This window comes from Nocardioides antri (assembly GCF_008373765.1).
Taxonomy (GTDB): Bacteria; Actinomycetota; Actinomycetes; order Propionibacteriales; family Nocardioidaceae; genus Nocardioides; species Nocardioides antri.
Genome location: NZ_VUJW01000013.1, coordinates 1 through 100,207, shown reverse-complemented (window position 1 = coordinate 100,207; position 100,207 = coordinate 1). Strand labels below are relative to the sequence as shown.

Genomic DNA, 100,207 nt, shown 5'->3' with positions numbered 1-100,207 from the left:
GAAAACCCACGACACCCACACCCAAAGCGATGCAGACGCCGCGTACAACAAGCACAACGACATAAATTGCATGACACACTGTTGAGTTCTCAAACATCACACGCGCTCGAAGTCCGGCTCGCGCCTTGCCTTCGGGGCAACCTGTGAAACTTTACCGGTGTCGGTTTGGGCCGTCAACTCCGCGAGACTGCTGTCTTGCGATGTCTTCTCGGCGCCGGTTCGCGACCGGTGTCCGGGCACACGACGAACCAGGGACCTTTGGCCTCTCGGCCCGGGTGTGGGAGCCGCGTGCTGCGACGTGGAGAAAGTTAGCAGCACCCTCCTGCCCCCTTGCAAATCGGGGGGTCGGCAGCCCGGAACCGGCGCTCAGACGCCCTCTCCGCGAGCGTGGCGACGGTACGGCGAGACGGTCTCGTCCCCCACAACCCAGAACCGCCACGGCCGCTCCGCGGCCAGCCGCAGGCCGGTCCTCGGGCCGCTCGCGATCGGTCCGGGAGGCGGGCCCGGGGTCAGGGTCACCTCACCCGTCGTCAGGTCGGTGCCGTTGTGGTCGAGACGGATGCCGAGCGCGCGACAGAGCCGGCCGGGGCCGCGGGCCAGGTCGCGGTCGGCGACGCCCGGGCGGAACGCACGCGCGACCTCGCGGCCCTCGACGACCTCGCCTGCGCGCATCAGCACCCCACTGGCGGTGCCCTCCGGCCCGACGCTCACGTTCGCGCAGGTGTGGATGCCGTGGCTCAGGTAGCAGTACAGGTGGCCGGCGGGTCCGAACATCACCCAGTTGCGGCCGGTCCGCCCACGGAAGGCGTGGGAGCCCGGGTCGTTCGCGCCGTCGTACGCCTCGACCTCGGTCAGGCGCACTGCCACCGGGCCGTGGCGCAGCACAGCACCGAGCAGCCGAGGCGCAACCTCCTCGACGGGCCCGGAGTGTAGGAGATCAGCGAGTGCGGTCACGCACTCCCTCCAGCCCGGCGCGTGCGTCGGCGACCCGGGCGCGCAGCTCCGAGAGCTGCTCGGCGACGCGCTCGGGAGCGGTGCCGCCGCGCCCGTTCCGCGACGACACCGAGCCCTCGACGGTCAGGACCGAGCGCACCGCCGGCGTCAGGTGCGGCGAGATCGCTGCGAACTCCTCGTCGGTGAGCTCGTGCAGCTCGATCCCCCGCTGCTCGCACTCCCGCACGCAGGCACCGGCGAGCTCGTGCGCGATGCGGAAAGGCACCCCTTCTCGCACGAGCCACTCCGCGATGTCCGTGGCCAGTGAGAAGCCTTGAGGCGCCAGCTCGGCCATCCGGGCAGTGTCGAACGCCAGCGTCGCGACCTGCCCCGTGAACGCCGGCAGGAGCACCTCCAGGGTGTCGATGGAGTCGAAGACCGGCTCCTTGTCCTCCTGGAGGTCGCGGTTGTAGGCCAGCGGCAGCGCCTTCAGGGTGGTCAGCAGCCCGGTCAGGTTGCCGACCAGCCGGCCCGCCTTGCCCCGGGCGAGCTCGGAGATGTCGGGGTTCTTCTTCTGCGGCATGATGCTCGACCCGGTCGACCACGAGTCGTGCAGCCTCACGAAGCCGAACTCCTTCGTCGCCCAGAGGATGACCTCCTCGGCGATCCGGCTGATGTCCACCCCGGCCTGGGCCGCGACGTAGGCGAACTCGGCCACGAAGTCCCGCGACGCTGTGCCGTCGATCGAGTTGGCGGTGGACCCGGTGAAGCCGAGCTCGCGCGCGACGAGCTCGGGGTCGAGGCCCAGGCTCTGCCCGGCCAGCGCCCCGGAGCCGTACGGCGAGTCCGACTCCACCCGTCGACGCCAGTCGGCGAGGCGGTCGACGTCGCGCAGCAGCGCCCAGGCGTGGGCCAGCAGGTGGTGGGACAGCAGCACCGGCTGGGCGTGCTGCAGGTGCGTGCGGCCGGGCATGACGGCGCCGATTCCTGGGCCCAGGTGCGTCTCGGCCTGGCCGGCGAGGGCGTCGACCAGGTCGAGCAGCAGTCCGCCGACAGCGAGCGAGTGGTCGAGCAGGTAGCAGCGGAAGAGGGTCGCGATCTGGTCGTTGCGCGAACGGCCCGCCCGGAGCTTCCCGCCGACGTCAGGACCGACCTCCTCGATCAGCAGGCGCTCCAGAGCGCCGTGGACGTCCTCGTCGGAGGGATCGGGCAGCAGGGTCCCGGCGACGAACCGCTCGGCGAGCGCGTCGAGCCCGCGGTGCAGCTCGGCCTCCTCCTCGGCCGTGAGGAGCCCGGCCGCGGCCAGCGCCTTGGCATGGGCGTGGGAGCCGGCGAGGTCGTAGAGGCCGAGCCGCCAGTCGAAGTGGGTCGACCGCGAGAGCGCCTCCAGCTCGGGCGAAGGGCCGCCGACGAACCGGCCGCCCCAGAGCTTGCCGGTGTTGGTGGCCTCGTCGGCGGTCATGCGGCTCCCTCCCGGACGTGCGCGATCGCGGCCCGCATGTGGTCGATCAGGCGCGGGTCCACCGCGCCACCCTGGCTGTCGAGCTCGTCCGGTGTCCACCACCGGGCGTCGAAGATCGACTGCGACTCCATCAGGTCGAGGCCCTCGAAGGACACCGGCGTCTCGTCGAGCGCGACGGCGAACAGGGTCGAGTCGTTGACGTAGTCGCGGCCGTCCCAGGAGAACTCCACCTCGTAGGTGCCGAAGGGCTCCCCGAGGTCGGCGGGCTCGACCACGATGCCGGTCTCCTCGCGGAGCTCCCGGGCACCGGCCTCGGCCAACGTCTCGTCCTCGTCGGTGGCGCCGCCGATGGTGAACCAGTACTGGGTCTCCGGAAGCGCGGGATCGCACCCGAGCAGCAGGAGGACCCGGCCCTCGGGGGCGACGGGCAGCACCCGCGCAACGGTCCGGCGGGTGGGTTCGTGGTGCATCAGTCGGTCCCCAGCTCCATGGCGGCCTCCTCGAGCAGGGCCTCCTCCTCGCCCGTCAGGTCCGGGTTGGCCGTGATCTGCTCGGCACCGCCGGCCTCGATCTCGCCGTAGAGAACGCCGTTCTCGACGGCGACCAGGCCCTGGTGGATGGGCTGGTCGGCGTACTGCTCCAGCTTGGCGCGGGAGTCGGCGATGTCGAGGTTGCGCATGGTGAGCTGGCCGATCCGGTCGGTGGGACCGAAGACGGCGTTCTCGGTGCGCTCCATCGACAGCTTGTCCGGGTGGTAGGAGAAGGCGGGGCCCTCGGTGCGGAGGACCGTGTAGTCCTCGCCGCGGCGCAGCCGCAGCGTGACCTCGCCGGTCACCAGCGAGGCGATCCAGCGCTGGATCGACTCGCGGAGCATGAACGCCTGCGGGTCCAGCCACCGGCCCTCGTAGAGCAGCCGACCGAGGCGGCGGCCGCTGGAGTGGTAGTTCTCGATCGTGTCCTCGTTGTGGATCGCGTTGAGCAGCCGCTCGTAGGCGATCCACAGCAGGGCCATGCCGGGCGCCTCGTAGATGCCGCGGGACTTGGCCTCGATGATCCGGTTCTCGATCTGGTCGGACATGCCCAGCCCGTGCCGGCCGCCGACCGCATTGGCCTCCAGGACGAGGTCGACCTCGGCGTTGGCGCCCGAGAACCGCCGGCCGTTGATGGCCACGGGGCGACCCGCCTCGAACGCGACCGTCACGTCCTCGGGCGCGATGTCGACCGAGGGGTCCCAGAACTTCACGCCCATGATCGGCTCGACCGTCTCCAGCGAGACGTCGAGGTGCTCGAGGGTCTTGGCCTCGTGGGTGGCGCCCCAGATGTTGGCGTCGGTGGAGTAGGCCTTCTCCTTGCTGTCCCGGTAGGGCAGGTCGTGCTCGGTGAGCCACTGGCTCATCTCCGCGCGGCCACCGAGCTCGGAGACGAACTCCGGGTCGAGCCACGGCTTGTAGATCCGCAGCTCGGGGTTCGCCAGCAGGCCGTAGCGGTAGAACCGCTCGATGTCGTTGCCCTTGAAGGTGGAGCCGTCGCCCCAGATGTCGACGCCGTCCTCATGCATGGCGCGGACCAGCATGGTGCCGGTGACGGCACGGCCCAGCGGCGTGGTGTTGAAGTAGGCGCGGCCGCCGGAGCGGATGTGGAAGGCGCCGCAGGCCATCGCGGCCAGCCCCTCCTCGACGAGCTCGCGCCGGCAGTCGACGGCGCGGGCGATCTCGGCGCCGTACTCGCGGGCCCGGGCGGGCACGCCGGAGATGTCGGGCTCGTCGTACTGCCCGATGTCGGCGGTGTAGGTGCACGGCACGGCGCCCTTGTCGCGCATCCAGGCCACGGCGACGGAGGTGTCGAGGCCGCCGGAGAAGGCGATACCGACGCGCTCACCCTTCGGGAGGGTGGTGAGGACCTTGGACAACTCAGTGGTTCCTTTCGGCAAGGGCGGTGAACTTGTGGGCGAGGGCGTTGCCCCCCGCAGGGTCGCGACCGATCACCAGGACGGTGTCGTCGCCGGCGATGGAGCCGAGCACGTCGGGCAGGTCGACCTTGTCGATCGCGCTCGCCAAGAACTGGGCGGCTCCCGGCGGCGTGCGGAGGACGACGAGGTTGGCGCTGGCCTCCGCGCTCACGAGCAGCTCGGCACACAGGCGGGTCAGCCGGTGGAAGGAGGCGGCGCTCTCGCCGTGGACGGGGGTCCGGTCGCCGCCCTCGGCGGGTACGGCGTAGACGAGCGCTCCCGACGCCAGGCGGATCTTGACCGCGTCGAGCTCCACCAGGTCGCGGCTCAGCGTGGCCTGGGTGACGTGCACTCCCCTGCTGGCGAGCAGCTCGGCGAGCTCGGTCTGGGAGCGGACCTCGCGGCTCCCGAGGAGGTCGATGATCAGCTGCTGCCGGGCGCTCTTGGTGACCGGGGTCAGCGCGCGCTCACTCATGTCGTCGCGCCTCGAGCCAGGCCAGGATGGCCTTCTGCGCGTGCCGACGGTTCTCCGCCTCGTCCCAGACGACGCTCTGCGGCCCGTCCAGCACGTCGGCGGCGATCTCGGAGCCGCGGTAGGCCGGCAGGCAGTGCAGCACGATCGCGTCGGGCTTCGCGTGGGCCATCAGCTCGGAGGTGACGGAGTACGGCGCGAAGGTCGCCCGTCGTGCCTCGGCCTCCTCCTCCTTGCCCATCGAGACCCAGGTGTCCGTCACGACGACGTCGGCGCCATCCACGGCTGCGATCGGGTCGTCGGTGACGGTCGAGGAGCCGTAGGCCGGCGCGAAGCCGTCCGGGCACCCGAACCTCACCTCCATCGCCGCGATCGCACCGGCCAGTGCCCAGGAGTTGCCCATGTTGCAGGCCGCGTCACCGAGGAACGCCACCTTCAGCCCGGCCAGGGCGCCCTTGTGCTCCTGGATGGTCAGCAGGTCGGCGAGCAGCTGGCACGGGTGGAACTCGTCGGTCAGCGCATTGACGACCGGCACGCCGGCGTAGGCCGCCATTTCGTCGATCCGGCTCTGCTCGTAGGTGCGCCAGACGATGGCCGACGCCTGGCGGCCGAGGACCCGCGCGACGTCGGCGACGGACTCCCGGTTGCCGATGCCGGCCAGCTTCCCCTCGACGAGGAGCGGGTGCCCGCCGAGCTCGGCGATGCCGGCGGCGAAGGAGGCCTGGGTCCGCAGCGTGGGCTTGTCGAAGATCATCGCGACCGTCTGCGGGCCCGCGAACGGCTGGTGGTCGAACGGCTTCGCCTTCATCGCAGCCGCGAGCGCCAGCACCTCGGACTGCTCGGCCGGGCTCAGGTCGTCGTCACGGAGGAAGTGCCTCATGCGATTTCCTTTCCGACGCCTGCGGCATCGAGGATGGCCGGCCACGCCGCGAGGAACGCGTCGGAGTCGGCGTCGGTCAGCACCAGCGGTGGCGCCAGCCGGATCCGCTCCGGCGTCGGCGCGTTGACGATGTAGCCCGCGTCCTGGGCAGCGGCGGCGACCTCGGCCGCCTTCGGCTCCGCCAGGTCGAGCCCGATCAGGAGGCCGGCGCCGCGGACCTCGGTCACCCGCGGGTCGGCTGCGAGAAGTTGGCGGATCCGCGCGCCCAGCCGGGACACGTGCTCGAGCAGGCCGTCGTCCTCGATGACGTCGATCACGGCCAGCGCCGCCGCGGCGGCGACCGGGTTGCCCCCGAACGTCGTGCCGTGGTTGCCGGGGTCGAAGAGCTTGCCCGACCCGCCGGTCGCGATGCACGCGCCGATCGGGATGCCGCCGGCGAGGCCCTTGGCGAGGGTCACGATGTCCGGCACGACCCGGTCGCTGACCAGGTCGGGGTGCTGGTGGGCGAACCAAGTGCCCGTCCGGCCGACCCCGGTCTGCACCTCGTCGAGCCAGAGCAGCGCGCCGTGCTCGTGGGCGATCCGCTGCGCGGAGGGTAGGTAGTCGACCGGGGGTACGACGACGCCGGCCTCTCCCTGGATCGGCTCGACCAGCACGGCGGCGGTCCGGTCGTCGACGGCCGCCTCGAGGGCGGCGACGTCGCCGTACGGGACGAAGACCACGTCACCGGGCAGCGGCTCGAACGGCTCGCGGTAGGCGAGCTTGGACGTCAGCGCGAGGGCGCCCATGGTCCGGCCATGAAATGACCCAGCAGCCGCCACGATCTTGGTGCGGCCGGTGCGGCGGGTGAGCTTGAACGCCGCCTCGTTGGCCTCGGCACCGGAGTTCGTGAAGAACACCTTCGTCTCGCGGGTCTCGACAGGCTCGACCAGCAAGGTGCCGAGCCGCTCGGCCAGCTCGATCTGGGGTGCGCTGGCGAAGAAGTTCGAGATGTGGCCGAGCGTGCCGAGCTGCTCGGTCACGGCGGCGGTCAGTCGCGGGTGGGCGTGCCCCAGCGCGTTGACGGCGATGCCGCCGAGGAGGTCGACGTACTCCCGGCCGTCGGCGTCCCACACGTGGGCGCCCTTGCCGCGGGTCAGCACGAGCTTGGGCGGGCCGAAGGTGTTCATCAGCGCGTCGGCGTAGCGCTCGGTCCAGTGGGACGTGATGCTCATGCCTCGACCTCCCGAGCCTTCCGGGTCTTCGTGGTCACGCCCGGCAAAACCTGGGTGCCGACGCCCTCGTCGGTGAACAGCTCGAGGAGCACGGCGTGCGGCTCCCGCCCGTCGACGACGGTGGCCCGCTGCACTCCCCCCTTCACCGCCTGCAGGCAGGCGCCCATCTTGGGGATCATCCCGCTCGCAAGGGTCGGGAGGATCTCCTCCAGCGCCTCGGGGCCGATCTCGCCGATGACCTCCTCGGGGTCCGGCCAGTCGAGGTAGAGCCCCTCGACGTCGGTGAGGACGAGCAGCTTCTCGGCGCCGAGGGCGATCGCCAGGGCGGCCGCGGCGGAGTCCGCGTTGACGTTGTGGACGATGCCGTCGACGTCGGGGGCGACGCTCGAGACGACCGGGATCCGGCCGGCCTCGATCAGGTCGCGGACCGCCTCGGGGCGGACCTGGGCGACCTCGCCGACCAGGCCGAGGTCGACCTCCTCGCCGTCGACGACCGTGTTCGCCGCCTCGGCGGTGAACAGGCCGGCGTCCTCGCCGGACAGGCCGACGGCGAGCGGGCCGTGCTCGTTGATCAGCCCGACCAGCTCCCGCTGCACCTGGCCCACGAGCACCATCCGGACGACGTCCATCGCCTCGGGGGTGGTCACCCGCAGGCCGCCGCGGAACTCCGACTCGATGCCGAGCCGGTTGAGCATCTGGGAGATCTGCGGGCCGCCGCCGTGCACGACGACCGGCTTGAAGCCGGCGAACCGGAGGAACGCGATGTCCTCGGCGAACGCCGTCTTGAGGTCGGGGTCGGTCATGGCGTTGCCGCCGTACTTCACCACGACGACCTTGCCGTGGTAGGCCTTCAGCCACGGCAGCGCCGCGGCCAGGGTGGAGGCCTTCTTGGGGTCCGGCCGGCCGGGGTTGTGGAACGTCGTCTCGATCACGATGTCGTTGGCCCCATCAGTGCTGTGGTCGGTCATGAGCTGTAGGCGCTGTTCTCGTGGACGTAGGCGTGGGTCAGGTCGTTGGTCCAGACGGTCGCCTCGGCGTCACCGGCCTTGAGGTCGATGGTCACCGTGACCTTGCGCGGCTTCAGGTCGATGCCGGCGGGGTCCTCGGCCGGGCCGGAGTTCCGGCACACCCAGACGCCGTTCATCGCCACGTCGAGGTCGGCCGGGTCGAACGCGGCCTTCGTCGTGCCGATCGACGCCAGGACCCGCCCCCAGTTGGGGTCGTTGCCGAAGATCGCGGCCTTGAACAGGTTGCTCCGGGCGACGCTGCGGCAGACCTCGACCGCCTCGTCCTCGGTCGCTGCGTTGACGGCGGTGATCGCGATCTCGTGGTCCGCGCCCTCGGCGTCGGCCAGCAGCTGCATCGCCAGCGACATGCAGACCTCGGTCAGCGCCGCTGTGAACTCCTCCGGGCTCGGCGTGACCCCGCTCGCGCCGCTCGCCATCACCGTCACCGTGTCGTTGGTCGACATGCAGCCGTCGGAGTCGAGCCGGTCGAAGCTGACCCGGGTGGACGCGCGCAGCGCCGCGTCGAGCTCCGCAGCGGGGACGACCGCGTCGGTGGTGATGACGACGAGCATCGTGGCGAGCTGGGGCGCGAGCATGCCGGCGCCCTTGGCCATCCCGCCGATCGACCACCCGTCGCGGGCCACCACGACCTGCTTGCTGACCGAGTCGGTGGTCATGATCGCGTGCGCCGCGTCGTCTCCCCCGTCGGCGTCCAGTGCGGCGTGTACGGCGTCGACGCCCGCCAGCAGGGTCGGCCGGTCGTTGCGCAGGCCGATCAGTCCGGTCGAGCAGACGACCACGTCGATGGCCCCGATGCCGAGGTTCGCGGCGACCCGCTCGGCGACCTCGTGGGTGGTCTGGAAGCCCTCGGCGCCGGTGTAGCAGTTGGCGCCGCCGGAGTTGAGGACGACCGCCTTGACCACGCCGTCCTTGACGGCCTGCTCGCTCCAGAGCACCGGGTTGGCCTTGCAGCGGTTGGCGGTGAAGACGCTGGCGGAGTCGAAGTGCGGGCCCTGGTTGACGATCAGGGCAAGATCCAGGTTGCCGTTGGCCTTGAGGCCGCAGTGCACGCCGGCGGCGGTGAAGCCGGCAGGGGTGGTGACGCTCATGGTGGGTTTGTTCCTTCGGTGACGATCAGACGACGGGGGCGGCGGGACCTACCTCGTGCCCCGATCGTCGCCACGCTTCCTCGGCCCGGTCCGCGTCGTTCTTCGGCACCAGGATCCAGTCGGTGTCGAAGGTGGACAGCGCGAACACGCTCACCCCGGCCTCCGCGAGCGGGGTCAGCAGGGCGACCAGCACGCCGGTGACACCGGAGGCGAGGTCGAAGTCGCCCGAGTCCTCCTCCGGCACCACGGCGAACGCCGTGTAGGGCTTGTGGTGCCGCGCCTTGCCCGGGACGCTGCGGGCTGCGCACACGAGGGAGGTCTCCGCCGCGGTGGCCGTGATCGAGAAGATCGACGAGGACTCGGCCCAGGTCGGGATCTCGGCACCGGGGCCGAGCCTGACGACGGCGAGGCTCTCCGGATAGCGGGCGAGGGTGTAGCTCATGGTGCGACTCCGACTGCCGAGAGGCCCGTGGTCTCGTCGTACCCGAGCGCGAGGTTGAGGCACTGGACGGCCGCACCCGCGGTGCCCTTCGCCAGGTTGTCGACGGCGCCGACCGCCACCAGCCGGCCGGCCACCTCGTCGACCGTCACCTGCAGGTGCACGGCGTTGGATCCGACCACGGACTTGGTCTGCGGCCACTGGCCGGGCGGGAGGACGTGCACGAACGGTTCGTCGGCGTAGGCCTTGACGTAGGTCGCGTAGGCCTCCTCGGCCGTCACCGGGCCGGCCAGGGGCGCCGAGCAGGTGGCGAGGATCCCCCGCGGCATCGGGACCAGGAGCGGCGTGAAGCTGACCCGCACGGGCCCGTCGGTGAGGCCTCCGAGGTTCTGGGTGATCTCCGGGGTGTGCCGGTGGGCGCCGCCGACGCCGTACGCCGACACGTTGCCCATCACCTCGCTGCCGAGCAGGTGCGGCTTCGCGGCCTTTCCGGCGCCGCTGGTGCCGGACGCGGCGACCACGACGACGTCGGGCTGGACCAGTCCGGCCGCGACCGCCGGGGCCAGGGTGAGCGTCGAGACCGTCGGGTAGCAGCCGGGCACCGCGACGCGCTTCGCGCCGGCGAGGCGCTCCCGCTGGCCCGGCAGCTCGGGCAGCCCGTACGGCCAGGTGCCGGCGTGCGGCGAGCCGTAGAACCGCTCCCAGTCGGCCGGGTCGGTGAGCCGGAAGTCTGCGCCGCAGTCGATGACCACGACGCCATCGTCCAGGTCGCCCAGCTGCGCCGCGAGCGGCCCGGACTGGCCGTGGGGCAGCCCCAGCACGACGACGTCGTGCCCGGCCAGCGTCTCCACCGAGGTCTCCTCGAGCACGCGCTCCGCGAGCGGGGTGAGGTGGGGCTGGAGGGAGCCGAGCTTCTCCCCTGCGTTGCTGCCCGCCGTCAGCGCGCCGATTTCGACGAACGGGTGCGCGAGCAGGAGCCGCAGCACCTCGCCCCCGGCGTACCCGCTGGCGCCGGCGACGGCGACCTTGACCCGTTCCATGTGCATGACTATACAGAAGTCTGCATGTACTCACGCATCGGGCCCCTAAACCGGTCGCCCCTGTCGCCGCCCCACCGTAGCGTCCCCGCCGTGACCCGTCTCTCGCACGTCGACTACCTCGCCCACCTCCGCCGCGACTCGGCCCGGTTCCGGGAGGTGCTCGCCACCTGCGACCCCGAGGCACGCGTCCCCGCCTGTCCCGACTGGTCCGCCGCCGACCTGCTCTGGCACCTCGGCGAGGTGCAGTGGTTCTGGTCCCAGGTGATCTCCCACCGCCCGGCCGGGCCACCCGAGGACGACGCCCACCCGGAGCGGCCGGGCGACCACGGCGGACTGCTCGCGTTCTTCGACCGGTCGTCCGCGGACCTCACCGCCGCGCTCGCCGCCGCCGATCCCGCGGAGCCGGCCTGGTCGTGGGCCGACGACCAGCAGACCGTCGGCTTCACTTTCCGGCGACAGGCCCACGAGGCGCTCATCCACCGTCTCGACGCCGAGCAGGCGGCCGGCGTGGTCACTCCCCTCGATCCCACGCTCGCCGCCGACGGCGTCGCGGAACTGGTCGAGGTGATGTACGGCGGCGAGCCGCCCGCGTGGGGACGGTTCGAGCCCGGCGAGGGGCAGGTCGCGATCGAGCTCACCGACGTCGGCACCACGATCCGGGTGAGTCCCGGGATGTTCTTCGGCACCGACCCCGACTCGGGCCGCAGCTACGACGGTCCGCACCTGCTCGTCGTCCCTGCCGAGGGTGAGCCCACCGCCACCGTCCGCGGCACGGCGTCTGCGGTCGACACCTGGATCTGGAAGCGCAACGGCGACGCCGAGATCACCTGGACCGGCGACGCCGGACCGCGCGAGCGCTTCCTCGCGGCCATCGGCAGTGCACTGAACTGAGACCGGCTGCCCTAACCTCACACGCGTGATCCAGCGACTCGCGATATTTCTCGGTTCTCGCGACGGCTCCGAACCCCGCTTCGCCGAGCAGGCGTACGACGTCGGCGCACAGCTCGCCACCCGCGGCATCGAGCTCGTCTACGGCGGGGGTGGCTCCGGCCTCATGGGACGGCTCTCCCAGGGTGTGCTCGACGGCGGTGGTCGCGTCTACGGCGTCATCCCGCGGTTCATGGTCGAGCGCGAGTGGGGTCGGCTGCACGAGCCGGGCGTGCAGATGCACGTCGTCGACACGATGCACGAGCGCAAGGCGATGATGACCGAGCGGGCCGAGGCGTTCCTGACACTGCCGGGCGGGCTCGGCACCCTGGAGGAGCTGTTCGAGGTCTGGACGTGGCAGACCTTGAGCCTGCACTCGAAGCCGGTCGGGCTGCTCAACACCGACGGCTTCTGGGACCCATTGGTGGACACGCTCCGGAGGCTCGCCGACAACGGGTTCATGGACAGGAGCACGGTCGACGGGCTGGTCGTCGGGGCCGACCTCGACGCCGCGCTGGCCGGGCTCGACGCCCAGGTGCGGTGAGTCAGCGGGTGCCCCACACGGGGATCCCGACCTCGCCGGGAGGCGGGTTCGGGACGACGACCGGGTTCGCGGGGTCGTCGAGCGACACCAGGCCCAGCACCTCGGTGCCGGACGCGTCCTTGAGGGTCACGCCGATGGCGTCACCCGCCGGCGCCCAGACCGGATGGGCGAAGGGACCCTCGTCGACCAGGACGGGGTCGCTGCCGTCGGCGTTGACCGTGTAGATCGCGCCCTCCTCGGCGTCGCTCGGCGACACCAGGAGGAGGAGCCGGCCCGCTGCCTGCGACCAGTCGATGTGGCTGAGGTGTCCGGGGATGTCGATGGGGAGCTGCTCGCCGCTGCCGCCCTCGATGTCGGTCCTCCAGAACGTCGAGTCGGTGGCGTCGTCATCGACGCCGTAGACGAACTCGGTGTCGGAGATCCAGGTCGGCGAGCCCGTCACGTCGGCGTTGTCCACCACCGGCCCTTCGACGCCGCTGCCGTCGGCGTTGGCCAGCCAGATCCCGTCCGACTCCCCGTCGCCCCCCGGATCGCACAGCACGGCCAGCCGGGCCCCGTCCGGACTCCAAGCCGGACGGCCCGCCCGCGCGCAGGGGCCGTCTTCGGCGAACAGCGGCCGCCCGTTGCGCGTGGCGAGGTCGACGACCATCACGACCGAGGGGGACTGCCCGACCTGGTAGGTCATGACGCTGCGGTCGGGTGAGATGGTCGGCAGCCGCGCGTCGACGCCGTCGGGCGTCACGGGCTCCGCTTCACCCGTGAACGCGTCGACCGCGAAGACCCGGGACACGTCGCCCTCGACGTAGGGGACGAGCATCACGCTCTCGGGGACGACGCGCGGGTCCGGTCCACCCGTCCCGTCACCGACCGGGCTGTCCGAGGTCGCGGTGTCATCGCCCTGCCCGGGTTCTTCGCCGGATCGCAGGAGGATGACGCCGGCGGCGACGAGGCCACCGAGGATGAGGGCGACCAGGACGACCAGCAGGAACATCCCGGCCCGGCTCGGGCGCTGCTCCGGGATCACCGGCGGCACCGGGCCGCGGCCGTAGTCGGTGCCGGCGGGCTGGACCGCGACCGTCGGCGATGGCGGTGGTGCGGGCTGCGACTCCACCGTCGGTGAGGGCGGCGGGGGCGGCTGCGCCGGCTGGGACTCGACCGGGACGGGCGGGTCCTCGAGGGTCGGCGTCGCCGGGATCCCGCCGGTCGTGGAGACCGGGGCCGCCGGTCCCGGAGCCACGTCGGGGACGGGCGCGGGCGGGCGGCCGTGCGGCCCGGTCGGCGGGGCCGGCGCGGGCATGGTGCCGGCATCGGAACGGAAGGTGCGCACCAGCGACTCGTCGACCTTGCCGACGGCGAAGCACAGCGCGGCGATGGCCCAGCACGAGCGCGTCGGGTCGTCGGTGCCGCGGTCACGGGCCAGGGCCGCCCCGGCCTCACGGACGGCGGCCTCCGGAGCGGCGCCGTGGTTCATGACGTCGAGCGCCCGCCGCAGCGCGCCGAGGCGGACCGCGTCGACCAGCAGGTTCAGCTCCCCGAGGGTCGCCTCGTCCTCCGCCAGGAAGTCGTCGAGCGCACCCCGGAGCTCCTCGGCCTCGTCGACCACTCCGGCGCCCCGCACGGACACCAGCTCACGGAGGGAGTCGTGGAGCGCCATGGCGCACATCCTGTCAGGCCGCGCCCGGCACCGTCAGGTTCTCTGGACCGCGCCGGTCAGCTCCGCGGCCCGCGCCACGGCTGCGTCGCGGGCGGCGCTGGTCTCGGACTCGGTCAGCGTCCGGTCGGGCGCCCGGAAGCGCAGCGCGAACGCGAGCGACTTGCTGCCCTCCCCGATCTGGGCGCCGGTGTAGACGTCGAACAGCCGGACCGACTCGAGCAGCTCACCCGCGCCCTCGCGGAGCGCGGCCTCGACGGCCGCGGCCGGCACGTCGTCGGCGACGACGAGGGCGACGTCCTCCTTGGCGAGCGGGAACGACGAGAACGCCGGGCCGGGCACCACGTCGGCCGCGTGCGCCATCAGCGCGTCCAGGTCGAGCTCGAGCGCGGCACTGCGCGGCGGGAGGCCGAGCTCGGCGCACACCTGCGGGTGCAGCTCGCCCGCATGACCCAGCTCCACGGGGGTCCCTGAGCCTGTCGAAGGGTCCACCACGAGCACGGCGCACCGCCCCGGGTGCCACGGCATCCGGTTGGCCTGGCGCGGCTCGACCGTGACACCCAGCTCCGCGCCGAGCAGGCGGACCAGCCCGATCGCGTCCGCCCAACCGGCGTCGCGGCCCTCGCCCCACCAGCCCGCACGCTCGCGCTCGCCCGCGAGGACGACCGCCAGGTGGAGCGGCTGCCGCGGCAGCGCCTCGAACAGCTTCTCCAGCTCGGCCGGGTCAGGTCGACGGTCGACACCGTAGATGGGCGCGGGGCCGCGGTCGACCGGGAAGGCGACCGTGCCGGTCTCGAAGAGAGCGACACCCGGCGCGCCGCGACCGATGTTGCGGGCGGCGGCCTTGATGACGCCGGGCAGCAGGGTCGTCGTGTAGGCCGGCTCCTCGGCCGACAGCGGGTTCGCGAGCGGGACCGTGCGGCGTCGTACGTCGTCGGCCGGCAGGCCGAGCGCGTCGAAGGTCGCGTCACCGGCGAACGGGAAGCTCACCACCTCGACGCAGCCGGCGCCGGCGAGCGTCCGGCCGATGCGGCGGCGCAGCCGCTGGGTGCGGCTGAGCCCGCGTCCGGCGGCCTCGCGCGGCAGCACCGACGGCACCTGGTCGTAGCCGACGATGCGGACGACCTCCTCGACCAGGTCGAACGGGTCGGTGATGTCGGGTCGCCACGGCGGCGGGGTCACGGTGAGCCCGTCGGCATCGGCATCGACCGTGGCGCCGATGGCCTGGAGGTTGTCGACCACGGTCTCGGGGGCGATGTCGATGCCGCTCACCCGGGCCGGCAGGTCGTCACTGATCTTGATCGACGCCCGCTCTGGTGGGCTGCCGACGACGGTCACGCCTGGGCCGGCGGTGCCGCCGCCGAGCTCGACGAGCAGCTCGACCACCCGGTCGGCGGCGGCCGGGCAGATGGTCGGGTCGACGCCGCGCTCGTTGCGCTTGCCGGCCTCGGAGCTGACCTTGTGGCGCTTGCCGGTGCGGAACATCGAGACCGCGTCCCAGTGCGCCGCCTCGACGAGCACGTTGGTGGTGGCCCTGGACATCTCCGTGGTCTCACCACCCATGACGCCGCCGAGCCCGATGATCCCGGAGTCGTCGGTGACGACGAGGTCCTCGGGAGAGAGGGTCCGCTCGTTGCCGTCGAGGGTGGTCATCCGCTCCCCCTCGACCGCGCGCCGGACCCGGATCGGGCCCTGCAGCTTGTCGAGGTCGTAGCCGTGGATCGGACGGCCGGTCTCGAGCATCACGTAGTTGGTGATGTCGACCGCGAGCGAGATGGGGCGCATGCCGGCATGGGTGATCCGCTCGACCATCCAGCCCGGGGTCGACGCGGACGGGTCGAACCCGGTCACGGTCCGGGCGACGAAGACCGGACAGCCGACCGGGTCGTCGACGACGACCGGGTAGCCCTCGGCATTGGGCTCCGGGACGTCCCGCAACGCGGGATCACGGTACGGCGCAGCGAAGGCCAGCGCCGCCTCACGGGCGATGCCGCGCATCGACAGCCCGTAGGCGCGGTCCGGGTTGATCTCGAACTCGATGACCTCCTCGCGGAGGCCGAGCACCTCGAAGGCGTCGTCTCCGGGCTTCCCGGCGTCCGCCGGCAGCACGATGATCCCCTCGTGGTCGTCGCCCAGTCCCAGCTCGCGCGCGGAGCAGATCATGCCGGCCGAGACGTGGCCGTAGGTCTTGCGCGCGGAGATCTCGAAGCCACCCGGCAGCACCCCGCCCGGCAGCACGACGACCACCAGGTCGCCCGGCTGGAAGTTGTGGGCGCCGCAGACGATGCCCTGGGGATCACCCGACCCGTTGGCGTCACCGACGTCGACCGTGCACCAGTTGATGGTCTTGCCGTTCTTCTGCGGCTCGGGGTCCATCGTGAGCACCTGCCCGACCACGAGCGGGCCGGTGATGGCGTCGGCAGCGCTGTGGATCGCCTCGAGCTTGAGCCCGAGGTCGGTCAGTCGGTCGGTGAGCTGCTCGGTCGTGACGTCCGCCGGCAGGTCGACGTACTCCTTGATCCAGGAGACGGGTGCCTTCATGTGTCTTAGAGCTCGCTTCCGAAAGCGGTGGTGAAGCGGACGTCGCCCTCGAAGAGGGCGCGCAGGTCGGACAGGCCGTGGCGGAACATCAGCGTCCGGTCGATGCCCATGCCGAAGGCGAAGCCGGTGTAGCGCTCGGCGTCGACGCCGCACGCCGTCAGCACCCGCGGGTTCACGACGCCGCAGCCGCCCCACTCGATCCAGCCCTCGCCCCTGCAGGTGCGGCAGGGCGCCCCGGAGTCGCCGCTGCCGACGCCGCGGCAGACGAAGCACTTGAGGTCGACCTCGGCCGACGGCTCGGTGAAGGGGAAGTACGACGGCCGGAACCGGGTCGTGATGCCCTCGCCGAACATCTGGGCGGCGAAGTGGTCGAGGGTGCCCTTCAGGTGGGCCATCGTGATGCCCTCGTCGACGGCCAGGCCCTCGACCTGGTGGAACATCGGACTGTGGGTGGCGTCGTACTCGTCGGTGCGGAACACCCGGCCGGGGCACACGACGTAGATCGGCGGCTCCTGGGACAGCATCGTCCGGGCCTGCACCGGTGAGGTGTGGGTGCGCAGGACGACGCCGCTCTCGGCGTCCCCCTCCCCTGCGGTCCAGAACGTGTCCTGCATGGTGCGGGCCGGGTGGTCGGGGCCGAGGTTGAGCGCGTCGAAGTTGAGCCACTCGGCCTCGATGACCGGGCCCTCGGCGACCTCCCAGCCCATCGCGACGAAGATGTCGGCGATCAGCTCGGAGCCGGTCGTGATCGGGTGGCGGGCGCCGGCCGGCATCCGGTCGGTCGGGAGGGTCACGTCGACGGTCTCCTCGACCAGGATCCGCGCCTCGTGCTCGGCCTCGAGCACCTGCTGGCGGGCGGCGAGCGCCTTGCTGACGGCACCGCGCGCCTGCCCGACCCGCTGTCCCGCCTCCTTCCGCGCCTGGGGCGGCAGCGCCCCGATCTCACGATTGGCCAGGGCGAGCGGCGAGCGGTCGCCCGCGTGCTCGGTCCGCACCCGCTTCAGCTCCTCGAGGTCGGCAGCCGCCGCGATCGCGGCGAGCGCCGCGTCGCGGGCCGCGTCGACCTCCTCCGGCTGCACAGCGGCAACCTCGACAGGGTCGTAATCGGTGTTGGGTCCGGACACGGGCGTCAGTCTAGGAACCGACGGTCCCCCACAGCGAACCGGTTAAGCCTGGTGGACGGGCCAGGTCGTCGTCACGACGGCGCCGCCCCCGGGCCGGTCGTCGATCGTCACGGTGCCGCCGTGTGCCTTGACGAGCCCGTTGACGATGTAGAGGCCGAGCCCGGACCCGCCGCCGGAGCTCGCCGTCCAGAACTTGGTGAACACCCGCTGCCGCAGCTCCGGCGGGATCCCTTCGCCCCGGTCGACGACCGCCACCGCGACCAGCGACGGGTCGGTCGGGTCCAGGGCGACCTCGACGTCCACGTCCCCGTCGCCGTGGCGCACGGCGTTCTCGACCAGGTTCGTCATGACCTGGATGACCTTGTCCGGGTCGGCCACCACCCGCGGGACCTCCTGCGCCTCGAAGACGATCCGACGCGCCGTGGCGTGCTGGACCGAGGCCACCACCTGCTCGCAGAGCGCGACCAGGTCGCAGGGCCGCGGGTGGACCTGCAGCCGCCCGGTGTCGATCCGGGCGACGTCGAGGAGCTCGGCGATGAGCCGGGTCAGCCGGTCCGCGTCGGCGGCGACCGTCGTCAGCATCAGCTTCTTCTGGTCGTCGTTGAGCTTGTCCCAGCGGTTCAGCAGGGCGTGCACGAACCCGCGGACGCCGGTCAGCGGTGAGCGCAGCTCGTGGGCGACGGTCGCGACCAGGTCGGAGCGCTCGCGGTCGAGCCGGGCCCGCCAGCGGCCGGAGCGGATGGTCACCGCGACCCCGTCGACCGGCTCACCGCGACCGGCCCGGTGCAGCTTCGCCGCGACCAGGACCTCGGTGCCGTCGGGGAGCAGCCAGGACTGCTCGGGGACGGCCTTCCGCGTCGAGAGGCCGCCGTACGGGTCGTTGGCCGTCACCCAGTCGTTGCCGTCGATGTCGCTGAGGGCGAGCACCTCGCCGAGCGGGAGTCCCTCTCCGCTGCCGTCGATCCGCAGCATCCGGCGCGCCTCGACGTTGGTCAGCTCCACCCGCCTGTCGGCGCCGGCGATCACCACGCCGTCGGGCATGGCGTCGATCGCGCGCTGCGGCATAGGGCGAACCTAGCGCCGGGTGCGCGCCGAGGCGTAGAGGCAGACCGCGGCGGCGGTGGCGAGATTGAGGCTCTCGGCGCGGCCGTGGATCGGGATCCGGACGCGGTGGTCGGCCAGCGCGGCGAGCTCGTCGGGCAGGCCCCAGGCCTCGTTGCCGAACAGCCAGGCGGTCCGCCGGGCGAGCAGCGCGTCGGCCTCGAACAGGTCGACCTCTCCCCCGCCGTCGGCGGCCAGCACGACGAACCCCGCCTCCTGCGCAGCGCGTACGGCGGCAGCCGGGTCGCGCTCGATCGCGAACGGGACGTGGAAGAGACTGCCCACGCTCGCGCGGACGGTCTTGGGGTTCGACGGGTCGACCGCGTCGCCGGCGAAGACGACGCCGTCGGCACCGGCTGCGTCGGCACAGCGGACCACCGTGCCCGCGTTGCCAGGGTCCCGGACGTCGGCGCAGATCGCGACCAGGTCGCCGCCGAGCACCTCGGCGAGCGGGACGTCGAGCTGGCGGCAGACCGCCACGACGCCGGCGGGGGTGACCGCGTCGGACAGGGAGGCCAGGGCACGGTCGTCGACCAGCGTGACGTCGACGTCGGCCAGGAGGTCGACGTACTGCTCCCGGGCCGAGGGCGTCGCGAAGACCTCGACGACACGGGCGGGCACCTCGAGGGCGCCCTCGACGGCCTTCGGGCCGTCAGCGAGGAAGAGCCGCCGCTCGGTTCGCACCGAGCGGCGGCTCAACTTCCGTGCCTCCTTCACGCGAGCGTTGCTCGCGGACAGAGGGGTCATATGCGATTCAGGCCGAGGCCTGGGCCGGGGCGTTGACGTCCTCCGGCAGCGCGGCCTTCGCCTGGGCGACGATCGCCGAGAAGGCGGCCGGGTCGTTGACCGCGAGGTCCGCGAGGATCTTGCGGTCGACCTCGATGCCGGCCAGGTTGAGCCCCTGGATGAACCGGTTGTAGGTCATGCCCTCCGCGCGGGCGGCCGCGTTGATCCGCTGGATCCACAGGCGGCGGAAGTTGCCCTTGTTCTTCTTCCGGTCGTTGTAGCTGTAGACCAGCGAGTGGGTGACCTGCTCCTTGGCCTTGCGGTAGAGGCGCGAGCGCTGGCCGCGGTAGCCGCTGGCCCGCTCGAGGGTCGTCCGGCGCTTCTTCGCCGCGTTCACTGCGCGCTTGACGCGTGCCATCTTCTTACTCCTTGTTTCGGTGCTCGGTCGCTGCGTGGCCGGGTCAGAGCCCGAGCATCTTCTTCGCGCGCGGGACGTCGTTCTTGGCGACCTCGGTGGTGCCGGTCATCCGACGGGTCACCTTGGACGGCTTCTTCTCCAGGTTGTGGCGCTTGCCGGCCTTCTCCCGGAGGATCTTGCCGCTGCCGGTCACCCGGAACCGCTTGCTGGCACCGGAGTGCGTCTTGTTCTTCGGCATCTCTTCTTCTCTTCTCTACAGGTCGATGTCGGGGTCGAGGGCCTCGTTCGCGCGCTTCTGCTTCTTCTGCGCGGAGGGTTGGTGGCTGATGCGCTCGGCGTGCTCGGCGGCCTTCTCGGCGGCGAGCTCGGCGGCGGCCTCCTGCTTGGCGGCCTTCACCTCGGCCTTGGCCTCGGCCTTCTTCTTGTGCGGGCCCAGGACCATGATCATGTTGCGGCCGTCCTGCTTGGGCGACGACTCGACGAAGCCCAGCTCCTCGACGTCCTCGGCCAGTTTCTGCAGCAGCCGGAACCCGAGCTCGGGCCGGTGCTGCTCGCGACCGCGGAACATGATCGTGATCTTGACCTTGTCGCCTGCCTTGAGGAACCGCACGACGTGACCCTTCTTGGTCTCGTAGTCGTGCTGGTCGATCTTCGGCCGGAGCTTCATCTCCTTGATGATGACGTTGGTCTGGTTCCGTCGTGCTTCACGGGCCTTCTGGGCGTTCTCATACTTGAACTTCCCGTAGTCCATGAGCTTGCAGACGGGCGGCTTGCCCATCGGAGCGATCTCGACGAGATCCAGGTCGGCCTCCTGGGCCAGCTTGAGCGCCTGGTCGGTCGGGACGATCCCGACGGTCTCGCCGTTGGGTCCCACGAGTCGGACCTCGGGTACCCGGATCCGCTCGTTGATACGCAGCTCGGTGCTGATGTGTCCTCCAGTGTTGTCGGTGCCGGGAGCGATCCCGCCTCGAAAAGCAGATAAGGCTTCCGCTTGTCCAAGCGGAAGCCAGTCGCAACCCCGTCGCCGTACGCTCACGCGTATGACCGGGTCTCACGGACCGGACCCGACGACCTGTTGTGCTGGGCGGCCGATGCGGGTGGGAGACGTTGATGCTGCTGGTCCCCGCTTGTGGATCTGCCACCCCCTAGCTGTCGGCGCAGGGGTGATCGATCGGTCAACGCGGGATATTACCCGAGTTGTTCCCCGTGGCGCGAATCTCAGCGCGCGCCTGCCCACGCCCAGCCGCCGTCGGGCAGGCGGACCGGCCGCCACCCGGCGGCCAGTCGCTGGAGGTCGTCGCCGGCGACCGTGAAGGCGTGCGCGCTGCCGACGTCGACGGCGAGCGCGTCCGCGCCCTCCTGCACGGCGGTGGCAGCCGCGAGCGGGGCCGCCACGGGGACCGGCCGCGCCTCCGGGTCCCACCCGCGCATCGCCGTGGTGCTGGAGAACGCCAGCAGAGCCCTCCGGCCGTCGGCCCCGGTCAGCAGGACGGTTGCCATGTCGCTCGACTTGTCGTGAGCAAGGCCGGCGTCGTCGTACCCCACCTCGCCGAGGAGTGCGACCACCGGCACCAGGAGCCGCGCGCGGGCGAGCGCCGCCAGCACCTGTGGGTACGACGCCGCGCCCTCCGCCCACTCCGTGAGCGCCGCGAGCAGCCCCTCGTCGGCACTGCCGTCGTCGTCGACGTACGGCGAGCCCTCGATCAGGCGCTGCTGCGGGTGCGGCTCGGTCACCGGACCATCGTCCCAGAGCCCGTGTCGCGCGCCCGCATCCCCGTCGCCTGCGTGAAACGATGAGCCGGTGCCGTCCGACTCGATCTCGCGCAACCGTCTCGCCGCCCGGCTCGACACGGCGGTCCGCGACCACGACGAGCCGATCTCCCCGCCGGTCTTCGTCGTCGACGTCGACGCCTTCGACGCGAACGCCGCCGACCTGGTGAAACGGGCCGGCGGCAAGCCGATCCGGGTGGCCTCGAAGTCGGTCCGGGTCCCGGCGTTGATCCGGCGGGCCCTGTCCCACGAGGGCTTCCGCGGCGTCCTCGCCTACACGCTCGCCGAGGCGCTCTGGCTCGAGGAGCAGGACGTCAGCGACGACATTCTGGTCGCCTACCCGACCGTCGACCGCCTCGCCCTGGGCGCGCTGATCGCGTCGCCGCGGGCCGCCTCCCGGATCACGCTGATGATCGACGACGTCGCCCACCTCGACGTGGTCGACGCGCTGCGGGCGTCCACCGCCGTCCCGGTGCGCGTCGCGATCGACGTCGACGCCGGGCTGGTGGTCGGCGGCCGGCACGTCGGCCCCAAGCGGTCGCCGTTGTACGACGCGCAGGACGTGGTCGCCCTCGCGCGGACCGTCGGCGCCCGGCCCGGCTTCCACCTCGCCGGGGTGATGACCTACGAGGGCCAGGTCGCCGGGGTGCCCGACGCGGTCCCCCACCAGCGGACGAGGTCGCTGGTCGTCCGCCGGCTCAAGGACGCGTCGGTCTCCCAGCTGCGGGCGCGCCGCGCCGCGATCGCCGAGGCGCTGCGGTCGGTGACCGAGATCGGGTTCTGGAACGCCGGCGGCTCCGGCTCGCTGGAGTCCTCGACCGCGGACCCGGTCGTCACGGAGCTGACCGCAGGATCCGGGCTGCTGGTGCCCGCCCTCTTCGACCACTACCAGGCGTTCGAGCCTCGTCAGGCGTCGTTCTACGGACTCCCGGTCACCCGCCGTCCGTCGCCGGAGATCGCAACCGTCCATGGAGGGGGCCTGGTCGCGAGCGGGCCGTCGGGGGCCGACCGGCTACCGGTGCCGTGGGCACCCGCCGGGCTGCACCTGACCGGTCTCGAGGGCGCCGGCGAGGTGCAGACCCCGCTCACCGGCCATCCGGCGGCGCTGCTGCGGATCGGCGACCTGGTGTGGTTCCGGCACGCGAAGTCGGGCGAGCCGTTCGAGCACACCGCCACCGTCCACCTGCTCGCCGGCGACCGGTTCGTCGACAGCGTGCAGACCTACCGCGGGCATGGCCTCGCCTTCTGAGGAGGCCGAGCCCGCTGCCGTGCCCGAGGCGGCCGCCCGGCTCGTCCTCGACCTGGCTCTCAGCCGGCCCCCGACCCTCGGCCGGACCCGGCTCATCTCGGTCGACGGTCCCGCCGGCTCGGGGAAGTCGACCCTGGCGGCGGCGATCGCAGCGCTCGGATCGGGTGTCCACGTCGTCCACATGGACGACCTCTACGACGGCTGGGCCGGGCTCGGCTCCGTCTCCCGCCAGCTCAACACCCTGGTCCGACCGCTCGCGCTGGGCCGGGCGGGTTTCTACCGTCGCTACGACTGGCACCTCGGCGAGTTCGCGGAGACCGTCGACGTCGAGCCGCCACCCGTCCTCGTGCTCGAGGGCGTCGGCTCCGGGGCCGCCGAGCTGACCACCTTCATCACCGTCCTGGTCTGGGTGACCGCGCCCCGGGAGCTGCGCCGCGACCGCGGGCTCGCCCGGGACGGCGAGTCGTTCGCGCCGCAGTGGGACGGCTGGATGCGCCAGGAGGACACCCACTTCGCGCTGCAGCGCACCGCGGAGCGCGCCGACGTCGTGGTCGACGGCACCGGCGCCCGGCCGCCGGAGCTCCTCGACCGCGACTGAGTCCGGCTGGGAACCGTTTCCCAGGTTTGGTGGCGCTACCTGAGGCAAGGCGTCACCCTGGTAGGGGCGTGACGCATGGATGTGCGCCCGCGTGCTGATCAGGGAGGGGACAGCGGATGTCCGAGGCCGTGAAGTGCTATCGGGTCACGTGGGACGAAGAAGAGAGGATCGCTCGGACCGAGTGGCTACCGGGGGCCGTGTGCCGCCTGGAGGAGGCGCAGGCGGTGACCGACGCGATCCGGGACATGGGGCACGGGGCCGTGCCGCTGTACGTCGACATGCGCGGGATGGCGAAGCTGGAACGGTCGGCGCGCGAGCACTTCGTCTCCGACTCAGGCGGGGTGAAGGCGATTGCTCTTGTCGCCGGGTCTCCGGTGACCAAGATGATGGCGAACTTCTTCATCGGCATGCGTCGGATGTCCGTGCCGATCCAGATGTTCACCGACGAGGCCGCGGCAGTCACGTGGCTGCAGGACCATCGGTGACGGACAACGCACGCATCGAACGGGTCGTCGACTTGCTGGCGCGCCTGGCGTCGGGTGATCTCTCCGCCCGGGGGGTCAGGTCCGACAGCGACGACGACATCGACGCGACCATCGAGGGCATCAACATGCTCGCCGAGGAGCTGGAGGCCAGCCGGGACACGTTGGAGCAGCGGGTCCAGGAGCGGACCGCGGAGCTCGAGTCGGTCAACGCGAACGTCCTTCGGCTCGCTGAGCTGGGGAACCTGCTCGCTGCGTGCGAGACCGCCACTGAGGCCTTCGCAATGGTCGAGCACGGCCTGAAGACCATGTTCGACCACCTGTCCGGTGCGATGTACCTGTACCGGGCATCGCGCAACATCTTGGAGCTGCGCACATCGTGGGGTGAGGTGGACGCCACGGAGTCGATGAACCCACGCGACTGCTGGGGTCTGCGCCGGGGGCACAGCCACTTCGTGGAGATGGACAGCGCGACACTGTCGTGCGAGCACGTGAGCGAGCAGACCGGCGACTCGATCTGCATCCCGATGTCCGCGCACGGGGAGACACTGGGGATGTTGCACGTGATCGGGCATCGGACCAGCACGACCGGGATGGTGCCGTTCACTCCGCTCCAGCGCCAGCTCACGGTCCTGGTTGCCGAACAGGTCTCGCTGGCTTTCGCCAACATCGGTCTGCGGGAACGCCTCGGGATCCAGGCGCTACGCGACCCTCTGACCGGTTTGCGCAACCGTCGGTTCGCCGACGAGTGGATCCACCAAGAGGTGGCGCGCGGCGAGCGGAACGATCGCAGCCTCGGGGTGATCATGATCGACATCGACCACTTCAAGCGGGTCAACGACACCTACGGTCACGACGCCGGTGATGCGATGCTGAAGGCGATCGCCCAGATGCTCGAGCAGGCCCTGCGGCCCCAGGACCTCCCGTGCCGCTACGGAGGGGAGGAGTTCCTCGTCCTGGTGTCCGAGGTCGATGTGACCACGCTGCACGATCGGGCCGAGGAGCTGCGCCGGCAGGTGGAGGTCCTGAGCGTCGAGTTCCGCAGAACGACGCTGCCGCCGGTCACGATGTCGGCCGGGGTCGCGGTCTATCCCGAGCACGGCAAGACTGCCGGCGAGATCATCGAGGCGGCCGACGCAGCCCTGTACGCGGCGAAACGAGCCGGGCGCAACACGACGCGCATCGCCAGCTGACGAGCAATCCCGTCGACCAGCATGCCGCCGAGCTCACCCGCGACTGAGCAGCGCCCTCAGCTCGGCGAGCGCCACCTTCGCGCGGCCGCCGTCGGACCCGTGGATCCCCATCGCGGAGATGGTCGTGCCGTCGTCGAGGTCGAGGGTCGGCCACGGCGCGCCTTGCGGCATGTGGACGGCGACCACCTGCGCCCACTCCAGCTGCCGCTTCCGGTAGCCGTTGACGACGACGAGACCCGCCTCGGTGGCGGTGATCCGCGAGCGGGCCAGGCCGTTCATGAGGACGAGGCCGAGCCCGACGAAGAAGATGACCGTCGCCTTCTGGAGCCAGCTCACGGTGTCCTTGGTCTGCTGGTCGAAGCTGAACCACAACCACGCGAAGCCGCCGACGAGGACGACCCCGAAGATCACGGCCGCGATCCGTGGCCCCAGGGGCCGCCAGGTCCTTGGCAGGGCCGGTGGCGTCACAGCCGGCACGCGTGGATGTCGGTGAGCAGGATCGCCCGGGCACCGAGGTCGTAGAGCTCGTCCATGAGCCGCTGGGCGCCGGTCCGGGGCACCATCGCCCGGACGGCGACCCAGCCCTCGCGGTGCAGCGGCGAGACCGTCGGGCCCTCGAGCCCGGGGGTCAGCGCGACGGCGTCGTTCACCCGGGAGGCCTCGATGTCGTAGTCCATGAGCACGTAGCCGCGGGCCACCATCACGCCCTCGACCCGCCGCTTGAAGATGTCGAACGCGGGCGAGCCGTTGCCGGTCCGGGTGATGAGCACGGCCTCGGACTCGAGGATCGCCTCCCCGAAGACCTCGAGGCCCGCCCGGCGCAGCGTGCTGCCGGTCTCGACGACGTCGGCGATCACGTCCGCGACGCCGAGCTGGATGCTGGTCTCGACCGCGCCGTCGAGCCGGACGACGTGGGCCTCGATCCCGCGAGTGTCGAGGAAGCTCTGCACGATCCCGGTGTACGACGTCGCGATCCGCTTGCCCGCGAGCTGCGCCAGGTCGTCGTACGCCCCCTGGGGGCCGGCGAAGCGGAAGGTGCTGCGGCCGAACTCCAGCGGCATGACCTCCTCGGCCTTCGCCCCGGAGTCGAGCAGCAGGTCGCGGCCGGTGATGCCCACGTCGAGCGTGCCCTCACCGACGTAGAGCGCGATGTCGCGCGGACGCAGGTAGAAGAACTCGACGTCGTTCTCGGCGTCGACGAGCCGGAGCTCCTTGGAGTCCGTGCGCTGCCGGTAGCCCGACTCCTTGAGGATGTCGGTGGCGGCGGCGGAGAGCGCTCCCTTGTTGGGGATCGCGATCTTCAGGCTGGGCATTGCGTTCCTAGCTGGGCAGGGCCCTACAGGTGGGCGTAGACGTCGGACGGCTCGAGGCCGAGGGCGAGCATCAGGACCTGCGCGTGGTAGATCAGCTGGCTGATCTCCTCGGCCGCCCGGTCCTTGCTCTCATGCTCGGCCGCCATCCAGGACTCGGCAGCCTCCTCGACCAGCTTCTTGCCGATCTGGTGGACGCCGGCGTCCAGCGCCGCGACCGTTCCGGAACCGGCCGGCCGGGTCTGTGCCTTCTCGCTCAGCTCGGCCCACAGCTCCTCGAACGTCTTCACGGGAGACAAGGCTACGGCGTGTGGCGCTTGACCTTGCGCAGGGTCTGGGCGGTGAGAAGCGCGGCGGACGCGGCCTCGTAGCCCTTGTCCTCCTTCGACCCGTCCAGCCCGGCCCGGTCTAACGCCTGCTGCTCGTCGTCGCAGGTGAGCACGCCGAAGCCGATCGCGACCTGGTGGTCGAGCGCCACCCGGGTGAGCCCGTCGGTCGCGGCGTTGCACACGTAGTCGAAGTGGGGCGTGCCGCCGCGGATGACGACGCCGAGGGCGATCACGGCGTCGTACTGCTGCGCGGCGAGGGCGGACGCCACGACCGGGAGCTCGAACGTGCCCGGCACGCGTACGACGACCGGCGCCTCGACGCGGTGGTCCTTGAAGGCACGCTCGGCGCCGGCCAGCAGGCCGTCCATCACCTGGGTGTGCCAACTGGCGGCGACGACCGCGACCCGTAGGTCGTGGCAGTCGGTCGGCTGTGCGTCGGGGGCTCCGTGGCCGGCCATCAGATCGCTCCTTCGGTCAGGTCGCCCGGAGTGCTGTGCGCGCCGAGCGGCGTCTCCAGGTCGGGGAGGTGGTGGCCCATCCGGTCCCGCTTGGTCAGCAGGTAGGCCAGGTTGTGGTCGTTGGGGTGCGGGGTCAGCGGCACCCGCTCGGCGACCTTGATGCCGTAGTCCTCGAGGTTGGTCACCTTGTCGGGGTTGTTGGTCAGCAGCCGCACCTCGCCGATGCCGAGGTCCCGGAGGATCTGCGTCGCCGCGCCGTAGTGGCGCGCGTCGGCCGGCAGGCCCAGGTCGAGGTTGGCGTCCACGGTGTCCCGGCCGCCGTCCTGGAGCTGGTAGGCCTGCAGCTTCGCCACGAGGCCGATCCCCCGGCCCTCGTGGCCGCGCAGGTAGACCACCACCCCGCGACCCTCGGCGACGATCCGGTCCATCGCCTCGTTGAGCTGCGGGCCGCAGTCGCACCGACTGCTGCCGAACACGTCGCCGGTGAGGCACTCCGAGTGCACCCGGGTCAGGACAGGCTCGCCGTCGGTCAGGGTCGTCGGGTCGCCGTACACCAGCGCGACGTGCTCGCTGCCGTCGACGGTGATGGTGTAGCCGTAGGCCGTGAAGTCGCCGTGGCTGGTGGGAAGCCGCGTCTCCGCCTCGCGGATGACGTGGAGCTCGGTGCGGCGGCGGTACTTCACGAGCTCCTCGATCGAGATCATCGCCAGGTCGTGCTCGTCCGCGAACTCCCGCAGCTCCGGCGCGCGCTTCATCGTGCCGTCGTCGTTGACGACCTCGACGAGCACGCCGGCCGGCGTCAGGCCGGCCAGCTTCGCCAGGTCGACGGCGGCCTCGGTGTGACCGCGCCGGACCAGCACGCCGCCCTCGCGGTAGCGCAGCGGGAAGACGTGCCCCGGCCGGGTGATCTCCCACGGCTCGGTCGCGGAGTCGGCGAGCACCCGCGCGGTGTGTGCGCGGTCGGCGGCCGAGATGCCGGTGGTGACACCGTCCCGGGCGTCGACCGAGATGGTGTACGCCGTCCGCATCTTGTCCTTGTTGTGCGGCGTCATGAGGGGGATCTCGAGCCGGTCCAGCATCGCTCCGGGCATCGGCACGCAGATCACGCCGCTGCTGTGGCGGATGGTGAACGCCATCAGCTCTGGCGTGGCCTTCGCCGCGGCGAAGATGATGTCGCCCTCGTTCTCCCGGTCCTCGTCGTCGACCACGACGACCGCCTTGCCGGCCGCGATGTCGGCGATCGCGCGCTCGACGGGGTCGAGCCTCACCTTGCCGCTGGGGGTGGTGTCACTCATTTCTGGATCAGCCTTTCGACGTGCTTGGCGATGATGTCCGCCTCGAGGTTCACCGGGTCGCCCGGCCGCTTGAAGCCGAGCGTGGTGCGGGCCAGGGTCTCGGGGATCAGCGAGACGACGAACGACTCGTCCTTGAGCTCGGCGACGGTGAGCGAGATCCCGTCCACCGTGATCGAGCCGTGCAGGACGACGTAGCGGCGGATCTGCTCCGGGAGGGCGACCTCGACCAGCTCCCAGTGCTCGCCGGGCGTGCGGTCGAGGATCGTGGCGGTGGTGTCGACGTGCCCCTGGACGATGTGACCGCCGAGCCGGGTCTGCGGCGTGCAGGCCCGCTCGAGGTTGACGCGGTGCCCGACGGCGAGCGCCCCGAGGGACGTCTTGTCGAGCGTCATCCGCATGACGTCAGCGGTGAACGTGCCGTCGCCGAGCCGGTCCAGCTCCGCCACGGTCAGGCAGCAGCCGTTGACGGAGATCGAGTCCCCCAGCTGTGCTCCCGTCGTCGCCAGCGCGCCTTCGACGGTCAGCCGGACGGCGTCCGACTGCTCCTCGAGCGCGGCGACCGTGCCGAGCTCCTCGACGATGCCGGTGAACATTCTCAATCTCCTCCTCGAGACCCGGGGCTCAGCGTGAGCCGGACGTTCGCCTCGCCGCCCTCGCCGACCACGGTGACGTCGGTGATCTCGAGCTGCAGGGCCTTGCTGATCGTGCGGATGCGGAGCGGCCCGACCGCCGGCTTGCCGGCGCCGAGCAGCATCGGGGCGACGTAGGTGACGACCTCGTCGATCACGCCCGCCTTGAGGAACGCGGCCGCGAGCGTCGGGCCGCCCTCGAAGAACACGTGGTGGCGGCCGTGGTCGCGGTAGAGGCTGGTGAGCGCCTCGAGCGGGTCGCGGGTGCGCAGGTGCACCGTCTCGGCGGCGTCGTCGAAGATGCGGCGGTCCGGGTCGAGGTCGCGCTCCCCCATGACCACGCGGAGCGGCTGGCTCGGCAGCGGCTCGTCGTCGGGATCGCGCACGGTCAGGTGCGGGTCGTCGACCTCCACCGTGTTGGTCCCGACCAGCATCGTGTCGCACAGGGCGCGCAGCACGTGGGTGTCGCGGCGGGCCGGGGGCGAGGACACCCAGCGGGACGTCCCGTCCGCGGCGGCGCTGCGACCGTCCAGCGTGGTGGCGAACTTCCAGGTGACGAACGGGCGCCCCTGCTCGTGCGCGAAGCTCCACGCCGGGTTGAGCGCGCGGGCGTCGTCGACGAGCAGGCCGTGCTCGACCTCGATGCCGGCCGCGGCCATCCGCTCGAGCCCGCCACCGGCGACCGGGTTGGGGTCGCGTTGCGCGACCACCACCTTGGCGACACCGGCCTCGATCAGCGCCTCGGAGCAGGGACCCGTACGTCCGGTGTGGTTGCAGGGCTCGAGGGTGACCACCGCGGTGGCACCCCGGGCGAGGTCACCGGCGGCCGTGAGTGCCTCGACCTCGGCGTGGGGGTTGCCCGCCCCGCGGTGGTAGCCCTCGCCGACGACCGTGCCGTCGGAAGCCAGCAGGACGCAGCCCACCCGCGGGTTCGGTCCCAGCGGGACACCCGGCGACGCCGCGATCTGCAGCGCGCGCTGCATCGCGTCGTACTCGAGGGCGAAGGTCTCCGCCACCACTGTCCTCTTCCCGTGTCCGTGCTTTCCTCTGCTCGGACTCCGGGGGTTCAGGGGGCGTACGACGTCGTGGTTCTACTGCCGACGCCGGCCGCTCGTGCGTGCGCTTCCCATCCGGACTTTGACCGTCGGTCCAGGATTTCCACCTGGTCAACCGATCACTGGCTGTGATCGGGTCGCGGACTGTTACCGCCGGCTCGGAGTTTCACCGACCCCAGAGCACGCGAGCTCTTGTGAGGACAATCGTCGCACAGGGCCCGGGTATTCCCGCAACGTGTCACTGGTCTCGGACAGCAGGTGTTTGCCGATCGCGGGATCGGCTCAGTCGCGGACGCTCTCGGCCCTGGCCCGCAACGCGGCCACCATCGCATCGGGGTCGTCGGCGGAGAAGACCGCGCTGCCGGCGACGAAGACGTCGGCACCCGCCTCGGCGCAGCGCTCGATGGTGTCGAGCGAGACGCCGCCGTCGACCTGGAGCCAGGTCTCGATGCCGTGCTTGTCCATCATGGCCCGGGCCCGGCGGATCTTCGGCAGGCAGAGGTCGAGGAAGCGCTGACCGCCGAAGCCGGGCTCGACGGTCATGATGAGCAGCATGTCGAGCTCGGGCAGCAGGTCCTCGTAGGGCTCGATCGGCGTCGCGGGCTTGAGCGCCATCGAGGCCCGGGCCCCCGCGGACCGGATCTCGCGCGCCAGCCGGACCGGAGCCCTGGCGGCCTCGACGTGGAAGGTGACCGAGGCGCAGCCGGCCTCGACGTACGCCGGCGCGTTGCGGTCGGCGTCGTCGATCATCAGGTGCGCGTCCAGCGGGGTGTCGGTGGACCGGGCCAGTGCCTCCACCATCGTCGGACCGAAGGTGAGGTTCGGGACGAAGTGGTTGTCCATCACGTCGACATGGATCCAGTCGGCGCCGGGAATGCGGCCGACCTCCTCGGCGAGCCGGCCGAAGTCGGCGTTGAGGATCGACGGCGTGATCTGGATGTGCCCCACGGGGCGCGAGTCTAGTGAGCGTCCTCGGCCTGGTCGGCCTCGGCCTCGTCGGCCCTGCCCTCCGCCTCGTCCCGGTCCGCCCACTCCAGGAGCGGGGCGATGTCGAAGACATGGTCGTCGATGTCCTCGTGGAGGTCGCCGATGTCGGCGAAGCGCTTCGGCACGGTCCGGATCGTGAAGTCGCGGGGGTCGGCGTCGTCGATCTCGTCCCAGCGGATCGGCGTGGAGACACGGGCGTCCGGCAGGCCACGGAGGGAGTACGCCGCGGCGATCGTGTGGTCGCGGGCGTTCTGGTTGTAGTCGACGAACACGTTCGCCGGGTCCCGGTCCTTCTTCCACCAGGTGGTGGTGACCAGGTCGGGGGCGCGCCGCTCGACCTCGCGCGCGAAGGCGAGGGCGGCACGTCGTACGACCTTGTGGTCGCCGTCGGGCCGGATCCGGACGTAGATGTGGAGGCCCTTGCTGCCGCTCGTCTTCGGGTAGCCGACCGCGCCCAGCTCGTCGAGGACCTCACGGGCGACGTGGGCGACCTTCCGGACCGAGGCGTACGGCGAGTCCGGGCCGGGGTCGAGGTCGATCCGCCACTCGTCCGGCTGCTCGGTCTGGCCGCGCCGGCTGTTCCAGGGGTGGAACTCGACCGTCGACATCTGGACCGCCCAGAGGACGGCACCCAGCTCGGTCACGCAGAGCTCGTCGGCGGTCCGGCCCCACCGGGGGAAGTACAGCTGCACGGTCTCGACCCAGTCCGGAGCGCCGGCAGGGAGCCGCTTCTGGTGCACCTTCTCCCCCGCCAGCCCCTTCGGGAAGCGGTGCAGCATGCACGGCCGCTCCCAGAGCGCGTTGACGATGCCGGGACCGACGGCCCGGTAGTACTCGACGACGTCGAGCTTCGTGGCGCCGATCTCCGGGAAGTACACGCGGTCGGGGTTGGTGACCCTGACGACCCGGTTGTCGACCTCGATCTCGGTTGCCGGGCTCGCCATGGGGCCGAGCCTATCGGCGTGCGTCTCCCGTCAGCGCCAGCCGAGGGCGGGCGCGACGTGGGTCAGGACCGACTCGAGGACGTGGGCGTTGTAGTCGACACCGAGCTGGTTGGGGACGGTGAGCAGGAGCGTGTCGGCGGCGGCGATCGCCTCGTCCTCCCGCAGCTGGTCCACGAGCACGTCCGGCTCGGCGGCGTACGAGCGTCCGAAGATGGCCCGCATGTTGTCGATGCTGCCGACCTGGTCGGAGGACCCGCGGTCGGCGCCGAAGTAGGCGTGGTCCAGGTCGCTCGTGAGGGCGAAGATGCTGCGGCTGACCGAGACCCGCGGCTCGCGCTCGTGGCCCGCCGCGCGCCAGGCGTCGCGGAAGGTCTCGATCTGCTTGCGCTGCTGGACGTGGAACGGCTCGCCGGACTCGTCCTCCTTGAGCGTGGAGCTCATCAGGTTCATGCCCAGCTCACCGGCCCACCGCGCCGTGGAGTCGGAGGCCGCGCCCCACCAGATCCGCTCGCGGAGCCCCTCGGAGTGCGGCTCGACCCGGAGCAGGCCGGGCGGGTTGGGGAACATCGGGCGCGGGTTGGGTTCGGCGAAGCCCTCTCCGCGCAGGACGTCCAGCAGGACCTGGGTGTGCCGGCGGGCCATGTCGGCCTCGGTCTCCCCTGCCGCGGGTGCGAACCCGAAGTAGCGCCAGCCGTCGACCACCTGCTCCGGTGAGCCGCGGCTGATGCCGAGCTGCAACCGCCCACCCGCGATCAGGTCCGCGGCGCCGGCGTCCTCGGCCATGTAGAGCGGGTTCTCGTAGCGCATGTCGATCACGCCGGTGCCGATCTCGATGCGGCTGGTCCGGGCGCCGATCGCCGCGAGCAGCGGGAACGGGCTCGCCAGCTGCCGGGCGAAGTGGTGCACCCGGAAGAAGGCGCCGTCGGCGCCCAGCTCCTCCGCGGCGACGGCGAGGTCGATCGACTGCAGGAGGACGTCCGCGGCGGTCCGGGCCTGGGACGCCGGGTTCGGCGTCCAGTGCCCGAAGGAGAGGAATCCGATCTTCTTCACGACTAGTTCAACGTTCAACCAGTCGCGGCATTCCCGGTGGTGCGTCGGAGGAGCGCGAGGAACATCGCATCGGTGCCGTGCCGGTGCGGCCAGAGCTGGGCGGTCCCCGGCGTGGGGCCGTCGTCGTCGGTCACCCCGGGCAGGAGCGGGCGGACGTCCTCGAGCCGGACCCCCGAGCCGCGGGCGAGGGTCGCGGACACCACGTCGCCGGTCTCGGCGCGCACCGGGGAGCAGGTCGCGTAGAGCACCACGCCGCCCGGGCGCACCAGGTCGAGCGCGCCGGCGAGCAGCCGGCGCTGGAGGAGGACCAGGGTGAGCAGGTCCTCCGGGCTGCGGCGCCACCGCGCCTCGGGACGGCGGCGGAGCGCGCCGAGGCCGGTGCAGGGGGCGTCGACGAGCACGCGGTCCGCCGTACCAGCGGCGAGCGGGGGCTGGGTGCCGTCGGCGGTGAGGACGCCGAGGACGCCCGGCGCGTCGGTGCCGACCGCCTTGCGGACCAGGCGAGCCCGGTGCTGGTGCTGCTCGATGGCGACCACCCGCGCACCGCGCTGGGCGGCGAGGGCTGCGAGCAGCGCCGTCTTGCCGCCGGGACCGGCGCACAGGTCGACCCAGAGCTCGTCGCTGCCCTCCAGCGGCGCCGTCGCGAGGGCGTGGGCGACCAGCTGGGATCCCTCGTCCTGGACGCCGGCCCGGCCTTCGGCGACTGCGGGGATGCGGGCGGGGTCGCCGCCCTCGAGCACCACGCCGTACGGCGAGTACGGCGTCGGCGTGCCCGGAAGCTCGGTCACCTCCGCCCGTCCGGGGCGCGCCACCAGCGTCACCTTGGGCGGGACGTTGTTGGCCGCGAGGAGCGCGTCGAGGTCGTCGTCCGGCGCGGCGACGTCGAGCAGGTCGACGACCCAGCGCGGGTGGCTGTGCTTGATCGCGAGATGGTCCATCCGCGCGTTCCGCGGGCCTTCCGGGCTCGGGGCGACCTCGGCGACCCACTCCTCCAGGTCACGGCGCCCGACCGAACGCAGCACCGCGTTGACGAAGCCCGCGGCGCCGGGACCGGCCTTGGCGTGGGCGAGGTCGACGGTGCTGCTGATCGCGGCATGGGCCGGCACCCGCATCGCCAGCAGCTGGTGACAGCCGAGGCGGAGGATGTCGAGGATCCCGAACTCCACGCGGCGCAGGGGCCGGTCGATGCAGGCCGCCAGGATCGCGTCGTAGGTACCCTGCCGGCGGATAGTGCCGGCCGCCAGCTCGGTCGCGAAGCCGGCGTCCCGGGTGTCGAGCCCGTGCTTGGCGACGACCGACGGCAGCACGAGGTTGGTGTAGGCGTCCTCGGTGCGAACCAGGCGCAGCACCTCGAGCGCCGCTGCGCGCGCAGGGTCGGCCGGGCGGGCCGGCGGCATCGGTCGGCGACGGCTCCGGGACTCCGGCATGGACCCGTCCCGCCCGCTCACGCGAACTTCGCGCCGTCGGCCAGCCGTGCCCCGCGCGCCCAGTCGGCGGCCGGCATCTGCTTCTTACCGAACGCCTTGACGTCGCCCAGCCGCAGCGGTTGGGTGGCCGTCCCGACCAGGACCTCGGACTTGCCGATGGCGAGCACGCCCGGCGCCAGGTCGGGCCCGTTGGCGATCGGCGTCACGGGCCCCAGCTTGACCCGGTCGCCGTCGAGCGTCGTCCACGCGCCGGGATCCGGGGTGCACGCACGGATCTGCCGGTCGGTCGCGATTGCGGGCTCGTTCCAGTCGATCCGCGCGTCGTCGACGGTGATCTTCGGAGCCAGCGAGACACCCTCCGCCGGCTGCTCCCTTGCCTCGAGCGAGCCGTCGGCGATGCCGTCGAGCGTCGCCACCAGCAGGCCGGCACCGCCCTCGGCCAGCCGTTGCAGGAGGTGGCCGGCGGTATCGGTCGGCCGGACGGTCTCCGTCATCACCCCGAAGACCGGACCGGCGTCGAGCGCCTCGACGATCCGGAAGGTCGTCGCACCGGTGATCTCGTCACCTGCCCAGATCGAGTGCTGGACCGGCGCCGCGCCCCGCCACGCGGGCAGCAGCGAGAAGTGCAGGTTGACCCATCCCTGAGGCGGGATGTCGAGGGCCGAGCGCGGGATGAGCGCGCCGTAGGCGACCACCGGGCAGCAGTCCGGCGCCAGGTCGCGCAGCGCCGCCTGGAAGGCGGGGTCGCGCGGGTGGTCCGGCTTGAGCACCGGCACGCCGAGCTCGGCCGCCCGGGCGGCGACCGGGCTCTCGGTGAGCCTCCGGCCCCGGCCGGACGGCGCGTCCGGACGGGTCACCACGCCGACCAGCTCGTGGGCGGACGCGGCGATCGCGTCGAGAGCGGGTACGGCGACCTCGGGCGTCCCGGCGAAGACGACCCTCATAGGCCGAAACCGCCGGTGGCGTGGGGCGAGACCTTGACCGTCGGCTGCTCGAGCCCGAACCACTCGGACTCCCGGATCTCCCGCATCGCGGCCTTGCGGGCGGCGTCGTCGAGCCGGTCGATGAACAGGACGCCGTCGAGGTGGTCGGTCTCGTGCTGGATCGCCCGGGCCAGGAGCTCGGAGCCCTCGATCCGCACGGGGTCGCCGTACATGTTGAAGCCGGTGGCGACGACCGACAGCGCTCGCACGCAGTCGTAGGTCAGCTCGGGCAGCGACAGGCAGCCCTCGGGGCCGTCCTGGAGCTCCTTCGACAGGTCGAGCGTCGGGTTGATCAGGTGCCCGACCTCGCCGTCGACGTACCACGTGAAGACCCGGAGGCCCACGCCGATCTGCGGCGCCGCGAGGCCCGCGCCGGGCGCGTCGAGCATGGTGTCGGTCAGGTCGTTGACCAGCTGGCGGAGCTCCGCGTCGAAGTCGACGACCTCGATGGCCCGCCGCCGGAGCACAGGATCGCCGAACAGGCGGATCGGTCGGATGGCCACGGGCCGAGTCTAGTGGGGCAGCCTGTCGCGGTCAGATCTCGAGGGGGTCGACCTGGACCCGCACCGGGTCGAGCTTGCGGGCCGAGCGCAGCCGCTGGAGCTCCCCCAGCGCGGCCGACAGCGCGGCGCCCTCCGCGCGCGGCACCCGGACCACGGCCCGCTCCTCCTCGTCACCGGAGCCGGGCAGCGGGGCGAGCGGGCCCAGCACGTCGCCGTGCTCGGGCAGGGCCAGCAGGGTGAGCGCGTCGTCGAGCGCCCCGGGCTCACCCCGGATCGTCGCCACCCGGGTCGCGGGCGGCAGCCGGGCCTCCCGTCGCTCGTCGGCCTCGCGGCCGGCGAACCCTGCCTGGTCCCAGCGCACCAGCGCCTGCAGCGCGGGCGTGGCCGGGTCGCCGCCGACGGCGAGGGCGCGGCCGCCCGGCCGCAGGAGCGCGACGGCGTTGGACCACCGGCGCAGGGCCTCCTCGGCCGCGCGCATGCTGTCGCGCGCGAGCAGCAGCCAGGCGTCGAGCAGCACGACGACGGCATAGCCCTCCTCCGCCACGGGCTCGGCGCCCGGCGTGGCGACGACGATCCGGCGCTCGGCATCGACGGTCGCGCGGACCCGGTCGCCGCTCGACGTGACCACCGGCACCGGTGCGAAGGCCCGCCCGAGCTCGTCGGCGGTGCGGGCGTCGCCGACGACCGGCGCCCGGAGACCCCGGCCACCGCACTCGGCGCACGCCCAGTCCGGCGACGCGGTGGCGCACCAGCGGCAGCGCGGCGGGGTCGTCGCTCCGGTCAGCTCCAGCGGGCCGGCGCACGCGGAGCAACGGGCCGGCGTGCGGCACCGGTCGCACGCCAGCCGGAGGACGTAGCCCGCCCGCGGGGTCTGCACGAGGACCGGCCCGCGCTCGAGGCCCCACCGGACGGCGTCGTGCGCCTCCGTGGGCACCCGACCGGCGCCGGCGAACGGATCGCGGAGCCGGGCCGCGCCTGCCACGGCGACCAGCGCGCGGTCCCGGATGGTCTCCCGCGGAGCCGCGATCTCCTTCGCCCACCCCGTCCGCAGCAGCTGCTCGGCCTCGACGCTGCGCGAGAAGCCCCCGACGAGGGCCGCACAGCCCTCGATCTCGGCGCGCTCCAGCAGCACCTCCCGGGTGTGGGGGTACGGCGCACGCGGCTCGGCGTGCAGGTCGTCGCCGTCGTCCCAGACGACGACGAGCCCGAGGTCGTGGACCGGGGCGAACGCCGCGGAGCGGGTGCCGACGACGATCTTGCGGGCACCCCGGCTCACCTGCAGGAAGTCGCGGTAGCGCGGCCCCGGCCCCGCCTCGGCCTGGAGGGTGACGTGCTGGTCGGGTCCGAGCAGCTCGCGGAGCGCGGCGTCGACCCGGGCGACGTCACGATGGTCGGGCACGCAGATGACCGTGCCGCGGCCGCCGGCCAGCGTGACCGCGGCCAGGTGGGCGAGGAGCAACGGCCAGTCCTCCCCCGGCGCCGCCGCCCAGACCGCCCGCGGCGACCCTCCCGTCCGCAGCCGGCGCCAGAACGCAGGAGCAGCGGGGTAGGCGTCCCAGAGCTCATCGCGGAGCTGCACGGTCCCCAGCGGCGCCGCCGGCGGGGACGGCTCCTTCTCCGTGGTCGCGTGGCGCGGTGGAACGGCGAGGCGGCGTACGTCGGCGCTCACCCCGGCGTAGCGCTCGGCGATTCGCCGGCACAGCTCGGCGACAGCCGGGGTCAGCACCGGCTCGGCGCTGACGAGCCGCCGGAGCGGAGCCAGCTGGCCGTCGTGGTCGCTGGCCGCGGCCCGCTCGACGACGTAGCCGTCGACGTCCTGACCGGCGAACCGCACCTTGACCCGCACGCCTGGCCGGACCTGGTCGGCCATCGACGCCGGCACGGCGTAGTCGAAGGTCCGGTCCAGGTGGGCCAGCGGCAGGTCGACGAGGACCCGCGCGACGGGGCCGACCTCGGCGATCTCGACCGGTGCGGCCTGCTTCGCGCGCCGCGCCCGGGCAGCCGCACCCGACCGACGAGAAGCCGCGCGGGCCAGCCCGGGGAGGGCGGCATCCGGCTCGTCGGCGGTCATGCCGGATGTCTACCAGTCATGCCAGACGCAACCGCGCCGCGGCCGTCCGGTTGTGGACGGCCGCGGCGCGGTGACAACGAGTGGCTCAGATGCCGGCGGCAGCCTTGAGCGCGTCGGCGCGGTCGGTGCGCTCCCAGGTGAACTCGGGCAGCTCGCGACCGAAGTGGCCGTAGGCGGCCGTCTTCGCATAGATCGGCCGGAGCAGGTCGAGGTCGCGCAGGATCGCGGCCGGGCGGAGGTCGAAGACCTCGAGCACGGCCTTCTGGATCTGCTCGTCCGGGACGACGCCGGTGCCGAAGGTCTCGACGAAGACGCCCACCGGGTGCGCCACGCCGATCGCGTAGGCCACCTGGACCTCGGCACGGCGGGCCAGGCCCGCGGCGACGATGTTCTTGGCGACCCAGCGCATGGCGTAGGCGGCGGAGCGGTCGACCTTCGACGGGTCCTTGCCGGAGAACGCACCTCCGCCGTGGCGGGCCATGCCGCCGTAGGTGTCGACGATGATCTTGCGACCGGTGAGGCCGGCGTCGCCCATCGGACCGCCGACCACGAAGCGGCCGGTCGGGTTGATGTAGAGCGTGTAGCCCTCCGAGGGGACGCTCGACGCGAACCGCTCGAGCACCGGCTCGATGACGTTGACCTGGATGTCCTTGGCCAGCTGGTCCTGGCTGACGTCCTCGGCGTGCTGGGTGGACAGCACGACGGCGTCGATGCGGACGGGGCGGTCGTCCTCGTCGTACTCGATCGTGACCTGGGTCTTGCCGTCGGGACGCAGGTAGGGCAGCGTCCCGTCCTTGCGGACCTCGGTGAGCCGCTCGGCCAGCGACTGCGCGATCTTGATCGGCAGCGGGAACAGCTCGGGCGTGTCGTCGCAGGCGTAGCCGAACATCAGGCCCTGGTCGCCGGCGCCCTGGCGGTCGAGCTCGTCGCCGGACCCGTCCACCCGCTCCTCGAAGGCGTCGTCGACGCCCTGCGCGATGTCGGCGGACTGCGAGCCGATCGCGACCTGCACGCCGCAGGAGTTGCCGTCGAAGCCCTTCTCCGAGGAGTCGTAGCCGATCTCGAGGATCTTCTGGCGCACCAGCTGGGCGACCGGGGCGTAGGCCGACGTGGTCACCTCGCCTGCGACGACGACGAGACCCGTGGTCAGGAGCGTCTCGACAGCGACCCGGCTCTTCGGGTCGTGCTCGAGCAGGTAGTCGAGCACGGTGTCGCTGATCTGGTCAGCGATCTTGTCGGGGTGCCCCTCAGTCACGGACTCAGAGGTGAAGAGGCGTCCAGCCACGTTGGTTTTCTCGCTTTCGCATCGGGCGTCTTACGGGGGCGATCAGGGCCGATTGCCGGTCCAACGATACGAGGACCGACGGGTGATGCGCGGCAATCTCACGCAGAGGGCAGGCGGGCGGCCACCTGGTCCCAGATCACGTGGGCGAGAGCTCCCTTGCTCCCGCGCGGTACGTCGACCGCGCTGCCGTCGGCGGCCAGGATAACCGCCTCGTTGTCGTCTGCCCCGAAAACCGCGCCACCGCTCACGTCGTTCACGACCAGCAGGTCGCACCCCTTGCGGGCGAGCTTGGCGCGGGCGAGGTCGAGGACGGACCCGCTGGCGTCGCCGGTCTCGGCGGCGAACCCGACGACGATCGTTCCCGGAGCCGGCCGGTTGCCGGAGATCTCCTTGAGGATGTCGGGGTTCTGCTCCAGCGAGATCACCGGCGCCGAGCCGTCGTCGGCCTTCTTGATCTTGGTGTCGGAGCGGTGCACCGGGCGGAAGTCGGCGGGTGCCGCTGCCATCACCACGGCGTCGGCGCCTGCGGCGGCCGTGAGTACGGCGTCGCGCAGCTCCGCCGTGGACTCCACGCGCACCACCTTCACGCCCGCCGGCTCGGGCAGGGTGACATTGGCCGCGACCAGGGTCACCTCGGCGCCCCGCGCGGCGGCGGCCCGAGCGAGGGCGTAGCCCTGCCGGCCCGAGGAACGGTTGCCGAGGAACCGGACGGGGTCGAGCTTCTCGCGGGTACCGCCGGCGGAGACGACGACGTGGCGGCCCGCCAGGTCGAGGACGCCGGTGCTCGTCGAGCCGGTCGAGGCCCGCTCGAGCACGTCGCGGCAGAGCTCGAAGATCTCGTCGGGATCCGGGAGCCGGCCCTTGCCGGTGTCGGCGCCGGTCAGCCGGCCCTCGGCCGGCTCGACGACCAGGACGCCGCGGGAGCGCAGCGTGGCGACGTTGGCCGCGGTCGCGGCGTGCTCCCACATCTCGGTGTGCATCGCCGGCGCCATCACGACCGGGCACCGGGCGGTGAGCAGGGTGTTGGTCAGCAGGTCGTCGGCCAGGCCGTGCGCGGCCTTGGCCAGCAGGTCGGCAGTAGCCGGGGCGACCACGACCAGGTCGGCCTGCTGGCCGATCCGGACGTGAGGCACCTCGTGGACGCCGGTCCAGACGTCGGTGGCGACCGGTTTGCCGGACAGCGCCGCCCAGGTCGCTGCACCGACGAACTCGAGCGCGGCCGCGGTCGGCACGACGGTCACGTCGTGGCCGGACTCGGTGAGCCGGCGCAGGAGCTCACAGGCCTTGTAGGCGGCGATGCCGCCCGAGACCCCGAGCACCACCTGAGGCCGCGCCCCCGATGTCATGGACAGGCTCAGATCACTCGGTGGCGTCGGGACGCGCGGCGCCGGTGACGGCCGCGGCAGCGGCCTCCTCGGCGGCGAGCTCGGCGGGGTCGATGTCCTCGCAGGTCAGCAGGTCCTCGTTGATCTCGCGGAGCGCGATCGAGAGCGGCTTCTCCTGCACGTGGGTGTCCACGAGGGGTCCGACGTACTCGAGGAGGCCCTCACCGAGCTGGGAGTAATAGGCGTTGATCTGCCGGGCCCGCTTGGCGCTGTAGAGCACCAGCTTGTACTTGCTGTCGGTCTTGGTGAGCAGGTCGTCGATCGGCGGGTTGGTCACACCCACGGCATCGATGTTGGGGGCAGACACGCGGTTGGCCTCTTAAGGTCGGTAGGAGATGAGTCGGTGGCCCGGCAGGCGTCAGCGACGCTGGAGGCGTCAGTTGTTGCCGAGCGTCATCAAGGCTACCAACTCGGCCGCTGCATCGTGAACTTCGTGGTTGACGATGCTGACGTCGAACTCCGACTCCGCGGCCAGCTCCTCGACCGCGGTGGCGAGCCGGCGCTCCCGCTCGGCGTCGGTCTCGGTGCCGCGTCCGACGAGCCTGCGGACGAGCTCCTCCCACGAGGGGGGCTTCAGGAACACGAAGAGGGCCTCCGGCATGGTCCGGCGTACCTGCCGGGCGCCCTGGAGGTCGATCTCGAGCATGGCCGGCCGGCCGTCGGCGAGCGCCTCCTCCACCGGGCCCCGGGGCGTGCCGTAGCGGTGGGTGCCGTGCACGACCGCCCACTCGAGGAGCTGGTCCTCGGCGACCAGCCGGTCGAACTCCGCGTCGTCGACGAACAGGTAGTGCACGCCGTGGACCTCGCCCGGCCGCGGAGCACGCGTCGTCGCCGAGACCGAGATCCAGACCTCGGGGTGGTCCTCCCGGACCGCTGCCGCAACCGTGCCCTTGCCGACGGCCGTCGGCCCGGCGAGGACGACGAGGCGGCTCGGTCCGGTCGCCACCGACGGGCGGGCCTGTCGCGGCTCAGTCACCCGGCGCGAACTCGCGCTCCAGGGCGGCGATCTGCTTCGCGCCGAGGCCGCGGACCCGGCGCGACTCCGCGATGCCGAGCCGCTCCATGAGCTGTCCGGCGCGGATCTTCCCGAGCCCGGGGACCGCCTGGAGCAGGTCGAGGACCTTCATCTTGCCGACGACCTCGTTGGTCTGCCCCTCGGCCAGGACGTCGGCGATGGAGGCGCCGGAGTTCTTCAGCCGGTTCTTGACCTCGGCCCGCTCACGTCGGGCGGCAGCCGCCTTCGCGAGCGCGGCCTGACGCTGTTCGGGTGTCAGAGGAGGCAGGGCCACTTACACGGATCCTTCTGTCGGGCGCAGGCAGAGGGCGGCGAGGAGGGCCACCTCGCGCCACCCTAGTCAGGTCGCCGACGGCCCGGCAACGCGGGCACCGGCTCCGATCGTCAACGGTGTCTTGCAGACGTCGCGTGCATGCTGCTGCACCCCCGCCATCGCACCACCGGTGCTCGGCGAGACCAGTGCCCTCGCGGCAGCGTCGATGGCGTCCCTTTCCTCCTGCGAGAGCCCGCTGGGAGGATTCCGCCGGTCGTAGGTCTCCGGGTCGACGCCGGCTGCGTCGAGGGCGTCGACGAGGTCGTGGATCCGGTCGAGGACGATCTGCCACTCGTCGTCCAGGTCGTCCGGTGCCTCCGCGGCGAGGGCCTCGAAGCTGGGAAGAGCCTTGATCAGGCCGGTCGCCGGGCCGCCCTCGCCGAGTGCGTCACCGAGCGCCACCTGCTGGTCCTCGACCTCCTCGCAGTAGTCCTGGAACTCGTCGGGGATGGAGTACGGGTCCTCCTCGGAGCTCCCGCACCCGGCCGCGCCGAGCAGGAGGATCGTGGCGGCAGCCACGACCACGGACCGGAGAGCGGCGCGCGGCCTCACCCGAGCAGGCTCCGCAGCTCGTCGTTGGCCCGTTCGACGGCGCCGCGCATGGCCGCGGCGTCCGGGCCGAGCCGCAGCACCCCGCGCGAGGAGCTGGCGACGACGTGGCGGGCGGAGGCGCCGAAGATCCGGACGATGTCGGCGGCGGTGCCGCCCTGCTCGCCGTACCCGGGCGCCAGGATCGGGCCGTTGATGGGCGAGCCGGCGAAGTCGTAGAACCCGCCGTCGATGGTGGCGCCGACGACGGCACCGAAGGAGCCGACCGGGCGCGCGTCGCCGTTCAGGTCGCGCAGGTGGGCGAGCATCGCGGACGCGACGGTGCGTCCGCCGTACTCGTCGCTCGTCGTCGCCTCCTGCACCTCCGGGCCCTCCTTGTTGGACGTCGCGGCCAGCACGAAGAGGCCGGCGCCGTGGGTCCGGGCCACCTCGACGAAGGGCAGGAGCGAGCCGAAGCCGAGGTAGGGGCTGATCGTGATCGCGTCGGAGGCCAGCGGCGAGGACGGGTCGAGGTACGCCTCGGCGTAGGCCTGCGACGTGGACCCGATGTCGCCGCGCTTGACGTCGAGCAGGACCATCGCGCCCGCCGCGCGCGACTCGGCGATGACCCGCTCCAGGACCTCGATCCCGCGGCTCCCGAAGCGCTCGTAGAACGCCGATTGTGGCTTCACCACCGAGCAGTACGGCGCGACGGCCTCGACCGCCGAGAGCGCGAACTTCTCCAGCCCCTCGACGGTGTCGTCGAGGCCCCAGTCGTGCAGCAGGCCGGCGTGCGGGTCGATCCCGACGCAGAACTGACCGCGCTCGGCGATCGCGGCGGCGAAGCGCTCGCCGAACGGTGGGGTCATCGCAACCCCTTGAGAACGCGGCGCGGCCACAGCGGCCCTCCGTAGATGAGGCCGGTGTAGGCCTGGACCAGGTCGGCGCCGGCGGCGAGCCGTTCGCGCGCGTCGTCCGCGGTCGAGATGCCGCCGACCCCGATCAGCGTCAGGTCGCGGCCCACGCGGCCGCGCAGCAGGCGCACCACCTCGGTCGCGCGCTCGCGCAGGGGTACGCCGGACAGCCCACCGGCGCCTGCGGCCTCGACGACCGCAGGGTCCGACCGTAGGCCGTCGCGGCTGATCGTGGTGTTCGTCGCGATGATCCCGGAGAGGTCCTGGGCGAGCGCCAGGTCGGCCACCTCGAGCACGTCGTCGTCGGCGAGGTCGGGGGCGATCTTGACCAGGAGCGGGACCCGGTCGCGCCCGGCGTCGTCGGTCGCCCGGTCGGCGATCCGGCGTACGTGCTCGAGCAGCGGCGCCAGCTTCTCGACCGCCTGGAGGTTGCGCAGGCCCGGGGTGTTGGGAGAGCTGACGTTGACGACCAGGTAGTCGGCGTACGGCGCCAACAGCCGGGTCGACGTCTCGTAGTCGGCCTCGACCGCGGCCTGGTCGTCGTCGGGGACGATCTTCGACTTGCCGATGTTGATGCCGAGCAGCGGTCCTCCGGCGCGGCGTCGGCGGTTGCCGAGCCGCTGGGCCACCGCGGCCGCACCGTCGTTGTTGAAGCCCATCCGGTTGACGACCGCGCGGTCCTCGGGGAGCCGGACCAGCCGCGGCTTGGGGTTTCCCGGCTGGGCGAGCGCCGTGACTGTGCCGACCTCGACGTGCCCGAAGCCGAACGCGCCGAGCTCCTCGAACGCCTCCGCTGTCTTGTCGAAGCCCGCCGCGAGGCCGAGCGCGTTGGGGAACGTCAGCCCCATCGTGTGGACCGGGATCCCGCCGGGCCGCTTCGCCCGGCGCAGGACGGGCCCCGCCGCACGCAGCGCGTCGAACGTGCGGTGGTGGGCGACCTCGGCGTCGATCCGCGACAGGCCGTGCTTGTAGACGGCGCCGTAGAGGGTCACCGCGGGGCCCATTCCTGGAGCGGCTTGACGGTGATGTCCCCGCGGAGGAGCGCCTCTATGCCGTGGACGGCCGCGCCGAGCCCCTGCACCGTGGTGATGCACGGGATGTTCGCGCGGACCGCGGCCGTGCGGATCTCGTATCCGTCGAGACGTGCTGAGCCGCCGCTGGTGGCGCCGTGCGGGGTGTTGATGACCAGGTCGATCTCGCCGTCGAGGATCAGCTGGACCGTGGTCTTCTCGCCGTTCGGCCCCTCCCCCTCGAAGTGCTTGCGGACGATCGTCGTCCGGACGCCGTTGCGGCGCAGCACCTCGGCGGTGCCCTTCGTCGCGAGAACCTCGAACCCGTGGTCGGCCAGCACCTTGATCGGGAAGATCATGTGCCGCTTGTCGCGGTTGGCCATGCTGACGAAGACCTTGCCGCTGGTCGGCAGCGAGCCGAAAGCACCTGCCTGCGCCTTCGCGAAAGCAGTGCCGAAGTCGGCGTCGAGGCCCATCACCTCGCCCGTCGACTTCATCTCCGGCCCCAGCACCGTGTCGACCTGGCGGCCGTCGGGCGTGCGGAACCGGTTGAACGGCATCACTGCCTCCTTGACCGCGATCGGCTGGTCCGGCGGCAGCGTGCCGCCGTCGCCCTCGGCCGGGAGCAGGCCCTCGGCGCGGAGCTCGGCGATGGTCTCGCCCATCATCACCCGCGCACAGGCCTTCGCCAGCGGGGTGCCCGTGGCCTTGGAGACGAACGGAACCGTGCGGCTCGCGCGCGGGTTGGCCTCGAGGACGTAGAGCACGTCGGAGCCGAGCGCGAACTGGATGTTGATCAGGCCGCGGACGCCGACGCCCTTCGCGATCCCGAGCGTCGCCTCCCGGATCCGCTGGATCTCGGAGTCGCCGAGCGTGATCGGCGGCAGCGCGCACGAGGAGTCGCCGGAGTGGATGCCGGCCTCCTCGATGTGCTCCATCACGCCGCCGAGGAAGAGCTCCTCGCCGTCGTAGAGCGCGTCCACGTCGATCTCGACCGCGTCGTCGACGAACCGGTCGACGAGGACCGGGTGCTCCGGCGTCACCTCGGTGGCCCGGGAGATGTAGTCCTCGAGCGACCTCTCGTCGTAGACGATCTCCATGCCCCGGCCGCCGAGGACGTACGACGGGCGCACCAGCACCGGGTAGCCGATCCGGTCCGCGATGTCGCGGGCCTCGGCGAAGCTGGTCGCCATGCCGTGCTGCGGCGCGACCAGCTTGGCCTCGGCCAGCACGCGGCCGAACGCACCGCGCTCCTCGGCGAGGTGGATCGCCTCGGGGCTGGTGCCGACGATGGTCACGCCGTTGTCCTTGAGGCCCTGCGCCAGACCGAGCGGCGTCTGGCCACCGAGCTGGCAGATGACGCCCGCGACCGGCCCGGCCTTCTCCTCGGCGTGCACGATCTCGAGCACGTCCTCGAGCGTCAGCGGCTCGAAGTAGAGGCGGTCGGAGGTGTCGTAGTCGGTCGACACCGTCTCGGGGTTGCAGTTGACCATGACGGTCTCGTAGCCAGCCTTGCTGAGCGCCAGGCAGGCGTGCACGCAGGAGTAGTCGAACTCGATGCCCTGGCCGATCCGGTTCGGTCCGCTGCCGAGGATGATCACCGCCGGCTTGTCACGCGGCGACACCTCGGTCTCCTCGTCGTACGACGAGTAGTGGTACGGCGTCCGCGCGGCGAACTCAGCCGCGCAGGTGTCGACCGTCTTGTAGACCGGCCGGATGCCGAGCGCGTGCCGCACGCCGCGGACCACGTCGGGCGTCATGCCGCGGATCTTGCCGATCTGGACGTCGGAGAAGCCGTGCCGCTTGGCGTTGCGCAGCAGCGCCGGTGTGAGCTCCTCGGCCTCGATCAGGTCCTGCGCGGTCTCGTTGATCAGCATCAGCTGGTCGACGAACCAGGGGTCGATGCCGGTCGCCTCGAAGATCTCCTCCGGCGTGGCCTCGGCGCGGATCGCGTCCATGACCTTCTTGAGGCGGCCGTCGTGCGGCTTCCTGATCTCCTCGAGCAGGCTCTCCTTGTCGAGGTCCACCAGCTCCTTGTGCCAGTCGAACGGCGCCTTCTTGTCCTCCAGGGAGCGCAGCGCCTTCTGCAGCGCCTCTGTGAAGTTGCGGCCGATCGCCATCGCCTCACCGACCGACTTCATGTGGGTGGTGAGGGTCGGGTCGGCTCCGGGGAACTTCTCGAACGCGAACCGCGGCACCTTCACGACCACGTAGTCGAGGCTCGGCTCGAAGCTGGCCGGCGTCTCCTCGGTGATGTCGTTGGGGATCTCGTCGAGGGTGTAGCCGATCGCGACCTTGGCCGCGATCTTGGCGATCGGGAAGCCGGTGGCCTTCGAGGCCAGCGCACTCGAACGCGACACCCGCGGGTTCATCTCGATCACGATGACGCGGCCGTCGTGCGGGTTGACGGCGTACTGGATGTTGCAGCCGCCGGTGTCGACGCCGACCTCGCGGATGATGCCGATCGCCAGGTCCCGCAGGTGCTGGTACTCGCGGTCGGTGAGCGTCATCGCCGGAGCGACGGTGATCGAGTCGCCGGTGTGGACGCCCATCGGGTCGAGGTTCTCGATCGAGCAGATGATGACGACGTTGTCGGCCTTGTCGCGCATCACCTCCAGCTCGTACTCCTTCCAGCCGATGATCGACTCCTCGATGAGGACCTCGGTCGTCGGGCTGGCGTCGAGGCCGGCACCCGCGATGCGCTGCAGGTCCTCGTCGTCGTAGGCGATGCCGGAGCCGGTGCCGCCCATCGTGAACGACGGGCGTACGACGACCGGGAAGCCGAGCTCGGTGACGGCCTTCTCGCAGTCGTCGATCGAGTGGCACACGAAGCTGCGTGCGACCTCGCCGCCGACCTTCTCGACGATGGCGTTGAAGGTCTCGCGGTTCTCGCCGCGGTGGATCGCGTCGAAGCTGGCGCCGATCATCTCGACGCCGTACTTCTCCAGGACACCGTTCTCGTGGAGGGCGATCGCGGTGTTGAGCGCGGTCTGGCCGCCGAGCGTCGGCAGCACGGCGTCGGGGCGCTCCTTCGCGATCACCTTCTCCACGAACTCCGGCGTGATCGGCTCGACGTACGTCGCGTCGGCGAACTCGGGGTCGGTCATGATCGTCGCCGGGTTGCTGTTGACCAGCACCACCCGGAGCCCCTCGGACTTGAGCACCCGGCACGCCTGGGTGCCGGAGTAGTCGAACTCGCAGGCCTGCCCGATGATGATCGGCCCGGAGCCGATCACCAGGACGGACTTGATGTCGTCGCGCTTCGGCATCAGTTTTCCTTGCTGGTCGAGCTTGTCGAGACCATCAGGTCGCAGAATCGGTCGAACAGGTACGCCGCGTCGTGGGGACCGGCGGCAGCCTCGGGGTGGTACTGCACCGAGAACGCCTTCAGGTCGCCCTCCGCCGAGCGGAGCTCGAGGCCCTCCACGACGTCGTCGTTGAGGCAGACGTGGCTCACCGTCACGGTGCCGTACGGCGTCTGGACACCATCGTCGAGCGGAACTCCGTCCGGCCATTGCACCGCGAACCCGTGGTTGTGGGCGGTGACCTCGACCTTGCCGGTGGTGCGGTCCATCACCGGTTGGTTGATGCCCCGGTGGCCGTAGGTGAGCTTGTAGGTGCCGAAGCCGAGCGCCCGGCCGAACAGCTGGTTGCCGAAGCAGATCCCGAAGTAGGGGATCCCGCGCTCGAGCACGGCCTTCAGGGTCGAGACGTCGGCGGTGGCCGGGTCGCCGGGACCGTTGGAGAGGAACACGCCGTCCGGCTGCACCGCCTCCACGTCGGCGATCGTCGCGGTCGAGGGCAGGACGTGCACCTCGATCCCCCGCTGCGCCATCAGCGCCGGGGTCATCCCCTTGATGCCGAGGTCGACGGCCGCGACGGTGAACCGCTTCTCACCCACTGCCGGGACCACGTAGGCCTCCATCGCCGTCACCTCGCCGGCGAGGTCGGCACCCTTCATCTCCGGCTGCTGGAGGACCCGGGCGAGCAGGGCCGCCGGGTCGGTCTCCGTGGTGGAGATGCCGCAGCGCATCGCGCCGCGCTCCCGCAGGTGCCGGGTCAGCGCGCGGGTGTCGATCCCGCTGATGCCGACGATCCCCTGCGCCCGCAGCTCGTCGTCCAGGGACCGGCGCGAGCGCCAGTTCGAGGCGCGCCGGGCAGGGTCGCGGACGACGTACCCGGACACCCAGATCCGCCGCGACTCCGGGTCGTCGTCGTTGACCCCGGTGTTGCCGATGTGGGGAGCCGTCATCACCACGACCTGGCGGTGGTACGACGGGTCGGTGAGCGTCTCCTGGTAACCGGTCATGCCGGTGTTGAAGACCGCTTCGCCGTACGTCTCCCCCTCGGCGCCGTAGGTCGCGCCGTGGAAGGTCCGTCCGTCCTCCAGAACGAGAATGGCCATCAGGCGGTGCCCTCCCAGAGCTTGCCGTCGAGAACAGTCGGGCGTCCGCGCAGGAACGTCGCCTCGATCCTTCCAGGGAGCTCCATGCCGGCGTACGGGGTGTTCCGCGAAAGGGACGCGGACTCGGCGGCGTCGATCGTCCTGGTAGCCGCCGGGTCGTAGAGCGTGATGTTGGCCGGGGCACCGACCTCGATCGGGTGCCCGTGGTCCGCAACCTGCCCGATCCGTGCCGGCGCCGCGGACATCCGCTCGGCGACACCCGCCCAGTCGAGCAGGCCGGTGTCGACCATCGTGTGCTGCACGATGGAGAGCGCGGTCTCGAGCCCGAGCATGCCGAACGCCGCCGCCGCCCACTCGCAGTCCTTGTCCTCGTGCGGGTGCGGGGCGTGGTCGGTGGCGACGATGTCGATCGTGCCGTCGGCCAGCCCGGCCCGGAGCGCCTCGACGTCGGCGGCCGAACGCAGCGGCGGGTTGACCTTGTAGATCGGGTTGTACGTCGCCGCGAGCTCGTCGGTCAGCAGCAGGTGGTGCGGGCAGGCCTCGGCCGTGACGTTCCAGCCCTTGCTCTTCGCGTCGCGGACGATCTCGACCGAGCCGGCCGTGGAGACGTGGCAGACGTGGAGGCGCGAGCCGACGTGGGCGGTGAGCAGGCAGTCGCGGGCGATGATCGCCTCCTCGGCGACCGCCGGCCAGCCGGCCAGTCCGAGCCGGCCAGAGAGCTCGCTCTCGTTCATCTGCGCGCCCTCGGTGAGCCGTGGGTCCTGGGCGTGCTGGGCGATCACTCCGTCGAACGCCTTGACGTACTCCAGCGCTCGGCGCATCAGCAGCGGGTCGCTCACGCAGTGCCCGTCGTCGGAGAACACCCGCACGCGCGCGGCGGAGTCGGCCATCGCGCCGAGCTCGGCGAGCCGCTCGCCCTTGAGGCCCACGGTGACGGCGCCGACCGCGTAGACGTCGCAGTAGCCCGCCTCGCGGCCCAGCCGGTGCACCTGCTCGACGACACCGGCGGTGTCGGCCACCGGGTCGGTGTTGGCCATCGCGTGGACCGCCGTGAAGCCGCCCATCGCGGCCGCCCGGGTGCCCGTCTCCACTGTCTCGGCGTCCTCGCGACCCGGCTCGCGCAGGTGCGTGTGCAGGTCGACGAGGCCGGGCAGCGCGACCAGGCCCTCGGCGTCCACGACCTCGGCGCCTGGGGCATCGAGTCCGACGCCGATCGCGGCGACCACGCCTGCCTCGAGGAGGACGTCGGTCGCCTCGCCCCCGAGGATCCGGACGTTCTTGATCAGGTACGACGTGCTGCTCACTCGTTGTTCTCGCTTTCGGATCCTCCGAGGAGGAGGTAGAGGACGGCCATCCGGACCGCGACACCGTTGGTCACCTGCTCGACGATCACCGAGCGGTCGGAGTCGGCGACATCGGCGGTGATCTCCATGCCGCGCACCATCGGGCCGGGGTGCATGACGATCGTGTGGTCCTGCAGGGTCGCCATCCGGCGACCGTCGAGGCCGTAGCGGCGGGAGTACTCGCGCGGGGTCGGGAAGAACCCGCCCTGCATCCGCTCCCGCTGGACGCGCAGCATCATGACCGCGTCGGCCTTGGGGAGCACCGCGTCGAGGTCGTAGCTGGTCTCGACGCCCCAGGACTCCACGCCGACCGGCAGCAGGGTCGGCGGACCGACCAGGGTCACGTCGACACCGAGGGTCTGCAGCAGCAGTGCGTTGGAGCGCGCGACGCGGCTGTGCAGCACGTCGCCGACGATCGCGACCCGGCGGCCTTCGAGCCCGCTCGGCTTCGACTCACCGAGGTGGCGCCACAGGGTGAACGCGTCGAGCAGCGCCTGGGTGGGGTGCTCGTGCGTGCCGTCGCCGGCGTTGACCACGCTCGACCGCACCCAGCCCGAGTGGGCCAGCCGGTGGGGGGCGCCGCTGGCGCTGTGGCGGATGACGACCGCGTCGGCGCCCATCGCCTCGAGCGTCAGCGCGGTGTCCTTGAGGCTCTCGCCCTTGCTCAGGCTCGAGCCCTTGGCCGCGAAGTTGATGACGTCGGCCGAGAGCCGCTTCGCCGCGGCCTCGAACGAGATCCGGGTGCGGGTGGAGTCCTCGAAGAAGAGGTTCACCACGGTCCGGCCGCGCAGCGCCGGCAGCTTCTTGATCGGACGGTCCGCCAGCGAACGGAGCTCGGCCGCCGTCGTCAGGACCAGCTCGGCGTCGTCGCGGGTGAGGTCCGCCGCGCTCAGCAGGTGCCGCTTCATGCCGAGTCCTCCCTCGTCCCCTCGATGGACACCGAGTCGACGCCGCCGTCGTCGTCGATCTCGGCGAGCCGGACGCTCACCCGCTCCGCGAGCGAGGTCGGCAGGTTCTTGCCGACGAAGTCGGCGCGGATCGGCAGCTCCCGGTGCCCCCGGTCGACGAGGACGGCGAGCTGGACGGCCCGCGGGCGGCCGACGTCGTTGAGCGTGTCCAGCGCGGCCCGGATGGTGCGACCGGAGAACAGCACGTCGTCGACGAGCACGACGACCTTCCCGTCGATCCCGTCGCCCGGGATCTCGGTGTGCAGCAAGGTCCGCGCCGGCTTCATCCGGAGGTCGTCGCGGTACATCGTGACGTCGAGGGAGCCGACCGGGACGTCGTACTCCTCGACGGCGGAGATCCGGGAGGCGATCCGGTGCGCGAGCGGGACGCCGCGCCGCGGGATGCCGAGGAGCACGAGATCGCTCGCGCCCTTGTTGCGTTCCAGGATCTCGTGGGAGATCCGGGTGAGAGCCCGGCCGATGTCACGGGCGTCGAGAACTACGCGGTCGGTGCGGCCTTGTTGGTCGGCCGACGGGGCGGCAGGCATCAGTGCGCCGGACCTCCTTCTCCGCCTCACGGGACGGCTCGTTAAAGGATGTCGATCGTCGCCCATCGTAGCGGGTCCCCGGAGTCGGGGACGAACGGGGCACGCATGACAAGAGGCCCGGGGCGTACCCGGGCCTCTCGTCATTGGTCGCGCTTCCTCAGCGGAAGGCGTCCTTGACCTTCTCGCCAGCCTGCTTGAGGTTGGCCTTGGTCTGGTCAGTCTTGCCCTCGCTCTTGAGCTCGTCGTCTCCCGACGCCTTGCCCAGGGCTTCCTTGGCCTTGCCGACCTTGTCGTCAGCGGTGTTTTCGAGCTTGTCCTGGTTGCCCACGACATCTCCTCTCGCTCGGATGTGCGTTCACCAGGGGTGGTACCCGCTCGGGCGACACCGATCCGGTCGTGGCTCTGGTATTCATGGCGCCATGCTGCTGCGCCAGTTGGAGTACCTCACGGCACTGGCGCGTGAGGGCCACTTCGGCCGCGCGGCGGAGGCGTGCCACGTGACCCAGCCGGCGCTGTCGGCGGGCATCCGCAAGCTCGAGTCCGAGCTCGACGTACAGATCGTCCAGCGGGGGCAGCGGTTCGAGGGGTTCACGCCGGAGGGCCTCCAGGTGCTGCGCTGGGGCCAGCGGATCCTCGCCGAGCGCGAGGCGCTCGGCCAGACCCTCGCGAGCATGCGCGGCGGGCTCACCGGCACCTTGCGGATCGGTGCGATCCCGACCGCGCTGAGCGTGGCCTCGCTCCTGACGGCGCCCCTTCGCGAGCAGCACCCGCTCGTGCGGTTCCACCTGGCGTCGATGTCGTCGCGCGAGATCGTCAGCCGTCTCAACGACTTCGACATCGACGTCGGCATGACGTACGTCGACGGCGAGCCGCTCGGCCAGGTCAGGGTCGTCCCGCTCTACCGGGAGCGCTACCTCTTCCTCACGCCGGTCGACGGCGAGCTCGGCGACAAGGACGCCGTCACCTGGGTCGAGGCGGCCTCCGCTCCCCTGTGCCTGCTGTCGCCGGTCATGCAGAACCGGAGGATCCTCGACGGCTACTTCGCCGAAGCCGGGGTCGACGTCCAGCCCGTCGTGGAGACCGACACCATCTCCGCGGTGTACGAGCACGTCACGTCGATGGGGCTGTCCAGCATCGTCCCGCACACCTGGCTCCCGGCGTTCGGCGTCCCCGAGGGCACGCGGGTCACCCCGCTCCCCCAGCCGGCGCGGTCGTTCCAGGTCGGGCTGGTCCTGGCCGGCCACGGCCCGGAGTCGCTGCTCACCCGCGCGCTCGTCCAGGTCGCCGGACGCGCTGACCTGCGCGCCGCCCTCACTCCGTGACCACGCGCTCCGCGCCCGTGTACACGTTCATCGACGCGCCCCGGAGGAACCCGACGAGCGTCAGGCCCTGCTCGTCCGCGAGGTCGGCAGCAAGCGAGGAAGGCGCCGAGACCGCGGCCAGCAGCGGGATCCCCGCCATTACGGCCTTCTGCACGAGCTCGAAGGACGCCCGCCCGCTCACCATCAAAGCGGTGCCGCGCAGCGGCAGCAGCCCAGCCTGGGACGCGTACCCGACCACCTTGTCGACGGCGTTGTGCCGGCCGACGTCCTCCCGGAGGCACAGCAGATCGCCCTCGGCCGAGAACAGGCCGGCGGCGTGGAGGCCACCGGTCCGGTCGAACACCCGCTGCGCGCGGCGGAGCCGCTCGGGAAGCGCGGCCAGCACCTCCGGCCCCATCCGCAGCGGGTCGTCCGCGACCGTCCACCGCGCCGTCGTCCGGACCGCGTCGAGGCTGGCCTTGCCGCAGAGACCGCACGACGACGTGGTGTAGAAGTTGCGCTCCAGCGACGCGTCCGGCCGCGGCACCCCGGGCGCGAGCTGGACGTCGACGACGTTGTAGGTGTTGCTGCCGTCGGCGGTGGCGCCGGCGCAGTAGCGCACGGACCTCACGTCCTCCGCTGCCGCGATGACGCCCTCGCTGACGAGGAAGCCCACGGCCAGGTCGAAGTCGTCACCCGGCGTCCGCATCGTCACCGTCAGGGCACGGCCGTCGACCCGGATCTCCATCGGCTCCTCGGCGGCGAGCGCGTCCGGACGACGGCTCGCCGCACCGTCCCGGAGCCGCAGCACCGGTCGTCGTACCGTCACCCTGCCCATGGTCAGCCCGCGTCGGGAAGGGGCTCGAGGCGGACGATGACGCCCTTCGAGGTCGGCGTGTTGCTGACGTCGGCGACGCTGTCGAGCGGGACCAGGACGTTCGTCTCGGGATAGTACGACGCCGCCGACCCGCGGGCCGCCGGGTAGGCGACCACGCGGAAGCCCTCGGCCCGCCGCTCCGTGCCGTCCTCCCAGACACTGACGATGTCGACCAGCGACTGGTCGGCGAGACCCTGGGCGGCAAGGTCCTCCGGGTTGACCAGGACGACCCGGCGCGCGTCGTGGATGCCCCGGTAGCGGTCGTTCATCGCGTAGGGGATGGTGTTCCACTGGTCGTGCGAGCGCAGGGACTGGAGGACCAGGTAGCCGTCAGGCGCCTCCAGCATCGTCAGCGCGTTGCAGGAGAACTGGGCCTTGCCGGTCGGCGTCCGGTAGACGCCCTCGTTGACCGGGTTCGGGAGCCGGAAGCCGCCCGGGCGCTGGGCACGCTCGTTGTAGTCCTCGAACCCGGGGATGATCCGGGCGATCCGGTCCCGGATCAGCCCGTAGTCGCGCTCGAAGTCCTCCCACGGGATCGCCCCACCCTCGCCGAGCGTCCGCCGGGCCAGCCGGCTGATGATGGCGACCTCGCTGAGCAGGTCGGGTGAGGCGGGCTCCAGGCGTCCGCGCGAGGCGTGGACCATGCTCATCGAGTCCTCGACGGTGACGAACTGCTCGCCGGTGGCCTGGATGTCGCGGTCACTGCGGCCGAGTGTCGGCAGGATCAGCGCGGTCTCGCCGCACACGGTGTGCGAGCGGTTGAGCTTGGTGGAGATCTGGACGGTGAGCCGGCACCTGCGCAGCGCGTCCTCGGTCACCGCGCTGTCCGACATCGCGCGGACGAAGTTGCCGGCGACGCCGACGAACACACTCGCCTTCCCGTCCCGCATCGCCCGCACGCCGTTGACCGAGTCGTATCCGTGGTTCCTCGGCGGCGTGAACGCGAACTCCTCGCCGAGGGCGTCCAGGAACGCGTCGGGCATCCGCTCCCAGATCCCCATCGTGCGGTCACCCTGGACGTTGCTGTGACCGCGGACCGGGCACACCCCGGCGCCCGGCCGGCCCAGGTTGCCGCGCAGGAGCAGGAAGTTGACGATCTCGCGGATGGTCGGGACGCCGTGCCGCTGCTGGGTGAGACCCATCGCCCAGCACACGATGATCTTCTTGCTGGCGAGCACCCGCTCGTGGACCCGCTCGATCTCCTCGCGGGTCAGCCCGGTGGCGGTGCGCACGTCGTCCCACTCGATCGCGCGAGCGTGCTCGGCGAAGGCATCGAAGCCTGTCGTGTCCCGCTGGATAAACTCGTGGTCGAGGACCGTGCCGGGGGCCGCGTCCTCGGCCTCCAGGAGCAGCTTGTTGAGCATCCGGAAGAGGGCGAGGTCGCCGCCCGGGCGGATCAGCAGGAAGTCGTCGGCGAGCGTCGTACCGCGGCCGACGACGCCGCTCGCCTTCTGCGGGTTCTTGAACCGCTTCAGGCCGGCCTCGGGCAGCGGGTTGACGGCGACGATCCTCCCGCCGTTCTTCTTTGTCTGCTCGAGCGCCGAGAGCATCCGCGGGTGGTTGGTGCCGGGGTTCTGGCCGACGACGAAGACGAGGTCGGACTCGTAGATGTCGTCGAGGGACACCGAGCCCTTACCGATGCCGAGCGTCTCCCCCAGCGCCGACCCGCTCGACTCGTGGCACATGTTGGAGCAGTCGGGGAGGTTGTTGGTGCCGTACGCCCGGACGAACAGCTGCAGCAGGAACGCCGCCTCGTTGCTGACCCGTCCCGACGTGTAGAACATCGCCTCGTCCGGGGAGCCCAGTCCCTGCAGCTCCTCGGCGATCAGCCCGAACGCGTCGTCCCACGCGATCGGCTCGTAGTGCGTGGCGCCGGCGCGCTTCACCATCGGCTCGGTGAGCCGGCCCTGCTGGTTCAGCCAGTAGTCGGACTTCGTGTCGAGCTCCGCAACAGAGTGCTCGGCGAAGAAGGCGCGGGTGACCCGGCGGGTCGTCGCCTCGTCGTTGATGTGCTTGGCGCCGTTCTCGCAGTACTCGTTCTTGAGCCGGTGGTTCGGCTCCGGCCAGGCGCATCCCGGACAGTCGAAGCCCTTGACCTGGTTGATGTTCAGCAGCGTCAACGCCGTACGACGGGCGCCGCTCTGCGCCAGCGAGTACTCGATCGCGTGGGCGACGGCCGGCACCCCGGCGGCCCACTCCTTGGGCGGCGTGACGGAGAGGTCGTCCTCCGGGTCCACGTTCCGACGCATCGCTGTCTCCGCACCTCTGTCCCGCGGCCGGGTGCCGCCTCTTCATCGTGCTCCCGCGACTCACGGGCGTCAAAGATCAACATTGGATCGCTCGATCAATGACAGTTATCAACCGGCGCCGCCTCACTAGAGTCGCGGCATGACCACCGACGCCAGGCTGGCCGACCTGGTCGCCGACCTCCCCGAGGGGGTCGTGGTGACCGGGCCCGCGGAGATCGAGAAGTACCGCGAGGACTTCGCTCGCGACGGGTCCGCCGGCGCCCCGATCGCCGTCGTTCGGGCCGAGACGGCCGAGCAGGTGCAGCGCGCCGTGCGCTGGGCCGCTGCGCACGGGGTGCCCGTGGTCCCGCGCGGTGCCGGCACCGGGCTGTCGGGCGGGTCGTCGGCCGTCGACGGCGGGATCACGATCTCCCTGGACCGGATGCGCGCGATCGAGATCGACCCCGCCTCGCAGGTCGCGATCGTCGAGCCGGGCGCGCTCAACGCCGAGGTCAAGCGGGCCGCCGCCGAGCACGGGCTGTGGTACCCGCCGGACCCCTCGTCGTACGAGATCTGCTCCATCGGCGGGAACCTCGCGACCAACGCCGGCGGCCTCTGCTGCGTGAAGTACGGCGTGACGACCGACTACGTCCTCGGCATGGACGTCGTGCTCGCCGACGGGACCCTGGTCAGGCTCGGGGGCAAGCAGATCAAGGACGTCGCGGGCTTCGCGCTGCTGAAGCTCTTCGTGGGCAGCGAAGGCACGCTCGGCATCATCACCCGGACCACCCTGCGACTGATCCCTGCCCAGCGAGCCGGGGCGACCCTGGTGAGCAGCTTCCCGGACATGACCGCCGCGTCGCGGGCGGTGGTGGCCATCCGCGCCACGGTCCGCGCCTCGATGCTCGAGCTGATGGACAACACCTCCATCAACGCCGTCGAGGACTGGCGGTCCCACGGTCTCGACCGGTCGACGGGCGCACTCCTCATCGCCCAGTCCGACGCGCCGGGGGCCTCGTGCGCAGCCGAGGTCGACGTCATGCGCGCCTGCTGCGAGGCGGCCGGCGCGGTGGAGATCTTCACGACGACGGACGCCGAGGAGTCGGCAATGTTCATCGCCGGCCGGCGCAACGCCTTTCACGCCCTCGAGCAGCGCGGCAGCGTGCTCTTCGAGGACGTCGGCGTGCCGGTGCCGTTGCTCCCGGACCTGATCGACGGGGTGGCGGCGATCGCAGCGCGCTCGGGCGTCGAGATCGCCGTGGTCGCCCACGCCGGCGACGGCAACACGCACCCGATCATCGTCCACGACGCAGCCGACCCCGACTCCGTGGCGCGCGCCCACCAGGCGTTCGACGAGGTGATGGCACTCGCCATCGGGCTCGGCGGGACCATCACCGGCGAGCACGGCGTGGGTCGCGCGAAGCGGTCCGCGCTCCCCGACCAGCTGGGTGCCGACGTGATCGCGCTCAGCTGGCGCATCAAGGACGCGCTCGACCCCGACGGGCTCCTCAACCCCGGCGCCGTCCTCCAGCCGCGCCCCGGGACCTGAGCTACAGCGCCTGGGCCATCGCCGCGCAGGCGGACAGCCACGACCGCCGCGTCGCGTCGGAGAGCTGGGCGTAGGGCACCACCGAGCCGGACACCAGCGCCGGGTCGTACGGCACCCGGTGGACGCCGCGCGTGCGCTGCTCGTAGACGTGGACCAGGTCGCTCGCGAGCTTGCCGTCGACCTTCTCGCTCGGGTCGGACAGGACGGTGATCGTCTTGTGCTTGAGGTTGGCGTAGCCCGCGTCCTGCAGCGCGTCGAGCATCCACAGGCCGCTGTAGCCGGTGTCCTCGCGGACCGTGCTGGTGACGACCAGCAGGTCCGCGGCCTCCGCCGCGGCGAGCCAGTTCTCGGCCCTCATGTTGTTGCCGGTGTCGATCAGGATGATGCGGTAGAAGCGCTGCAGCAGCGCGTGGACCTCGGCGAAGTCGGAGGCGTGGATGATGCCGGTGACATCGGCACGCTCGTCGGACGCCAGCACGTCGAAGTGGGCGTCGCCCTGGGAGCGCACGAACGCGCCCAGGTCGCCGATCCGTGACTGGTAGACGTCCTTGAACCGGCCGAGGTCCTCCAGCAGCTCCCGGGTCGTGTTGCGGTGGCTGCTTCGCTGGCCGCGGATGCCGAGGGTGCCGCGCGTCTCGTTGTTGTCCCACGCCACCACGCCGCCGCCGCGGACGGTGCCGAACGTGTAGCCGGCAGCCAGCACGCCGGTCGTCTTCGCCGCGCCGCCCTTGGGGTTGATGAACGCGATCGTGCGGGGCCCGGCGAAGTCCTTCTGGATGGCCTGCCGGTCGGAGTGGTACGCCAGCTCCTTGCGCCCCATCTTGGGCTTGATCAGGCCGCCACTCGCCCGGCGGACCCGGCCACGCCAGCCCCACGAGGCCGGGCCGAGCAGCTGGTCGCTGTCGCGCCGGTCGAGGAAGTCGGTCGCGGTCATGAACCGACGGGGCTCGGCCGCCGGGACGGAGAGTGCCGGGACGGGGGACGCCGGCGTCACGTGTGTCGCCGCCGGTCGTACGGCGGGCTGCTGGGTGGCCACCATCGGCGGTGGACCGGACGGTGGCGGGCCCGACGGGGGCGGGCCGGAGGGCGGCGGGCCGAGCGACGGCACGTTCGCCACCGGCGGCGGGCTCGTCGGCGGTGGGCCCGCTGGCGGTGGTCCGGACGGCGCAGCGGGGGACGCGGCAGCCGCGTCCAGCGGGTCCGCGTCGATCGGGTCGCTCAACGGGTCGACGTCGGCGCCGCGGCGGGCCGCCTCGACCTGGCGCCGCGCGAAGTCCTCCAGCTCCTCCGGCGTGAACAACCGGTCCGAGGTGTTCTCACTGACGCCGCTGTCGGCCTGGGTCATCACTACCTCCCGAGAAAGGGCAGCACGAATGGCCAGACCCTAACCCGCGCGGCGGGAGACGAAACAGGGATGCTCCCAGGACTGGACTAGAGATCCAGCTCGTTCACGGCGTTCTCGATGGCCCGGTGGAAGGTCGGGTAGGCGTAGTGCATCCGGCGCAACGTCGAGACCGGCACCGCGGCGTGGACCGCCGTCGCGAGCAGGCCGATCATCTCGCCGCCCGCGGGCCCGACCGTGGTGGCTCCGACGAGCACCCCGCGGTCGGCATCGGCGACGACCTTGATCACGCCATGGTTACCGGCCTTGTGGATCCAGCCCCGGCTCGAGCTGGGCAGCGAGTAGCTCCCGGTGGTCACCCGGATGCCGCGGTCCCGGGCCTGCGCCTCGGTCAGGCCGACCGACCCGACCTCCGGGTCGGTGAACGTGACCCGGCTGACGGCGGTGTAGTCGGCCCACGGGCCGTCCTTGCCCAGGATCGACCGGACCGCGATCTCGGCCTGGTACATCGACATGTGGGTGAAGAGTCCTCTGCCCGTGATGTCGCCGACCGCCCACAGCCTGTCGCCGGCCCGCATCTGCTCGTCGGTGTCGAGGAACCTGGTGGACGGGTCGAGCCCGACCGTGTCGAGACCCACGTCCGCGAGGTTGGTACGACGCCCCGCGGCCACCAGCAGCGCCTCGCCCGTGATCCGCTCGCCGCCCGCCAGCAAGAGCGTGAACCCCGCGTCGGGGTCGTGGTCGATCCGCTCGACGGTCACCCCGGCCCGGACCCCGATGCCCTCGGCGGACATCGCCTCGGCGACCACCTCGCTCGCCTCCGGCTCCTCCGGGCCGAGGATCCGGTCGGCCACCTCGACGATCGTGACGTCGACCCCGAACCGGGCGAACGCCTGCGCGATCTCGCAGCCGATCGCGCCGCCGCCGAGCACGACCAGTCTGCCAGGCAGCTCGGTGACCTTCACGACGTCGCGGTTGGTCCAGTACGGCGTGTCCGCCAGCCCCTCGATGGGCGGCACCGCGGGTGACGTCCCGACGTTGAGCACCACGCCGCGGCTCACGTCGTACTCCTCCGCGCCGTCGGCGGTCTCGACGACGACCTTGCCGGGCCCCGCCAGCCTTCCGCGGCCGCGTGCGAACCGGCCGCCGTTGTCGACGAGGCGGTCGACCGCGACCTGGTCGTTCCAGGCGTCGGTGGCCTCGTCGGAGATCCGCTTCGCGACCGGCGTCCAGTCGGGCGTCACCTCGGAGGACCCACCCAGGTCCGGCACCCGTCGCGTCTCCGCGAGCGCGTCAGCCGCGCGGATCATCATCTTGGACGGGATGCACCCGTAGTAGGGGCACTCGCCGCCGACCAGGTGCTTCTCCACGCCCAGCACGGAGAGCCCGGCCTGCGCGAGCTGCGCCGCGACGTGCTCCCCTCCGGGACCGAGACCGATGACGGCGACGTCGATGCTCTCGCTCATGGCACCAAGATTCCATGCGCGGCGGTCGCGGGGAACCATCCCCGCGGACGAATCAGACCAGCGTCGGTTTGCTCTTCAGGATCGCGCCGAGCACGCCGTTGACGAACGACGGCGACTCGTCGGTCGACAGGTCGCGCACGAGCGCCAGCGCCTCGGTCACCGCGACAGCGTCCGGCACGTCGTCGACGTACAGCAGCTCGTAGACGCCGAGCCGCAGCACGTTGCGGTCGACGGCCGGCATCCGGTCGAGGGTCCAGCCCTGGGCGTAGGACGTCAGCACCTCGTCGATGCGCGCCTGGTGCTCGGCCACGCCCCGGACCAGGGTCTCGGTGTAGGGGTTGGTCGGGCCTGTGCCCTCGGCGATCGCCCGGTCGAGCGACTCGACGACCGACTCCCGCCGCAGGTCCGCGGCGAACAGCAGGTCCAGGGCCCGCTTGCGGGCCTTGGAGCGAGCGCCACCAGCGGACATCAGGACTTCACGCGGCTGAGGTAGGAACCGCCGTCGCGGGTGTCGACCTTGATCTTCTCGCCCTGCTCGATGAACAGCGGGACCTGGATCTCGGCGCCGGTCTCGAGGGTGGCGGGCTTCGTGCGGCCGGTCGCGGAGTCACCGACGACGCCCGGCTCGGTGTAGGTGATGGTCAGCTCCACCGACGCCGGCAGCTCGATGAACAGGACCCGGCCCTCGTTGGTGGCGACGATCGCCTCCATGTTCTCGAGCAGGAAGTCCTTGGCGCCGCCGACGATGTCGGGGTCGACCTCGATCTGGTCGTAGGTGCCCGTGTCCATGAAGACGTAGTTGGTGCCGTCGTTGTAGAGGTACTGCATCGTGCGGCGGTCGACGGTCGCGGTCTCGACCTTGGTGCCGGCGTTGAAGGTCTTGTCGACGTTCTTGCCCGACTCGACGTGCTTCAGCTTGGTGCGCACGAACGCGGGTCCCTTGCCGGGCTTCACGTGCTGGAACTCGACCACCTGCCAGAGCTGGCCTTCCAGCTTGAGCACCATGCCGTTCTTCAGGTCGTTCGTCGTTGCCATGCGTCAGCCTTCTTCGATGCAGATGTAGGAGATTCGCGCCCGTTCGGGGCCAGCGGAGGAGTCTAGTCGTCGGTGTCAGCAGCGATGAATTCGAGAGCCTGGCGGTAGCCGTCGACGCCCTGGCCGGCGATCACCTTCGCAGCGTGGGGCGTCACCACCGACGTGTGGCGGAACACCTCGGGCCGCTGGGACGGATCGGAGATGTGCACCTCGACCAGGGTCGTCGTGAGCTGCGCGCAGGCGTCCCAGATCGCGTAGGAGTAGTGGGTCCACGCGGCGGCGTTGAGGACCACCGGGGTCTCGGTGTCGGCCGCGTCGTTGAGCCAGTCGAGGAGCTCACCCTCGTGGTTGGTCTGCCGCACCTCGACGTCCAGGCCGAGCTGCTCACCCCAGTTGCGGCACAGGTCCGCGAGGTCGCCGTGCGTGGTGTGGCCGTAGATCTCCGGCTGGCGGCGGCCGAGGCGCCCGAGGTTCGGCCCGTTGAGCACGAGAACCCTGGTCATGCGGCACCCCCTCCCGTCATCAGGTCGTACGCCGCCCGCAGGTGCTCCTCCGAGGGGCCTGACAGCACGACCGGCTTCGCGAGCCCGTCGAGGACGATGAACCGCAGCGTGTTGCCGCGCGACTTCTTGTCGACCCGCATCGCCGCGAGCAGCTCGTCGAACCCGGCACCGGAGTAGGTGGTCGGCAGGCCGACGGCGCGGAAGACGGAGGCGTGCCGTGCCGCCGTCTCGTCGTCGAGGTGGCCCTCGAGCCTGGCGAGCTCCGCGACGTAGCAGCACCCGATCGCAACGGCCTCGCCGTGCCGCATCGTGTAGCCCTCCGCCCGCTCGATCGCGTGGGCCATCGTGTGACCGTAGTTGAGGACCTCGCGGCCCGGGTGGCCGTCGCTGCCCCCGGTCTCCTTCAGGTCCGCGACGACGACCTCGATCTTGACCCGGATCGACCGCTCGACGAGCTCCGGCAGCACCGCGCCTGCCGGGTCGATCGCCGCCGCCGGGTCGGCCTCGACCAGGTCGAGGATGACGGGGTCGGCGATGAAGCCGCACTTGACGACCTCGCCCATGCCGGCGACGAGCTCCTCCCGCGGCAGCGTGAGCAGGGTGTCGAGGTCGACCAGGACGCCGGCGGGCTCGTGGAAGGAGCCCACGAGGTTCTTGCCCGCCCCGGTGTTGATGCCGGTCTTGCCGCCCACGGCCGCGTCGACCATCGCGAGCAGCGTGGTCGGGACGTGGACGACCCGCACGCCGCGGAGCCAGGTCGCGGCCACGAAACCGCCGAGATCGGTGGTCGCTCCCCCGCCGAACGTCACCACGGCGTCCGACCGCGTGAACCCGGCGTCGCCGAGCGCCTCCCAGCACTGGAACGCGACGTCGGCGGCCTTGGTCGCCTCGCCGGACGGGAGCCCGAGCGCGAGCACGTCGTAGTCCGCCCGCAGCACGTCGAGCACCGGTTTCGCCAGCTCGGTCAGCTCGGCCGCGTGGAGGAACGCCACCCGCTGCACGCTGCTGCCGAGGATCCCCGGCAGCCGGTCGGCGAGCCCGCGGCCCACCAGGACGTCGTACGGCGAGGGCCCGCCCACGTGCAGCGCGGTGTCCGTCATCGGGCGCCCTCCTCGATCAGCTCGGTGATCTCGGCCGCCACGTCCTGTGGGCTCCGGCCGTCGGTGTCGACCGTGATCCGGGCGAGCCCCTCGTAGACGGGGGTGCGCTCGTCCAGCAGCTGCTTCACGCGCGCCCGGACGTTGCCGAGGAGCAGCGGCCGGCCGGCGCCGAGCCCGACCCGCTTGACCGCGTCGGCGAGGCCGACCTTGAGGAAGATCACCCGGTGCCCTTCGAGCAGCGCCCGCGTCGCAGGATCCAGCACGGCACCGCCGCCCAGGGCGAGCACGCCGTCGTGCTCGTCGAGCGCGGCCGCCACCGCCGTACGCTCCAGCGCACGGAAGGCCGCCTCTCCGTCATCGACGAAGATCTCCTGCACGGGCTTGCCGGCGCGCGCCTCGACGGCGTGGTCGCTGTCGAGGAAACCCACGCCGAGGGCGTCGGCGAGGAGGCGGCCGACCGTCGTCTTGCCGGCACCCATGGTGCCGACGAGGACGGCGACGGGTCGGCTCACCGGTACCTCAGCGAGTCCAGGTAGCCCTGCACGTTGCGACGGGTCTCCTGGACGGAGTCGCCGCCGAACTTCTCGATCACGGCGTCCGCCAGGACGAGCGCGACCATCGCCTCCGCGACGATGCCGGCCGCCGGCACTGCGCAGACGTCGGAGCGCTGGTGGTGGGCGACGGCCTCATCACCGGTGGCGACGTCGACCGTGCGGAGCGCGCGCGGCACGGTGGCGATCGGCTTCATCGCCGCCCGGACCCGCAGGATCTCGCCGGTGGTCATGCCGCCCTCCGTGCCGCCGGACCGGCCGGACACCCGGCGCAGGCCCGCCTCGGTGGGGACGATCTCGTCGTGGGCGAGCGAGCCCGGCGTGGCCGCGAGCTCGAACCCGTCGCCGACCTCGACGCCCTTGATCGCCTGGATGCCCATCAGGGCGCCGGCCAGCCGCGCGTCGAGCCGCCGGTCCCAGTGGACGTGCGACCCGAGGCCCGGCGGGAGCCCGTGGACCACGACCTCGACGACGCCGCCGAGCGTGTCGCCGTCCTTGTGCGCATGGTCGATCCGCTCGACGATCAGCTTGGACGTGTCGGGGTCGAGGCACCGGACGGGGTCCTCGTCGAGACGCTCGAGGTCACCCGGCTGCGGCCAGAGGCCGGACGGCGCGCGGACGCCGCCGATCTCGATCACATGGGAGACGATCTGCGCGCCCACGGCCTGCTCGAGGAAGTTGCTCGCCACCCGGCCGAGCGCCACGCGGGCGGCGGTCTCGCGTGCGGAGGCCCGCTCCAGGACGGGGCGGGCGTCGTCGAAGTCGTACTTCTGCATGCCGGCCAGGTCTGCGTGGCCCGGGCGCGGGCGGGTCAGCGGGGCGTTGCGGGCCAGGCCGTCGAGGACCTCCTGGTCCACGGGGTCAGCCGCCATCACCTGCTCCCACTTGGGCCACTCGGTGTTGCCGACCTCGATCGCGACGGGCCCGCCCTGGGTCCGCCCGTGCCGAACCCCGCCGACGACCCGCACCGCGTCGGCCTCGAACTTCATCCGCGCGCCCCGGCCGTAGCCCAGGCGTCGCCGGGCGAGCGAGTCGGAGATGTCCTCGGTCGTGACCTCGACGTGGGCAGGCATGCCCTCGAGGATCGCGACCAGGGAGGGGCCGTGGGACTCCCCCGCAGTCAGCCAGCGCAACATGCGTCACATTCTCCCATCCGGGCCGGCTGCGCGGGTGGCCGCGGTGGTCGGGCGAGACGGGGTTGTCCGCCTCTCCCACGGGTTGTCCGCCTCTGCAACGGCCGACAACCCGCGGAATACCCGGTCGACCGGGTATTCCGCGCACCCCACCGCCTACCCCCAGAGCGCCGCCACCAGCGGCTCCCCCGCCACCAGACCCAGCCAGGCACCGAAGAGCAGGAACGGCCCGAAGGGGTAGGCCCTCTTGAGGACCTTCCGGTCCCGCTTGGCGATCGCGACGACGAGCCCGGGGACGGCGAACAGCAGGAACGCCGCGTAGAGCCCGACCAGCAGGGGCACCCCGCCGGCGTACCCGAGCACGCAGCCGAGGAGGGCCGAGAGCCGGACGTCGCCGAAACCCATGCCGGCTTGGCGGATGAACCAGAGCAGCCAGAAGACGGTGCGCACGACCACCAGGAAGACCGCGCCGCGGACCAGGTCGTCGGCGTGACCGGTCGTCGCCCAGCGCAGGCCGCCGTAGGCCAGCGCCACCAGGGTGGCGGGCAGCACCACCACCGAGGGGAGCAGGCGGGTGCGGTGGTCGACGATCCCGAGCAGGGTGCCGACGGGCACCAGGGCCAGCAGCAGGGCGAGCAGCCAGTGCCAGCCGTACGCCGCACCGACGCCGGCGCCGGCGACCGCGGAGACCGCCGCGGCGACAATGCCGAGCCGAGGCCGGCGGCCCAGGTCGGCGTAGAGCTCCTTCGGCGGCTCCTCCAGCCGCGCCTGCTGGGCGGCGGTCGGCTCGACGCCCTCCTCCGCCTCGGGCACGGGCGGCGGCTCCGGCAGCACCCGGATGAGGTACGGCGTCAGCGCGCCGCCGGCGCCGCAGGAGACGAACCCGACGAGCGCCGCTGCCAGGTGCTCGTTCACCCCGACCGCTCCTGGAGCGCGGCCTCGCCGGCGGCGCGGATCTCTCGCAGCGGAGCGGCGACGCCGGTGAACGCGGTGAACTGGAGCGCGGCCTGGTGGACGAGCAGGTCGAGGCCCGACACGACCGTCCCACCCGCAGCCGCGACCAGCGGCGTCGGCCACGGATCGTAGACGACGTCGAACAGCAGCGGGGTGCCGCCGCACCGCGCCACCAGCTGCTCGGTCTGGGCGGCCACCGGGATCGTCGACACGATCACGTCGGTGTCGTCGTCGGCGTCCTCGAGCGACACCAGCCGGACGGCCGGACGGTGCGGGTGTGCAGCGATCCGGTCCACGGCCTCCTGCCCCCGGGCCGGGTCACGCACCGCGACGCGCACGGAGTCCGCCCCCAGCTCGACCATCGCCAGCCCGGTCGATGCCGCCGTGGCGCCTCCGCCGAGGATCGTCGCGAACCGGATCGGGCCGGCGAACCGCTCACGGACCGCGGCCACGGCACCCGGCAGGTCGGTGTTGTCCGCGTGCACCTCGCCACCGGTCAGCAGGAGCGTATTGGCCGAGCCGACCAGGCCGACCCGGTCGCTCACGGCGTCCGCGAGCGCCATCGCCTCGCGCTTGAGCGGTGCCGTCACCGACAGCCCGCGCCACTCCGCGCCGAGACCCGCCACGAACCCGGCCAGCTCGCCGGCCGGCACCCGCACGGCGTCGTACGTCCAGTCCAGGCCGACGGCGGAGTACCCCGCGCGGTGCAGCACCGGCGACAGCGAGTGGGCGATCGGGTCGCCCAGCACGGCACATCTCACGGCTCAGCAGGCCTGCGACTGGGTGTCGCAGTACTCCCGCAGCTCGGCCTGGTACTGCTGGAACTCGGCGTACGTCTCGGCGAACTTGGTCTTCCCGGTGCGAAGGTTGACGGTCACGTAGTAGTACCAGTCGCCGTCGGCCGGCTCGAGCGCGGCGCGGATCGCCTCCTCGCCGGGGTTGCCGATCGGGCCGGGCGGCAACCCCGCGTGCAGGAAGGTGTTGTACGGCGAGTCCGTGGTCTCCCGCTCCTCCTGGGTGAGCCCGACGGTGAGCGGCCGCCCGAGGGCGTAGTCGACCGTCGCGTCGATCTGCAGCCGGCCGATCTGGCCCGCGGTCCCGGGGTTCTCCACCCGGTTGTAGATCACCCGGGCGATCTTCGCCATGTCACGTCCGCGGCCCTCGGCCTGGACGAGCGCGGCCACGGTCATGAGCTCGGCCGGGGTGTAGCCGATCTCCCTCGCGGCACCCTCGAGGTCGAGGTCCTCCGCTGCCTGCTCCCACCGCGTCACCATGGCGGCCAGGAGGGACGCGGCGGTGTCCTGCGGCGTGATGGTGTAGGTCGCCGGGAACAGGTAGCCCTCCGGGTTGCCGTTGGCGAAGGCGGGCAGCCCCAGTGCCTCGGGGTCTTCCAGCGCGGCGTTGAGCTGCTTCTTGGTGAAGTCGGTCCCCTCCGCGATCCGGTCGACCACGTCGACGACCCGCAGGCCCTCTGGGATGGTGACCGTCGCCTGCGCCAGGTTGCCGGGGTCGATGAGGACGTCGACCACGTCGGACGCCTTCATCTCCTTCTTGAGCAGGTAGGTCCCCGCCTGGATGCCGCGCGTCTCCTGGTCCTTCGCCTCGGCGGCGTCGACGAACGCCTCGGCGGACGCCACGACGCCGAGCTCCTCGAGCTCCTCGCCCATCGACGACACCGACTGGCCGGGGTCGACGACGAACACGACCTGGCCCTTGCCGGGCCCGGGGAAGTCCTCCGGGTCCGCGAACAGGTCCTCGACCCACGGCCGCACCACGTAGTTGGCGGCAGCGGCGATGAGGACGACCCCGATCGTCACGAACACGAGCATCGGCAGACACCCCGAGAAGCGCTTCTTGCTGCGTCGCCTGCCGGCGCGCTGCGGTGCGTCCGGTGCGTCGAGCCGAGTCAGGCTCTCCCCCAGGTTGTGCGGGTCACTCATGCGTCTCCTCGACGTCCGTCCCGGGATGGTCAGCGCTCCCCACCGCCACCACCTCTCCGGGTGCTCGACCCGTCGCGCGCTCGGTGTCGAGAGCGTGCTGAAGGATCACGACGGCCGCGACCTGGTCGACCACGGCGCGTCGGTGCTGTCCCTTGCGTTGATCGCGGAGCATAGCCTCCGCCGTCACGGTCGTGAGACGTTCGTCGACGAGGCGCACCGGCACGGGTGCGATCCGCTCCGCCAGACGTACGGCGAACGACCGGGTCTTCTCCGCTGCCGGGCCCTCGCCCCCCGACAGCGAGCGCGGCAGGCCGACGACCACCTCGACCGCCTCCTCGGCCGCCACCAGCTGGCGCAGCCGCCGGAGGTCGCCCTTCCCGCGGCGGACCGTCTCGACGGGTGTGGCGAGCATCCCGGAAGGGTCGCAGCGCGCGACGCCGATCCGGGCGTCACCCGGATCCACGCCGAGGCGGACGCCCCACCTCATCGGGATGCCCTCACCCAGCCGCCACCGTCGCGGTGACGGCCGCGAGCGCCTCGTCGATCCGGCTCGCGTCGCTGCCGCCGCCCTGGGCCACGTCGTCCTTGCCGCCCCCTCGGCCGTCGACGTACGGCGCCACGGCCCGGACCAGCGTGTTGGCGGACAGGCCACGAGCCCGGCCGGTGTCGTTGACCGCCGCGACCACGGAGACCTTGCCGTCGGCCACGCCGATGATCACGGCCACGCCGGGCGCGTCGCCGGGCAGCCGGCCGCGGACGTCGAGCGCCAGCGTCCTGACGTCACCGGCGCCGGCGCCCTCCACCCGGTGGGCGACGACCTTCACGCCGCCGACGTCGGCAGCACCCGCCGCGAGCGCGGCGCCGCCGGCCAGCAGCTGGCTCAGCCGGATCTTCTCGATCTCCTTCTCGGCGGCGCGCAGCTTCTCGACCAGGTCGTTGACCCGCGCCGGAAGGTCCTCCGGGCGCGCCTTGAGCGTCTCGGCGAGCTGCGCGACGAGGACGTGCTCACGCGCGAGGAACTGGTAGGCGTCCGTGCCGACCAGCGCCTCGACCCGGCGCACCCCGGAGCCGATGGACGACTCGCCGAGCAGCTTGATCACGCCGAGCCGGCCGGAGCTCTGGGCGTGCGTGCCGCCGCAGAGCTCGCGCGCCCAGTCGCCGACGGAGACGACCCGCACCTGGTCGCCGTACTTCTCGCCGAACAGGGCCATCGCGCCGGACGCGACGGCCTCCCGCTGGGTCATCAGCTCGGCGTGCACCGCGAGGTCGTCGAGGACCACCGCGTTGACGCGCGACTCCACGTCGGCCATCACCGACGCCGGCACCGACCCGGTGGCGGAGAAGTCGAACCGAAACCGTCCGGGCGAGTTCTCCGAGCCGGCCTGGGTGGCCGTCTCGCCCAGCGCCTCCCGGAACGCCTTGTGGACCATGTGGGTGGCCGTGTGCGAGCGCGAGATCGCGAGCCGCCGATCGGTATCGACCTTCGCCTCGGCGGCCACGCCCGCGGCCACCTCGCCGGACAGCACCTTGACCTTGTGCACGATGAGGCCCGAGATCGGCGACTGCACGTCCCGCACCTCGAGCACCGCGCCGTTGGCGAGCTGGATGACGCCCTGGTCGGCGAGCTGGCCGCCGCCCTCGGCGTAGAACGGCGTGCGGTCGAGGACCAGCTCGACGTCGTCGCCCTCCTTGGCGGCCGCGACGACCCCGCCGCCGAGCACGATGCCGCGGACCGTGCCCTCGTCGACCACGGTGTCGTAGCCGGTGAACTCCACCGACCGGCCCATGCCGTCGGCGATCTCCCGGTAGGCGCCGGTGTTGCGGTGCGAGCCCTTCTTCGCCTTGGCGTCGGCCTTCGCCCGCTCCCGCTGCTCGGTCATCAGGCGGCGGAAGCCCTCCTCGTCGACCTGGAGGCCCTGCTCGGCGGCCATCTCGAGGGTCAGGTCGATCGGGAAGCCGTAGGTGTCGTGGAGCTGGAAGGCCTTGTCGCCGGAGAACACAGGCGCTCCGCCGCTCTTCATCGCAGCCTTCACCTCACCGGCGGCGAGGTCGAAGATGCTGGTGCCCGACTTGAGGGTCGCGCGGAACGCGTCCTCCTCGGCATAGGCCACCGTGGAGATCCGCTCCCAGTTGGTGAGCAGGTCGGTGTAGGTCTCGCCCATCTTGTCGCGGCTGATCGGCATCAGCTCGGGCAGGCACGGGTCCTCGTAGCCCAGCAGCCGCATGGACCGCACGACGCGCCGGGCCAGCCGCCGGAGCACGTAGCCGCGGCCCTCGTTGCCCGGCGTCACACCGTCGTTGATCAGCATCATCGAGGAGCGGATGTGGTCGGCCACGACCCGGAAGCGCACGTCATCGGCCTGATTGGCGCCGTACCTCTTCCCGGAGAGCTGCTCGGCCTTCTCGATGACCGGGAACATGACGTCGATCTCGTACATGTTCTCCCGGCCCTGGAGCAGGAAGGCCACCCGCTCGAGACCCATGCCGGTGTCGATGTTGCGCTTGGGCAGCTGCCCGGCGATGTCGAAGTCCTCCTTGCTGCGGACGGCGGAGAGCTCGTCCTGCATGAAGACCAGGTTCCAGATCTCGAGGTAGCGGTCCTCGAGCTCGGTCGGCATCGCGATCCGCTGCGTGGTCGCGAACTCGCCGTCGGGGCCGTACGACGGGCCCCGGTCGTAGAGGATCTCCGAGCAGGGTCCGCCCGGTCCGGGCACGCCCATCGACCAGTAGTTCTCGCGGGGCCCGAGCTTGACGATCCGCTCGGCCGGCAGGCCGGTGACCTTCATCCAGAGCTCGAGCGCCTCGTCGTCGCCGTGCAGGATCGACGGCCACAGCCGGGTCTCGTCCAGCCCGAAGCCACCGTCGTCGAGGGACTTGGTGACCAGGTCCCACGCCAGCTCGATGGCGCCTTCCTTGAAGTAGTCACCGAACGAGAAGTTGCCGCACATCTCGAAGAAGGTGCCGTGCCGCGTGGTCTTGCCGACGTCCTCGATGTCCGGCGTGCGGATGCATTTCTGGACGCTGGTGGCGCGGGCGTACGGCGGCGTCTCCTGGCCGAGGAAGTAGGGCTTGAACGGCACCATGCCGGCGTTGACGAAGAGCAGGTTCGGGTCGTCGAGCAGCAGCGACGCCGACGGCACCGCGGCGTGCCCGGCCGCCTCGAAGTGCGCCAGGAATCGAGCGCGGATGTCGGCTGTGCTCAGACCGCTGCCCATCAGTCCCATTTAGGCATTGCCTCTCTCGGTGTCAGGTTGTTCGATCGCGGGTCGGGAGGCGGACGCTAGCTCCTGGTGACGGGCGACCGCGAGCGCATATCGCTCGCGCAGGTCGTCCTCGGCGTCGGTCCTGCCCTGCCGGAACTCCTGGCGGAACATCCGGGCACCGACCGACGCGGCGCTCGCGCGGTCGCGCATCCCGTCGACGGTGAAGGCCTCGGCGACCCGGCGGGCCTTCACGACCCCGTAGACACCCGCCGCCGCCCCGGCCGCGAACCAGAAGCCGCGCCTCATCGGTGCTCCGCGGACTGGCTCATCGGGCCACTTCCGACGCCGGGATCGCGGCGCGCTGCTGCGCCTGCCACTCGCGTCGCGCCTGCTTCAGGTCGGTCTTGCGCTGCTTGCGCGACCGCTTCACCTCGCGCTTCATCTCGAAGCGGATCCGGTTGCGCACCTCGGGTGCGAGCGCGCGCCGCAGCCCGGCGGCGATCGAGGCCGTCCGGATCAGGCTCTCGCGCAGCATCACGTCGACGAACTGCGGACCGGGCACCGTCGGGAGGAGGCCGATCGGCCCTCCGCGCCGGCTCGGGCCGAGCTCGGTGATCCGGTACTCCTTGTCGTCGACGATCGTCACGTCGGCGAGCCGGAGGCTCCGCCGGGCCTCCTCCAGCTCTGCGGCCTCCTCGACCAGGCGGACCTGGAGCGCGTCGAGCTCGTCGCGCAGGGAGTCCAGGTCGGCGGCGGCGCTCGCCAGGACCTCCTCGCCCTGGTGACGCGTGAGCCGCAGCGCGGTCGCGAGCCACGCGACCGCCGCGAGCAGACCGATGACGAGGACCAGGGTCAGGAGGGCCAACCAGCCGGGGACCACCAGCGCACTCGTCATGGGACGCAAGCCTATCGGCCCGGTTCAGCCACGCTGACCGCGGATGATCCGCCGGACCCGCTCCCAGCGCTGCTTGACCGCGGCCTCCGCGCCGAGCTCCGTCGGGACGTAGTACTCAGCGTCTGCGAGGACGTCCGGGGCGTACTGCTGCTCGGCGACGCCGAACGGCTGGTCGTGGGAGTAGACGTACGACGCGCCGTGGCCCAGCTGCTTCGCGCCGGGGTAGTGGGAGTCGCGGAGATGGGCGGGCACCTGGCCGATCTTCCCGGCGCGGACGTCGGCGATCGCGGCGCCGATCGCGGTGGTCACCGCGTTGGACTTCGGCGCGACGGCGAGGGCGATCGTGGCGTGCGCGAGCGTCAGCTGGGCCTCCGGCATGCCGATCAGCTGGACGGTCTGGGCGGCGGCGACGGCGATCGGGAGGGCGGTGGGGTCGGCGAGGCCGATGTCCTCGCTGGCGAGGATCATCAGGCGCCGGGCGATGAAGCGCGGGTCCTCACCCGCCTCGATCATCCGGGCGAGGTAGTGCAGCGCCGCATCGGCGTCGGAGCCGCGCACCGACTTGATGAACGCACTGATGACGTCGTAGTGCTGATCGCCGTCACGGTCGTAGCGGACGGCTGCCTGGTCCGCCGCGGCTTCGGTCGTGGCGAGGTCGATCAGGGGCTTCTCGGTGGTTGAGGTGCGAGGCGCGCCAGCGCCGAGCCTCGAAACCACCCCGCCCGCTGCGGCCTCCAGGTAGGTCAGCGCCCGGCGGGCGTCACCACCGGCCAGGCGCACGATGTGGTCGAGCGCGGCGGGGTCGACGTCGTACGCGCCACCGAGGCCGCGCTCGTCGAGGACCGCACGCTCGAGCAGGACCCGGATGTCGTCGTCGGTGAGGGACTCGAGCCGCAGCAGGAGGCTGCGCGACAACAGCGGCGAGATGACGCTGAACGACGGGTTCTCTGTGGTCGCGGCGACCAGCGTGACCCACCGGTTCTCGACCCCCGGGAGCAGGGCGTCCTGCTGCGCCTTGCTGAACCGGTGCACCTCGTCGACGAACAGGACGGTCTCGCGCCCCGACCCGACCAGCGTCGAGCGCGCCGCGTCGATGGCCGCACGGACCTCCTTCACGCCGGCGGCGACCGCGGAGATCTCGACGAAGCGCCGCCCGGTCTGCCGGCTCAGGATCGAGGCGATCGTGGTCTTGCCGGTGCCGGGCGGTCCCCACAGGAGCAGGGACATCGAACGGTCGGCCTCCACCAGCTGGCGCAGCGGCGAGCCGGGCGCCTTCAGCTGCGCCTGGCCGACCAGCTCGTCGAGGTCCCGCGGGCGCATTCGTACGGCGAGGGGCGCCGCCACGTGCGCGGCATCGGCCAGGGAGCCGCCGCCGGCGGGCGTGCGCGCCTCGGGCGCGTCGAAGAGTGCGTCGTCGGACACTCCAGCATTCTGACCTGTCGCCGGTGAGGTCGTTACGCCCGCCCGATCGTCTTCGCGTCCAGGTCGAACCAGGTCTCGGCGTAACCGGGCTGCTCGACGAGGTCCGTCGCCGGGCTCGAACCCGGGTCCGGCTGGCCCTCGCGGTCCACGCCCAGCAGCCGCGCGGTGAACGGCTCGCGCGGGTGCTCGCCCAGTCGGCCCGGGAAGTGACAGGCGACCTTGTGGCGCTTGCCGATCTGCAGCAGCGGCGGCTCGTGCCGCGCGCAGATCTCCTGGGCGATCGGGCACCGCGTGCGGAACCGGCACCCGGACGGCGGGTCGATCGGGCTCGGCACGTCGCCGGTGAGCCGGATCCGTTCGCGCCGCTCCCCCGTCACCGCCTGCTTGATGTCGGGCACGGCCGAGAGGAGCGCCTGGGTGTAGGGGTGGTGGGCGTGGGAGTAGATGCTCTCCCGGTCACCGATCTCGACGATCTTGCCGAGGTACATGACAGCGACCTCGGGGCAGAAGTGCCGCACCACGGCGAGGTCGTGCGCGATGAAGAGGAACGCGACCCCGAACTCCTGCTGGATGTCCTGCAGCAGGTTGATCACCTGGGCCTGGATGGACACGTCCAGCGCGGACACCGGCTCGTCCGCGACCAGCAGCTTCGGGTTCAGCGTGAGGGCCCGGGCGATGCCGATCCGCTGCCGCTGCCCGCCCGAGAACTCGTTCGGGTAGCGGTTGTAGTGCTCGGGGCTGAGGCCGACGACCTCGAGCAGCTCCTGCACCCGGGCCTTGATCTGGTTTTTCGGCAAGATGTTGTGCACGGCGAGCGGCGCCCCGACGATCCCGCCGACCGTCTGCCGCGGGTTCAGCGAGGTGTAGGGATCCTGGAAGATCATCTGCACGTTGCGGCGGTGCGGCTTGAGCTCACGGTTGGAGAGCTTGGCGAGGTCGACCCCGGCGAACTCCATCGAGCCGCCGGTCGGCTTGTAGAGACGCGTGATCAGCCGCCCTGTCGTCGACTTGCCACAGCCGGACTCCCCGACCAGGCCGAGCGAACCGCCCGTGGGCACCTGGAAGGAGATGCCGTCGACCGCCTGGACGTCACCGATCTTGCGGCGGACCAGGCCGGTCGACCTGACCGGGAAGTACATCCGGAGGTTCTCCACCGTGAGCACCGGCTCGGCCGTCGGGTCGAGCTTGGCGGCCGCGTGGGTGTGCCCCACCAGCTCGGAGAACGTCGCGACGTCGTTCTCGGGCACGGAGGTCTCCGGGACCTCGTACTCCGCGATCTCCCCCGTCCCCTGCTCAGGGGTCTTGTGCGACATCAGCGCTCCTCGGCCAGGTCGGGGGCGATCTCGGGCAGCACCTCGGCCTCGTAGATCGCGTCGGGGTTCGTCAGGTGGCAGCGCTTCACGTGGTGACCGCCGCGCCCGCCGGGCAGCAGCTCCGGTAGGGCGGTCCTGCAAAGGTCACCCGGCACCTTGTCGCGGTGCGCGCACCGCGGGTGGAACGGGCAGCCGGTCGGCGGCGCCAGCAGGCTCGGCGGGTTGCCGGGGATCGGGATCATCCGGGCGTCGGGGTCGGAGGTGACGTCCGGCACGCTCGACAGCAGTCCCCAGGTGTAGGGCATCTCCGGGTGCACGAGGATGTCCTTGCACGGGCCGTACTCGACAGCCCGTCCGGAGTACATGACCAGGACGTCGTCCGCCATCTCGGCGATCACCCCGAGGTCGTGGGTGATGATGATGACCGCAGAGTTGAACTCACGCTGGAGGTCCTGGAGCAGGTCGAGGATCTGCGCCTGGACCGTCACGTCGAGTGCCGTCGTCGGCTCGTCGGCGATGAGCAGCGACGGGTCGTTGATCAGGCCCATCGCGATCATCGCGCGCTGCCGCATGCCGCCGGAGAACTGGTGCGGGAAGTCGTCGACCCGGCGGTCCGGCCTCGGGATGCCGACCCGGTCGAGCATCTCGATCGCCTTGCGCCGCGCGTCCCGCTTGGAGGCGTCCGGGTGGTGCTCCTGGTAGGCCTCGGCGAGCTGGTTGCCGACCCGGTAGAACGGGTGCAGGGCGGCCAGCGCGTCCTGGAAGATCATCGCGACCTCGTTGCCGCGCAGCTTGCGGAGCTTGGCCTCCGACATGCCGACGATCTCCGCGCCACGGAGACGGATCGAGCCGCTGATCCGGGCCGTTCGGGCGTCGTGCAGACCGAGGACTGCCATGCTCGAGACCGACTTGCCGGAGCCGGACTCCCCGACGATGCCGAGGGTCTTGCCGAGGTCGACCGAGTAGCTCAGGTCGGTGACAGCAGAGACCACACCGTCCTCGGTCGGGAACCTGACGGTCAGGTCCTCGATCACGAGCAGCGGCTCGTCCTCCACGGAACCTCCAGTCGGGGCGGGGGTGGTCATGGGCTCGGCGGCGGTCATGAGAACCGCACCCGGGGGTCGAGGATGCTGTAGACGACGTCGACGATCAGGTTGCTGATGATCAGGATCGTCGCGCCGAACAGGGCGGTCGCGGCGACCACCGGCAGGTCACGCTGGTAGACGGCGTTCAGCGCCCATCGGCCGATGCCCTCGATGTCGAAGATCTGCTCGGTGAAGATCGTGCCGGCCAGCAGCGTGCCGAAGTCGATGCCGAAGATGGTCACGACGGGCACCAGCGCGGAGCGGAGGCCGTGCTTGTAGACGACCTTGGTGCTCGCCAGGCCCTTGGCCTTGGCGGTGCGGATGTAGTCCTCACCCAGCACCTCGACCATCGAGCCGCGGGTGTACCTGGTGTACGACGTACAGCCGAAGACGCCGAGCGCGATCCAGGCCAGGAACAACCCCGAGAACCACTTTGCTGGATTGTCGGTGAGTGGGAAGTACCCGGTCTCGGCGAAGAGTGGGATCTCCCAGCTGATCGTCAGGAAGAGCCAGACGAGGAGTGCGAACAGGTAGTACGGGATGGAGCTGATGACCAGGAACGAGGACACCAGCGCCTTGTCTGCGAGTGTGCCCCGTCTTCGCGCGGCGGCTATGCCGATGGGGATGCCGAGCAGGAGGTAGAGGGCCGCGCCCCCGATCGCGACCGAGAAGGTCGCCGGCATCCGGGTCTTCATCTCCTCCCAGACCGGGGCGTCGTTCAGGTAGGACCGGCCGAGGCACGGCGCGGCGCACGACAGCTCGCGGTTGCCGAACTTGATGTCACGGCCGACCGCGATGCCCTTCAGGAAGGTGCCGTACTCCTCGTACCAGGCGTTGTTGTAGCCGAGGTTCTCGCGGTAGAGCTCGATGCGCTCGCCGCACCGGTTGCTCGTCTGTCGGTCGCAGACGACCTGCGCCGGCTCCTGCGGGCCGTACCAGAAGACGAGGAAGATGGTCATCGAGACCAGGAACAGCACCACGACGCCTGACAGCAGGCGCTTGACGACGTACGCGAACAACTGGTCCCTCCATCTGGATCGAGTGCCGCCGGCGGCCGAGCCTGCCGGCGGTTCAGGCTGACCGGTGGGGGCCCCTGGGTCGGGACCCCCACCGGCGTTAGCCCTGCGTCAGCCCGAGCTGACGTCGGTTCGGATCACTGTCGGATCGCTCAGGGAGCGACGTACAGGTCCTTGTAGTTGGGTGCGCCGAGAGCGCCGTCACCCGTCGGGTTCCCGATCTTCTCGCCGAAGGCGAAGAGGTCGTTGCGGAACGCGGTCGGGATGATCGGGTAGTACTCCTCGGCAATCCGCTGGTCGAGCTCACCCCAGGCAGCCGGCTGGTCCTCCACCGGCAGCGTCGGGATCTCCTCGAACTCGGCGTCGATCTCCTCCTCGGAGAAGAACGCGGTGTTGTAGGTAGCGCCCGTCCGGAGAAGCGACGGGAGCATGGTCAGACCGGACGGCCAGTCGGAGCACCAGTTGACGCCCCGGAGGTTGAGCTTCTTGTTGATCTTGTTGTCCGGGTCGGTCCAGATCGTGTAGAGCGAGGTCTCGATCGGGACGGGGTACTCGGTGACGTTGAAGCCAGCCTCCTCGAACCCGCGCTTCAGCTGCTCCTGCGCGGCCTCGGTGGTCGGCGAGCCGGTGGCGTAGGCCATGTGGATGTCATAGCCGTCCTCGTAGCCCGCCTCGGCCAGGAGCTCCTTGGCCTTCTCCGGGTCGAAGGTGATCTGCTCACCGTCGACCTGGTAGTCCGACTTGCCCGACATGCCCGGCGGCATGATCGAGTTGGCCGGCACCCGGGTCACGCCCGGGACCTCACCCGAGGCGTTCCAGATGCTCTCGTAGTCGTAGGCGTAGGCGATCGCCTTGCGAACCTCGATCTCCTTGATCTTGGTGTAGTCCGGAGAAAGGAAGCTGGTGCACTGGGCGGACTGCTGAACCAGGCGGTCACCGAGGGTGTCGCGGAAGTTCTGGTAGTTCTCCGAGGTGATCGACGCGGACATCGAGGTCTGGGACTCGGTGTTGCCGCTGAGCATCAGCTCGTCGGTCTGCGTCGGGTCAGCAGCGAAGTTGAACACCCACTTGTCGGCGTACTGGTGGCGAGCCGGGTCGGACTCGGGGATCCACTCGTCGTTGCGGACGAGCACCAGCTCCTCGCTGGGCCGGAACGACTCGACCTTGTAGGGACCGTTCGACAGCGGCATCGCACCGTAGGCCGGCGGGTCGGACTCCTTGCCCAGCGGAGCCGGGCCCATCGCCATGAACGCGCCCCAGTAGTCCATGTCCGGGAACGTCGTGGACATCTTGATGGTGACCGTGCGCGCATCGTTGTCGAAGGTCACACCGTCGAACGACTCGGCGGCCTTCGGGTCGGAGTAGGGACCGTCGTACTCCTCGGCACCCTCGAAGAAGTGCTCGGTGTACTCGGTGCCCGGACCGGACGGGAAGGTGTCGGAGTCGAACGAACGCTCGATGCCCCACGCCACCTCCTCCGCGGTGATCGGGTCGCCGGTCTCCCAGGTGGCGTCCTCACGGATCGTGAACGTCCACTCGGTGAAGTCGTCGTTCGCCTGACCGAGGTCCTCCGCGAGGTCCGGGACCAGGATCATCTCGCCGGACTCGGGGTCACGCGCGTACTGCGTGAGCGACCGGTGGGTGAGCGCCTGCTGGATCGAGTTGCCGGTCACCGACCAGCCGTTGGTCGGGTCCAGGTCCTCGGGGCCGGGGTCGTCGGGAAGGTAGACCGTGATCGTGCCGCCCTCCTGGGCGCCCTCGATGTCGGGGGCCGGTCCCTGGCGGTCGGGGTCCTTGTCGATGGTCTCGCCGGCTTCCTCGAACTCGCCGCCGTCACCACCCTCACCGGGTCCGTCACTCCCGCCGCACGCAGCGACCGTGAGGAGTGCGGCACCCGTGGCTGCTGCTGCCAGCGCCTTGGTCCGTCTCATGTTCCAGCCTTTCTTCCTATGTGTGCGCCCCCGATGGCTGAAGGCGACATCCTGGTGATCCGGTCAGCGCCTCGTCTTGGGATCGAGAGCGTCGCGGATCGCATCCCCGAGCAGGTTGAGTGAGAGCACGAGCAGGACCACGCCCAGCATCGGCTCGATCAGGTAGAGCGAGTAGTTCGACCAGTAGGGCACGGCCTTGGAGATCGTCTGCCCCCAGGACGGGCTCCCGGTCACGCCGATGCCGAGGAAGGCGAGGCCGGCCTCAGCGGCGACGAACGCCGGCAGCATCAGGGACACGCTGATCACGATCGGTGCGGTCAGGTTGGGGAGCAGCTCGCGGAGCATGATCCGGTGGATGGGCATCCCCACCACGCGCGCGGCCAGGATGAACTCCCGCTCCCTCAGCGACAGCACCTCGCCGCGTATCAGGCGGGCCACGCCCATCCAGCCGAAGAGTGCCAGCACCCCGATCAGGGAGACCTTCTGCGCGGTCGCGTAGCTGTCTCCGGTGGAGTAGCGCTCGATCACGATCGGGGCGATCGTCAGAGCTGCGAGGAGGAACGGGATGGTGAGGAAGAAGTCGGTGACGAACGAGATGATCTTGTCGACGACGCCGCCGGCGAAGCCGGCGGTCAGACCGAGCACGATGCCGACGAGAGAGGCGATGAGCGTTGCCGACCCCGCGATCAGCAGCGAGGTGCGGCAGCCCTCCACCCAGTGCGCGAGGTTGTCGGCGCCGGTGCGCGGCGCAAGACCCAGCGGGTGCTCGGCGTCGAACCCGTAGAACGGCGGGCCCGTCTTGGGGTATCCCACGCCGGGGTTCGCCGCGTTGCACTCCAGCACGTCACAGCTGCGCACCACGTCGGTCGACACCCCGAGCGCCGAGGTGATCATGGGCGCGAAGAGCGCGACCAGGATGAAGAACAGCACGACGGCCGCGCACACCATGGCGAGCTTGTCCTTGACGAGCCGCGAGAGTGCGATCTGGAGAGGTGACCGGCCTTCGATCGCCTTGTCCCGGCGGCCCGTCGGCTCGTCGCTGAAGTGCTGTCTGCCCTCGGTGGTCTCGGCAACCTGCACACCCGCAGTCGGGTCGGTCATGCTCACCTCGTCCGCCCAAGATCGGGCTTCGCAACCCAGCCGCCGCGACCTTCGTCACGGTGACGCGCCTCACGGCGCCGGTCGCGACTCTAGGACGAACCGTGGGCGCGAATCGATGCCGACGCGGTAACGGTTTGATCTCGTTAGTCGCGGAAGGTGTCCGGCGAAGAGGCACTCAGGCAGGAAGGTCCGCCTCGGGAACCGCGTCGACCCCGGCCTCCTTGCGCTGCTCCGGCGTGATCGGCGCGGGCGCGGCCGTCAGCGGGTCGAACCCGCCGCCCGACTTGGGGAACGCAATGACCTCGCGGATCGAGTCGGTGCCGGCGAGCAGCGCGCAGATCCGGTCCCAGCCGAACGCGATGCCGCCGTGCGGCGGGGCGCCGTACTTGAAGGCCTCGAGGAGGAAGCCGAACTTCTCCTCCGCCTCCTCCTCGTCGATGCCCATCAGGGCGAAGACGCGCTTCTGGACGTCCTCGCGGTGGATACGGATCGAGCCGCCGCCGATCTCGTTGCCGTTGCAGACGATGTCGTAGGCCCACGCCAGGGCGTTGCCGGGGTCCTTGTCGAAGCCCTCGGGGTCCTGCGGGCTGGTGAAGGCGTGGTGCACCGCGGTCCACTCGCCCTGGCCCACGGCGACGTCGCCGGCAGCCGTGGCGTCGGACGCCGGCTCGAGCAGGGGCGCGTCGAGCACCCACACGAAGCTCCAGGCGCTCTCGTCGATCAGGCCGCAGCGGCGCCCGATCTCGAGACGTGCGGCGCCGAGCAGGGCCCGGCTGGGCTTCGGGGCTCCGGCGGCGAAGAACACGCAGTCACCGGGCTGCGCGCCGACGTGCGCGGCCAGGCCGGCCTTCTCCTCGTCGCTGAGGTTCTTGGCGACCGGGCCACCCAGCTCGCCGTCGGCCTGGACCAGCACGTAGGCCAGGCCGCGCGCACCGCGCTGCTTGGCCCACTCCTGCCACGCGTCGAGCTGCTTGCGCGGCTGGCCGGCACCGCCGGGCATCACGACGGCACCGACGTACGGCGCCTGGAACACCCGGAACGAGGTGTCCTTGAAGTAGTCGGTGCACTCGACGAGCTCCTGGCCCATCCGCAGGTCGGGCTTGTCGGATCCGTAGCGGGCCATGGCGTCGGCGAAGGTCATCCGCGGGATCGGGCGCGGGAGGTCGTAGCCCACCAGCTGCCACAGCGCCGCGAGGATCTCCTCGGAGAGCGCGAGGACGTCGTCCTGCTCGACGAAGCTCATCTCGACGTCGAGCTGGGTGAACTCCGGCTGGCGGTCGGCCCGGAAGTCCTCGTCGCGGTAGCAGCGCGCGATCTGGTAGTAGCGCTCCATGCCGGCCACCATGAGCAGCTGCTTGAACAGCTGGGGGCTCTGCGGCAGGGCGTACCAGCTGCCGGGGCGGAGCCGGGCCGGCACCAGGAAGTCCCGGGCCCCCTCCGGGGTGCTCCGGGTCAGCGTGGGCGTCTCGATCTCCACGAAGTCGTGGGCGTCGAGCACGGCGCGGGCCGCGCGGTTGACCTGGCTCCGCAGGCGGAGGGCGGCGCCGGGCGCCGTACGACGCAGGTCGAGGTAGCGGTGCTTGAGGCGCACCTCCTCCCCCACGTCCACGTGGTCGCTGATCGGGAACGGCAGCGGCGCGGAGGCCGATAGGACCTCGACGCCTCCCTCGCCGGGAGCGGCGACGACCTCGATCGCCCCGGTCGGCAGGTTGGGGTTCTCGTTGCCCTCCTTGCGGGCCGTGACCTCGCCGGTGACCTTGAGGCAGTACTCCGAGCGGAGGGCGTGCGCGACGGACTCGTCGCGGATGACCACCTGTACCACGCCGCTGGAGTCGCGGAGATCGATGAACGCCACCCCGCCGTGATCGCGACGGTTCGCCACCCAACCGGCGAGGGTCACGGTCTGGCCGACGTTGTCGACGCGCAGGGCGCCGGCGTCGTGGGTGCGGATCACATCTACTCCTTGGTCGTGATGATGGTGGGTCGGAGGTCCTCCACAGGAGGCTCCCAGGTGGCCGGGTCGGCCGGCACCTGGTTTCCGGTGCGGATGTCCTTGACCTCGTGCGTGACGCCGTCGGCGTCCGTGGTGGAGAACCACACGTAGGGGATGCCGCGCCGGTCGGCGTGGCGGATCTGCTTGCCGAACTTGGCGGCCGAGGGCGCCACCTCGCAGGGGATCCCGCGCGCCCGCAGGGCGGTGGCGACGTCGTCGGCGTCCGGTCGGGAGTCCTCGTCGGCGAGGGCCACGAGCACCGCGCTGGGGACCGACCGGTCCGCCGTCACGACTCCCCGCTGGACGAGAGGGACCAGCACGCGACTGACGCCGAGCGAGATGCCGACGCCGGGGTACGTCGTGCGGCCGTCGCTGGCGAGTGCGTCGTAGCGGCCGCCCGAGCAGATCGAGCCGAGCGACTCGTAGCCGTCGAGGCGGGTCTCGAAGACGGTCCCGGTGTAGTAGTCGAGGCCGCGCGCGATCGAGAGGTCGGCCTCGATGCGCACCGTGTCGGTGGCCAGGCCGACCGTGCCGCGCAGCAGCTGGGCGAGCTCGTCCAGGCCCTCGTCGAGCAGCGGGTGCTCGACGCCGAGCGCCCGAACCCGGTCGACGAAGGAGTCGTCGGCGGCACGGATCGTGGCGAGTGCCAGGCACTGCTCGGCCTGCTCGGTCGTGAGGCCGGCCTCGTCCACCAGCAGGCCGGTCACCTGCTCGGGCGACAGCTTGTCGAGCTTGTCGACCAGGCGCATGACCTCGTCGACGTCGTCCGCCCCGAGGCCGAGGTAGAACCCCTGGATCAGCTTGCGGTTGTTGACCTGCAGCCGGAAACCGGGCAGGAAGTCCAGCTTCCCCAGCGCGTCGAGCATCACCCGGGTGACCTCGATGTCGTGGTGGAACGCCAGCTCGTCGCGGCCGACGATGTCGATGTCGGCCTGCAGGAACTCGCGGAACCGGCCCTCCTGGGGCCGCTCGCCGCGCCACACCTTCTGGATCTGGTAGCGGCGGAACGGGAACTCCAGCTTGCCGGCGTGCTCCAGCACGTAGCGGGCGAACGGGACGGTGAGGTCGAAGTGGAGCCCGATCCCCTTGGCTGCGTCGTCGGGGCCGCCGTCGAACCCAGCTTGGAGCCGGCGCAGGAGGTAGACCTCCTTCGAGGTGTCGCCCTTGCGGAGCAGCTGGTCCAGCGGCTCGACGGCGCGCGTCTCGACGCTCGCGAAGCCATGGAGCTCGAAGGTCTCCGCGAGGGTCGTCACCACGTGCTGCTCCACCACCCGCTGGGCAGGCAGGAACTCCGGGAAGCCGCTCAGCGGCGCGGGCTTGCTCAACTCACAGTCCTCGGGTGACTCGTCCGGCCGGGCTCCCGGTGCGATCAGGGTCGTCCAGGAGCTCCAGCAGGAAGGGGTTGGTCGCGCGCTCGCGACCGATGGACGTCTGGCCACCGTGGCCGGGCAGCACCACCACGTCGTCGGCCAGGGGCAGCACCTTGGTGGCGAGGCTGCGCAGCATCGTCGGGTGGTCGCCGCCCGGGAGGTCGGTCCGGCCGATCGATCCCTCGAAGAGGAGGTCGCCGGAGAACATCACCTCGCTGACGTCCGCCTGGACGGTGCCGTCGACCAGGTACGGCGTGCGGAAGGTGACCGAGCCCGCCGTGTGGCCCGGCGTGTGGTCCACGACGAACCGGAGGCCGGCCAGCTCGAGGTCCACGCCGTCGGCCAGCTCCCGGACGTCGTCGGGCTCGGTGAACTCGAACTTCCCCTCGGGCATCCCGAGCAGCATCGCCGCGGACTCCCGGGAGATGCCGGCGAGCGGGTCGCTCAGCAGGTGCCGGTCGGAGGGATGGATCCACGCGGTGGCGTCGTAGGTGCCGGCCACGGGCGTGACGCTCCACATGTGGTCGATGTGGCCGTGGGTCAGCAGCACGGCGATCGGCTTCAGCCGGTGCTCGCGGATCACCTCGGCGACACCGGGCGCGGCGTCCTTCCCGGGGTCGATCACGACACACTCCGCACCCGCCGAGGTGGCGGCCACGTAGCAATTGGTGCCCCACGGTCCTGCGGGGAAGCCGGCGATCAGCACCGACCCAGCCTATCGGCCGACGTGCTCTCCCTTAGCATTGCCCATTGTGACTGCGAGCGAGTGGGGCCGCGTCGGCGACGACGGCACTGTCTATGTGAAGACCGCCGACGGCGAGCGGCAGGTCGGACAGATGCCGGGCGCCACGCCGGAGGAGGCGATGGCCTTCTACGTGCGGCGGTACGAAGCGCTCGCGCTCGAGGTGGACCTCCTCCACAAGCGGGTCAACTCAGGCGTGCTGGCGCCCGACGAGGCGCAGAACGCGGTCCGCACGGTGCGGGCCCAGGTGAGCGATGCGCACGCGGTCGGCGACCTGGCGATGCTCGGCGCCCGGCTCGACGAGCTCGGTCCCGTCATCGCCGCGCAGCGGGAGGCACGCAAGGCCGAGAAGGCGCGCCGGACGATCGAGGCCAAGGAGCAGAAGGAGAAGCTCGCGGCGGAGGCGGAGGCCATCGCAGCCAGTCGCGACTGGAAGAACGGCGCCAACAGGCTTCGTGAGCTGCTGGACCAGTGGAAGCAGCTCCCCCGGATCGAGAAGTCCGCCGACGACGCGCTCTGGAAGAGGTTCTCCTCCGCGCGCTCTGCCTACACGAAGGCCAAGAAGGCGCACTACGCGGAGCAGGACGAGAAGCGCGACGCCGCCCGGGTGGTGAAGGAGCGGCTGGCCAAGGAGGCCGAGAGCCTGGCCGACTCCACCGATTGGGGCCCGACCGCGGCTCGCTACCGCGACCTCATGCGCCAGTGGAAGGCGGCCGGTCCCGCGCCCAAGGCGGTCGACGACGAGCTCTGGAAGCGGTTCCGCGGCGCCCAGGACACCTTCTTCGGCGCCCGCGACGCGGCGAACGCCGCCCTCGACGCCGAGTTCGCGGCCAACGCCGAGGTCAAGGAGCAGCTGATCGCCGAGGCCGAGGCCCTGCTCCCCGTCACCGACCTGGCCGCGGCGAAGGCCGCGTTCCGCGACCTCGCGGACCGCTGGGACGCCGCGGGCAAGGTGCCGCGCGACCGCATGAAGGAGCTCGAGGGCCGGATCCGCGCCGTCGAGCAGGCGATCCGCAAGGTCGAGGACGAGCAGTGGAGCCGCACCGACCCGGAGAAGTCCGCGCGGGCCGACGACATGGTCGCCAAGCTCGAGGCCGCGATCGCCGACGCCGAGGCCAAGCTCGAGAAGGCTCGCGCCGCCGGTGACGCCAAGCGGATCAAGGAGCTAGAGGAGAACCTCGAGGGGCGCCGCTCCTTCCTCGAGATGGCGAAGCGCGCCTCGGCCGACTACCGCTGACCTACTGCGTCACGCGGTAGGCGTCGAAGACGCCGGGGATGCTGCGCACGTTCTTCAGCACGGTGTCGAGGTGCTTGGCGTCGGCCATCTCGAACGTGAAGCGGGTCTTGGCGACCCGGTCCCGGGTGGTGGTGAGGTTCGCCGACAGGATGTTCACGTGCGCGTCGGAGAGCACCATCGTGATGTCCGACAGCAGCCGTGAGCGGTCGAGCGCCTCGACCTGGATGTTGACGAGGAACGTGGTCTGCCCGGTCGGGGCCCACTCGACCTCGAGGACCTTCTCCGGCTGCCCCAGCAGGTTGCCGGCGTTGGTGCAGTCCTTGCGGTGGACGGACACGCCGCCGCCCTTCGTGACGAAGCCGAGGATCGTGTCCGGCGGGACCGGCGTGCAGCACTTGGCGAGCTTGACCCAGACGTCCGGCGCGCCCTTGACGACGACCCCGGCGTCGGTGCCCGGGGCGAGCCGGCGGGGTCGGCTCCGGCGACCGGTGATGGTGACGGCCTCGGCGAGGTCCTCCTGCGCGCCCTCGTCGCCCCCGTGCATCTCGATGACTCGGCGTACGACGGCCTGCGCGCCGAGGTTGCCCTCGCCGACCGCGGCGTAGAGCGCGGTGACGTCGGCGAGCCGGAAGTGCTCGGCCACCAGGCTCAGCGACTCGTGGGTCAGCAGCCGCTTCAGCGGCAGACCCTCCTTGCGCATGAGCTTGGCGATCTCGTCCTTGCCGTGGTCGATCGCCTCCTCACGGCGCTCCTTGGTGAACCACTGCTTGATCTTCGACCGCGCGCGCTGCGACTTGACGAAGTTGAGCCAGTCGCGGGACGGGCCGGCCGTCGGCGACTTCGAGGTGAACACCTCGACGACGTCGCCGTTCTCGAGCGTCGACTCGAGCGGCACCAGCCGGCCGTTGACCCGCGAGCCGATCGTGTGGTGCCCGACCTCCGTGTGCACGGCGTAGGCGAAGTCGACCGGCGTCGACCCGGACGGGAGCGCGATGACGTCGCCGCGCGGGGTGAACACGTAGGTCTCGGTCTGGTTGATCTCGAACCGCAGGGACTCGAGGAACTCGCCCGGGTCGTCGACCTCGCTCTGCCAGTCGAGGAGCTGGCGCACCCAGCTCATGTCGTCCATATCGCCGCGCTTGTCGGTGTCGGCGCCGGTGCGACCGTCCTCCTTGTACTTCCAGTGGGCGGCGACGCCGTACTCGGCCCGGCGGTGCATCCCGAAGGTGCGGATCTGCATCTCGACCGGCTTGCCCTGCGGGCCGATGACCGTCGTGTGGAGCGACTGGTACATGTTGAACTTCGGCATCGCGACGTAGTCCTTGAACCGGCCGAGAACCGGGTTCCACCGCGAGTGGAGCACGCCGAGGACGCCGTAGCAGTCGCGGTCCTCCTCCACGAGGATCCGGATGCCGACCAGGTCGTAGATGTCGGAGAAGTCGCGGCCGCCGACGATCATCTTCTGGTAGATCGAGTAGTAGTGCTTCGGCCGGCCGGTGACGGTCGCCTTGATCTTCGCCTCCCGCAGGTCCCTCTCGACCTGGGTGATGACCTCGGCGAGGAACTGGTCCCGCGACGGCGCGCGCTCGGCGACCATGCGGACGATCTCGTCGTAGATCTTCGGGTGCAGGGTCGCGAAAGCGAGGTCCTCGAGCTCCCACTTGATGGTGTTCATGCCGAGCCGGTGGGCCAGCGGCGCGTAGATGTCGAGCGTCTCGCGGGCCGTGCGCTCCTGGCTCTTCTGCGGGACGTAGCGCAGTGTCCGCATGTTGTGGAGCCGGTCGGCGAGCTTGATCACGAGCACCCGGATGTCGCGCGACATCGCGACAATCATCTTGCGGATGGTCTCCGCCTGGGCGGAGTCGCCGTAGACGACCTTGTCGAGCTTGGTGACGCCGTCGACGAGGCGCGCGACCTCGTCACCGAAGTCGCGGCGGCACTCCTCCAGGGTGTACGGCGTGTCCTCGACGGTGTCGTGGAGCAGCGCGGCGACGAGCGTGGGCTCGGTCATGCCGATGCCGGCGAGGATCGTGGTCACGGCGAGCGGGTGGGTGATGTAGGGGTCGCCGCTCTTGCGCATCTGGGTGCCGTGCAGGCGCTCGGCGGTCGTGTAGGCACGCTCCAGCAGCGCGAGGTCGGCCTTGGGGTGGTTGGCCCGGACAGCACGGAAGAGGGGCTCCAGCACCGGGTTGGACGTGGACGTGCGGCTGCCCATCCGGGCCAGCCGCGCCCGCATCCCGCGGCCACCCCCGCCGATGTCGCTCGGGTTCGCCGGGACCTCCGGCGGGCGTGCGGGAACCGGCCGGTCGCTGGCCCGTTCCTCACTCATGCACGAAGTCTATTCGCCGCGCAGGATTCAGATCACGGCCAGGGCGGTCAGCGGGACCTCGCCGACGGTCGCCCGGCCCGGCAGGAACGAGAGCTCCATCAGGAACGCCATCGCGGAGACGGTCGCACCGCAGGCGCGCACGAGGTCGGCCGTGGCACGCGCGGTGCCGCCGGTGGCGAGCACGTCGTCGATCACCAGCACCCGCTCGCCCGGCTGGATCCCGTCGCGGTGGACCTCGAGCACCGCCTCGCCGTACTCCAGCGCGTAGGCGACGGCGTGCGTCTCACCCGGGAGCTTCCCGGCCTTGCGCACCGGGACGAAGCCGACGCCGAGATCGAGCGCCACCGGCGCCGCGAGGATGAACCCGCGCGCCTCCATGCCGACGACCTTGTCGACGACGGGACGTCCGGCCTCGTCACGGCCGGCCGCGGCCAGCGCGGTTACGACGGCCTGGAACGCGGCGTGGTCGGCCAGCAGCGGGGTGATGTCCTTGAAGACGATCCCGGGCTGCGGGAAGTCGGCGACGTCGCGGACCAGCCGTTCCAGCGCCGCCCCTGCGGCCAGCGCAGCCGTCGGCTCCCCCGGCACCCCGCGACCTACTTCTTGCCGCGCTTCGAACGGGTCTGGCGGACCGGTTGCTGCCGGCCGGAGCTGCTGCTCTGGGTGACCGGACGCTGGTCCTTGGGCACCGTGCGGCCCTTCCCGAGCGCCTCCTCGGACGGCCGGGCAGAGCTGCCCCGCTCCTCGTCGGGCTCCTCGGTCTCCTCGACGGCGAGCCGCTCGGCCGCGCCCGGGCGCCCGCCCGGAGCCTGGTCGGCGACCGGCATGTCGTCGCCGGTGAAGGCCGGGACCGTCGCGTAGCGATCGGCCATCGCGCGCTTCCTGGCCTTCGCGCGGCGGGCCTGCTCAACGACCTCGGTCTCGGTCGACTTGAGGTGGACCAGGATCCGCGGGGCGAGCATCACCGAGGAGTAGACGCCGGCGGCCATGCCGACGAACTGCGCGAGCGCGAGGTCCTGCAACGAGCTCGCACCCAGCTGCACGGCGCTGACGTAGAGGATCGCGCCGATCGGGATGAGCGCCACGATGCTGGTGTTGATCGACCGCACCAGGGTCTGGTTGACCGCGAGGTTCGCCGCTTCGGCGTACGACTCCGAGCTCTTGCGGAGCGTCGTGGTGTTCTCCTTGATCTTGTCGAACACCACGACCGTGTCGTAGAGCGAGAAGCCGAGGATCGCCAGCAGGCCGGTCACCGCGGCCGGGGTCACCTGGAAGCCGGAGAGCGCGTAGATGCCGATCGTGATCATCACGTCGTGGGCCAGTGCGGCGATCGCCGCGACCGACATCTTCCACTCGCGGAAGTAGCCCCAGATGAACAGGATGACGACCACGAGGAAGACGCCGATGCCGATCAGGGCGCGCTCTGCGACCTCCTGGCCCCAGCTCGGTCCGACCTCCTGGGTGGAGATGTCGTCGTCGGGTACGACGACCGGGAACTGCTCGACGACGACGGCTTCCGCCACCTCGATGGCGTCCTCGCTCAGCGTGTCGGTGGTCAGCACCAGCTGGTCACTGCCGGCGGTCGTGACGGTCGGGTTCTCGGCGTTCTCGATGTCAGAGTCGGCGATCGCCTCGCGCAGGTTGTCGGCGTCGGCCTGGTCGACCCCGCCCTCGACAGCGATCTTCAGCTCGGTGCCCCCGCGGAACTCGACGCCGAAGTTGAGCGGCTTGACGATGACGGCCGTGAGCGCCAGACCCACCAGCAGCACGGTGATGCCGTACCACAGCGCCTTGCGGCCCATGAAGTCGATCGACTTGTGACCGTTGTAGAGCTCGTTGCCGAGCCGGGACATCTTGCCCATCAGGCGTTCCCTCCAGCAGTGGCGGGTCGGGGCCCGGGCAGGTCCATGCCCAGGGTCTCCGGGCTGAGGCCCGACAGCTTGTGGCCGGAGTTGAACGCCTTGAACTGGGCCAACCACGACACCAGCGGCTTGGTGAACCAGAACAGCACGGCGAGGTCGATCAGTGTCGACAGCCCGAGCGCGAAGCCGAAGCCTTTCACCGCGCCGGTGGCGAACAGGTAGAGGATCAGCGCCGCGAGCAGGTTGACGGTGTTGGCCGCGAACCTCGTGACGCGAGCGCGGGCCCAGCCCGTCTCCACCGCGACCCGCATCGACTTGCCCTCCCGCATCTCGTCACGGATCCGCTCGAAGTAGATGACGAACGAGTCGGCGGTGATGCCCACGGCGATGATGAAGCCGGCGATGCCGGGCAGGGTGAGGGTGAAGCCCGCCGACTCGCTGAGCAATAGCACCATCCCGTAGGTGACGCCTGCCGCCACGAACAGCGAGCCGACCACGACCATGCCGAGCCCGCGGTAGTAGAGCAGGCAGTAGAGCATGACCAGCCCGAGGCCGATGCCACCCGCCGTCAGGCCGGCGGTGAGCTGGTCGCCCGCGAGGGACGGCCCGATGTCCTCGGTGGTGACGTCCTTCTCGAACGAGATGGGCAGCGCGCCGAACTTGAGGCTGTTGGCGAGGTCGGTCGCGCTCTGCTCGTCGAAGTTGCCCGTGATCTGCGAGCGGCCGTCGCGGATCGGGTCGTTCATCACCGGCGCGGAGAGCACCTGCCCGTCGAGCACGATCGCGAACTGACGCCCGGTCCCGGCCAGCTGGGACGAGATGGTCTCGAAGTCGTCCTCACCGCCGGTCGAGCCCTTCGGGTGTGCCTTCTCCTCGTCATTGCCGATGTCGAGGGTCACGGCCCACTCGACCTCGCCCTGCGGGATCCCGGCGCCGGCGTCCTCGAGCTCGGTGCCCTCGATGACCGAGCGGGACAGGAGGTACTTGGTCACCCGGTCGTCCTCACCGACCTCGCACGCGACCAGCGGCTTGTCCGGGTCGTCCTCCTGGGGCGCCGGCCTGGTCTCGCCCTGCTCGGTGGTCTCGACGAGCGTGCCGTCCGGGGCGCACTGCAGCTTGTTGAAGAGCGCGATGGAGGCCTGGTCGGGCTGCGCGGCCCAGGCGATCTCGTCCTCCGCGGTGCGGACGCCGTCCTCCTCGCCGTCGACCGGCGCGTCCGTGGAGGTCTCCGAGGGCGAGGTGGTGTCGGTCGGGCTCGCCGTGTCGGTAGGGCTCGCGGTCTCGGTGGGCTCGTCCTGCTTGTCCTTCTTGCCGCCGCCGTGGTTGTCGAGAGCGAGCGGGGCGCGGCCGAGAGGCAGGCCACCGCCCGCGCACGGGTCGGTGTCGCCCTCGACGCAGGCGACGAGCCGGAACCGCAGCTGTGCCTGCTGTCGGACGAGCTCCTCCATCTCGCGGCGGTTCTCAGTGGAGCCGGGGATCTCGACGACGATGTAGCGGTCGGACTGCGCGGTGACCTCCGCCTCCGTGACGCCCCGACCGTTGACCCGCTGGTCGATGATCCGGCGGGCCTCCTCGAAGTTCTCGTCGGTCGGGTTGCCGGTGGCGGTCAGCGTGATCCGCAGGCCGCCCTGGAGGTCGAGCCCGAGCGAGGGCTTCCAGCTCCCGGCGAGTGCCACCAGACCGAACATGACGGCCACGCCGATGAAGAAGACGATCAGGGTCCGGCCGGGCCGGGGGCGACGGGCCGCCACGTCAGCGCTCCTCGTTGTCGACGTCGGGGCCGGTGGTCTCGGTGGTGTCCGCCACCTGCGCGTCGGACTGGTCGGAATCGTCGTCGCGCAGCACCGTGGCGACCGCGCCGCGGGCGACCTTGATGACGACCCCCGGCGCGATCTCGAGCATCAGGTGCGCGTCGGCGGTCTCGGTGACGGTTCCGACGATGCCGGAGGTCAGGACGACGGTCTCCCCGGGGGCCAGCGAGGCCTGCACCGCAGCGACCTCCTTCTGGCGCCGCTGCGCCGGCCGGATGAGCAGCAGCCAGAAGACCACCGCGATCGCGACGATCCACAGCAGGGGAGCGAGTTCCGACACCTTGAGAGCCTTCCGAGGGTTCTGGGACGCGGCTCCACGACCGGATCCGGGCAGCCGCACGGAGCCCGGGGCGGGCCGACGGGCAAGTGTAGCCGCGGGTGTCACACCGATCACATCGCCGTACGACGCGTGGCGGACGGCGCGCGGCTACTCCTCGAACAGCGTCGGGTCGGTGGGTTCGGAGGGCAGCTCCGGCGGGGTCAGGCCGAGGTGCTCCCAGGCTGCGGGCGTGGCGATCCGGCCGCGGGGAGTGCGGGCCAGGAAGCCCGTGCGGACCAGGAACGGCTCGGCCACCTCCTCGACCGTCTCGCGCTCCTCACCCACGGCGACCGCGAGCGTCGACACGCCCACCGGGCCACCGCTGAACCGTCGGCAGAGCGCGTCGATCACCGCGCGGTCGAGCCGGTCAAGGCCGAGCTCGTCGACCTCGTAGAGCTCGAGCGCGGCCTGCGCCACCGCGTGCGTCACGACTCCGTCGGCGCGCACCTGGGCGTAGTCGCGGACCCGGCGCAGGAGGCGGTTGGCGATCCGCGGCGTGCCACGGGACCGCGACGCGATCTCGGCCGAGCCCTCGGTCGTGAGAGCGACGTCCAGCAGGCCGGCGGACCGGTGCACGATCCGGTCGAGGTCGGCCGGCTCGTAGAACTCCAGGTGTGCGGTGAAGCCGAAGCGGTCACGCAGCGGGCCCGGCAGCAGCCCTGCTCGGGTCGTTGCGCCGACGAGGGTGAACGGCGGGATCTCGAGCGGGATCGCGGTCGCACCCGGGCCCTTGCCGATGACGACGTCGACCCGGAAGTCCTCCATCGCCATGTAGAGCATCTCCTCGGCAGGCCGCGACATCCGGTGGATCTCGTCGACGAAGAGCACGTCGCCGTCGTTGAGTCCGGACAGGATCGCGGCGAGGTCGCCCGCGTGGGTGATGGCGGGGCCACTGGTGAGGCGGAGCGGGGTCTGCATCTCGTGGGCGATGATCATGGCGAGGGTCGTCTTGCCCAGCCCGGGCGGCCCGGAGAGCAGGACGTGGTCGGGCGCCCTCCCCCGGCGCCGCGCTGCCTCGAGGACCAGGCCCAGCTGGTCACGGACCCGCGTCTGCCCCACGACCTCGTCGAGGCTGCGCGGGCGCAGGGCCGCCTCGACCGCCCGCTCGTCGCCCTCCGCCTCCAGCGCCGTGATCGAGCGCAGGTGGGTCTCCTCGGCGACCTCGAGCTCGTCCTCGTGGAAGGGCATGGGGATCAGGCCTTCGAGAGGCTGCGGAGGGCGGCGCGGAGCAGGGAGCCGACGTCGGGCGTCGCACCCGCCTCGTCGGCGACGGCGTCGACCGCCTTGTCGGCGTCCCTGGCGTTGTAGCCGAGGCCGAGCAGGCCCTGGGTCACCTGGTCGCGCCAGGGAGCCGGCGGCGAGGCGGACACGGCACCGCCACGGCCGTGCGGCGCGCCGATCCGGTCCTTGAGCTCGAGGATGATCCGCTGGGCGCCCTTCTGACCGATCCCGGGCACCTTCGTCAGCGTCTTCACGTCGTCGGTGGCGATCGCGGTGCGCACCCCGTCCGGCGAGAGTACGGCGAGCATGGCCTGCGCCAGCTTGGGGCCGACCCCGGAGGCGGTCTGCACGAGCTCGAAGACCGACTTCTCGTCGTCGTCGGCGAACCCGAACAGGGTCAGCGAGTCCTCGCGGACGACCATGCTGGTCGGCAGCATCGCCTCCGCGCCGGTGCGAAGGGTGGCCAGCGTGCCGGGCGTGCACATCAGCTCGAGGCCGACTCCCCCGACCTCGAGCACCGCGCTCGAGAGGGTGACGGCCGCGACCCGGCCCCGGACGTGCGCGATCATCGCCTGACTCCTGCCGGGCCGACGGCCGGTCGAGCCTGTCGAGACACAGCCACGGCCGCATCGATCCGGGCCTTGGCGCCGCCGCGCCAGATGTGCGTGATGGCGAGCGCGAGGGCGTCGGCGGCGTCCGCCGGCTTCGGCATCGCGTCGAGGCGGAGGATCCGCGTCACCATCGCCCCGACCTGGGCCTTGTCGGCGCGGCCGTTGCCCGACACCGCCGCCTTCACCTCGCTCGGCGTGTGCAGCGCGATCGGGATGCCTCGCCGGGCGGCGCAGACCATCGCGATCCCGCTGGCCTGGGCGGTGCCCATCACCGTGCTCACGTCGGACCGGGCGAACACCCGCTCAACCGCGACCGCGTCGGGCCGGTGCTCCTCGATCCAGGCCTCGATGCCGCGCTCGATCGTCACGAGCCGGTCGGGCACCGACAGGTGGGAGGACGTCCGGATGACGTTGACGTCGACCAGGCCCAGTGGCCGCCCGACGTCGCCGTCGACGACACCCATCCCGCACCGGGTCAGGCCGGGATCGATCCCGAGCACCCGCATCCGCACCCCACCTTCCTGTCGAACACCTGTTCGGTGTCAACGCTAAGGTCGGTGGTCGCCCCACCGGGCCTCGACACGCCGGTCGCGACCTCGTTCCTCGGTCGCGCGGCTTGCTCGACCACCATCGGCGAGTCCGCTGACGCGTCCTCGCTCAGGCGTCGACGGCCTCCATGACCTCGTCGGGCACGTCGGCGTTGGAGAAGACGTTCTGCACGTCGTCGAGGTCGTCGACGGCGTCGATGAGCTTGAAGACCTTGCCCGCGGCCGCGGGGTCGGCGACCGGGATGTCCATCGAGGCCACGAACTGCACCTCGGCGGAGTCGTAGTCGATGCCGGCCGCCTGCAGCGCCGTACGGACCGCGACGACGTCGCTGGCCTCGGACTGCACCTCGAAGCTCTCGCCGAGGTCCACGACCTCCTCCGCGCCGGCGTCGAGGGTCGCCTCCAGGACGTCATCCTCGGAGACGTCCTTGCCCTCCTGGCTCTTCGGCACGACGACGATCCCCTTGCGGGTGAACAGGCGCGACACCGAGCCCGGGTCGGCCATCGTGCCGCCGTTGCGGGTGACCGCGGTCCGGACCTCCATCGCGGCGCGGTTCCGGTTGTCGGTGAGGCACTCGACGAGCAGCGCGACGCCCTGGGGCCCGTAGACCTCGTACATGATCGTCTCGTAGTCGACGCCGCCACCCTCGAGGCCACCGCCGCGCTTGACCGCTGAGTCGATGTTCTTGTTGGGGACCGACTGCTTCTTCGCCTTCTGGATGGCGTCGTAGAGGGTCGGGTTGCCGGCCGGGTCGGGACCACCCATCTTGGCCGCGATCTCGATGTTCTTGATCAGCTTGGCGAAGAGCTTGCCTCGCTTGGCGTCGATGGCCGCCTTCTTGTGCTTGGTGGTCGCCCACTTGGAGTGGCCAGACATTCAGTCCCTCTTCCGATTCGACAACAGCCTGGGATTCTATCCCTGCACCAGATCCAGGAAGAGCCGGTGGATCCGACCGTCGTCGGCGACCTCGGGGTGGAACGACGTCGCCAGCAGGTGGCCCTGGCGTACGGCGACCGGATGCCCCTCCGCCTCGGCCAGCACCTCGACACCGGCACCCACCTCCTCGACCCACGGGGCGCGGATGAAGACGGCGTGGACCGGCTCGTCGAGGCCGGTCAGCTCGAGGTCGGCCTCGAACGAGTCGACCTGGCGCCCGAACGCGTTGCGTCGCACCGTCACGTCGAGGCCGCCGATGGTCTCCTGCCCGGCCGCGCCGTCGAGGATCCGGTCGGCGAGCAGGATCATGCCGGCGCACGTGCCGAACGTGGGCATGCCACCGCTGACCCGCTCGCGGAGAGGCTCCAGCAGATCGAACGTGCGGGCCAGCTTGGCCATCGTGGTCGACTCACCGCCGGGCAGCACCAGTCCGTCGCACCGGGCCAGCTCCTCGGGTCGGCGTACCGGGAACGCGTCGGCGCCCAGCGCCGTCAGCGTGGCGAGGTGCTCGCGGACGTCACCTTGGAGAGCGAAGACACCGATGGCGGGCACGGAAGAAGGGTAGGGCGCGGCGCCGCTCGAGCCGTCACTGGTTGCAGGTGAAGGTCGCGATGCCCAGCACGGTCGACAGCGTCCAGTTGGTCGAGACGACGGTCGAGCCGGTCCAGGTCGTGGTCTTCAGGCGGCTCCGGATCTCCGTGGTGACGCGGTTCGACGCGAACAGGTTGAGGCCGAGCAGGTTCCCGATGGTGCCGCTGGTGAGCTGGTAGGTCTGCTGGCTGCCGGCGAGGCCGCTGTGGGCGACGACGATGGTGTTCAAGACTGCGTTGGCGTTGTTCCGATCGAGGAACCTGAGCTGGTACTCGTAGTTCGCGAGCTGCGGGCGCGGCTGTGCCGCAGGTGAGATCCCGGTCCACCTGAGGGTCATCGAGCTTCCGAGTGCACTGTTCGACGCGGTGCAGTTGCCCGGGGCAGCGATCGCCACCGGCGAGACGACCGAGTATCCGGCGACCGCTCCCGTGGTGAGAGCTGCGGTGTCGGCGAAGGCGGCTGACGTGCCCGCCGCGCCGTGCGCCACGACGAGAGCGGCGACGAGCGGTGCGGCGCCGAGGGCGCGCAGGAGCAGTCCCCGAGCGTCGTGCGGCGCCCGCCGATCGCGCTCCGGGCCGTCGTCCTCCGAGGCTCTGCGCCCCGGGGTGCCACCCTGCGCTGCCCCGCCGCGCCCGCCGGGGTCGCGAGGGGTCCGGGTCGGCCGGAACGCGTAGCCGAGCAGCCCGGCGGTCAGAGCGCCGAGCGCGAGCAGCCCCCAGGTCGTGCCGAGGAAGGCCACGACACGTCCTGCCCAGGGCACCGAGACCAGGACGCGGTCGGCCTCCGTGACCTCGTAGACCTCCGCGTCGGGCGTCGGGTTGGCGTCACCCTGCAGTGTCAGCGCCGCGCCGTCCCCCTCGGCCGGTTGGACGCCGACGACGCGGTGGGTGACACGGGAGCCGTCGGCATCGACCACGCTCACCACGTCGCCCACGGCGACGTCGGCGGCGTCGACCGGCCAGGAGACCGCCAGGGACCCGGTCGGCATCGCCGGGGCCATCGACCCGGAGCGCACGACGAGGGTCTTCGCGCCGAAGAGCGGCCCCGCGACGGCGACGACGAGGCACAGGGCTCCGATGACGGCGCCCACCGTGAGCAGGACTCGTCGTGCTCTCGCCAGCGAGCCCGGCCCTCTGCTCGAGCGGTGCTGGCTCACGAGGTCACCTGGTTTGCGGTGAAGTCGAGCTTGAGCGTCCCCTGCTTGCCCTGGTTGGTGTTGTCAGCACTCGTCGCCATCGCGACGACGAGGCACAAGGAGTCGTTGGTGTTCTTGACGAGTGCCCGGGTCGTCGGGATCACGACGGTGTTGGTGCTGGTCACGGCGACCGCGGTGGTGATCGGGGTGCCACCCGCGCATGCCTCCTGCACCGGGTAGGTCGTGTCCGTGCTCGGCGCGCCGCCGCTGAAGAGCTGCACGGTGATCGCGCCGGCTGTGAAGGTCCAGGTGCCGGTCTGGGTCACGGTGGCCCCGTAGGTGAAGTCGGCGTTGCCCACGTTGCGCACGGTGAAGGCGAACGCCTTCGACTCCGACGGAGTCAGGTTGGGCGCTGCGATCTCGGCCTCGGTGTGGTTGGTGCCCAGACCGACGGCACCGACGCCGGCGGTGGCCGTCTGGAGCTGGAGGTCCATCGCACCGCCGGTCAACGGTCCGGTCGTGAGCGAAGCCGTGTCGGTCCAGGAGGCGGAGGTCCCCACAGCGCCGAGCGCGGCGAGCACGCCTACGCACAGGAGGGCTCGGGTCCGCCCGCGACCGAACCAGCGACCGCCGAACCAGCCACTCGCGGAACCGGCGCCCGAAGAGGCAACGTGCCTACCCATCGACACGCACCCCCTCGTCCGCGATCGCGGCATCCTCGTCCTGGCCGTCCGGGCCGTCCTGGTCGTCCTGCTCCCGGGCCCGCCGACGGCGGGCCCCTGCGAGCAGGGCCAGACCGCTGCCGACCAGGATCGCGCCGACCCAGACCACGATCAGGCTCACAGCGGAGCCGGTGTCGGGGAGCAGTCCGTCAGGGCCGCTGTCAGGACCGGGGCCGTCCGACGGCCCTGTCTCGACCAGCCGGACCCGGAAGTCCAGCGGCAGCCGGTCCAGCATCGTGCTGTTCGGGGCCTGCCAGACGAAGCGCACCGTGACGTCCACCCGCACCTGACCGCCCTGCTCGATCGCGCGCTCGGTCAGCCAGGGCGACGCTCTCCCGTTCTCGACCGCGAGCCACTCCCGGCCCTCGGCGCGGGCGGTGATCTCGATGTCGTCGTCGGCGAGCAGCCGGGCACCGTCGGCGCTCCGGACCTCGATGGTCAGCTGCGCCGCGGAGGGCCCTTGGTTGCGCACGTAGAACGACGCGGTCTCCACGTCACCGGGGACCCAGCGCTGCGCGGGGTCGAACAGCGGCCGATGCAGGGCGTCGTACCAGACCACGCCGTCGGAGCTCAGTCCGACCTCGTCAGCAGCCCGCGCAGACGCAGCACCGACCACGGAAGCCAGCAGCACTACTGCCGACAACGCGATCGAGACTGCGATCCGAGCGTTCATGCGAGGACGTCCTCCTTGGTCTGTTCCTTGGCTGCTCGTGCTTCCCGCTTGGTCCGGCTGCGCTCCCGCATGCTTCCGGTGAACATGAACGCGGCGTAGGCCAGCAGGAGCGATCCCACGACGTACACGGCCATCTGCCGCTGACTGCCGGTCAGCACCTTGTTCACGTGGCCGAGGTAGGGCATCGCGTACCAGCGCTCACCCTTGATCTGGACGGGCCGGACCGGTTCGGGGTCCGCCACGTTGTTGGCGTCCCCCTGGGTGATGAACGTCTGCTCGCCGTTGATCGCGTTCTCGACCGCGACCACGCGGTGGGTGACGACGTCAGCCTTGCCCGACTCGAGCTGGTACGTGATCACGGTTCCCACCCCCAACTGGTCCGGTTCGACCGGCTTCACCACGACCAGGCTGCCGGCCGGCATCCCAGGCTCCATCGAGCTGGTGAGCACGGTGTACGGCGTCGCGCCGGCCAGGCGCGGGACCGCGACCGTGGCCGTCAGCACCGCCGTGACGGCGATGACGAACGACCAGGCCACGACCTGCCCGAGCCAGCCGAGGACCCGCCCTGGCGAGCTCATCCTGCGCCCGACCCGTCAGCTCACGGGTTCGGGTCGACCTGCGTCAACGTGACCGTCAGGGTGTCGAGAGTCGCCACGACGCCCTGCATGTCGTTGTCGTTGATGCCGGTCGGGTCCGCCGTACCGAAGGGGATGTCGACCTCGAACGCGACGGTGAGGGTCTCGCCGTCGTCGGCGTCGGTGACGGTGCCGCCGTCGGCGATCGCCGTGCCGTCGACGTCGTACGTCGCATCCACCGTGGCACTGAAGGACGTGGCGGCCGGAGCCGTCGTGAACGTCAAGGTGTCGGGTGCGTCGACCGTTGCGCTCAGGTTGTCGCCGGTCGCACCGATGGTGAACGTGCATTCCTTGGTGACGACGTCACCTGGGACGAACGTGGTCACCGTCGTACCCGCGCCGGCCGAGCCGGTGGCGTACACCCAGTTGGCGTCACAGCCGACCGGCGTCAGCGTCATCGATCCTGCGGTGATGGCCCCGCCGTCCGCGTCCCCCGTCGCGGTCCAGAAGGCCAGAGTCCCGGCTCCCCCCATGAGCAGCACCGCGGCACCGCCGGCGGCCACTGCTCCCTTTGTGCTCTTCTTCATCGAGTTTCCTCCCCCTTGCAACCGGTCCGAAAGGACCCTGTCTCTCGACCCTGCGGGACTTTAATTTCCGATGGGGCCGGATCCCCGAGTACTGGTCGATCGGTCGTCGCCGTCTGGTCACGAGTGACCAGTGCGTAGAGTCCCCACCGATCGGAGGGAGGGCGCGGTGGGCTCGATGGGACCGAGGGCGCGCCGATGTCGGACGCCGGGACTGGCGATCGCGACGATGGCCCTGCTCGCAGCGTGCGGCGGCGAGGATCCGGACCAGGACCAGCCCCGAAGCCTCGCCACCGACGCGGCGCAGGTCGAGGCGCCGGCGGACGCCTACGCCGCCTGGCTGGACGCCCTCGCTCGGCACGACGCGGAGGCGGCGTGCTTGCTCCAGGCGCCCGAGCTCACCATCGATCTGCGCTACCAGGCGATCCTGGCGGACCGTGCCGAGCTCGGCGACCCCTGCACCGGCTTCGAGGCGATCCTGTGGGAGGACCCCGCGTTCGACAGCGAGATCGTCGACGTCGACGTCACCCAGCAGACCGCGGAGGACGCGTTGCTCGACGTCCAGCTGGCGTCGACCGACCTCACGGTGCGCATGGTCCACCACCGCGCGCGCTGGCGGGTCTTCTCGACCTCGGACCGCACCGAGGCGGACGCCGGCGGGGACACCGGGCCGGGGCGCTGGGTGGCCGCGTGGTGCAGTCTCTCCCCCGACCAGACGGCGGAGGAGATCATCGCGCTCATGGGGGCGCCGTCCGGTGAGTACACCGTCGCCGACGGCGGCGAGCCACAGCTGTGGTGGGCGCAGGACCAGTACGACTTCCGGGTCTACCTCGACCCGGTCGACCGCTCGGTCCTGGAGCTCGTCGGCGACTACGACGCCTTGAGCGCCGACGACCGGGCGCTGCTCCCCTGCCCCGAGCTGCGGAGCTGACTACCAGCCGCGCTCGGCGAGGCGGTGGGGCTGGGGGATGTCCTCGACGTTGATGCCGACCATGGCCTCACCCAGGCCGCGGGAGACCTTGGCGACCACGTCGGGGTCGTCGTGGAAGGTGGTGGCCTTCACGATCGCCTCGGCCCGCTGGGCGGGGTTGCCGGACTTGAAGATCCCCGAGCCGACGAACACGCCCTCGGCGCCGAGCTGCATCATCATCGCCGCATCGGCCGGGGTGGCGATCCCACCGGCGGTGAACAGCACCACCGGCAGCTTGCCGGTGCGGGCGACCTCGGCCACCAGGTCATAGGGCGCCTGGAGCTCCTTGGCCGCCACGTACAGCTCATCGTCGGCCAGCGCCCCGAGCCGGCGGATCTCACCGCGGATGGTGCGCATGTGGGTGACCGCGTTCGACACATCGCCGGTGCCGGCCTCGCCCTTGGAGCGGATCATCGCCGCGCCCTCGGTGATCCGGCGCAGCGCCTCACCCAGGTTGGTGGCCCCGCACA

General features: G+C 71.4%; 100 protein-coding genes and 1 riboswitch. Of the genes, 10 read left to right on the top strand and 90 right to left on the bottom strand.

Features of this window, described 5'->3' with window-relative positions:
* Positions 1-366: 366 nt before the first annotated feature.
* Genes F0U47_RS19635 through argC form a run of 11 tightly spaced genes read right to left on the bottom strand, consistent with a single transcriptional unit; the run spans position 367 to position 10,510 of the window.
* Positions 367-954 (bottom strand): DNA-3-methyladenine glycosylase, encoded by a 588-nt coding sequence (locus F0U47_RS19635; RefSeq protein ID WP_149752178.1) that lies wholly within the window; start codon positions 952-954, stop codon positions 367-369.
* Positions 938-2,395, bottom strand: coding sequence for an argininosuccinate lyase (argH, locus tag F0U47_RS19630; RefSeq protein ID WP_149752177.1), 1,458 nt, complete (start codon positions 2,393-2,395; stop codon positions 938-940). Before argH ends, F0U47_RS19635 begins: the two co-directional genes overlap by 17 nt.
* Complete coding sequence (locus F0U47_RS19625) at positions 2,392-2,865, bottom strand: NUDIX hydrolase (RefSeq protein ID WP_149752176.1); 474 nt, start codon at positions 2,863-2,865, stop codon at positions 2,392-2,394. Before F0U47_RS19625 ends, argH begins: the two co-directional genes overlap by 4 nt.
* Positions 2,865-4,304, bottom strand: coding sequence for an argininosuccinate synthase (gene argG / locus F0U47_RS19620; protein WP_149752175.1), 1,440 nt, complete (start codon positions 4,302-4,304; stop codon positions 2,865-2,867). Before argG ends, F0U47_RS19625 begins: the two co-directional genes overlap by 1 nt.
* A 1-nt stretch (position 4,305) precedes the next feature.
* A complete protein-coding gene (locus F0U47_RS19615; RefSeq protein ID WP_149752174.1) occupies positions 4,306-4,818 on the bottom strand; it encodes an arginine repressor in 513 nt (170 codons plus the stop codon).
* Positions 4,811-5,695, bottom strand: coding sequence for an ornithine carbamoyltransferase (gene argF / locus F0U47_RS19610; protein ID WP_149752173.1), 885 nt, complete (start codon positions 5,693-5,695; stop codon positions 4,811-4,813). The genes F0U47_RS19615 and argF overlap by 8 nt, the downstream gene beginning before the upstream one ends.
* Positions 5,692-6,909, bottom strand: coding sequence for an acetylornithine transaminase (locus tag F0U47_RS19605; RefSeq protein WP_188111438.1), 1,218 nt, complete (start codon positions 6,907-6,909; stop codon positions 5,692-5,694). The genes argF and F0U47_RS19605 overlap by 4 nt, the downstream gene beginning before the upstream one ends.
* Positions 6,906-7,877 carry an acetylglutamate kinase gene (argB, locus tag F0U47_RS19600; protein ID WP_149752172.1) on the bottom strand — a complete coding sequence of 324 codons (972 nt, stop codon included), beginning with the start codon at positions 7,875-7,877 and terminating at the stop codon, positions 6,906-6,908. The genes F0U47_RS19605 and argB overlap by 4 nt, the downstream gene beginning before the upstream one ends.
* Positions 7,874-9,025, bottom strand: a complete 1,152-nt coding sequence (gene argJ / locus F0U47_RS19595) for a bifunctional glutamate N-acetyltransferase/amino-acid acetyltransferase ArgJ (protein ID WP_149752171.1) — start codon at positions 9,023-9,025, stop codon at positions 7,874-7,876. The genes argB and argJ overlap by 4 nt, the downstream gene beginning before the upstream one ends.
* A gap of 25 nt (positions 9,026-9,050) precedes the next feature.
* A complete protein-coding gene (locus tag F0U47_RS19590; RefSeq protein WP_149752170.1) occupies positions 9,051-9,467 on the bottom strand; it encodes an ACT domain-containing protein in 417 nt (138 codons plus the stop codon).
* Positions 9,464-10,510, bottom strand: coding sequence for an N-acetyl-gamma-glutamyl-phosphate reductase (argC, locus tag F0U47_RS19585; protein ID WP_149752169.1), 1,047 nt, complete (start codon positions 10,508-10,510; stop codon positions 9,464-9,466). The genes F0U47_RS19590 and argC overlap by 4 nt, the downstream gene beginning before the upstream one ends.
* Positions 10,511-10,594: 84 nt before the next feature.
* Between argC and F0U47_RS19580 the strand changes: the two genes are divergently transcribed.
* Positions 10,595-11,395, top strand: a complete 801-nt coding sequence (locus F0U47_RS19580) for a maleylpyruvate isomerase family mycothiol-dependent enzyme (protein ID WP_149752168.1) — start codon at positions 10,595-10,597, stop codon at positions 11,393-11,395.
* A gap of 25 nt (positions 11,396-11,420) precedes the next feature.
* Complete coding sequence (locus F0U47_RS19575) at positions 11,421-11,975, top strand: LOG family protein (protein WP_149752167.1); 555 nt, start codon at positions 11,421-11,423, stop codon at positions 11,973-11,975.
* A gap of 1 nt (position 11,976) precedes the next feature.
* Here F0U47_RS19575 and F0U47_RS19570 read toward each other — a convergent pair whose 3' ends face one another.
* The 9 genes from F0U47_RS19570 to F0U47_RS19530 all read right to left on the bottom strand — a co-directional run bounded on the left by F0U47_RS19570 (position 11,977) and on the right by F0U47_RS19530 (position 21,270).
* Complete coding sequence (locus F0U47_RS19570; RefSeq protein ID WP_149752166.1) at positions 11,977-13,629, bottom strand: TolB family protein; 1,653 nt, start codon at positions 13,627-13,629, stop codon at positions 11,977-11,979.
* A gap of 33 nt (positions 13,630-13,662) precedes the next feature.
* The gene (gene pheT, locus F0U47_RS19565) at positions 13,663-16,167 is read right to left on the bottom strand and encodes a phenylalanine--tRNA ligase subunit beta (RefSeq protein WP_149752165.1); all 2,505 of its coding nucleotides are present in this window, start codon (positions 16,165-16,167) and stop codon (positions 13,663-13,665) included.
* Positions 16,168-16,172: 5 nt separating this feature from the next.
* Positions 16,173-17,291 (bottom strand): phenylalanine--tRNA ligase subunit alpha, encoded by a 1,119-nt coding sequence (gene pheS, locus F0U47_RS19560; RefSeq protein ID WP_149752164.1) that lies wholly within the window; start codon positions 17,289-17,291, stop codon positions 16,173-16,175.
* Between the two features lie 42 nt (positions 17,292-17,333).
* Positions 17,334-18,356 carry a sensor histidine kinase gene (locus F0U47_RS19555; RefSeq protein WP_149752163.1) on the bottom strand — a complete coding sequence of 341 codons (1,023 nt, stop codon included), beginning with the start codon at positions 18,354-18,356 and terminating at the stop codon, positions 17,334-17,336.
* Positions 18,357-18,365: 9 nt separating this feature from the next.
* Positions 18,366-19,109, bottom strand: a complete 744-nt coding sequence (locus tag F0U47_RS19550; RefSeq protein ID WP_438362088.1) for a TrmH family RNA methyltransferase — start codon at positions 19,107-19,109, stop codon at positions 18,366-18,368.
* 37 nt (positions 19,110-19,146) lie between these two features.
* Entirely contained in the window at positions 19,147-19,536 is a 390-nt protein-coding gene (gene rplT, locus F0U47_RS19545; protein WP_149752161.1) for a 50S ribosomal protein L20, read from the bottom strand.
* Between the two features lie 43 nt (positions 19,537-19,579).
* Entirely contained in the window at positions 19,580-19,774 is a 195-nt protein-coding gene (gene rpmI, locus F0U47_RS19540; protein WP_149752160.1) for a 50S ribosomal protein L35, read from the bottom strand.
* Positions 19,775-19,789: 15 nt separating this feature from the next.
* On the bottom strand, positions 19,790-20,410 hold the full coding sequence (gene infC / locus F0U47_RS19535; protein ID WP_438362087.1) for a translation initiation factor IF-3: 621 nt from the start codon (positions 20,408-20,410) through the stop codon (positions 19,790-19,792).
* A 344-nt stretch (positions 20,411-20,754) separates the two neighbouring features.
* Entirely contained in the window at positions 20,755-21,270 is a 516-nt protein-coding gene (locus F0U47_RS19530; RefSeq protein ID WP_149752159.1) for an SseB family protein, read from the bottom strand.
* A 67-nt stretch (positions 21,271-21,337) separates the two neighbouring features.
* Here F0U47_RS19530 and F0U47_RS19525 point away from each other — a divergent pair, with 67 nt between their 5' ends.
* From F0U47_RS19525 to F0U47_RS19510, 4 genes are all read left to right on the top strand, one after another.
* The gene (locus F0U47_RS19525; protein ID WP_149752158.1) at positions 21,338-22,555 is read left to right on the top strand and encodes an amino acid deaminase/aldolase; all 1,218 of its coding nucleotides are present in this window, start codon (positions 21,338-21,340) and stop codon (positions 22,553-22,555) included.
* Positions 22,539-23,153, top strand: a complete 615-nt coding sequence (locus tag F0U47_RS19520) for a nucleoside/nucleotide kinase family protein (protein ID WP_149752157.1) — start codon at positions 22,539-22,541, stop codon at positions 23,151-23,153. Before F0U47_RS19525 ends, F0U47_RS19520 begins: the two co-directional genes overlap by 17 nt.
* Positions 23,154-23,269: 116 nt before the next feature.
* On the top strand, positions 23,270-23,638 hold the full coding sequence (locus F0U47_RS19515; RefSeq protein WP_149752156.1) for a SpoIIAA family protein: 369 nt from the start codon (positions 23,270-23,272) through the stop codon (positions 23,636-23,638).
* A complete protein-coding gene (locus F0U47_RS19510; protein ID WP_149752155.1) occupies positions 23,635-24,828 on the top strand; it encodes a sensor domain-containing diguanylate cyclase in 1,194 nt (397 codons plus the stop codon). The genes F0U47_RS19515 and F0U47_RS19510 overlap by 4 nt, the downstream gene beginning before the upstream one ends.
* 33 nt (positions 24,829-24,861) lie before the next feature.
* On the opposite strand, the gene F0U47_RS19505 is transcribed toward F0U47_RS19510, so the two are convergent.
* The 28 genes from F0U47_RS19505 to F0U47_RS19370 form a co-directional block, all read right to left on the bottom strand.
* Positions 24,862-25,239 carry a PH domain-containing protein gene (locus F0U47_RS19505; protein WP_246159704.1) on the bottom strand — a complete coding sequence of 126 codons (378 nt, stop codon included), beginning with the start codon at positions 25,237-25,239 and terminating at the stop codon, positions 24,862-24,864.
* A gap of 53 nt (positions 25,240-25,292) precedes the next feature.
* Entirely contained in the window at positions 25,293-26,141 is an 849-nt protein-coding gene (hisG, locus tag F0U47_RS19500) for an ATP phosphoribosyltransferase (protein WP_149752153.1), read from the bottom strand.
* Positions 26,142-26,164: 23 nt separating this feature from the next.
* Positions 26,165-26,428 (bottom strand): phosphoribosyl-ATP diphosphatase, encoded by a 264-nt coding sequence (locus tag F0U47_RS19495; protein ID WP_149752152.1) that lies wholly within the window; start codon positions 26,426-26,428, stop codon positions 26,165-26,167.
* 11 nt (positions 26,429-26,439) lie between these two features.
* Positions 26,440-26,925 carry a 6,7-dimethyl-8-ribityllumazine synthase gene (gene ribH, locus F0U47_RS19490; RefSeq protein ID WP_149752151.1) on the bottom strand — a complete coding sequence of 162 codons (486 nt, stop codon included), beginning with the start codon at positions 26,923-26,925 and terminating at the stop codon, positions 26,440-26,442.
* A complete protein-coding gene (locus F0U47_RS19485; RefSeq protein WP_149752150.1) occupies positions 26,925-28,220 on the bottom strand; it encodes a bifunctional 3,4-dihydroxy-2-butanone-4-phosphate synthase/GTP cyclohydrolase II in 1,296 nt (431 codons plus the stop codon). The genes ribH and F0U47_RS19485 overlap by 1 nt, the downstream gene beginning before the upstream one ends.
* Positions 28,217-28,813, bottom strand: a complete 597-nt coding sequence (locus F0U47_RS19480) for a riboflavin synthase (RefSeq protein ID WP_149752149.1) — start codon at positions 28,811-28,813, stop codon at positions 28,217-28,219. The genes F0U47_RS19485 and F0U47_RS19480 overlap by 4 nt, the downstream gene beginning before the upstream one ends.
* A 2-nt stretch (positions 28,814-28,815) precedes the next feature.
* Complete coding sequence (gene ribD, locus F0U47_RS19475; protein ID WP_149752187.1) at positions 28,816-29,832, bottom strand: bifunctional diaminohydroxyphosphoribosylaminopyrimidine deaminase/5-amino-6-(5-phosphoribosylamino)uracil reductase RibD; 1,017 nt, start codon at positions 29,830-29,832, stop codon at positions 28,816-28,818.
* A 130-nt stretch (positions 29,833-29,962) separates the two neighbouring features.
* Positions 29,963-30,092, bottom strand: a riboswitch (FMN riboswitch).
* A gap of 94 nt (positions 30,093-30,186) precedes the next feature.
* On the bottom strand, positions 30,187-30,852 hold the full coding sequence (gene rpe / locus F0U47_RS19470; protein ID WP_149752148.1) for a ribulose-phosphate 3-epimerase: 666 nt from the start codon (positions 30,850-30,852) through the stop codon (positions 30,187-30,189).
* Positions 30,853-30,863: 11 nt separating this feature from the next.
* On the bottom strand, positions 30,864-31,835 hold the full coding sequence (ligD, locus tag F0U47_RS19465) for a non-homologous end-joining DNA ligase (protein ID WP_149752147.1): 972 nt from the start codon (positions 31,833-31,835) through the stop codon (positions 30,864-30,866).
* Between the two features lie 30 nt (positions 31,836-31,865).
* On the bottom strand, positions 31,866-32,885 hold the full coding sequence (locus F0U47_RS19460) for an LLM class flavin-dependent oxidoreductase (protein WP_149752146.1): 1,020 nt from the start codon (positions 32,883-32,885) through the stop codon (positions 31,866-31,868).
* A gap of 14 nt (positions 32,886-32,899) precedes the next feature.
* Positions 32,900-34,312, bottom strand: coding sequence for an RsmB/NOP family class I SAM-dependent RNA methyltransferase (locus tag F0U47_RS19455; protein WP_149752145.1), 1,413 nt, complete (start codon positions 34,310-34,312; stop codon positions 32,900-32,902).
* Between the two features lie 17 nt (positions 34,313-34,329).
* Positions 34,330-35,256 (bottom strand): methionyl-tRNA formyltransferase, encoded by a 927-nt coding sequence (fmt, locus tag F0U47_RS19450; protein ID WP_149752144.1) that lies wholly within the window; start codon positions 35,254-35,256, stop codon positions 34,330-34,332.
* Positions 35,253-35,798 (bottom strand): peptide deformylase, encoded by a 546-nt coding sequence (def, locus tag F0U47_RS19445; protein WP_149752143.1) that lies wholly within the window; start codon positions 35,796-35,798, stop codon positions 35,253-35,255. The genes fmt and def overlap by 4 nt, the downstream gene beginning before the upstream one ends.
* 31 nt (positions 35,799-35,829) lie before the next feature.
* Positions 35,830-37,869, bottom strand: a complete 2,040-nt coding sequence (locus F0U47_RS19440; RefSeq protein WP_149752142.1) for a primosomal protein N' — start codon at positions 37,867-37,869, stop codon at positions 35,830-35,832.
* Positions 37,870-37,954: 85 nt separating this feature from the next.
* Positions 37,955-39,154: a methionine adenosyltransferase gene (gene metK / locus F0U47_RS19435; RefSeq protein ID WP_149752141.1), complete on the bottom strand. Its 1,200-nt coding sequence runs from the start codon at positions 39,152-39,154 to the stop codon at positions 37,955-37,957.
* 98 nt (positions 39,155-39,252) lie between these two features.
* Positions 39,253-40,500: a bifunctional phosphopantothenoylcysteine decarboxylase/phosphopantothenate--cysteine ligase CoaBC gene (gene coaBC / locus F0U47_RS19430; RefSeq protein WP_149752140.1), complete on the bottom strand. Its 1,248-nt coding sequence runs from the start codon at positions 40,498-40,500 to the stop codon at positions 39,253-39,255.
* A 13-nt stretch (positions 40,501-40,513) separates the two neighbouring features.
* Positions 40,514-40,846, bottom strand: coding sequence for a DNA-directed RNA polymerase subunit omega (rpoZ, locus tag F0U47_RS19425; protein ID WP_149752139.1), 333 nt, complete (start codon positions 40,844-40,846; stop codon positions 40,514-40,516).
* 69 nt (positions 40,847-40,915) lie between these two features.
* The gene (gene gmk, locus F0U47_RS19420) at positions 40,916-41,515 is read right to left on the bottom strand and encodes a guanylate kinase (protein ID WP_149752138.1); all 600 of its coding nucleotides are present in this window, start codon (positions 41,513-41,515) and stop codon (positions 40,916-40,918) included.
* On the bottom strand, positions 41,508-41,828 hold the full coding sequence (mihF, locus tag F0U47_RS19415) for an integration host factor, actinobacterial type (protein ID WP_149752137.1): 321 nt from the start codon (positions 41,826-41,828) through the stop codon (positions 41,508-41,510). The genes gmk and mihF overlap by 8 nt, the downstream gene beginning before the upstream one ends.
* A gap of 66 nt (positions 41,829-41,894) precedes the next feature.
* Positions 41,895-42,419, bottom strand: a complete 525-nt coding sequence (locus F0U47_RS19410; RefSeq protein WP_149752136.1) for a hypothetical protein — start codon at positions 42,417-42,419, stop codon at positions 41,895-41,897.
* Positions 42,416-43,264 (bottom strand): orotidine-5'-phosphate decarboxylase, encoded by an 849-nt coding sequence (pyrF, locus tag F0U47_RS19405; protein ID WP_149752135.1) that lies wholly within the window; start codon positions 43,262-43,264, stop codon positions 42,416-42,418. The genes F0U47_RS19410 and pyrF overlap by 4 nt, the downstream gene beginning before the upstream one ends.
* Positions 43,261-44,301: a quinone-dependent dihydroorotate dehydrogenase gene (locus F0U47_RS19400; RefSeq protein ID WP_246159702.1), complete on the bottom strand. Its 1,041-nt coding sequence runs from the start codon at positions 44,299-44,301 to the stop codon at positions 43,261-43,263. The genes pyrF and F0U47_RS19400 overlap by 4 nt, the downstream gene beginning before the upstream one ends.
* The gene (gene carB / locus F0U47_RS19395; RefSeq protein WP_149752133.1) at positions 44,298-47,588 is read right to left on the bottom strand and encodes a carbamoyl-phosphate synthase large subunit; all 3,291 of its coding nucleotides are present in this window, start codon (positions 47,586-47,588) and stop codon (positions 44,298-44,300) included. The genes F0U47_RS19400 and carB overlap by 4 nt, the downstream gene beginning before the upstream one ends.
* Entirely contained in the window at positions 47,588-48,724 is a 1,137-nt protein-coding gene (gene carA / locus F0U47_RS19390) for a glutamine-hydrolyzing carbamoyl-phosphate synthase small subunit (RefSeq protein WP_149752132.1), read from the bottom strand. Before carA ends, carB begins: the two co-directional genes overlap by 1 nt.
* Positions 48,724-50,028 carry a dihydroorotase gene (locus F0U47_RS19385; protein ID WP_149752131.1) on the bottom strand — a complete coding sequence of 435 codons (1,305 nt, stop codon included), beginning with the start codon at positions 50,026-50,028 and terminating at the stop codon, positions 48,724-48,726. The genes carA and F0U47_RS19385 overlap by 1 nt, the downstream gene beginning before the upstream one ends.
* Positions 50,025-50,975, bottom strand: coding sequence for an aspartate carbamoyltransferase catalytic subunit (locus F0U47_RS19380; RefSeq protein WP_149752130.1), 951 nt, complete (start codon positions 50,973-50,975; stop codon positions 50,025-50,027). Before F0U47_RS19380 ends, F0U47_RS19385 begins: the two co-directional genes overlap by 4 nt.
* Complete coding sequence (pyrR, locus tag F0U47_RS19375; RefSeq protein ID WP_149752129.1) at positions 50,972-51,562, bottom strand: bifunctional pyr operon transcriptional regulator/uracil phosphoribosyltransferase PyrR; 591 nt, start codon at positions 51,560-51,562, stop codon at positions 50,972-50,974. Before pyrR ends, F0U47_RS19380 begins: the two co-directional genes overlap by 4 nt.
* Before the next feature lie 157 nt (positions 51,563-51,719).
* Complete coding sequence (locus F0U47_RS19370) at positions 51,720-51,890, bottom strand: CsbD family protein (protein ID WP_149752128.1); 171 nt, start codon at positions 51,888-51,890, stop codon at positions 51,720-51,722.
* 91 nt (positions 51,891-51,981) lie between these two features.
* On the opposite strand from F0U47_RS19370, the gene F0U47_RS19365 reads away from it, so the two are divergent.
* A complete protein-coding gene (locus tag F0U47_RS19365) occupies positions 51,982-52,884 on the top strand; it encodes a LysR family transcriptional regulator (RefSeq protein ID WP_149752127.1) in 903 nt (300 codons plus the stop codon).
* Here the strand turns inward: F0U47_RS19365 and fdhD are convergent.
* Positions 52,874-53,701, bottom strand: a complete 828-nt coding sequence (gene fdhD, locus F0U47_RS19360) for a formate dehydrogenase accessory sulfurtransferase FdhD (RefSeq protein ID WP_149752126.1) — start codon at positions 53,699-53,701, stop codon at positions 52,874-52,876. The genes F0U47_RS19365 and fdhD overlap by 11 nt on opposite strands.
* A 2-nt stretch (positions 53,702-53,703) precedes the next feature.
* Complete coding sequence (locus F0U47_RS19355) at positions 53,704-55,989, bottom strand: FdhF/YdeP family oxidoreductase (RefSeq protein WP_149752125.1); 2,286 nt, start codon at positions 55,987-55,989, stop codon at positions 53,704-53,706.
* Between the two features lie 139 nt (positions 55,990-56,128).
* Between F0U47_RS19355 and F0U47_RS19350 the strand changes: the two genes are divergently transcribed.
* Positions 56,129-57,517, top strand: coding sequence for an FAD-binding oxidoreductase (locus F0U47_RS19350; protein ID WP_149752124.1), 1,389 nt, complete (start codon positions 56,129-56,131; stop codon positions 57,515-57,517).
* Between the two features lies 1 nt (position 57,518).
* Here the strand turns inward: F0U47_RS19350 and F0U47_RS19345 are convergent, their stop codons facing one another.
* The 24 genes from F0U47_RS19345 to F0U47_RS19230 form a co-directional block, all read right to left on the bottom strand.
* Positions 57,519-58,862, bottom strand: coding sequence for a hypothetical protein (locus F0U47_RS19345; protein ID WP_149752123.1), 1,344 nt, complete (start codon positions 58,860-58,862; stop codon positions 57,519-57,521).
* A gap of 86 nt (positions 58,863-58,948) precedes the next feature.
* The gene (locus tag F0U47_RS19340) at positions 58,949-60,325 is read right to left on the bottom strand and encodes a dihydrolipoyl dehydrogenase family protein (protein WP_149752122.1); all 1,377 of its coding nucleotides are present in this window, start codon (positions 60,323-60,325) and stop codon (positions 58,949-58,951) included.
* A 52-nt stretch (positions 60,326-60,377) separates the two neighbouring features.
* Complete coding sequence (gene nusB / locus F0U47_RS19335; RefSeq protein ID WP_149752121.1) at positions 60,378-60,794, bottom strand: transcription antitermination factor NusB; 417 nt, start codon at positions 60,792-60,794, stop codon at positions 60,378-60,380.
* Positions 60,794-61,360 carry an elongation factor P gene (gene efp, locus F0U47_RS19330; protein WP_149752120.1) on the bottom strand — a complete coding sequence of 189 codons (567 nt, stop codon included), beginning with the start codon at positions 61,358-61,360 and terminating at the stop codon, positions 60,794-60,796. The genes nusB and efp overlap by 1 nt, the downstream gene beginning before the upstream one ends.
* Positions 61,361-61,422: 62 nt before the next feature.
* On the bottom strand, positions 61,423-61,863 hold the full coding sequence (locus F0U47_RS19325; RefSeq protein ID WP_149752119.1) for a type II 3-dehydroquinate dehydratase: 441 nt from the start codon (positions 61,861-61,863) through the stop codon (positions 61,423-61,425).
* Positions 61,860-62,963 carry a 3-dehydroquinate synthase gene (gene aroB, locus F0U47_RS19320; RefSeq protein WP_149752118.1) on the bottom strand — a complete coding sequence of 368 codons (1,104 nt, stop codon included), beginning with the start codon at positions 62,961-62,963 and terminating at the stop codon, positions 61,860-61,862. The genes F0U47_RS19325 and aroB overlap by 4 nt, the downstream gene beginning before the upstream one ends.
* Positions 62,960-63,475: a shikimate kinase gene (locus F0U47_RS19315; protein ID WP_438362086.1), complete on the bottom strand. Its 516-nt coding sequence runs from the start codon at positions 63,473-63,475 to the stop codon at positions 62,960-62,962. The genes aroB and F0U47_RS19315 overlap by 4 nt, the downstream gene beginning before the upstream one ends.
* Complete coding sequence (gene aroC, locus F0U47_RS19310; protein WP_188111436.1) at positions 63,472-64,650, bottom strand: chorismate synthase; 1,179 nt, start codon at positions 64,648-64,650, stop codon at positions 63,472-63,474. The genes F0U47_RS19315 and aroC overlap by 4 nt, the downstream gene beginning before the upstream one ends.
* Positions 64,651-64,803: 153 nt before the next feature.
* Positions 64,804-65,562: a prepilin peptidase gene (locus tag F0U47_RS19305; protein ID WP_149752117.1), complete on the bottom strand. Its 759-nt coding sequence runs from the start codon at positions 65,560-65,562 to the stop codon at positions 64,804-64,806.
* Complete coding sequence (locus F0U47_RS19300; RefSeq protein ID WP_149752116.1) at positions 65,559-66,362, bottom strand: shikimate dehydrogenase; 804 nt, start codon at positions 66,360-66,362, stop codon at positions 65,559-65,561. The genes F0U47_RS19305 and F0U47_RS19300 overlap by 4 nt, the downstream gene beginning before the upstream one ends.
* Positions 66,363-66,365: 3 nt before the next feature.
* Positions 66,366-67,541 carry an endolytic transglycosylase MltG gene (gene mltG, locus F0U47_RS19295; protein WP_149752115.1) on the bottom strand — a complete coding sequence of 392 codons (1,176 nt, stop codon included), beginning with the start codon at positions 67,539-67,541 and terminating at the stop codon, positions 66,366-66,368.
* Positions 67,534-68,028 (bottom strand): Holliday junction resolvase RuvX, encoded by a 495-nt coding sequence (ruvX, locus tag F0U47_RS19290; RefSeq protein WP_149752114.1) that lies wholly within the window; start codon positions 68,026-68,028, stop codon positions 67,534-67,536. The genes mltG and ruvX overlap by 8 nt, the downstream gene beginning before the upstream one ends.
* Before the next feature lie 10 nt (positions 68,029-68,038).
* A complete protein-coding gene (alaS, locus tag F0U47_RS19285) occupies positions 68,039-70,744 on the bottom strand; it encodes an alanine--tRNA ligase (RefSeq protein ID WP_149752184.1) in 2,706 nt (901 codons plus the stop codon).
* 21 nt (positions 70,745-70,765) lie between these two features.
* Positions 70,766-71,050 carry a DUF6167 family protein gene (locus tag F0U47_RS19280; RefSeq protein WP_149752113.1) on the bottom strand — a complete coding sequence of 95 codons (285 nt, stop codon included), beginning with the start codon at positions 71,048-71,050 and terminating at the stop codon, positions 70,766-70,768.
* 19 nt (positions 71,051-71,069) lie between these two features.
* The gene (locus F0U47_RS19275) at positions 71,070-71,639 is read right to left on the bottom strand and encodes a hypothetical protein (RefSeq protein WP_149752112.1); all 570 of its coding nucleotides are present in this window, start codon (positions 71,637-71,639) and stop codon (positions 71,070-71,072) included.
* Between the two features lie 24 nt (positions 71,640-71,663).
* Positions 71,664-73,061: a replication-associated recombination protein A gene (locus F0U47_RS19270; RefSeq protein ID WP_246159701.1), complete on the bottom strand. Its 1,398-nt coding sequence runs from the start codon at positions 73,059-73,061 to the stop codon at positions 71,664-71,666.
* 32 nt (positions 73,062-73,093) lie between these two features.
* On the bottom strand, positions 73,094-74,200 hold the full coding sequence (locus F0U47_RS19265) for an ABC transporter ATP-binding protein (RefSeq protein ID WP_246159706.1): 1,107 nt from the start codon (positions 74,198-74,200) through the stop codon (positions 73,094-73,096).
* A gap of 173 nt (positions 74,201-74,373) precedes the next feature.
* Positions 74,374-75,459 carry an ABC transporter ATP-binding protein gene (locus F0U47_RS19260; protein WP_246159705.1) on the bottom strand — a complete coding sequence of 362 codons (1,086 nt, stop codon included), beginning with the start codon at positions 75,457-75,459 and terminating at the stop codon, positions 74,374-74,376.
* A 14-nt stretch (positions 75,460-75,473) separates the two neighbouring features.
* Positions 75,474-76,478 carry an ABC transporter permease gene (locus F0U47_RS19255; RefSeq protein ID WP_149752109.1) on the bottom strand — a complete coding sequence of 335 codons (1,005 nt, stop codon included), beginning with the start codon at positions 76,476-76,478 and terminating at the stop codon, positions 75,474-75,476.
* A gap of 149 nt (positions 76,479-76,627) precedes the next feature.
* Complete coding sequence (locus F0U47_RS19250) at positions 76,628-78,406, bottom strand: ABC transporter substrate-binding protein (RefSeq protein WP_149752108.1); 1,779 nt, start codon at positions 78,404-78,406, stop codon at positions 76,628-76,630.
* A 63-nt stretch (positions 78,407-78,469) separates the two neighbouring features.
* Positions 78,470-79,507: an ABC transporter permease gene (locus tag F0U47_RS19245; RefSeq protein ID WP_149752107.1), complete on the bottom strand. Its 1,038-nt coding sequence runs from the start codon at positions 79,505-79,507 to the stop codon at positions 78,470-78,472.
* 175 nt (positions 79,508-79,682) lie between these two features.
* Positions 79,683-81,461 (bottom strand): aspartate--tRNA ligase, encoded by a 1,779-nt coding sequence (gene aspS / locus F0U47_RS19240; protein ID WP_149752106.1) that lies wholly within the window; start codon positions 81,459-81,461, stop codon positions 79,683-79,685.
* Between the two features lie 2 nt (positions 81,462-81,463).
* On the bottom strand, positions 81,464-82,825 hold the full coding sequence (gene hisS / locus F0U47_RS19235) for a histidine--tRNA ligase (protein WP_149752105.1): 1,362 nt from the start codon (positions 82,823-82,825) through the stop codon (positions 81,464-81,466).
* Between the two features lies 1 nt (position 82,826).
* On the bottom strand, positions 82,827-83,576 hold the full coding sequence (locus F0U47_RS19230) for an MBL fold metallo-hydrolase (RefSeq protein WP_149752104.1): 750 nt from the start codon (positions 83,574-83,576) through the stop codon (positions 82,827-82,829).
* 46 nt (positions 83,577-83,622) lie between these two features.
* Between F0U47_RS19230 and F0U47_RS19225 the strand changes: the two genes are divergently transcribed.
* Positions 83,623-84,849 (top strand): DUF349 domain-containing protein, encoded by a 1,227-nt coding sequence (locus tag F0U47_RS19225; RefSeq protein WP_149752103.1) that lies wholly within the window; start codon positions 83,623-83,625, stop codon positions 84,847-84,849.
* A 1-nt stretch (position 84,850) separates the two neighbouring features.
* On the opposite strand, the gene F0U47_RS19220 is transcribed toward F0U47_RS19225, so the two are convergent.
* The 15 genes from F0U47_RS19220 to F0U47_RS19150 form a co-directional block, all read right to left on the bottom strand.
* The gene (locus F0U47_RS19220; RefSeq protein WP_188111435.1) at positions 84,851-87,178 is read right to left on the bottom strand and encodes a RelA/SpoT family protein; all 2,328 of its coding nucleotides are present in this window, start codon (positions 87,176-87,178) and stop codon (positions 84,851-84,853) included.
* A 27-nt stretch (positions 87,179-87,205) separates the two neighbouring features.
* Complete coding sequence (locus tag F0U47_RS19215; protein WP_438362085.1) at positions 87,206-87,766, bottom strand: adenine phosphoribosyltransferase; 561 nt, start codon at positions 87,764-87,766, stop codon at positions 87,206-87,208.
* Positions 87,767-87,774: 8 nt separating this feature from the next.
* Positions 87,775-89,040, bottom strand: a complete 1,266-nt coding sequence (gene secF / locus F0U47_RS19210; protein WP_149752102.1) for a protein translocase subunit SecF — start codon at positions 89,038-89,040, stop codon at positions 87,775-87,777.
* Positions 89,040-90,791 carry a protein translocase subunit SecD gene (gene secD / locus F0U47_RS19205; protein WP_149752101.1) on the bottom strand — a complete coding sequence of 584 codons (1,752 nt, stop codon included), beginning with the start codon at positions 90,789-90,791 and terminating at the stop codon, positions 89,040-89,042. The genes secF and secD overlap by 1 nt, the downstream gene beginning before the upstream one ends.
* A gap of 1 nt (position 90,792) precedes the next feature.
* Positions 90,793-91,131 (bottom strand): preprotein translocase subunit YajC, encoded by a 339-nt coding sequence (gene yajC / locus F0U47_RS19200; RefSeq protein ID WP_149752100.1) that lies wholly within the window; start codon positions 91,129-91,131, stop codon positions 90,793-90,795.
* A 147-nt stretch (positions 91,132-91,278) separates the two neighbouring features.
* The gene (gene ruvB / locus F0U47_RS19195; protein WP_149752099.1) at positions 91,279-92,358 is read right to left on the bottom strand and encodes a Holliday junction branch migration DNA helicase RuvB; all 1,080 of its coding nucleotides are present in this window, start codon (positions 92,356-92,358) and stop codon (positions 91,279-91,281) included.
* 5 nt (positions 92,359-92,363) lie between these two features.
* On the bottom strand, positions 92,364-92,960 hold the full coding sequence (gene ruvA / locus F0U47_RS19190) for a Holliday junction branch migration protein RuvA (protein ID WP_149752098.1): 597 nt from the start codon (positions 92,958-92,960) through the stop codon (positions 92,364-92,366).
* Positions 92,957-93,508, bottom strand: coding sequence for a crossover junction endodeoxyribonuclease RuvC (ruvC, locus tag F0U47_RS19185; RefSeq protein WP_149752180.1), 552 nt, complete (start codon positions 93,506-93,508; stop codon positions 92,957-92,959). Before ruvC ends, ruvA begins: the two co-directional genes overlap by 4 nt.
* 151 nt (positions 93,509-93,659) lie before the next feature.
* The gene (locus F0U47_RS19180; RefSeq protein ID WP_149752097.1) at positions 93,660-94,427 is read right to left on the bottom strand and encodes a YebC/PmpR family DNA-binding transcriptional regulator; all 768 of its coding nucleotides are present in this window, start codon (positions 94,425-94,427) and stop codon (positions 93,660-93,662) included.
* A 36-nt stretch (positions 94,428-94,463) separates the two neighbouring features.
* Positions 94,464-95,039: a pyridoxal 5'-phosphate synthase glutaminase subunit PdxT gene (gene pdxT / locus F0U47_RS19175; protein WP_149752096.1), complete on the bottom strand. Its 576-nt coding sequence runs from the start codon at positions 95,037-95,039 to the stop codon at positions 94,464-94,466.
* Between the two features lie 34 nt (positions 95,040-95,073).
* A complete protein-coding gene (locus F0U47_RS19170; RefSeq protein WP_223162835.1) occupies positions 95,074-96,234 on the bottom strand; it encodes a signal peptidase I in 1,161 nt (386 codons plus the stop codon).
* Complete coding sequence (locus F0U47_RS19165; RefSeq protein ID WP_281291020.1) at positions 96,231-96,896, bottom strand: SipW-dependent-type signal peptide-containing protein; 666 nt, start codon at positions 96,894-96,896, stop codon at positions 96,231-96,233. Before F0U47_RS19165 ends, F0U47_RS19170 begins: the two co-directional genes overlap by 4 nt.
* A complete protein-coding gene (locus F0U47_RS19160; RefSeq protein WP_149752094.1) occupies positions 96,889-97,608 on the bottom strand; it encodes an LPXTG cell wall anchor domain-containing protein in 720 nt (239 codons plus the stop codon). The genes F0U47_RS19165 and F0U47_RS19160 overlap by 8 nt, the downstream gene beginning before the upstream one ends.
* Positions 97,605-98,186: a signal peptidase I gene (locus F0U47_RS19155; protein ID WP_149752093.1), complete on the bottom strand. Its 582-nt coding sequence runs from the start codon at positions 98,184-98,186 to the stop codon at positions 97,605-97,607. Before F0U47_RS19155 ends, F0U47_RS19160 begins: the two co-directional genes overlap by 4 nt.
* 20 nt (positions 98,187-98,206) lie before the next feature.
* The gene (locus F0U47_RS19150; protein WP_149752092.1) at positions 98,207-98,770 is read right to left on the bottom strand and encodes an alternate-type signal peptide domain-containing protein; all 564 of its coding nucleotides are present in this window, start codon (positions 98,768-98,770) and stop codon (positions 98,207-98,209) included.
* A 226-nt stretch (positions 98,771-98,996) separates the two neighbouring features.
* On the opposite strand from F0U47_RS19150, the gene F0U47_RS19145 reads away from it, so the two are divergent.
* The gene (locus tag F0U47_RS19145; RefSeq protein ID WP_149752091.1) at positions 98,997-99,698 is read left to right on the top strand and encodes a hypothetical protein; all 702 of its coding nucleotides are present in this window, start codon (positions 98,997-98,999) and stop codon (positions 99,696-99,698) included.
* Here the strand turns inward: F0U47_RS19145 and F0U47_RS19140 are convergent.
* The coding region (locus F0U47_RS19140; RefSeq protein ID WP_497463087.1) for a beta/alpha barrel domain-containing protein at positions 99,699-100,207 on the bottom strand (509 nt) is incomplete at its 5' end.

Coding starts and splice junctions, on each gene's coding strand:
- argH (WP_149752177.1), bottom strand. CDS start 2,395: ATGACCGCCGACGAGGCCACCAACACCGGCAAGCTCTGGGGCGGCCGG.
- F0U47_RS19625 (WP_149752176.1), bottom strand. CDS start 2,865: ATGCACCACGAACCCACCCGCCGGACCGTTGCGCGGGTGCTGCCCGTC.
- F0U47_RS19615 (WP_149752174.1), bottom strand. CDS start 4,818: ATGAGTGAGCGCGCGCTGACCCCGGTCACCAAGAGCGCCCGGCAGCAG.
- argF (WP_149752173.1), bottom strand. CDS start 5,695: ATGAGGCACTTCCTCCGTGACGACGACCTGAGCCCGGCCGAGCAGTCC.
- F0U47_RS19605 (WP_188111438.1), bottom strand. CDS start 6,909: ATGAGCATCACGTCCCACTGGACCGAGCGCTACGCCGACGCGCTGATG.
- argB (WP_149752172.1), bottom strand. CDS start 7,877: ATGACCGACCACAGCACTGATGGGGCCAACGACATCGTGATCGAGACG.
- argJ (WP_149752171.1), bottom strand. CDS start 9,025: ATGAGCGTCACCACCCCTGCCGGCTTCACCGCCGCCGGCGTGCACTGC.
- F0U47_RS19590 (WP_149752170.1), bottom strand. CDS start 9,467: ATGAGCTACACCCTCGCCCGCTATCCGGAGAGCCTCGCCGTCGTCAGG.
- argC (WP_149752169.1), bottom strand. CDS start 10,510: ATGCACATGGAACGGGTCAAGGTCGCCGTCGCCGGCGCCAGCGGGTAC.
- F0U47_RS19570 (WP_149752166.1), bottom strand. CDS start 13,629: ATGGCGCTCCACGACTCCCTCCGTGAGCTGGTGTCCGTGCGGGGCGCC.
- pheT (WP_149752165.1), bottom strand. CDS start 16,167: ATGAAGGCACCCGTCTCCTGGATCAAGGAGTACGTCGACCTGCCGGCG.
- F0U47_RS19555 (WP_149752163.1), bottom strand. CDS start 18,356: ATGCCGCAGCGCGCGATCGACGCCATGCCCGACGGCGTGGTGATCGCC.
- rplT (WP_149752161.1), bottom strand. CDS start 19,536: ATGGCACGCGTCAAGCGCGCAGTGAACGCGGCGAAGAAGCGCCGGACG.
- rpmI (WP_149752160.1), bottom strand. CDS start 19,774: ATGCCGAAGAACAAGACGCACTCCGGTGCCAGCAAGCGGTTCCGGGTG.
- F0U47_RS19520 (WP_149752157.1), top strand. CDS start 22,539: ATGGCCTCGCCTTCTGAGGAGGCCGAGCCCGCTGCCGTGCCCGAGGCG.
- F0U47_RS19515 (WP_149752156.1), top strand. CDS start 23,270: ATGTCCGAGGCCGTGAAGTGCTATCGGGTCACGTGGGACGAAGAAGAG.
- hisG (WP_149752153.1), bottom strand. CDS start 26,141: ATGCCCAGCCTGAAGATCGCGATCCCCAACAAGGGAGCGCTCTCCGCC.
- ribH (WP_149752151.1), bottom strand. CDS start 26,925: ATGGCCGGCCACGGAGCCCCCGACGCACAGCCGACCGACTGCCACGAC.
- F0U47_RS19485 (WP_149752150.1), bottom strand. CDS start 28,220: ATGAGTGACACCACCCCCAGCGGCAAGGTGAGGCTCGACCCCGTCGAG.
- F0U47_RS19480 (WP_149752149.1), bottom strand. CDS start 28,813: ATGTTCACCGGCATCGTCGAGGAGCTCGGCACGGTCGCCGCGCTCGAG.
- ribD (WP_149752187.1), bottom strand. CDS start 29,832: ATGCAGCGCGCGCTGCAGATCGCGGCGTCGCCGGGTGTCCCGCTGGGA.
- ligD (WP_149752147.1), bottom strand. CDS start 31,835: ATGGCGAGCCCGGCAACCGAGATCGAGGTCGACAACCGGGTCGTCAGG.
- F0U47_RS19455 (WP_149752145.1), bottom strand. CDS start 34,312: ATGCCGGAGTCCCGGAGCCGTCGCCGACCGATGCCGCCGGCCCGCCCG.
- fmt (WP_149752144.1), bottom strand. CDS start 35,256: ATGAGGGTCGTCTTCGCCGGGACGCCCGAGGTCGCCGTACCCGCTCTC.
- F0U47_RS19440 (WP_149752142.1), bottom strand. CDS start 37,869: ATGACCGCCGACGAGCCGGATGCCGCCCTCCCCGGGCTGGCCCGCGCG.
- coaBC (WP_149752140.1), bottom strand. CDS start 40,500: ATGACATCGGGGGCGCGGCCTCAGGTGGTGCTCGGGGTCTCGGGCGGC.
- pyrF (WP_149752135.1), bottom strand. CDS start 43,264: ATGACCCCACCGTTCGGCGAGCGCTTCGCCGCCGCGATCGCCGAGCGC.
- carB (WP_149752133.1), bottom strand. CDS start 47,588: ATGCCGAAGCGCGACGACATCAAGTCCGTCCTGGTGATCGGCTCCGGG.
- carA (WP_149752132.1), bottom strand. CDS start 48,724: ATGGCCATTCTCGTTCTGGAGGACGGACGGACCTTCCACGGCGCGACC.
- F0U47_RS19380 (WP_149752130.1), bottom strand. CDS start 50,975: ATGAAGCGGCACCTGCTGAGCGCGGCGGACCTCACCCGCGACGACGCC.
- pyrR (WP_149752129.1), bottom strand. CDS start 51,562: ATGCCTGCCGCCCCGTCGGCCGACCAACAAGGCCGCACCGACCGCGTA.
- F0U47_RS19365 (WP_149752127.1), top strand. CDS start 51,982: ATGCTGCTGCGCCAGTTGGAGTACCTCACGGCACTGGCGCGTGAGGGC.
- fdhD (WP_149752126.1), bottom strand. CDS start 53,701: ATGGGCAGGGTGACGGTACGACGACCGGTGCTGCGGCTCCGGGACGGT.
- F0U47_RS19355 (WP_149752125.1), bottom strand. CDS start 55,989: ATGCGTCGGAACGTGGACCCGGAGGACGACCTCTCCGTCACGCCGCCC.
- F0U47_RS19350 (WP_149752124.1), top strand. CDS start 56,129: ATGACCACCGACGCCAGGCTGGCCGACCTGGTCGCCGACCTCCCCGAG.
- F0U47_RS19345 (WP_149752123.1), bottom strand. CDS start 58,862: ATGACCCAGGCCGACAGCGGCGTCAGTGAGAACACCTCGGACCGGTTG.
- F0U47_RS19340 (WP_149752122.1), bottom strand. CDS start 60,325: ATGAGCGAGAGCATCGACGTCGCCGTCATCGGTCTCGGTCCCGGAGGG.
- nusB (WP_149752121.1), bottom strand. CDS start 60,794: ATGTCCGCTGGTGGCGCTCGCTCCAAGGCCCGCAAGCGGGCCCTGGAC.
- efp (WP_149752120.1), bottom strand. CDS start 61,360: ATGGCAACGACGAACGACCTGAAGAACGGCATGGTGCTCAAGCTGGAA.
- F0U47_RS19325 (WP_149752119.1), bottom strand. CDS start 61,863: ATGACCAGGGTTCTCGTGCTCAACGGGCCGAACCTCGGGCGCCTCGGC.
- aroB (WP_149752118.1), bottom strand. CDS start 62,963: ATGACGGACACCGCGCTGCACGTGGGCGGGCCCTCGCCGTACGACGTC.
- aroC (WP_188111436.1), bottom strand. CDS start 64,650: ATGTTGCGCTGGCTGACTGCGGGGGAGTCCCACGGCCCCTCCCTGGTC.
- mltG (WP_149752115.1), bottom strand. CDS start 67,541: ATGAGTGACCCGCACAACCTGGGGGAGAGCCTGACTCGGCTCGACGCA.
- ruvX (WP_149752114.1), bottom strand. CDS start 68,028: ATGAGGTGGGGCGTCCGCCTCGGCGTGGATCCGGGTGACGCCCGGATC.
- F0U47_RS19280 (WP_149752113.1), bottom strand. CDS start 71,050: ATGAGGCGCGGCTTCTGGTTCGCGGCCGGGGCGGCGGCGGGTGTCTAC.
- F0U47_RS19275 (WP_149752112.1), bottom strand. CDS start 71,639: ATGACGAGTGCGCTGGTGGTCCCCGGCTGGTTGGCCCTCCTGACCCTG.
- F0U47_RS19265 (WP_246159706.1), bottom strand. CDS start 74,200: ATGTACTTCCCGGTCAGGTCGACCGGCCTGGTCCGCCGCAAGATCGGT.
- F0U47_RS19260 (WP_246159705.1), bottom strand. CDS start 75,459: ATGACCACCCCCGCCCCGACTGGAGGTTCCGTGGAGGACGAGCCGCTG.
- F0U47_RS19250 (WP_149752108.1), bottom strand. CDS start 78,406: ATGAGACGGACCAAGGCGCTGGCAGCAGCAGCCACGGGTGCCGCACTC.
- F0U47_RS19245 (WP_149752107.1), bottom strand. CDS start 79,507: ATGACCGACCCGACTGCGGGTGTGCAGGTTGCCGAGACCACCGAGGGC.
- F0U47_RS19220 (WP_188111435.1), bottom strand. CDS start 87,178: ATGAGTGAGGAACGGGCCAGCGACCGGCCGGTTCCCGCACGCCCGCCG.
- secF (WP_149752102.1), bottom strand. CDS start 89,040: ATGGGCAAGATGTCCCGGCTCGGCAACGAGCTCTACAACGGTCACAAG.
- ruvB (WP_149752099.1), bottom strand. CDS start 92,358: ATGCCCTTCCACGAGGACGAGCTCGAGGTCGCCGAGGAGACCCACCTG.
- ruvA (WP_149752098.1), bottom strand. CDS start 92,960: ATGATCGCGCACGTCCGGGGCCGGGTCGCGGCCGTCACCCTCTCGAGC.
- ruvC (WP_149752180.1), bottom strand. CDS start 93,508: ATGCGGGTGCTCGGGATCGATCCCGGCCTGACCCGGTGCGGGATGGGT.
- F0U47_RS19180 (WP_149752097.1), bottom strand. CDS start 94,427: ATGTCTGGCCACTCCAAGTGGGCGACCACCAAGCACAAGAAGGCGGCC.
- F0U47_RS19165 (WP_281291020.1), bottom strand. CDS start 96,896: ATGGGTAGGCACGTTGCCTCTTCGGGCGCCGGTTCCGCGAGTGGCTGG.
- F0U47_RS19160 (WP_149752094.1), bottom strand. CDS start 97,608: ATGAACGCTCGGATCGCAGTCTCGATCGCGTTGTCGGCAGTAGTGCTG.
- F0U47_RS19155 (WP_149752093.1), bottom strand. CDS start 98,186: ATGAGCTCGCCAGGGCGGGTCCTCGGCTGGCTCGGGCAGGTCGTGGCC.
- F0U47_RS19150 (WP_149752092.1), bottom strand. CDS start 98,770: ATGAAGAAGAGCACAAAGGGAGCAGTGGCCGCCGGCGGTGCCGCGGTG.
- F0U47_RS19145 (WP_149752091.1), top strand. CDS start 98,997: ATGGCCCTGCTCGCAGCGTGCGGCGGCGAGGATCCGGACCAGGACCAG.